The sequence below is a fragment of the Leptolyngbya sp. CCY15150 genome (assembly GCF_016888135.1).
GTDB lineage: Bacteria > Cyanobacteriota > Cyanobacteriia > RECH01 > RECH01 > RECH01.
The window spans coordinates 1-115,343 of the sequence record NZ_JACSWB010000135.1 but is presented as its reverse complement, the minus strand read 5'-3'; the positions used below and the strand labels follow the sequence as shown (position 1 = coordinate 115,343).

The 115,343-nt window shown below is 51.2% G+C and carries 89 protein-coding genes and 1 pseudogene (1 of these 90 running past the window's edge); 41 read left to right on the top strand and 49 right to left on the bottom strand.

Features of this window, described 5'->3' with window-relative positions; genetic code table 11:
- The 5 genes from JUJ53_RS04105 to JUJ53_RS04085 form a co-directional block, all read right to left on the bottom strand.
- Positions 1 to 579: the 5' portion of a dienelactone hydrolase family protein gene (locus JUJ53_RS04105; protein ID WP_204150706.1), read on the bottom strand. It extends 288 nt beyond the left edge of the window; 579 of the gene's 867 nt are visible here — the first part of the coding sequence; the start codon lies at positions 577 to 579; its stop codon lies beyond the left edge, outside the window.
- 35 nt (positions 580 to 614) lie between these two features.
- Complete coding sequence (locus tag JUJ53_RS04100) at positions 615 to 1,400, bottom strand: anti-sigma factor (protein ID WP_204150705.1); 786 nt, start codon at positions 1,398 to 1,400, stop codon at positions 615 to 617.
- A 12-nt stretch (positions 1,401 to 1,412) separates the two neighbouring features.
- The gene (locus tag JUJ53_RS04095; RefSeq protein WP_204150704.1) at positions 1,413 to 1,991 is read right to left on the bottom strand and encodes a sigma-70 family RNA polymerase sigma factor; all 579 of its coding nucleotides are present in this window, start codon (positions 1,989 to 1,991) and stop codon (positions 1,413 to 1,415) included.
- A gap of 316 nt (positions 1,992 to 2,307) precedes the next feature.
- The gene (locus JUJ53_RS04090; RefSeq protein ID WP_343327880.1) at positions 2,308 to 2,922 is read right to left on the bottom strand and encodes a fasciclin domain-containing protein; all 615 of its coding nucleotides are present in this window, start codon (positions 2,920 to 2,922) and stop codon (positions 2,308 to 2,310) included.
- 303 nt (positions 2,923 to 3,225) lie between these two features.
- Complete coding sequence (locus JUJ53_RS04085) at positions 3,226 to 4,251, bottom strand: PDDEXK nuclease domain-containing protein (RefSeq protein WP_204150703.1); 1,026 nt, start codon at positions 4,249 to 4,251, stop codon at positions 3,226 to 3,228.
- Between the two features lie 446 nt (positions 4,252 to 4,697).
- On the opposite strand from JUJ53_RS04085, the gene pstA reads away from it, so the two are divergent.
- Together pstA and JUJ53_RS04075 are read left to right on the top strand one after the other, a co-directional pair.
- Complete coding sequence (gene pstA / locus JUJ53_RS04080) at positions 4,698 to 6,584, top strand: phosphate ABC transporter permease PstA (protein WP_204150702.1); 1,887 nt, start codon at positions 4,698 to 4,700, stop codon at positions 6,582 to 6,584.
- 10 nt (positions 6,585 to 6,594) lie between these two features.
- Complete coding sequence (locus JUJ53_RS04075) at positions 6,595 to 7,407, top strand: phosphate ABC transporter ATP-binding protein (RefSeq protein WP_204150701.1); 813 nt, start codon at positions 6,595 to 6,597, stop codon at positions 7,405 to 7,407.
- A gap of 5 nt (positions 7,408 to 7,412) precedes the next feature.
- Here the strand turns inward: JUJ53_RS04075 and JUJ53_RS04070 are convergent, their stop codons facing one another.
- Complete coding sequence (locus JUJ53_RS04070; protein ID WP_204150700.1) at positions 7,413 to 8,336, bottom strand: SPFH domain-containing protein; 924 nt, start codon at positions 8,334 to 8,336, stop codon at positions 7,413 to 7,415.
- Between the two features lie 437 nt (positions 8,337 to 8,773).
- Entirely contained in the window at positions 8,774 to 9,706 is a 933-nt protein-coding gene (locus JUJ53_RS04065; RefSeq protein WP_204150699.1) for a hypothetical protein, read from the bottom strand.
- Positions 9,707 to 10,321: 615 nt separating this feature from the next.
- Between JUJ53_RS04065 and JUJ53_RS04060 the strand changes: the two genes are divergently transcribed.
- Complete coding sequence (locus tag JUJ53_RS04060; RefSeq protein ID WP_204150698.1) at positions 10,322 to 11,764, top strand: cytochrome ubiquinol oxidase subunit I; 1,443 nt, start codon at positions 10,322 to 10,324, stop codon at positions 11,762 to 11,764.
- A 5-nt stretch (positions 11,765 to 11,769) separates the two neighbouring features.
- A complete protein-coding gene (gene cydB / locus JUJ53_RS04055) occupies positions 11,770 to 12,789 on the top strand; it encodes a cytochrome d ubiquinol oxidase subunit II (RefSeq protein ID WP_204150697.1) in 1,020 nt (339 codons plus the stop codon).
- 199 nt (positions 12,790 to 12,988) lie between these two features.
- Here the strand turns inward: cydB and JUJ53_RS04050 are convergent, their stop codons facing one another.
- The 3 genes from JUJ53_RS04050 to JUJ53_RS04040 all read right to left on the bottom strand — a co-directional run bounded on the left by JUJ53_RS04050 (position 12,989) and on the right by JUJ53_RS04040 (position 16,826).
- Complete coding sequence (locus JUJ53_RS04050) at positions 12,989 to 13,852, bottom strand: carbohydrate ABC transporter permease (RefSeq protein WP_239124760.1); 864 nt, start codon at positions 13,850 to 13,852, stop codon at positions 12,989 to 12,991.
- A 1-nt stretch (position 13,853) separates the two neighbouring features.
- The gene (locus tag JUJ53_RS24555; protein WP_239124759.1) at positions 13,854 to 15,236 is read right to left on the bottom strand and encodes a sugar ABC transporter permease; all 1,383 of its coding nucleotides are present in this window, start codon (positions 15,234 to 15,236) and stop codon (positions 13,854 to 13,856) included.
- 159 nt (positions 15,237 to 15,395) lie between these two features.
- Positions 15,396 to 16,826, bottom strand: a complete 1,431-nt coding sequence (locus JUJ53_RS04040) for an extracellular solute-binding protein (RefSeq protein WP_204150696.1) — start codon at positions 16,824 to 16,826, stop codon at positions 15,396 to 15,398.
- A 348-nt stretch (positions 16,827 to 17,174) separates the two neighbouring features.
- On the opposite strand from JUJ53_RS04040, the gene JUJ53_RS04035 reads away from it, so the two are divergent.
- The gene (locus JUJ53_RS04035) at positions 17,175 to 18,275 is read left to right on the top strand and encodes an ABC transporter ATP-binding protein (RefSeq protein WP_204150695.1); all 1,101 of its coding nucleotides are present in this window, start codon (positions 17,175 to 17,177) and stop codon (positions 18,273 to 18,275) included.
- A gap of 1,494 nt (positions 18,276 to 19,769) precedes the next feature.
- On the top strand, positions 19,770 to 21,050 hold the full coding sequence (locus tag JUJ53_RS04030; protein ID WP_204150694.1) for a hypothetical protein: 1,281 nt from the start codon (positions 19,770 to 19,772) through the stop codon (positions 21,048 to 21,050).
- A gap of 72 nt (positions 21,051 to 21,122) precedes the next feature.
- On the opposite strand, the gene JUJ53_RS04025 is transcribed toward JUJ53_RS04030, so the two are convergent.
- On the bottom strand, positions 21,123 to 21,800 hold the full coding sequence (locus JUJ53_RS04025; protein WP_204150693.1) for a hypothetical protein: 678 nt from the start codon (positions 21,798 to 21,800) through the stop codon (positions 21,123 to 21,125).
- Between the two features lie 695 nt (positions 21,801 to 22,495).
- Here JUJ53_RS04025 and JUJ53_RS04020 point away from each other — a divergent pair.
- Positions 22,496 to 25,828: a PAS domain S-box protein gene (locus JUJ53_RS04020; protein ID WP_204150692.1), complete on the top strand. Its 3,333-nt coding sequence runs from the start codon at positions 22,496 to 22,498 to the stop codon at positions 25,826 to 25,828.
- Positions 25,829 to 26,560: 732 nt separating this feature from the next.
- Positions 26,561 to 28,024, top strand: a complete 1,464-nt coding sequence (locus JUJ53_RS04015; protein WP_204150691.1) for a SulP family inorganic anion transporter — start codon at positions 26,561 to 26,563, stop codon at positions 28,022 to 28,024.
- Between the two features lie 367 nt (positions 28,025 to 28,391).
- On the opposite strand, the gene JUJ53_RS24550 is transcribed toward JUJ53_RS04015, so the two are convergent.
- Positions 28,392 to 28,781, bottom strand: a complete 390-nt coding sequence (locus JUJ53_RS24550; RefSeq protein WP_239124758.1) for a YHS domain-containing (seleno)protein — start codon at positions 28,779 to 28,781, stop codon at positions 28,392 to 28,394.
- 931 nt (positions 28,782 to 29,712) lie between these two features.
- Complete coding sequence (locus tag JUJ53_RS04005; protein ID WP_204150689.1) at positions 29,713 to 30,354, bottom strand: XRE family transcriptional regulator; 642 nt, start codon at positions 30,352 to 30,354, stop codon at positions 29,713 to 29,715.
- Between the two features lie 147 nt (positions 30,355 to 30,501).
- Between JUJ53_RS04005 and purU the strand changes: the two genes are divergently transcribed.
- The 8 genes from purU (at position 30,502) to JUJ53_RS03965 (ending at position 39,725) form a co-directional block, all read left to right on the top strand.
- On the top strand, positions 30,502 to 31,365 hold the full coding sequence (gene purU / locus JUJ53_RS04000; protein WP_204150688.1) for a formyltetrahydrofolate deformylase: 864 nt from the start codon (positions 30,502 to 30,504) through the stop codon (positions 31,363 to 31,365).
- A gap of 99 nt (positions 31,366 to 31,464) precedes the next feature.
- The gene (locus JUJ53_RS03995; protein ID WP_204150687.1) at positions 31,465 to 32,706 is read left to right on the top strand and encodes an FAD-dependent oxidoreductase; all 1,242 of its coding nucleotides are present in this window, start codon (positions 31,465 to 31,467) and stop codon (positions 32,704 to 32,706) included.
- A 76-nt stretch (positions 32,707 to 32,782) separates the two neighbouring features.
- Positions 32,783 to 33,058, top strand: coding sequence for a sarcosine oxidase subunit delta (locus JUJ53_RS03990; protein ID WP_204150686.1), 276 nt, complete (start codon positions 32,783 to 32,785; stop codon positions 33,056 to 33,058).
- Positions 33,055 to 35,979 carry a 2Fe-2S iron-sulfur cluster-binding protein gene (locus JUJ53_RS03985; protein ID WP_204150685.1) on the top strand — a complete coding sequence of 975 codons (2,925 nt, stop codon included), beginning with the start codon at positions 33,055 to 33,057 and terminating at the stop codon, positions 35,977 to 35,979. The genes JUJ53_RS03990 and JUJ53_RS03985 overlap by 4 nt, the downstream gene beginning before the upstream one ends.
- Positions 35,976 to 36,623, top strand: coding sequence for a methylglutamate dehydrogenase (locus JUJ53_RS03980; RefSeq protein WP_204150684.1), 648 nt, complete (start codon positions 35,976 to 35,978; stop codon positions 36,621 to 36,623). Before JUJ53_RS03985 ends, JUJ53_RS03980 begins: the two co-directional genes overlap by 4 nt.
- A gap of 141 nt (positions 36,624 to 36,764) precedes the next feature.
- Positions 36,765 to 37,664, top strand: a complete 900-nt coding sequence (locus JUJ53_RS03975; RefSeq protein WP_204150683.1) for a class II glutamine amidotransferase — start codon at positions 36,765 to 36,767, stop codon at positions 37,662 to 37,664.
- Positions 37,661 to 38,356, top strand: coding sequence for a hypothetical protein (locus tag JUJ53_RS03970; RefSeq protein ID WP_239124757.1), 696 nt, complete (start codon positions 37,661 to 37,663; stop codon positions 38,354 to 38,356). The genes JUJ53_RS03975 and JUJ53_RS03970 overlap by 4 nt, the downstream gene beginning before the upstream one ends.
- Position 38,357: 1 nt before the next feature.
- Positions 38,358 to 39,725 (top strand): FMN-binding glutamate synthase family protein, encoded by a 1,368-nt coding sequence (locus JUJ53_RS03965; protein WP_204150682.1) that lies wholly within the window; start codon positions 38,358 to 38,360, stop codon positions 39,723 to 39,725.
- A 325-nt stretch (positions 39,726 to 40,050) separates the two neighbouring features.
- Here the strand turns inward: JUJ53_RS03965 and JUJ53_RS03960 are convergent, their stop codons facing one another.
- The 5 genes from JUJ53_RS03960 to JUJ53_RS03940 all read right to left on the bottom strand — a co-directional run bounded on the left by JUJ53_RS03960 (position 40,051) and on the right by JUJ53_RS03940 (position 49,134).
- Positions 40,051 to 40,788, bottom strand: coding sequence for a class I SAM-dependent methyltransferase (locus tag JUJ53_RS03960; protein WP_204150681.1), 738 nt, complete (start codon positions 40,786 to 40,788; stop codon positions 40,051 to 40,053).
- Between the two features lie 42 nt (positions 40,789 to 40,830).
- On the bottom strand, positions 40,831 to 41,595 hold the full coding sequence (pflA, locus tag JUJ53_RS03955; RefSeq protein WP_204150680.1) for a pyruvate formate-lyase-activating protein: 765 nt from the start codon (positions 41,593 to 41,595) through the stop codon (positions 40,831 to 40,833).
- A 202-nt stretch (positions 41,596 to 41,797) separates the two neighbouring features.
- Positions 41,798 to 44,083, bottom strand: coding sequence for a formate C-acetyltransferase (pflB, locus tag JUJ53_RS03950; protein WP_204150679.1), 2,286 nt, complete (start codon positions 44,081 to 44,083; stop codon positions 41,798 to 41,800).
- A 389-nt stretch (positions 44,084 to 44,472) separates the two neighbouring features.
- The gene (locus tag JUJ53_RS03945; protein WP_204150678.1) at positions 44,473 to 47,634 is read right to left on the bottom strand and encodes a hybrid sensor histidine kinase/response regulator; all 3,162 of its coding nucleotides are present in this window, start codon (positions 47,632 to 47,634) and stop codon (positions 44,473 to 44,475) included.
- 1,107 nt (positions 47,635 to 48,741) lie between these two features.
- The gene (locus tag JUJ53_RS03940) at positions 48,742 to 49,134 is read right to left on the bottom strand and encodes a hypothetical protein (protein WP_204150677.1); all 393 of its coding nucleotides are present in this window, start codon (positions 49,132 to 49,134) and stop codon (positions 48,742 to 48,744) included.
- A gap of 264 nt (positions 49,135 to 49,398) precedes the next feature.
- Here JUJ53_RS03940 and JUJ53_RS03935 point away from each other — a divergent pair, with 264 nt between their 5' ends.
- The 6 genes from JUJ53_RS03935 (at position 49,399) to JUJ53_RS03910 (ending at position 60,138) form a co-directional block, all read left to right on the top strand.
- Positions 49,399 to 50,313, top strand: coding sequence for an isopenicillin N synthase family oxygenase (locus tag JUJ53_RS03935; protein WP_204150676.1), 915 nt, complete (start codon positions 49,399 to 49,401; stop codon positions 50,311 to 50,313).
- 189 nt (positions 50,314 to 50,502) lie between these two features.
- Positions 50,503 to 51,345 (top strand): PHP domain-containing protein, encoded by an 843-nt coding sequence (locus tag JUJ53_RS03930; protein ID WP_204150710.1) that lies wholly within the window; start codon positions 50,503 to 50,505, stop codon positions 51,343 to 51,345.
- Between the two features lie 122 nt (positions 51,346 to 51,467).
- Complete coding sequence (locus JUJ53_RS03925; RefSeq protein WP_204150675.1) at positions 51,468 to 52,082, top strand: class I SAM-dependent methyltransferase; 615 nt, start codon at positions 51,468 to 51,470, stop codon at positions 52,080 to 52,082.
- Between the two features lie 62 nt (positions 52,083 to 52,144).
- Positions 52,145 to 53,506 (top strand): ATP-binding protein, encoded by a 1,362-nt coding sequence (locus tag JUJ53_RS03920; RefSeq protein ID WP_204150674.1) that lies wholly within the window; start codon positions 52,145 to 52,147, stop codon positions 53,504 to 53,506.
- Positions 53,503 to 58,866 (top strand): hypothetical protein, encoded by a 5,364-nt coding sequence (locus JUJ53_RS03915; protein ID WP_204150673.1) that lies wholly within the window; start codon positions 53,503 to 53,505, stop codon positions 58,864 to 58,866. Before JUJ53_RS03920 ends, JUJ53_RS03915 begins: the two co-directional genes overlap by 4 nt.
- Positions 58,867 to 58,929: 63 nt before the next feature.
- Positions 58,930 to 60,138, top strand: a complete 1,209-nt coding sequence (locus JUJ53_RS03910; RefSeq protein WP_204150672.1) for a WD40 repeat domain-containing protein — start codon at positions 58,930 to 58,932, stop codon at positions 60,136 to 60,138.
- Positions 60,139 to 60,280: 142 nt separating this feature from the next.
- Here JUJ53_RS03910 and JUJ53_RS03905 read toward each other — a convergent pair whose 3' ends face one another.
- The 3 genes from JUJ53_RS03905 to JUJ53_RS03895 are packed head-to-tail and all read right to left on the bottom strand — an operon-like array spanning position 60,281 to position 62,379.
- A complete protein-coding gene (locus JUJ53_RS03905) occupies positions 60,281 to 61,117 on the bottom strand; it encodes an ABC transporter permease (RefSeq protein WP_204150671.1) in 837 nt (278 codons plus the stop codon).
- Positions 61,074 to 61,877, bottom strand: a complete 804-nt coding sequence (locus JUJ53_RS03900; protein ID WP_204150670.1) for an ATP-binding cassette domain-containing protein — start codon at positions 61,875 to 61,877, stop codon at positions 61,074 to 61,076. Before JUJ53_RS03900 ends, JUJ53_RS03905 begins: the two co-directional genes overlap by 44 nt.
- A gap of 55 nt (positions 61,878 to 61,932) precedes the next feature.
- Positions 61,933 to 62,379, bottom strand: a complete 447-nt coding sequence (locus JUJ53_RS03895; protein ID WP_204150669.1) for a MarR family transcriptional regulator — start codon at positions 62,377 to 62,379, stop codon at positions 61,933 to 61,935.
- 459 nt (positions 62,380 to 62,838) lie between these two features.
- On the opposite strand from JUJ53_RS03895, the gene JUJ53_RS03890 reads away from it, so the two are divergent.
- A complete protein-coding gene (locus JUJ53_RS03890) occupies positions 62,839 to 64,836 on the top strand; it encodes a type I secretion C-terminal target domain-containing protein (protein WP_239124754.1) in 1,998 nt (665 codons plus the stop codon).
- A 333-nt stretch (positions 64,837 to 65,169) separates the two neighbouring features.
- On the opposite strand, the gene JUJ53_RS03885 is transcribed toward JUJ53_RS03890, so the two are convergent.
- Both JUJ53_RS03885 and JUJ53_RS03880 read right to left on the bottom strand, forming a co-directional pair.
- Positions 65,170 to 65,346, bottom strand: coding sequence for a hypothetical protein (locus JUJ53_RS03885; RefSeq protein ID WP_204150667.1), 177 nt, complete (start codon positions 65,344 to 65,346; stop codon positions 65,170 to 65,172).
- A gap of 158 nt (positions 65,347 to 65,504) precedes the next feature.
- Positions 65,505 to 65,822 carry a hypothetical protein gene (locus JUJ53_RS03880; protein ID WP_204150666.1) on the bottom strand — a complete coding sequence of 106 codons (318 nt, stop codon included), beginning with the start codon at positions 65,820 to 65,822 and terminating at the stop codon, positions 65,505 to 65,507.
- 607 nt (positions 65,823 to 66,429) lie between these two features.
- Between JUJ53_RS03880 and JUJ53_RS03875 the strand changes: the two genes are divergently transcribed.
- Positions 66,430 to 67,281 carry a hypothetical protein gene (locus tag JUJ53_RS03875; RefSeq protein WP_204150665.1) on the top strand — a complete coding sequence of 284 codons (852 nt, stop codon included), beginning with the start codon at positions 66,430 to 66,432 and terminating at the stop codon, positions 67,279 to 67,281.
- Positions 67,282 to 67,760: 479 nt separating this feature from the next.
- Here the strand turns inward: JUJ53_RS03875 and cynS are convergent, their stop codons facing one another.
- The 5 genes from cynS to JUJ53_RS03850 all read right to left on the bottom strand — a co-directional run bounded on the left by cynS (position 67,761) and on the right by JUJ53_RS03850 (position 72,841).
- Complete coding sequence (gene cynS / locus JUJ53_RS03870) at positions 67,761 to 68,210, bottom strand: cyanase (RefSeq protein ID WP_204150664.1); 450 nt, start codon at positions 68,208 to 68,210, stop codon at positions 67,761 to 67,763.
- Positions 68,211 to 68,286: 76 nt separating this feature from the next.
- Complete coding sequence (locus JUJ53_RS03865; protein ID WP_204150709.1) at positions 68,287 to 69,180, bottom strand: ABC transporter ATP-binding protein; 894 nt, start codon at positions 69,178 to 69,180, stop codon at positions 68,287 to 68,289.
- Positions 69,180 to 70,010: a nitrate ABC transporter permease gene (gene ntrB / locus JUJ53_RS03860; protein WP_204150663.1), complete on the bottom strand. Its 831-nt coding sequence runs from the start codon at positions 70,008 to 70,010 to the stop codon at positions 69,180 to 69,182. Before ntrB ends, JUJ53_RS03865 begins: the two co-directional genes overlap by 1 nt.
- Positions 70,011 to 70,018: 8 nt before the next feature.
- Complete coding sequence (locus JUJ53_RS03855; protein ID WP_204150662.1) at positions 70,019 to 71,593, bottom strand: CmpA/NrtA family ABC transporter substrate-binding protein; 1,575 nt, start codon at positions 71,591 to 71,593, stop codon at positions 70,019 to 70,021.
- 462 nt (positions 71,594 to 72,055) lie between these two features.
- Entirely contained in the window at positions 72,056 to 72,841 is a 786-nt protein-coding gene (locus JUJ53_RS03850; RefSeq protein ID WP_204150661.1) for a response regulator, read from the bottom strand.
- Between the two features lie 441 nt (positions 72,842 to 73,282).
- Here JUJ53_RS03850 and JUJ53_RS03845 point away from each other — a divergent pair, with 441 nt between their 5' ends.
- Positions 73,283 to 75,043 carry an ATP-binding protein gene (locus JUJ53_RS03845; RefSeq protein ID WP_239124753.1) on the top strand — a complete coding sequence of 587 codons (1,761 nt, stop codon included), beginning with the start codon at positions 73,283 to 73,285 and terminating at the stop codon, positions 75,041 to 75,043.
- 374 nt (positions 75,044 to 75,417) lie between these two features.
- Here JUJ53_RS03845 and JUJ53_RS03840 read toward each other — a convergent pair whose 3' ends face one another.
- Positions 75,418 to 75,816, bottom strand: coding sequence for a metalloregulator ArsR/SmtB family transcription factor (locus tag JUJ53_RS03840; protein WP_204150660.1), 399 nt, complete (start codon positions 75,814 to 75,816; stop codon positions 75,418 to 75,420).
- Positions 75,817 to 75,999: 183 nt separating this feature from the next.
- Between JUJ53_RS03840 and JUJ53_RS03835 the strand changes: the two genes are divergently transcribed.
- The gene (locus tag JUJ53_RS03835; protein WP_204150659.1) at positions 76,000 to 76,170 is read left to right on the top strand and encodes a metallothionein; all 171 of its coding nucleotides are present in this window, start codon (positions 76,000 to 76,002) and stop codon (positions 76,168 to 76,170) included.
- 96 nt (positions 76,171 to 76,266) lie between these two features.
- On the opposite strand, the gene JUJ53_RS03830 is transcribed toward JUJ53_RS03835, so the two are convergent.
- Entirely contained in the window at positions 76,267 to 77,187 is a 921-nt protein-coding gene (locus tag JUJ53_RS03830; protein WP_204150658.1) for a tetratricopeptide repeat protein, read from the bottom strand.
- A gap of 93 nt (positions 77,188 to 77,280) precedes the next feature.
- Entirely contained in the window at positions 77,281 to 77,613 is a 333-nt protein-coding gene (locus tag JUJ53_RS03825; RefSeq protein ID WP_204150657.1) for a c-type cytochrome, read from the bottom strand.
- Positions 77,614 to 78,208: 595 nt separating this feature from the next.
- Here JUJ53_RS03825 and JUJ53_RS03820 point away from each other — a divergent pair.
- The 3 genes from JUJ53_RS03820 (at position 78,209) to JUJ53_RS03810 (ending at position 82,505) form a co-directional block, all read left to right on the top strand.
- Entirely contained in the window at positions 78,209 to 79,219 is a 1,011-nt protein-coding gene (locus JUJ53_RS03820) for an ArsJ-associated glyceraldehyde-3-phosphate dehydrogenase (RefSeq protein WP_204150656.1), read from the top strand.
- Between the two features lie 58 nt (positions 79,220 to 79,277).
- Positions 79,278 to 80,522 (top strand): organoarsenical effux MFS transporter ArsJ, encoded by a 1,245-nt coding sequence (gene arsJ / locus JUJ53_RS03815; protein ID WP_204150655.1) that lies wholly within the window; start codon positions 79,278 to 79,280, stop codon positions 80,520 to 80,522.
- Between the two features lie 237 nt (positions 80,523 to 80,759).
- Positions 80,760 to 82,505: a CHASE domain-containing protein gene (locus JUJ53_RS03810; RefSeq protein WP_204150654.1), complete on the top strand. Its 1,746-nt coding sequence runs from the start codon at positions 80,760 to 80,762 to the stop codon at positions 82,503 to 82,505.
- Positions 82,506 to 82,530: 25 nt separating this feature from the next.
- On the opposite strand, the gene JUJ53_RS03805 is transcribed toward JUJ53_RS03810, so the two are convergent.
- From JUJ53_RS03805 to hppD, 6 genes are all read right to left on the bottom strand, one after another.
- Positions 82,531 to 83,298, bottom strand: coding sequence for an ABC transporter permease (locus tag JUJ53_RS03805; RefSeq protein WP_343327883.1), 768 nt, complete (start codon positions 83,296 to 83,298; stop codon positions 82,531 to 82,533).
- A 35-nt stretch (positions 83,299 to 83,333) separates the two neighbouring features.
- Entirely contained in the window at positions 83,334 to 84,125 is a 792-nt protein-coding gene (locus tag JUJ53_RS03800) for an ABC transporter ATP-binding protein (protein WP_204150652.1), read from the bottom strand.
- Positions 84,126 to 84,154: 29 nt separating this feature from the next.
- Positions 84,155 to 85,168 (bottom strand): ABC transporter substrate-binding protein, encoded by a 1,014-nt coding sequence (locus tag JUJ53_RS03795; RefSeq protein WP_204150651.1) that lies wholly within the window; start codon positions 85,166 to 85,168, stop codon positions 84,155 to 84,157.
- Positions 85,169 to 85,380: 212 nt separating this feature from the next.
- Positions 85,381 to 86,076: a response regulator transcription factor gene (locus tag JUJ53_RS03790; protein WP_204150650.1), complete on the bottom strand. Its 696-nt coding sequence runs from the start codon at positions 86,074 to 86,076 to the stop codon at positions 85,381 to 85,383.
- Positions 86,077 to 86,748: 672 nt separating this feature from the next.
- The gene (gene tyrA / locus JUJ53_RS03785) at positions 86,749 to 87,918 is read right to left on the bottom strand and encodes a bifunctional chorismate mutase/prephenate dehydrogenase (RefSeq protein ID WP_204150649.1); all 1,170 of its coding nucleotides are present in this window, start codon (positions 87,916 to 87,918) and stop codon (positions 86,749 to 86,751) included.
- Positions 87,919 to 88,171: 253 nt separating this feature from the next.
- Positions 88,172 to 89,257, bottom strand: a complete 1,086-nt coding sequence (gene hppD, locus JUJ53_RS03780) for a 4-hydroxyphenylpyruvate dioxygenase (RefSeq protein ID WP_204150648.1) — start codon at positions 89,255 to 89,257, stop codon at positions 88,172 to 88,174.
- Between the two features lie 751 nt (positions 89,258 to 90,008).
- Between hppD and JUJ53_RS03775 the strand changes: the two genes are divergently transcribed.
- Positions 90,009 to 90,146: a hypothetical protein gene (locus JUJ53_RS03775; RefSeq protein ID WP_204150647.1), complete on the top strand. Its 138-nt coding sequence runs from the start codon at positions 90,009 to 90,011 to the stop codon at positions 90,144 to 90,146.
- A gap of 180 nt (positions 90,147 to 90,326) precedes the next feature.
- Here JUJ53_RS03775 and cysW read toward each other — a convergent pair whose 3' ends face one another.
- The 3 genes from cysW to JUJ53_RS03760 all read right to left on the bottom strand — a co-directional run bounded on the left by cysW (position 90,327) and on the right by JUJ53_RS03760 (position 93,577).
- Positions 90,327 to 91,139 (bottom strand): sulfate ABC transporter permease subunit CysW, encoded by an 813-nt coding sequence (gene cysW / locus JUJ53_RS03770; protein ID WP_204150707.1) that lies wholly within the window; start codon positions 91,137 to 91,139, stop codon positions 90,327 to 90,329.
- 49 nt (positions 91,140 to 91,188) lie between these two features.
- Positions 91,189 to 91,980 (bottom strand): sulfate ABC transporter permease subunit CysT, encoded by a 792-nt coding sequence (gene cysT, locus JUJ53_RS03765; RefSeq protein ID WP_343327882.1) that lies wholly within the window; start codon positions 91,978 to 91,980, stop codon positions 91,189 to 91,191.
- Positions 91,981 to 92,431: 451 nt separating this feature from the next.
- Positions 92,432 to 93,577 carry a sulfate ABC transporter substrate-binding protein gene (locus tag JUJ53_RS03760; protein ID WP_204150645.1) on the bottom strand — a complete coding sequence of 382 codons (1,146 nt, stop codon included), beginning with the start codon at positions 93,575 to 93,577 and terminating at the stop codon, positions 92,432 to 92,434.
- 210 nt (positions 93,578 to 93,787) lie between these two features.
- Between JUJ53_RS03760 and JUJ53_RS03755 the strand changes: the two genes are divergently transcribed.
- The 5 genes from JUJ53_RS03755 (at position 93,788) to JUJ53_RS03735 (ending at position 99,895) form a co-directional block, all read left to right on the top strand.
- Positions 93,788 to 94,591 (top strand): Crp/Fnr family transcriptional regulator, encoded by an 804-nt coding sequence (locus JUJ53_RS03755; protein ID WP_204150644.1) that lies wholly within the window; start codon positions 93,788 to 93,790, stop codon positions 94,589 to 94,591.
- 62 nt (positions 94,592 to 94,653) lie between these two features.
- Positions 94,654 to 95,682 carry a sulfate ABC transporter ATP-binding protein gene (cysA, locus tag JUJ53_RS03750; RefSeq protein WP_204150643.1) on the top strand — a complete coding sequence of 343 codons (1,029 nt, stop codon included), beginning with the start codon at positions 94,654 to 94,656 and terminating at the stop codon, positions 95,680 to 95,682.
- A gap of 430 nt (positions 95,683 to 96,112) precedes the next feature.
- Positions 96,113 to 96,685, top strand: a complete 573-nt coding sequence (locus tag JUJ53_RS03745; RefSeq protein ID WP_204150642.1) for a hypothetical protein — start codon at positions 96,113 to 96,115, stop codon at positions 96,683 to 96,685.
- A 59-nt stretch (positions 96,686 to 96,744) separates the two neighbouring features.
- On the top strand, positions 96,745 to 97,191 hold the full coding sequence (locus JUJ53_RS03740; protein WP_204150641.1) for a hypothetical protein: 447 nt from the start codon (positions 96,745 to 96,747) through the stop codon (positions 97,189 to 97,191).
- A 379-nt stretch (positions 97,192 to 97,570) separates the two neighbouring features.
- Positions 97,571 to 99,895 carry an FdhF/YdeP family oxidoreductase gene (locus tag JUJ53_RS03735; protein ID WP_204150640.1) on the top strand — a complete coding sequence of 775 codons (2,325 nt, stop codon included), beginning with the start codon at positions 97,571 to 97,573 and terminating at the stop codon, positions 99,893 to 99,895.
- On the opposite strand, the gene JUJ53_RS03730 is transcribed toward JUJ53_RS03735, so the two are convergent.
- The 9 genes from JUJ53_RS03730 to JUJ53_RS03690 form a co-directional block, all read right to left on the bottom strand.
- A complete protein-coding gene (locus tag JUJ53_RS03730; protein ID WP_204150639.1) occupies positions 99,888 to 100,640 on the bottom strand; it encodes a metallophosphatase in 753 nt (250 codons plus the stop codon). The two genes, JUJ53_RS03735 and JUJ53_RS03730, sit on opposite strands and share 8 nt — an antisense overlap.
- Positions 100,641 to 100,856: 216 nt before the next feature.
- The gene (locus tag JUJ53_RS03725; RefSeq protein ID WP_204150638.1) at positions 100,857 to 101,669 is read right to left on the bottom strand and encodes a metallophosphoesterase family protein; all 813 of its coding nucleotides are present in this window, start codon (positions 101,667 to 101,669) and stop codon (positions 100,857 to 100,859) included.
- A 29-nt stretch (positions 101,670 to 101,698) separates the two neighbouring features.
- On the bottom strand, positions 101,699 to 102,463 hold the full coding sequence (locus JUJ53_RS03720) for a GTP-binding protein (RefSeq protein WP_204150637.1): 765 nt from the start codon (positions 102,461 to 102,463) through the stop codon (positions 101,699 to 101,701).
- A gap of 17 nt (positions 102,464 to 102,480) precedes the next feature.
- Positions 102,481 to 103,635 (bottom strand): GTP-binding protein, encoded by a 1,155-nt coding sequence (locus JUJ53_RS03715; protein WP_204150636.1) that lies wholly within the window; start codon positions 103,633 to 103,635, stop codon positions 102,481 to 102,483.
- A gap of 24 nt (positions 103,636 to 103,659) precedes the next feature.
- Entirely contained in the window at positions 103,660 to 104,499 is an 840-nt protein-coding gene (locus JUJ53_RS03710; protein WP_204150635.1) for a metal ABC transporter permease, read from the bottom strand.
- Positions 104,500 to 104,654: 155 nt separating this feature from the next.
- Complete coding sequence (locus JUJ53_RS03705) at positions 104,655 to 105,422, bottom strand: metal ABC transporter ATP-binding protein (protein ID WP_204150634.1); 768 nt, start codon at positions 105,420 to 105,422, stop codon at positions 104,655 to 104,657.
- A gap of 102 nt (positions 105,423 to 105,524) precedes the next feature.
- A complete protein-coding gene (locus JUJ53_RS03700) occupies positions 105,525 to 106,712 on the bottom strand; it encodes a zinc ABC transporter substrate-binding protein (RefSeq protein WP_204150633.1) in 1,188 nt (395 codons plus the stop codon).
- Positions 106,713 to 107,020: 308 nt separating this feature from the next.
- Complete coding sequence (locus JUJ53_RS03695) at positions 107,021 to 108,088, bottom strand: PD40 domain-containing protein (RefSeq protein WP_204150632.1); 1,068 nt, start codon at positions 108,086 to 108,088, stop codon at positions 107,021 to 107,023.
- Between the two features lie 194 nt (positions 108,089 to 108,282).
- Positions 108,283 to 109,254 carry a GTP-binding protein gene (locus tag JUJ53_RS03690; protein WP_204150631.1) on the bottom strand — a complete coding sequence of 324 codons (972 nt, stop codon included), beginning with the start codon at positions 109,252 to 109,254 and terminating at the stop codon, positions 108,283 to 108,285.
- 300 nt (positions 109,255 to 109,554) lie between these two features.
- Here JUJ53_RS03690 and JUJ53_RS25425 point away from each other — a divergent pair.
- From JUJ53_RS25425 to JUJ53_RS03660, 6 genes and pseudogenes are all read left to right on the top strand, one after another.
- Positions 109,555 to 109,780: pseudogene (locus tag JUJ53_RS25425) on the top strand (FAD-dependent oxidoreductase); the annotation flags it as partial.
- 32 nt (positions 109,781 to 109,812) lie between these two features.
- A complete protein-coding gene (locus JUJ53_RS03680; RefSeq protein ID WP_204150629.1) occupies positions 109,813 to 110,160 on the top strand; it encodes a hypothetical protein in 348 nt (115 codons plus the stop codon).
- A gap of 420 nt (positions 110,161 to 110,580) precedes the next feature.
- Entirely contained in the window at positions 110,581 to 111,813 is a 1,233-nt protein-coding gene (locus JUJ53_RS03675; RefSeq protein ID WP_204150628.1) for a response regulator, read from the top strand.
- 178 nt (positions 111,814 to 111,991) lie between these two features.
- Positions 111,992 to 112,357, top strand: a complete 366-nt coding sequence (locus JUJ53_RS03670) for a response regulator (protein WP_204150627.1) — start codon at positions 111,992 to 111,994, stop codon at positions 112,355 to 112,357.
- A gap of 1 nt (position 112,358) precedes the next feature.
- Positions 112,359 to 113,231, top strand: coding sequence for a chemotaxis protein CheW (locus JUJ53_RS03665; RefSeq protein WP_204150626.1), 873 nt, complete (start codon positions 112,359 to 112,361; stop codon positions 113,229 to 113,231).
- Between the two features lie 536 nt (positions 113,232 to 113,767).
- The coding region (locus JUJ53_RS03660; RefSeq protein WP_204150625.1) for a GAF domain-containing protein at positions 113,768 to 115,343 on the top strand (1,576 nt) is incomplete at its 3' end.

Genomic DNA, 115,343 nt, shown 5'->3' with positions numbered 1-115,343 from the left:
ATCCAAATCCTCGGGTAGGATCAGCGCTGTCCTTAGAGACCAGCTTCCCCCAAAACACCAGCCAATACTGCCAATGCTAGGCGCACCTTGTTCCGTCGATAGATATTGAAAAGCTTGGCGAAGATTATCTTCTAGCTGCTCGGGACGCTGAGCCGCATCTTCCACCAGCGATCGCGCCACCTCAGGCGTATCGGCTACACTCCCCAGAAGGTCAACAGCCAGGGCCACATAGCCCTCTCCCGCTAAGCGCTCGGTCATCTGTTCAATATTGTCGTTGAGCCCCCACCATTCATGGATAACAATTAGGCCAGGATGGGGCTGGCTTGTATCTGCAGGGCGAGCCAGATAGCCGGTTACCGGTGTACCCTCTACTGTGGCGTAGGTGACTGACTCCGACACCACCGGCTGGCTAGGTTCTGGGGCGATCGCTAGGGTGGGTACAGGGCGATCGCCTTGATGGACTTGGTAGAGGCGATCGCTTACGGATGCAGTGGCGGGGGCCGGCTGCTCAGGACGCAGCAACGAGAGCCCTACAACGGCAAGGGCCGTTAGGATAATCAAACTGAGGATTTTGCGCATGATTGTTCTTTGAGAAACTACTTAGGGAGTATGGGTTACGCTTTGCTGGCCATCACCAGTTGCCCCGTTGGCAAAGGAGGATCCGTCACGCGATCAATCGTAATCAGCAGTTGATGGGGAGGAGTGACACAGGTGTTGGACGGAGCTGTCCAGTGGGAGGTGCCGGTTGCATCGCTGTTAAACTCTCCACAGTAGACCGGGTCGGCCGATTCATCTGGCACAGACCACAGACGATAAATGCGATCGCCCACTAGCGGCGGCAAGTTGTGAGAAACGAGCACCATTTCAGAACGATCCGGCAGGGTCACCAGGCTACCATAGGTTGGCTCGTCTGGGTCAACACCCTGCAGCGTGTAAATGGTGGTGCTAGGCTGACCCAGGGCTGTCAGAATAATGTCGGCATCTTGTTGCTCCAGCAGCAGGCGATCGCGCTCTGCCCTGACAGCGACTAGCTCCTGCTGTAGGCGATCGCGATCGGCGACCTGCTGCCGCAGACGTAGATTATCACCCCCGAGAAAGAGACCTACACCGAGGGCGATCGCTGCCCACACCCATATGCGCCGAGGCCGCCAAGCGCTACCCGTCGAAGGATCGCCCACCGCCGCCAGCAAACGTTGCTTCACGCGGCGGGACGGTGTTGAAAGCGGGAGAGCGTAGGGCAGCAGCGCCAGAACTTCTTGGTAGGCCTGAAGTTCTTTTTGCACAGCCGGATCCTGATGTAACCACTGCTGCACCAGCTCCACATCCTCCGGCGGAAGTGCGCCTAGGGCATAGTCAGCGATTAAGTCTTGCCAGTTTTCAGGTAGTTCAGAGGGAGCCATAGAACAGAAGAGTTAGAAGTATTGCTGTAATGCCTTGCGAAGTTTCTTGAGTCCCTGACGTGAACGAGTTTTAACGGTCCCGAGGGGAATGCCCAGTTTCTGAGCCACCTCTGACTGGCTATACCCTTGATAATAAGCAATTTCCAGAACCTGTCGTTCTGCATCAGATAACTGATCAAGTGCGTCCCGAGTGATGCGCGATCGCTCGCCCATCGAAACATGATCCAGTGGACTGATCCCGGATGTTTCGCTTTTCATCGCCATTCGCCATCGTTGTAACACTTGGGTACGAGTCCCTTTGGTGCGCAGTCGATCAATCGCTCGCGATCGCACGTAGATCATGAGAAACCGACTGAGTGACCCCCGAGACGGATCATAAATATCACGTTGCCATAATGCTAGAAATGTATCTTGCGTCAAGTCTTCCGACTCACCTACATCTTTCAGCATTCTAAAAGCCAAGCTATACACTAGCTTGGCATAGCGCTCATAGAGCGTATTTAAAGCGTCTACCTGACCCGAGCGAATCGCCTGGATTAAATCTACGTCAGATGGACAATGAATAGATTCAGTCGAAGGGGGAGCGTCCATGGATGTTGAACAATAACGTCGAAGCCTCGCAATCTCAGTCCGATAAGTTGAAAGACTTAAACTTCCCAGATGCTAGCTAAGTCTGGGAAGCCTAAGGTCTTTGATTCATGATCCAGTAGGTTTATGGCGCTCAGAGGAGTTTAGCTGGCGTTGCTGAGCTGGTATGCAGTCCTAAATCTGCCCTCACCCAAGCCCTCTCGGGGAGAGGGAATCAGAGTTCTAGCTTCTTTCTCCCTAAGAAAAAGGGTTGGGGATGAGGGCAGATCACGCATCGATTCAGCAACGCCGTTTAGCTACGCCAAACCTATCCGCTTACCTACATATCGGGGGGGAGGATGACTTGATCGATCACGTGGACAACACCGTTACTAGCTTCGATATCTGCCATAACCACGGAGGCATTGTTCACCATGACACCCGCTTCGCTCACATCAACCATGATAGAACGACCTTCAGCCGTGGGGACAGCACCAGATGTTAAATCTGTTGACATCACGCTGCCAGGTACGACGTGGTAGGTGAGGATGCTCACCAGGATATCCTTGTTTTCGGGTAGGAGTAAAGCTTCTAGGGTGCCGGGAGGCAGTGCAGCAAAGGCTTCATCCGTGGGAGCAAACACGGTGAAGGGCCCTTCTCCCTGCAAGGTGCTCACCAAATCGGCTGCTTCTAGGGCCGCCGTTAGAGTTTGAAACGATTCACTAGATGCAGCAATGTCTACGATGGTCGGTTGACCCATCATGGGTTCCGTTGCTTCATCCATCATGGTGGGTTCAGCCATATCATCCATCATGGTCTCAGCCGCTTCGTAGGCGGTACCAGCCATGAGCGTGTCTGTCACCATGGGTGCAGTGGTGTTTGCTAGGGTGGGCAGGGCGATCGCCACTCCCACAGCACTCGCTCCAGCAATCATCAGGGACTTTAGTAAGGCCATAGTAACGTTCCTCGTTCAACTAAACTGCGTCTACTTCAACAGCAAAAAAAATGTCTGTTGCCGTGAATACAAGATAGAGACTCTAACTGTGAGAAAAATCAAACTTTAGGCTGATTTCTCTCGATTATTGGCGAAAACACGCAGTTTTCACGTGTTTTTGACCAATACAGCACATTGACATCTATCCCACCATGGAAAGCGGCTAACGCGCATCTCTCCACAAGCAGGCGTCTTCTCAGACACCTTCACAAATAGTTACGAAGCAACTCACCAATTGGATTGCATGGTAAGAAAAATTTGGGTCTAGGGAATGGGCTGGTTGAGTTCTCGGCGCAGTTGTTCGGCGGTGGGCAAGGTGCCTTGGAGGTCTTCCGGCAGGGCATCACTGAGCTGGTAGGTAGACACGCCGATGGGTTTGTTGAGACCCTGGAGGGCATATTCAACCACGGTTTTGTCCTTCGATTTACAGAGAATAATGCCGATGGTGGGGGCATCTCGGGGCGATCGCAACTGGTGATCCACGGCAGACACGTAGAAATTCATCTTGCCGGAAAACTCTGGCTCAAATTCCCCCATCTTCAGATCAATCACCACATAGCAATAGAGTTGTACATGGTAGAACAGCAGGTCGATGCGATAGTCCTTGCCGCCCACCTCCATGGCATACTGACTGCCGATGAAGGCAAACCCCACGCCTAGCTCCAAGAGAAAGTCGCGGATGTGATCCGTCAGGGCTCTCTCCAAGTCGCGCTCTTGGCGATCGGCTTCGAGGGTGAGGAAGTCAAAGTTGTAGGGATCTTTGATCAACTGCTGCGCGAGGTCAGACTGGGCCTTGGGTAGAGCAGTTTCAAAATTGGTGATGGCTTCTCCCTGACGTTGATAGAGCTGGCGTTCGATGTGATGCACCAACACATTGCGGCTCCAGCCATGGGCGATCGCTTGTTGGGCATACCACAGCCGTTCTGCTGGATCTTTGACAGCTTCCAACAGACGAATGTTGTGCCCCCAAGGAATTTGTCCAACAACCTGTTGAACAATTGCCTCGTCGGGGTAGGCTTCGGCAAACGCCCGCATGTAGAGCAGGTTTGTGCGGGAAAAGCCCTTCATGTCTGGAAACGCCTGGCGCAAATCTTGCGACAATTGGGTCACCACCTTGGCTCCCCAGCCTTGGGCCTGCTGGCGGCTGAGAATGTCTCGGCCAATCTGCCAATAGAGGGTGATGAGTTCGCAGTTAACCGCTAGGGCAGCCCGCACTTGGGCCGCCTGAATGCGTTGTTTCAGATCCTGGAGAAAATCTTGGTAGGGGCGATCGAGGGAGGGCGCAGTCATCGCAGGTAGATCGGAGGTCGATTGGAGCTAGATCGAATGTACTCTGCTGCATTGTACCTGGATTTCTCGGGTGTAAGTCGGTGGACGCCATGAAATGCAGCTTGGGTGACGGGTTTCGGCTTCGCTCAACCCGCTGCTCGATGCAGCTACACCGGGTTTCGGCTTCGCTCAACCCGCTGCGCGTCAGGAAGCTCAGGGGACGGATTTTGGCGTCACTCAACCCTCTTTGCATCAGGATTTGGGCATGAAGCGACGTCGAAATGCTGGCCAATCGTTATGTCCTCCCACAGCCCCCATCCTGCCAATTGAGAAAGCTTAAACTTGCCTTTATCTCCACCCCGTACACTAGGGGCGGTCTCTCAACAGCTTGCTGCCAGAGGCGTAAAAACTCAGGGTGCAACCACAACGTAATAAGGGAATCGATCCGGCGGATTAGTCAGAGAGGCATGAGTTTACCTAGTTTCAAGTCACCCAAGCCCACCCGCGATCGCCCAGGATCCTGGGTTGATGCCTTAGCTCACACGGCCTTTGCGATCGCCGCTGCCATTCCCACCATGATAGCGATCGCCATCATGGCGACCTTCATCTATCAGAGCTTTTTGTTTTTCCGAGAGGTTTCCCTAGGGAGGTTTCTCACCGATACGAGCTGGACGCCCCTGTTTTCTAACCAGGGCTACGGCATCATTGTTCTGGTGGCCGGTACGGGACTGATTTCAACCATCGCCATGCTGTTTGCCGTTCCCGTGGGTACCCTAGCGGCGATCTATTTAAGTGAGTACGCCAAGGATCCAGCTCGACAAGTGCTGAAATCTGCCCTAGAAACCCTGTCGGGCATTCCCACAATCGTCTTTGGCTACTTTGCCATCTCGTTTGTTACGCCAGCCCTGCAGAGGGTGATACCCAGCCTGTCGGTGTTTAACGCCCTGAGTGCTGGATTGGTGACCGGGGTGTTGATTGTACCGATCATTTCATCCATTGGTGAAGATACGCTGCGCAGCATACCCGCTACCCTTCGACAGGGAGCCTACACCCTAGGGTTTACTAAGCGAGAGGTGATTCAGCACATCATCTTGCCCGCCGCCCTGCCGGGGATTCTTGCCTCCTACACCCTCGCTGCCAGCCGCAGCCTGGGAGAAACGATGATTGCAGCGATCGCTGCCGGACAACGCCCCCACCTCACCCTCAATCCCTTAGTTCCTATTTCCAGCATCACGGCCTATATTATCCAGGTGAGCTTAGGCGATGTACCCTCCGATTCCCTGAGATTTCATACCATTTTTGCGGCGGGCATGGTCTTGTTTTTAATCACCTTATCTCTCAATAGCTTCGGGCGATGGTTGCTGCATCGCTATAAAAAAGGGATGCAGCAACTGCTCATTCCATCAGTAGACATGCTGCAGGGAACGCTTCCCCTAGGGGCGATCGCTCCAGCCATGACCTTGCCGCCAGTGGCATTTCGCGGCAATCTCAACCGGCGGCAATGGCTCGATCGCCTGCTGACGGTTCTAGGATTCTTGTCCGTCATGGTGGGCATCTTGACGCTATTGCTGATGGCTCTTGTAGCTTTTCGCAGTGGGTTTAGCCGACTAAGCTGGGACTTTCTCGTCAACTTTCCATCTCGTCGCCCAGAAGATGCAGGCATCTATGCATCCTTAGTGGGAACAACGTTGCTGATGTTGATGACGGCCATGATGACCATTCCCATTGGTATCTCAGCCGCAATTTACCTAGAGGAATATATCCCCGATCGCCCCCTAAATCGTGCCCTAGACGTCTTGATTGCTAACTTAGCTGCTGTTCCCTCCATCCTCTATGGTCTCCTAGGACTAGCGCTCTTTGTCCGACAGCTTTCTCCAATTACCGGCGGACGCAGTCTGCTCTCTGCAGCGCTGGTGATGTCCATTATTGCCCTGCCCCTAGTCATTATTACTACCCGCAGTGCTCTGCGCTCTGTGCCGAGTCAGCTCCGGCAAGCTGGCTACAGTGTAGGCATGAGCCGACTCCAGGCGCTGTGTCACGTCATCATACCAGCGGCTGCACCAGGTATCATTACGGGAATTATGCTGGCGCTATCCCGCGTTGCCGGAGAAGCCGCTGCCCTCATTGCCATCGGAGCGATCGCCTTTGTCAGTGTTGCTCCATCCTTATCGATTGCCGGACTCCAAGATCCGTTTTCGACCTTGCCCACCCAAATCTTCTTTTGGGCCGCCCGTCCCCAGGATGGCTATCAGGTCAATGCCGCCGCCGCCATTTTAGTCCTAGGCGGATTAGTGTTCCTGCTCAACCTTGCAGCCGTGCTGCTCCGAGATTTCCATAGTCGCTATGTTCGCTAGGAGTTTGTGGATGCCTACTTTATTTTCTTCCATGTCTCAGGCTAGGCCAGACATGGCTATTTTAGAAGCTCAGGACTTAGCGATCGCCTACAGCGGTCAGACCATTTTGCACCAAGTCAATCTCAAGATCTATCCTAAACAAATCACGGGACTCATTGGCCCCTCAGGCTGTGGCAAAAGTAGCCTATTGCGTTGCTTTAATCGACTCCTTGATTTTGTACCCGCTGCTACGATCAAAGGACAGATTCGTCTGGCTGGACAGAATTTGTACGCCATACCCGATACCATTGTGCGTCGCCGAATTGGCATGGTGTTTCAGCAACCCAATCCTTTCCCCAAATCGGTATACGACAATATCGCCCTTGGGCTACGGGTGAATGGCTGTCGGCAAGATATTGACGCTATTGTGGAGCAGGTGTTGCGTCAGGTAGGTCTCTGGCAAGAGGTAAAGGCAGACTTGAATAAAAATGCCATGCTGCTCTCCGGCGGTCAGCAGCAGCGCCTTTGTATTGCCCGCACCATTGCCCTACAGCCAGATATTATCTTAATGGATGAACCCTGCGCCGCCCTTGACCCAGTCTCCGCCGATCGCATCAGTAGCTTACTCATTGAAATGAAGCAGCATTATACGATTGTGATGGTAACCCACGATCTGCGCCAAGCGGCCCGCATTACCGATCGCTTAGCATTCTTCAACGTGATTTCCGAGGGCGATCGCCTTGTAGGACAGTTAGTTGAGTATGATGAAACCCCCAAAATCTTTGGCAGTCCATCCTCGTCTGCGACCTGGAGCTATATCCATTATGGTCATATGTCGCTTTAATCCCACTAGGGCTCAGGAGAAGGAGGGGCGATCGCTTTCATAGCTCTGGCCAACTCTATGGGAAACAGGATAACCGTGTTGGATACATTATTCCCTAAACTATCTAAAGCCTGCAGGGTCTTGAGTTCCAAGGCAATAGGATTTTCCGCCATCAGATTCGCTGCATCGACTAGATTCTGGGCCGCGAGGCGATCGCCCTCAGCTTTGGTAATGGTGGCGCGTTTTTCCCGTTCAGCGGCGGCTTGACGAGACATAACCCGCTTCAAATCTTCTGGTAGCTCGAAATCCTGGAGCTGGATAGAGTCGATATTCAGCCCCCAGGCCTGCACCCGTTCTTCCACAATACTGGCAATCCGCTGTTGAACTTGCTCGCGCTCTGACAATAGTTCATCAAGGGTAGACGCTCCCACCACATCCCGCAGGGCAGCTTGGGTATATTGGGAAATAGCGAAGCGAAAATCTTGAATCGAGGTAATCGCTAAGGCTGGATCCCGCACCATGAAAAATAGGGCACTGTCGATAACAGCAGGTACGTTATCACGGGTAATCGCCTTTTGCTGAGGAATATTGACCACCAAGGTGCGCGTATCCACAAACCGCACATACTCTAAACCTGGAATCGTGTAAAATAAGCCAGGGCCGCGAATAGTCTGAAATTTGCCAAGCCGCAGGATCACACCACGTTCCCACTCTGCCGCCACCCGCACCCCGCCCACTAAACCATTCCATAGGGTACTGGCCAATAACGCTGCTACCAACTGGGGGGCCTTGCGTTCCAAGCGATCCATTTGCACACCTTGAGCGATCGCGATAAACAACAATACCGTGGGAATCCAAAACAAAACGGAGCGAATCGTTCCCCCCAAGGAAACATGCTCAGCCGTTGGAGTAGCATAAACTTTCGGATCAGTCTGGGTCTCGCCAGTCATAGAAGTATGTCCTGAAAGTAATTTAATCCTAGATTTTGCTTGAAACGAGAGAATTAACTATCATTAGTCTATCCTATTAAGCGCTACCCTCTCCCTATCTTAACCCCAATTGACTGATAAATGCTAGTGTCCAGTGCTTGAACTTACAGCTCAACAAACTAAGTCGTCTTTTACTGAATCATTGACCTTCATGACCCCGCCTAGGCGGGTTTTGCCTGCATAGGTGCAGATGCGGCGTTGCAAAATCGAGATATGATTTGCTTTCATCCCCAACCCTTCTCCCTGCGGAGAGGGCTGGGGTGAGGACAGATTTAGGACTTCATACCTGCATTCAGAAACGCCAGCGCGGATGCTAGCTAGCAATCTTGAGCGTGAAGCCCCAAATTCTTATCGCAGAAGGTGAAGCCCTAGAAAAACTCGTCAGATCTACACTAACCTTAGCTACGACGAATAAAACGTCCAATTGCTGAAGCAATCCGCAGGGCAAGTTTTTTTCTATCCACATAGCGATGTGAGTAGACTGGAATTGGAGATGTTGCATGTTGCCAGAATAGTTTATCTGTATAAGAAGGAGATACCCCGCCAAGTGCCTTGGCGATGAGTTTCTTTCTCCATGGTTTGACGATGTTTGCGCCTGCTGCATGGGACATCAGAAAACCTCTAGTGGTAAAATCCATACCTTCTGGCCCTACAGTACTCATAGGATACATGCTAACCATGAGTGCAATGTTTAAGGCGTCTTGGTCATGCAGATTAATGTATGGATAGCGGTGATCTGAGCCACGAGACATGTATGCATCATCATTCCTGAACAAGGTGATCAGGGTTGACCATAGGGAAAGAATAGATGCATGATCCTTGTGGATGCCCACAAATCCGGCGTTATAGTACCGTTCCAATAATCGAAGACAGGGATATCCCTTAGTTTCAATATAGTCTCGCCAAGCTAGGCGAATTGGATGATTAGAGGTGAGGAAATAGGGCCAGGCATCTTCACAAAGAGCAACACCCCGTTGAACCCATCGCTCGTAGAAATCCCACAGGCTACGATTTACAATGTCAGGGTCAAAATAGAACATGGCTTCTGCCTCTGGGCAATAGTCTTTCCAGAGAATCTGCATGAATTCAGGTTTGTAAAAAGAGAAATACGTATCTGCTGTTATATGTATAAATCGCAGACACAGTCCATCGGCAGCCACCAATTCTTGATAGCCTTCACTTTGCTTAGCAGTTGATGCCCAAGGTGGTAAGTTTCCACGATAGCCTACCCATATCGTTCCTCGATATCCTCGTTGATAAAGAGAATTAGCTAGAACTCCCACTCCATAATGGTAGTCTCCTTCAAACAACGTGCAAATAGATGCTTGCATGGTATTGTCCTGATTAATTTAAACCCAAAGCTGGCTAATCAATGCAGTAAGGAATTATGCAGGAACGATGATGGTAGTGTGAAATGCTCATCTCAGCAATCTCACATAGATAAGATACAGGTGTTGCTAACTAACAACAGGACTTAGACTATCGTTTAAATCGTGTTGTTTTGAACTGGGCTCAGCAATTAGCAGCGTCTAGCCTAGCTTGAATCTTGATCAAAACCTGGTTCTTTTTAAGAAAGGATCAAGTCTTGAAGAGAGTTTCAACTAGAACCTAGATGTTTCTCAAGAATTTCTCAAGGTTCAAGCAGTAGAATGCTAAACACTTAGAGCCATGCCTCAATGCAACACATGGGTGCGATCGCTCGCACATCTCTTGATGCTCGCCTACTATATCACCTGGTTAGAATTTTGGATCAACTTTGGGGCGATCGCTCATTCTATCAAATTTGAATCATCACTTTAGGTTGAACAACCACCCTTTGGCCCCCACAGTAGATTAATCCTTGAAAATCTTAAAACTTTTGCAGGACAAGCGTTGCCTGCCTTGTTTACGACGTACAGTATTAGTAATTCTGAGAGCTTAATACTTAGTCTAATCATCGAGAACCCATGGATCTTTTATCAAACACAGTTGCACTCTCTCGGATGCAGTTTGCCCTAACTGCTATCTTTCATATGCTTTGGCCTGTCCTGACGACTGGAATGGCCATCTATCTGGTGATTGTAGAAGGACTATGGCTGAAAACGCGCAATCCTGACTATTACCGCCATGCTCGGTTTTGGTCAAAACTCTACGTTCTCAATTTTGGGATTGGGGTGGCATCAGGGCTGCCCATGGAGTTTCAGTTTGGAACGAACTGGGCACCCTTTTCAGAAGCTGTAGGCGATTTTTTTGGCAGCATCCTAGGTTTTGAAGGTGCTATGGCATTTATGCTAGAAGCTGGGTTTCTAGGCATTATGCTGTTTGGCTGGGGACGGGTTAACCCAGTTATTCACTACCTGGCCACCATTATGGTTGCCTTCGGTGCTAACCTATCGACATTTTGGATTTTGGTGGCCAATTCTTGGCTGCAAAGTCCAGCAGGTGGAGAAATGGTGGACGGTAAGTTTATTGTCAGTGACTACTTCCAAGCGATCGCTAATCCTTTTATGATTAAAAGCGTGTCGCATATGTTTTTTGCCACGCTGGAAACATCGCTGTTTGTCATTGGCGGCATTAGCGCCTGGTATATCCTCAACAATCGCCATCAAGCATTTTTCAGTCAATCCCTAAAGATTGTGTTGGCTGCCGCGATCGCCGTCACGCCCCTCCAGATCTATATCGGTCACCTCAGCGCTGAGCAGGTTGCTCAGTATCAACCGACCAAGCTCGCTGCCATGGAAGCTAAGTGGGATACCAGCCCGGCTGGACAGCCTGCAGATTGGAGTTTACTAGCGTTGCCCGATGAATCAACACAAAGCAACACCTGGGAAATTAGCATTCCCAATGGTTTAGGCTACATTCTAGAATTTAAGAAAAATCTATCTGCGCCAGTTTTGGGATTAAAAGAATGGCCCTCTAGCGATCGCCCTCACATGGTGGGATTGATCTACTACTCATTCCGAATCATGAGCGGTATTGGCTTCTTTTTAGCAGGGCTGATGCTATGGAGTCTGTTGCAGTGGATGCTTGGAAATCTTTCAAGCGAAAAAATTGCTCGCCAAACATGGCTGCTGCGCACTTGGATTTTTGCGGCTCCCTTGGGCTATATTGCTGTTGAGTCGGGCTGGATTGTACGCTGTGTGGGACGGCAACCCTGGACGATGTATGGTCAAATCCGCACGGCCGATGCTGCGTCTCAGCTTCCCGCCGGCAATGTTTTGACATCTCTTACCCTATTTGCTGTTATTTACTCGATTCTGTTTGTTTCAACGCTATACTTTGGCAGTCGAATTATCCGTCAAGGCCCCAACATGGAGTTAACCATTCCTAACCTTGATCCTGCCGTTGCGATCGAAACGGAACCTGCCACATTTGTACCGGATCAACGCCCCATCGAGACTCAACAGTAAGACCTATGGACGCACTCATACATTTTCTACCGCAGGTTTGGTTTGTCATTCTGGCTCTATTTCTCTTCCTCTACGTCATGCTCGATGGATTTGATCTCGGTGTGGGCATTCTGTCCCTCACGAGTTCCGATGAAGAGCGGCGCAGCATTTTAATGACCAGTCTCGGCAATATTTGGGACGCCAATGAAACATGGCTCGTACTGATGGGAGGTGCTTTGTTTGGAGCCTTTCCCTTAGCCTATGGCACAATCCTCAGCGCCCTCTATATTCCCATCTTCATGATGATTTTTGGGCTAATTTTTCGAGCCGTTGCTTTTGAATTTCGAGAACATTCGGATCGAAAATTATTTTGGAATGCTGCTTTTGGAGCAGGAAGTTTCATCGCAGCTCTGGGGCAAGGTTTTTCACTCGGAAGTGTTATTGAAGGAATTGCAGTGGATGAAGCTGGTCACTTTATCGGCTCCACTTGGGATTGGCTAGACTGGCGATCGCTCCTTGTGGCCCTTGCCTTAATCCAGGGCTATGTCTTGATTGGATCTACTTATCTCATCTTAAAAACTGAAGGAGACCTACAAAAAACCCATTTCCGTACTGCGAAGCTAGCCGCCATCACTACCTTAGTGGGAGCTGTACTCATTACGATTACAACCCCCATCGTCTATGAAGCAGCAAGAACCCGATTATTTAGCCCACCCTTAATCTACATTTTTTCCATTATTCCAGTTTTAGGAATCATCCTGGTAGGGCTCTTGCTGCGCAGCCTCAACAAAGAAGAAGAGAATACCCCGTTCGTTTGGACCATCTTGATTTTCTTGCTTACCTTTATTGGCCTAGGCATGATTGTCTTTCCCTATATCATTCCAAATCAGATCACCATCTATCAAGCTGCCGCCGCTCCCAGCGCTCTCGTGTTCATGCTGACCTTCATCGGCGTCCTAATTCCCATCATGTTGTTCTACAATATCTATAACTACGTTGTCTTTCGTGGAAAAGTTGTGGGAGACGTTTATGAAGAGTCGTCATGATATCTGGCATGGTGACTTGTACATGTCATAGTACATGTCATAAATGTACATGAGGGGCATGGGCTGTGGCACCGAGACTCAACCCATGAAGATTCGCGATATTTTGAGCGGTCTGGATGTGCGATCGCCATGATTCAGGATGAGTCACCTTCCCATGAGATACTTTAGCAAGAGGCTCGCACATGAATATGCCCCATTATTATTTCTCGCGAGAAATTTGAAAGCCGCTCATAAATTGTTTTTGCAGCAGGATAAAAACAAGCAGTGGGGGTAGGCTAGCCAGAATTGCCCCTGCCATCAAGGGGCCATAGGCTGTTCCTGTATCACCAGCACTTTGAATGCTGCTGAGTCCCATCTGCACAACCTGCAGGCGATCGCTCCGGATAATTAACACAGGCCAGAGATACATATTCCATACATAAACAAACTGAATCACAGCAAGGGCACCGATTGCGTTCCAGCTCAGGGGCAGAAGAATCCGCCAAAGGAAGATTAAGGGCCCTGCTCCATCGAGTTGAGCTGCTTCTGAGAGTTCAGCCGGTAAGTTGGCAAAGTGTTGGCGAAAGAGAAACGCACCGGTAGCGCTTGCCAGAAAAGGAACCGTGAGGGCATAGAGACTATCACCCCACTGAAAACCACCTGCCACAATACGAAAGAGAGAAATCGTCAGCAATTCTGTGGGCATCATTAGGGTGACCAGAACAAAGCTAAAGACTAGCCACTTGCCGGGAAAGCGAAAGTAAACAAAGGCTAGCCCTGCCAATAGCGACAGGATAGTTTTTCCCACGGTTACGATCGCCGCCTGAATGGTGCTATTCAACATGTAACGACCAAGGTTTCGAGATACCATCGCTACCCAAATATTCTGACCCAGGGAAGAGCCGGGGGTAATTTGAAAGGCAATAACCTCAGCGTTGCTCTGGGTACTCACCAGCATGGCATAGAGCAATGGAATACCTACTAACATACAGGCAAGACAGAGCAGTAAGTGAATGGGCCAGCGTCGAGGCCACCCAGGGAAGCGATCGCCCTTAGCGCGGCGAGATAATTCAGATTTTGACATATTAGGCTCCATAGTTAACCCGGCGGCCACTGGTGCGAAACTGTACAAGGGTGACACCAATGACCATGAGGAATAAGATGATCGACTGGGCTGCTGCTTGTCCTAGATCGCGATCGCTGCGAATACCCACCCGAATAATTTCATAGATAGCAACAGAGGTTGCGCCACTGGGGCCACCCTTGGTTAGATAATCAATGGTGCCATAAACGTCAAAGAAGGTGTAGGTAAGATTGGTGATAATCAGAAAAAAGGTGATCGGAGATAATGCAGGCAAGACAATGACCAGAAAACGCTGCCAGCGGCTGGCTCCATCTAGGGTGGCGGCCTCTAGCAAATCTTTAGGCACGGTCTGCAAGCCCGCGATATAGAATAGAATATTGTATCCTAGCTGCTTCCAGATGCTGGCAAGGATGAGGACAAATCTTGCTAGAAAAGGATCGGTGAACCAGGGCAAGGCGCTAGCATGGAAAACCGTCACTAGAATATGATTCACCACTCCAACAACTGGATTAAACATAATGGCAAAGATCACCCCTGCCACGGCTGGTGAGATCGCGTAAGACCAAATCAACAAGGTACGGTAGATACTAGCGCCCTGAATGGGTTGATAGGCTAAGACCGCGAGTCCTAACGAGATCGCAAGTCCGATCCCAACGGTGAAAACAGCTACCAAGATCGTGTTGAAGAAAATCAGGCGATAATCATCACTCCACAAGCCCATGACCAGGATATAGCCAGAGGCGATCGCTCCTAACCACAACAACCGTTGCCCCAGCCAGTAGAGCCTAGAGTCGGTGAATCCCCGCTGCTGACAGTAGAAAACACCATATCCCAGTAGCGCTGTCATCCCGATAACCACGAGGTCTCGGCTGCTATAGCTAGGATCAATCAGTTCCGTAAAGTTGCGCACACAGACAAACTGAGTGCGGGGTGTGCTGAGACGGGCTAAGCGGGTCGCTAGGCTAAAAGTATCAAGCGCTGGATAGTAGATAAAAATAAGCAGGATCAACAGCGTAGGAGCTAGCAGCAGCAGCGGTACGATCCAATGGGTCTTAAATTGCCCCGGCATGGCTGCCTCTAGTCCCAAGCGATGGGAGCGATCGCCCCCGATGAGCGTCGAAAGCCAGTTGACGAGCCCTAGGGCAATCCCAGCACCCAATAGCACTAAAAACACGCCAAAGCCCCGATCCAAGGGCGATCGCTCTGCTGCAAACGTACAAAATCCTAGGGGCATCATCAAGCTCAGGGAGCCCACCGCCGCCGCGATCGCCCCCACAAATGCCCCCATTCCTGCTGACCGCTGCCGTCGCCGAAATGCGATCGCCATAACCACCGCCCCCAGCGCCGCTGTGAGCATCAGCAACCCTACCACTAAACCACCCATGGCCTTCCTATCTCATGTCTTCCGAGCATCACTTGCCGATCCCCCCAATCTCCCTGACTCAGCGAAACCTTAAGTCTCAAGCGATTCCCCCTTGAGCAAGAGGAACCTTGAGTGCAGTTTTTGCTGAGTCAGGTTAGGAGGGTTTCAGCGTGAGGCAGCCTACTCAGCCTGCAGGGCGTTGTAATCGTCCAACAAGCGGTTGGCCTCTTGGTTAGCAGCGTCCAAAGCCTCATCCACCGACTGCTCCGGCGTCACCAAGAGTTGCTCCGCCGTGCTGGTGACTACATCCCGGATGGCGACAAAGTTACCAGCCAGCACGCCCAAGGTTGCCGGTGTGGTTTCAGACTCAGCTAGTTGATCGCTCGCGACCTTACTATTGGGGTTCTGCTCATACCACCCTTCTTCTTCCAACAGGGCGATCGCTCCATTGGTAATGGGAATATAGCCGGTGATTTTGTGCCACTCGGCAGCATTTTCTGGATTGTTAAACCAGTTCATGAACATCAACGCGCCATCTTCGGTGGCTTGATCCAGACCATCCACCAGCCAGAGCGTGGCCCCGCCAATCACGTTGCCGCTGCGGCCCACATCTTGGTTATAGGGCATGAAGCTAGCCACCACGTCAAAACCGGCCGCCTGCCCAGAGTCGGTAATATCGGTGGTGTCTGAGCTGCTGGTCAGCAAAAATGCCACTTGCTTGGCGATAAAGGCATTGCGGGTGCCATCCCAATCGCGCTGGGAACCCGTATAGACGTAGTAGTTTTGGTCATTCAGAGCCTTCCACCAGGTCATGAAGCTGGTCATGCCGGGACTGTCGAGAAAGACTTGATCAGCGCGACCGCTGCGACCATTGTCTTCGTTGGCCAACAGCTCATTTTGCTGAGCCATGGCCTGCTCCACAATCCAGCTATGGTTGGGCCAGGTGATGCAGTTGCTGGGAGCATCGGGCAAGGCCAGGATTTGGGCACAGGCTGCTTCCACATCTGCCCACGTGGCGGGCGGGGCCTCAATCCCTGCCGCATCTAACATATCCGCATTGCTAAACAGCACCGTGGAGGAGGTATTCCAGGGCATGGATTGAAACTCACCGTCCACGGTGTAGTAGTTGCGCGGCGCACTGACCACGTCTTCCAAGATCACCGGCACGCCGTTGATGTCCTGACGACCCGCGATCGCCCCCGCGACAGATTTCACCAATGGATCACCCGCTGGATTCACCGCATCACGAATTTCTTGAGTTGCCGCCTCAAAAAAATGCATGATGGCCGGAGGATTGCCCTGTTCGGATGCTAAAAGAGCAGAGTCAAACAAGGTTTCATAATCGGGGTAACCATCGATGATCACCTCATAGTCGGGATAGAGTTGATTAAACTCCGCCGCCTTTTCCCGCGCCCAATCCAGGCGATAGTCCGTAAATGCAATCCACATGCGTACGGGAATAGCTGCCCCATCGGTCTGCTCGGCAGCGTCTGTAGACAGATCCTGGGTACCGGCATCCGGTGTTCCGCAGGCTTGCGTCATTAGGGCAACCGCCATCAACATCGCCGCCACCGTCACCCTATCCCGTCTAAACCATCGGTGTGTTCTCATATCTGCCCATTAAAAGATGCTAATTTGTGGGGTGGGATAGTCAAGAGCAGCTCAACCTACAACACATCACCACCCCAAGCATGGTTACCCTGTTGAGATTGGCACTCAATGCTTGCCCACAACATCTTTCCACAGCATCATTAATGTTCGTTTATGCCTACTTTAAGCCTCAGGACTGCTCATCCCATCATGCTATGAAGATCATAGGTAGCTAACGTTGACACATTTAAATATCCTGTTAAATGTCGAGGTGAAAGCAGCAACCTGTCCGAAAGCGATCGCATCCTGCTAAGACCGTCACGGCTGTCCATAGGCGTGAATCGACGCAATACTCATTGAGCTGAAGTTATGTCTAACGTTAGGTTTGAATCGGTTAGTAAGCAGTATGGCAACTCCTTTGCCGTGAAGGAACTGAACTTAGAAATTGCCGATGGAGAATTTTTAGTCCTAGTTGGGCCGTCAGGCTGTGGAAAAACCACATCTCTGCGAATGTTGGCTGGTTTAGAAGACATTAGCCAGGGCAGTCTTTATATTGATGAGCAGCGCATGAACGATGTGCCGGCAAGGGAACGAGATATCGCCATGGTCTTTCAGTCCTATGCGCTCTATCCCCACATGACTGTGTTTGAAAATATGGCCTTTAGCCTGCAACTGCAGAAAGTGCCCAAGGCCGAGATTACTCAACGCATCCACAGCGCTGCTCAACAGTTAGATATTGAACCTCTGCTCGATCGCCGCCCGCGACAGTTATCTGGAGGACAGCGGCAACGGGTGGCGGTAGGACGCGCCATTGTGCGCAATCCGTCGGTATTTTTGATGGATGAACCGTTATCCAATCTGGATGCCAAGCTGCGTGTGCAGGCCCGCACGGAGTTAAGTAAGCTACATCGTCAATTGGGTACCACCTTTGTCTATGTCACCCATGACCAGGTAGAAGCGATGACCCTGGGCTCCCGAATTGCCGTGATGAATCAGGGAATTTTGCAGCAGGTCGGTACCCCTCAAACCCTCTATGACGAACCTCGCAATACGTTTGTAGCTGGATTTATGGGCAGTCCGGCGATGAACTTTCTCAAGGCTCGCTTAGTGGGTGAGGGCGATCACCTAGCGATCGCCACCGATGCGTTTCAGCTTCCCATCCCCACCGATCGCTGCGCCGCCTATGCCCCCTACCGCGATCGCCCGATTCTCTTTGGGGTGCGTCCAGAAAGCCTGCATGTGCCCGACTATGTGCCGCCTGGTATTGTACCGCTGTCGGTGCCCACCACCATCTCCGTCATCGAACGGATGGGCAACGAGATTATCCTTTACCTGACAACACCAGATGGGCAAGATTTAGTTGCACGGGTAGACCCACGCAGCCGCCTACAGATTGGAGAGTCGGTGACGATGGTGATGGATACGCATCGGTTTTACCTATTTGATGCAGAGACAGGCGATCGCCTTTAGGTAGCTCATGCAGGATCTATGGGCGATCGCTTTCTATCTCTGCGTCAGTCCAGTCTGTGGCATGACCCAAATAGGCGTTGCTCAAGGAGGCTATGACATCGGCATGGGAGCAAGCTACTCATCCTCACCCTTCCTTCACCATCAAGGTTGTGGAAGCGTCTCACTCCCGGTTCCTGAGCGCAAATCCTATCGGAGGTCAGCAACGCCTCCGAATAGTTAGCTCCTTGCTTAGACAGTAGCGAAGGGGGATCTAGCGAAGGGAGATCTAAGGATGGTGCAGCTATAAACCGTCAACCAGATTTGATATTCGTCTCCAAGGCCTGTGCAAACGCTATCCCATATAACCTGCCTACATAAACTGCCTGCACAACCTGAAAAACCTCTTTTGAAACCCAGGTTCATCAGTCTCCCAAGCCCCCTGCGCAACTTTTATGTCTATCCACAACGATTTGGCTAGAGGCAAATGGCTGTTTTTACGGACAATCTATCAGCCATTCATCCCTAGTCACTCCCATAACAGGTAGATCTAAATAAACCGTGGTGTATTGCTGCATAGCCGCAACCCACCGTCTCATAAGGCTTCGATGCATGTCACCAACGAGCCTAACCATTCATAGAGCTTTCTGCTGACGATCCCCTGAGTCTCGATGGAGCAAGGACAGTACTCCACCAAAGAGGTCATTGCACCAGATTGTCCAACACTCCAGTCCCATATAGGTCATGCTTAACTCTTAAAACGTCAGGACAACTCCTTCATCTCTCTCTAAATCTCTCCAACTCAATCTCTCCAAGCGAGAGAATAGGGGAAATGAGATGCATGTCTATATCAGCTCTATATCAGCACCAGCGTTCAAGATTACAGCCCTTGCGGAGTCAAAGGTTTAACCCATTTCGATCATGATCCCCATAGGGCGTTCTAGGCAAGTCTGAGCAAGGGCTAGGCAAGATCTTGTCCCAGGATTGTTAAAATTTTCATGTCTTAATCATTCCCAAGGGAAGTTAAATCGTATAAGATAATGATAGGATAGCGCTTAGGCACGTTTAGTTGCGCTCTAGATTCTCCCTGACAGCTCAATGGTTGGCATGAAGTGGGTTAAAAGCAGGGGTTTAGCATTCTAGAAATCTATCGTCATTTTGATTTCACCTTGTTAATTGAGTGCTGAATCCTTGATCTGCCTAGTTGCCAAGATGCGTACTGCATGAGGTTAGTCAAGTTCCCCTAGGCTGACCGTCCCGTGATGGCATGGGTTCATAGAACCCCGCTTGTTTAACCGAGTTATCCAGCACAGGAAGGTTTGTTTTTGTGCTTTATCTGGCAGAACGCGATCGCTTCTCAGCTAATCTTGCTGTAGGGTGGCATCCCATTGCGATCGCTCCAATGCTTGCCCCCAGATGCTTTCCAGACAGGATAGCAAGGGAAACGTTCCTGAACATAACCCGATCATCCATCTCAAACCCTCTTGCAATTTTCAACAGTTAGTTAAAGGACGTTACATGAAACAGTGGCTACGAGAACTTTTTGATCAATACCTGGCAAATGTCGCTGAGCTGACGATCCATGATCGCAGCAAGGCGGAGGCGTGGTCTGGATGGATTAAGGCAAAATGGTCAGAACAAGGGTTCCAAGACATTGCTGCCCAGCAACCCCTCATGGCGGAAGTGCGACAAGCGCTTCAGGATCATCTTGGTTCACGCCACATTGCCCTTGAAACCCTGAAATTTGATGATGAGTCTCGTCTGGAGGCCCCTAGCCGGAATGGGAAGGTGGCATCAGGACAGGCCGCTACCATCGCTCTGCCCAAGACCGAGAAAGTATCGAAGGTCGAGAATGGGGCGATCGCTCAATGGACGTTGACGACTCGCGAAGCCTATGACCTAGCTCGCAGCCGTGGCTATAAAGGCACTAAAAGCCAAATGCAGAAGCGCGTCCGGGAAGCACCCCAGGCGTTTATGGACAAGTACGGTCTGCGCTATCGGCCAGGAGCCGTATCAGGGCGGTATGCCAGAAACTGGAGTGATGGTCGGTCAACCTCGAAGGAGCGATCGCCCCAAGTTCCCCAGAAAGCCCCTAGAAATGTCACCAAGCGCTTAGGACGCCCTCCTAAAAAAGCTGTTGAGACCCAGGTTCAAACCCAGGTTCAAACCCAGACCCCGCCAGCGATCCAGACCCCGTCGGTTTTACCCTTGACCCAAACTGCGCGGGAATTGGGAGAGGCGATGCTCTGGTTTATTCGCGAGGTGGATTACCTCCGTCAGCAAATTCAAGAGCTAGAGGGGCTAGCCGATGCCTACGATCCGGAGCTGAATGCCCACCGAGTTCAGGACTATGAAACGCTGATGGCAGAAAATGCTCGCCTCAAAGCAGAGCATGATGCTTTAGAACAACAGCTAGGTTATATCCATCACGCGGTGAACGCTTCTGCGGAGCAACCTCCTGCCAAAGCCAAAACCACCGCCAAGAAAGGTAAACGCGCTAGTCAACCTGCTGCTGCCGCTGATTCTGGGCTCGATCCCTATGTGGTTCAAGCGCTAGAAGCCGTGATGGCCCATAACAATGCGCCCAAGCGATCCCACGATGAAAAGTGGGTGATCTCCTATCCGGTGATGAAGGAACTGCTCAAACAGGTGGGTGCTTCCACTCAGCCCAAAATCCGGGAAGTCTTTGAGGCTCGTCGTCAAGACATTGATGCCCATCACCAGTCCCACAACTTAAGCAGCCGGCATAATCGCGTCCATGGCGATCGCTCTATCTCAGACATTATCCGTCTGACCTAGCAGCATCTCGTAAAAGCACACTCTGACAGTAACCTTGCTGAGGAGTGTGCTTTTCATCACGTCACACCAACGTCAAACCCTAAGGTGTCGGCGGGAGTTTGGGATAGCAAGTTGCCCAGCCAAGTTGAGCCTAGATGATAGGTTCCCGTTTTCTGCTGGGCGGGTATAGGGCTGCAGTGGCCAAGCGCGATGGCATATCAACTCAAGGTGCGATCGCTGTTCGTAGAAACATAGATCCCATCCAGCCGAGGTTGGTAGATGGATGGGGTCTTGGGCGGAGCTGGGAAGCATAACTTGGCTAGCGTCTCGACTGCTGCCACTTAGACTGCTGCCATCTAGGTTGCTGCCATCTAGATCATAAAGAGGATAGAGGGGTAACCAAGTCTTCAGGCGCAGCATGGTTTGGCGGCTTGGCGAATGGGCTTGGCAAACAAACTGCACCATCATCTGCCGCAGCCAAGGTGCCTCTAACTCCAGACCATGGTATCCCTCTTGCAGCATCCATGGCGTTAGGGTCATGCCTCCTGGATGGGAGCGCGATCGCACCCATTGCTCATGGAGGCAATCGAGAGCCTGGAGGTAGAGCGGGATAGTCTGCCCCTGATCATAGAACAGCTCCGTCAAAGCACAGTAAGGTATATAGCGATCGGCTGTATGTCTACGTCGTTGCCCTACATCCTTAGCAAAATAGATAGAGAGTTGCTCAGCCAAGATACCGGTTGGGCAAGCATACACAATGAACTGGCGCATAATCAGGGATATCAACAACAAACAGCGTCTCTTGACGTCTCTCTCAAACGTCTCCACCCTCTAATCACGGGCTTGGCCCTATTGTCATCGCTCAAGGTTAACGCTGGGTTACCATCCAATTTACCAATAGTTCAGGCATTGCCGGGCTAGACGGCAGAGATTACCCTAGAGGGTAGGGTCGTTGAATTAGCAGGTTTTGGCGTCGCTGAATAGTACTATGATTCCGCCAAATTTTACATAGAAGACTTCATCAGAATTAGGAGAAGTAATCCATTCCTAGTCCGAAACCGATCGAGCTTATGCTTACTACATCCATTTGGATGTCGAGCAACTCATGACCGATAAGGTCTAGAGTTTCGGGCTCCTAGCTAGAGATTCATACTCTGATTCAGCACCACTCAGGTTTCTAGGGTCTTTCCAAGCATCCAAGAGTCAAGGTTTATGTTTGTTAAGATTTGATATGAGCTTAAAGCTTAAGTGTTCATTAAGGACGAAACATGGGATTACTAACAACAAGTCAACATAGTTGTAGAATCTTTTCTTATTCCTAAGAAACTTTGCTGAGTCTAAGGGTGATACTGCTGAATTTAACCTGAGTGTTGTGTTGTGGAGAACTGACTCCACATGCCTACATCATCTTTAATCGGTTCATGATCTATCCTGATTTTTCCTTTTCCTCTATTCTAAATACCCCCTTGGATAGATTGGCTGCCCTTGCTTACTCATCCACGATTCTGGATCGTCTGTCGGAGTGGATCTGTTTCTTCACTGCGGATGGAACCTTAACGTTTGTCAACCAGGCCTACTGCCACCATTGTCAGGCAACGATGGATCAGCTCGTGGGGCAAAATTTCTTTGCGCTGTTGCCCGAGAGCGATCGCCCCTCCCTAGAGCAGCGGGTGCAAACCTTGAGCGAGACTGGTTTGAGTACAACCTATGAATGTTCGGCAGTTGCCTCCGATGGATCGGTCTACGAGCAAACCTGGCTGATTCTAGCTGTGCAGGATACCGATGGCAATCTAGTGGAATTTCAGGCGATGGGTCAGCTCCAGGGCGATCGCTCTCCCTCCCTTGACGGACTGGAGCAGGGTGAACATTATCGGCAGGCCGTAGACCAATCACCCAATCCCATTTTTTCCCTCAATCGCCACGGACAGGTGCAAACCTGCAATGTAGCCTGCAAAACACTGTTGCAGTACGATGCAGATGTACTAGGGCAACCCTTTCGATCATTGCTCATTGAGGATATTCGAGATACCGTAGACCAGCTTTTAGTCCAGGTGTTTCGTGGCGAGTCGATCAGCGGCGTGGAGCTGGTTTATCCTTGCCGTGATGGACAGCACTACTGCATGATTTCACGGATTTATCCGCTACGCGATCAGTCAGGAACCATACAGGGCTGTGTGGTTGCGAATACTGATATTCGCGATCGCAAGGAGATGGAAAAATCGTTGCGACAAAGTGAGGCCAGGTTTCGCGCTATTTTCCAACAAAACCACGTTGGCATGAATCGAGCAGACCTCAGTGGTCAATTCTTGGAAGTCAACCCGGCTTTTTGCCAAATGTTGGGCTACACCGAAGCAGAACTGCTCTCGCTCACCTACCACCACATTACCCATCCGGATGACCAAGCGATCGAAAATGAGTTATGTCGTCAACTCAATAATCGACAAATTCCTTATTACGCGATAAATAAACGATACATCAAGAAAACAGGAGAGATTTGCTGGGTCAAGATTAGTGCCAGCATTATCTTAGATGATCATGATCATCCCTTGTTTAGCGTAGCGATCATTGAAAATATCCATGAACGCAAGCAGGTTGAGGCGGCTCTGCAGCAAAGCCAACAGCGCTATCAAATGGCGATCGCTGCCGGTGAGGTAGGCGTTTGGGATTGGCATTTGGCTAGCGGTGAGATCTATCTCGATCCTCAATTGAAGAACATGTTGGGGTATGCCGATCAGGATATTCAAAATACCATTGAAGATTGGACAAACTATGTCCATCCTGACGATCGCCCTAGGGTTGGGGTCGCCGTCCAGGACGCCTTAGCAGGGAAAACGCCTACGTTTCATGTGGAGCATCGGATGCTGCATCGAGACGGTAGCATCCGCTGGTTTTTGGCGCGGGGGCATGTGAGTCGCGATCGCCACGGTAACCCTGAGCGGCTGATGGGCACCGACACCGATATTACCCAACGCAAACAAACTGAACTCCACATTCACTACCAAGTACAGCGAGAGCAGGGGCTCAATCGGGTGATTCGCGCTATTCGTCAGTCCCTCGATCTAGATACGATTTTTGCGGCGGCTACCCGTGAAATTGGTTCCCTCCTGCCTGCCAACCATGTGCAAATTTGGCAGTGTCTGATGGCTCAAGGATGCTGGAAAAACCGGGTTGATCATCGACGGCATCTTGGTCTCTTTGACGGCACCACCCTAGAAGTAGCTATGGATCACCCGCTATCCCAGCGATTGCTGCAGCAGCGGTTTATGTGCGTCGATCATCCCGACCAAGACTATCCAGCATTAGCAACCGCTTTTCCGGGAGCCTGGATGTTATTTCTGCTGGATATTGAAGGTGATCACCAGGGCGATCGCCAGACTTGGGGAGCCCTGACTTTAACCAAAGATCCAACCCTCGGCGGCTGGCAACCGGCAGAGGTTGAGTTAGCCCGCATCATTGCCGACCAAGTGGCGATCGCCATTCAACAGTCTGATCTCGTTGTCCGAGTCAAGCAGCTCAACAGCACCCTAGAAAATACCGTACATCAACGCACGGCTCAGCTCAATCAGAGTCTAGAATTTGAGGCATTGCTGAAGCGCATCACAGATAAGGTACGCGATAGCTTAGATGAATCTGCTATCTTACAAACGGCCGTCAATGAGCTATCCACCGTTCTGCAAACCCTCAGTTGTGATGCCGCCGTCTACGACTTAACAGAGCGCACCTCCACTGTCATCTACGAAAGCACCGAGTCGTCTCTGCCATCCTCCCAAGGCATGACCATCGCCATGGCAGACTATGAGGACTATTATCAACATCTGTTACAAGGCAATCCGCTCCATTACTGCACCTTAGACCTCATTCGTGGCTTGGAACGACGTCCTAACTACCCTGCTACAGCCTTAGCCCATCCCCTGATTGATGACCAGGGCGTCATCGGTGATCTGTGGATTTACCGCGAAGCTCACGTACCCTTCACCGCTATAGAAATTCGCTTAGTGCAGCAGGTGGCGAACCAATGTGCGATCGCCATTCGTCAGTCCCGTTTATATCAAGCGACTAAGCGTCAGGTGCAGGAACTGGAACACCTGAACCATCTCAAAGACGATTTTCTCAACACCGTCTCCCATGAACTGCGTAGCCCCATGGCTAGTATTAACATGGCTACCCAGATGCTGGAAATTGTGTTGGAACAACAACAGGTGAGCGATCGCCGCATTGATCAATATCTGAGAATCCTGCGCGAGCAATGCAACCAAGAACTAGCGCTGATCAATGATTTGTTAGACCTGCAACACCTAGAAACCGGCACCCAACCCTTAGATCTCGTATCCGTGAAGCTTGAAGAATGGATTCCGCACATTGCTGAATCTCTAGAGGTGAGGATGCAGGCAGGACAGCAAACTCTACATATTGATGTCCCTGAAAAGCTGCCCACCGTTAGCTCCGATCCCGCTAGCCTAACTCGGATTTTAGTCGAACTCCTCAGCAATGCCTGCAAATATACCCCACCCTTTCATCAGATTACTGTTCGGGTGCGCGCCCAGACCTCAACATGGGACTTAGATGTGGAAAACTCTGGCGTTGAGATTGCTCCAGAAGAACAATCCCGCGTCTTTGAAAAATTCTATCGGATCACAAGGAGCGATCGCTGGCAGCATGGCGGCACTGGGCTAGGACTAGCGCTCATCAAACGCTTGACGGAACATCTCGGTGGCACCATCCGACTCAGCAGCCAGGATCAACTCACCTGCTTCCATCTGACCTTTCCCATTCATCCCAGATCGACCCATCCAGAATGATCACAACCACCGGCTAACTGGTTGATGGGCAACCCCCATGACGCTGGCGTCTCAGCAATCCTCATGGTGTCCCGTAGCTTGTCCAATCCGCCCAATCCTGAACGAAGGAACGAGCTTTCTCCAACCCATCTAGTCATCCTGTTTTCAAGCAGCTCGGGACAGACCTACCGTTCCTATGCTGAGCGTAAGAATGCTCCAAGCGGCACTCCTGTGCCCAGACCTGAATAGTCGCGGAAGAGGAGTCGCAGGAGCGATCAAGGCAGGTGTCAGCGCAGGAGCGCTGGCACCATAAAAGCACAGGAGATCTGGCACCATAAGAGAGTTCCAACTCCCTTCTCCCTAGGGAGAAGGGTTGGGGATGAGGGCAAATCATATATCGATCCATCCGACAAAAAACAGCCAGAAAAAACCTTTCAACCGAACCCTGAGGCCGTATCATGTGGGCTGGAGTTAACGTTTTTGCTGGAGAAGACACCCATGCTTAGACTTATATCAAGTCCGGTTGCATGGTCATGGCTAGGACATCCTGCCTTCGATCCCCCGCCTCGCCGCCTTTTTGGCAAGGGGGCTACAGATATCTGGGTACGGCACAATCTTGCATGAATAGGATGTCTAGCCAGATTTGATAGCACTCCACTAAAGTTTTAGACCACCATCAGACCCTTCCCATGTAAAACGGCATGAAGACCTGATACGAGCTGACAACATTTGAACTGAACTATCGAGGGAACCTTGAATCTTAGAAAACTTAGAAAAATTAGGCGAGACTGGTTTTTCAATACCAAAAATGATATCTTAGCTGGCGCTGTCGTCGGTCTAGCGCTCATCCCAGAAGCGATCGCCTTCTCGATCATTGCTGGCGTTGATCCCAAAGTGGGTCTATACACCTCCTTTATCATTGCCGTGATTACTGCATTTTTGGGCGGACGTCCAGGCTCAATCTCTGCCGCCACCGGAGCCATGGCGCTGCTGATGATTGACCTTGTCAAAGACCATGGCTTGCAGTACCTACTAGCCGCCACCTTACTCACCGGGATCTTCCAAGTCATTTTTGGACTGTTAAAGCTGGGACGCCAAATGAGATTTGTGCCCCGCGCCGTGATGATCGGGTACATTAACGCCCTTGCGGTGCTGATTTTTCTAGCCCAGATGCCCCAACTGACAGATGTTCCTTACACAGTGTATGTGCTAACGATTCTATCCCTAGGCATCATCTACATCCTGCCTCGATTCACCAAGGTCATTCCCTCGCCCCTAGTTGCCCTAGCTGTGATGACCCTGGCAGCGATCGCCCTCAAATTAGAGGTGCCAACGGTTGGAGATATGGGAGAACTGCCAACAACCCTACCATTATTCAGCTTACCTCAGGTTCCCTTGACCCTAGAGACTATGCAAATCATCTTTCCCTATTCTTTCACCTTAGCAATCGTTGGTCTATTGGCTTCCTTCTTAACAGCTGCCTTAGTAGACGATCTTACGGATACTCCCAGCGATAAAAATAAAGAAGCTAAAGGTCAAGGGATTGCCAATATGGTAACCGCCTTCTTTGGCGGCATGGCAGGCTGTGGCATGATTGGCCAATCGGTGATCAATGTGCAGTCTGGAGGACGCGGGCGATTGTCCACCCTTGCTTCTGGGGTTTTTCTGCTGTTTGCTATCTTAGTGCTGCAAGACTGGGTGAAGCAAATGCCCATGGCGACCCTTGTGGCGGTGATGATCATGGTCGCGATCGGTACCTTTCGCTGGTCGTCTTTCAAGAATATAAAACGCATCCCTCGCAGTGAAACAATTGTGATGCTGACCACCATGTTCGTCACCATCTTCACCCGCAACTTTGCCCTAGGCGTCGTCACGGGCATTGTGATGAGCACTGTCTTCTTCTCTCGCAAAATTGCTGACCTTGTGTTGATTGATAAGATCCTCAGTGACGATGGATCTCACCGTATCTATCACGTCTCCGGACAAATCTTCTTTCTATCCCGCGATGAGTTCCTGGCGGCTTTTGATTTTACTGAACTCATCGATCGCGTCACCATCGATTTGACCCATGCCCATTTATGGGATCAAGGAGCCGTTGAGGTCATCGACAAGGCTGTATTTGGCTTTCGCCGGAATGGCATTGAGGTAGATTTAGTCGGACTCAACCGGGCTAGCGCTACCCTGTTTGAAAAAATCAGCAGCTCAGGAACTGCCTAAATTTCCTTGGTATCGTATCCTGAAAAGCGATCGCTTGTTATACCCATTTCATGGGAAACAGCATTAGCTGTCGGGTGTGTTAGCGAACGGTAACGCACTGTAATCTTACCATAATGAGCATCTTCAAATAAATTTAGTGCTGGGCATGAAGCGATCGCCAGCAGCTAGGAGCAACAGTTGTTAGTCCATGCTTGGAAGCGGTCTAGAGTAAGACGTAAATTATGTCACTCTTGAACCAGATTTATCTTGATCTTGTGATCAGGACAACTGCGATAGGGACGAACAACTCATCAATCTGATTGTTCGTCCCTATTAGCAAGCATACCTCAGAGCTTACAAGTCCTGTGTTATCGAAAGCAAGCTGGGTCTAATGATGAACGACATTACCAACTAAGACACCCGGCCAGTTGGCATCACCCTTGGCAATATTGCCCGGAACATCCTGCAACCACTGATTTTGAACGCCTATACTATAATTTAGATAAAGCTTTCCGTCAACTAGTCTCCAAGCATTGGGATCAATAGAAGCCAGATTGCCTTCACTCACAGCCTTAGCGCAGTATCCGCCATATTCAGGCGTATAAGCTTCAGGGTTGTTCACAAACAAGTCGCGATGTTCAGCGCTGGAAAATCTCCACGTTGCTCCCATCCAAACATGTTCAAAGGCTTCACTACCCTGTACAGCACTGCCTTCTGTAAAGTAAGCAACGGGGTCTGTGCCGCGAATGGCTAGTCCACTCGTGTCCGAGTAAATCATGGGTGCCGAATCAGCCGACGAGGCATCCTCTCCAGCGCAGGGATTTGCTCCAGCGCAGGGATTTACACCTGCACAAGGATCAGCAGCGCAAGGATTACCTGCACAGGGATTTACACCTGCACAAGGGTCAGCAGCACAGGGATTACCTGCACAGGGATTTACACCTGCACAAGGATCAGCAGCGCAAGGATTAGCAGCACAAGGGTTACCTGCACAAGGGTCAGCAGCGCAGGGGTTCCCTGCACAGGGATTCGCTTGAGAAACCGTTGATTCTGTTCCTGCGTTCGTCCATTGGGGTAAAGCAACGGCTAGACCTAGACCGAGAATCGAAGCAGTTGCTAGCGCAGCGATATATTTGACGTTCATACAATATCCTGAGGTTGAGTGGATCGAATCGTTGGCAAGAATGTCCTGCTATACAGACACTGCCCCATCCCCTCACAAAATTAGATGACCTAAGTCTCTAATTTCACAGAGGTGGTGATGGATGAGCGTGGCTGATCAGAGAGCACCGAACTCGGCTTGGACTCAACCGTCATTAACGATGCTTAAGCTGAGAATAGACTGAGAACCATATGGGGGGACGTTAAGAAGTCTCTGGGTTAGCACCAAGATTGCACGGTGTTGCTGAATACAAGCATGAATTGCTCAATCCGCCCTCATCCTAGCCCTCTCCCTAGGGGAACAGGAGTTCTAGCTCCCTTCTCCCTGGGGAGAAGGGTTGGGGATGAGGGCAAATCATCTATCAATTCAGCAATGCCGATTGCACTATGCCCAGCAATTCTCATGACGCGTATGCTGAGCGTGGGAATGCTCCCAGGGTTGCTCCTGCGCCCAGACCTCAAGTGTCGCAGGAGCGATCGAGACAGGTGTCAATGCGGAAGCGCTGGCAGCATACGAGATGTCTTGTCCGACCGTGCATTTAAAGGGCTTAGCGTGGATCTAAACCGCTAGGTGCAGGATAATAAATAATAGCTAAAAACCGAATAGGTAGCTCAATCAACTTATCGGGGCCGTGGGGCGTTTCACCGCGAAAGGTGAGGGAATCACCGGGCTCTAGCAAGTAGGTATGCTGACCATGGCGATATTCCATCTTACCTTCTAGAATATGCAAAAATTCCATGCCAGGATGCTCGAAGGTGGGGAAAATCTCGAAGGCGTCGTCAATGGTAATCAGAAATGGCTCAAAGAGTTTAGTCGGGCCCTGGTCATAGGCCAGGAGTTGGTAGGTGTGACCGCTGCGAGTTCCGCGCCGCACCACTTCCATGCCCTCTCCTCGTTTCACCAACTGCGCGCCGCCGCCGGAGACATGGTAGTTGCGAAACAGCTTGGAGAGTGAAATCCCTAGGGCGTTCGCCAGTTTGACCAAGGTGTCTAGACTGGTGGAGGTTTGAGCATTTTCAATTTTCGACAACATGCCCCGAGAGATCCCTGCCTGCTCCGCCACGTCGGCAATGGTCAGGCCATGTTTTTGGCGCAGCTCACGAATGGTGCTGCCCAGATAGCGGGCCAGGGAATCAGCGATCGCCTCGGGTTCACCAACGGCGGGTAGCTTGACGGTGGGATCGATCATGGCAGTTGTCCTCAGGGCGATCGGGGTAGTCCTTCCGTAGACATCGGGAGCTTTATTGTAGCATCGAGTATCACTACAAGAAACTATGTTGACATTTGAGAAACTTTTGCCCATGATATTCACTAAAGTTTCCTGTTGATAACTCCCATGGCATCTTCCAGGCGATATCGGTTGACCTTGTCCTGCCCTGACCGGGTGGGCATTGTAGCGGCAGTGAGCACCTTTGTGGCCCAGCACAACGGCTGGATTGTGGAAGCCCAGCACCATGCCGACCAGCCGGTGTCTCGATTTTTCATGCGCCAGGAGATTTTGGCAGACTCTCTACCGTTCCAAACCGTGGCGGAGTTTGAGGAAGCATTTACAGCGATCGCTCACGACTTTCAGATGGATTGGGCGATTACCGACTCGGCCCGTAAGCCTCGGGTCGTGATTTTGGTCTCCAAACCCGATCACTGTCTCTATGATCTCTTTGCGCGCTGGCGCAGTGGTGAGCTAGACGTGGACATTCCCTGCGTGATTTCCAACCACGAAACCTTTCGGGAGTTTGTGGAGTGGCATCAGATTCCTTACTACTGCGTACCGGTTCCTAAAGATGATAAACAGACCGCCTTCGATAAAATTGCCCATCTCTTTGATCAGGTCAAGGGCGATGTGATGGTACTGGCCCGCTATATGCAAATTCTGTCACCGGAGATGTGCGATCGCTATCCTAACCGCATCATCAATATCCACCATTCGTTCCTGCCATCGTTTATTGGCGCAAAGCCCTACCACCAGGCCTATGAGCGCGGCGTCAAGCTGGTGGGAGCCACCTGTCATTACGTCACCTCAGACCTGGATGATGGGCCGATTATTGAACAGGATGTGATTCGTGTGGATCATTCCGACTCGATTGATGACATTGTTCGCTACGGTCGTGATATTGAAAAAACTGTCCTAGCTAGGGGATTGCGATCGCACATTGAGGATCGGGTCTTTGTCTATGGCAATAAAACCGTCGTATTCCGTTAATCCTAAGTTAGTCTCAGAAACGCGCAACCCCAGATTCTCCCATTCCGCCCGCATATCACAATTGCCGCTCACACCCTAGCCTATCCCAGGGACTCCACCATGCCATTGCGTCTTCTCAAATTTAGATTATCTCAGACCTACCCCGAACCACGCATGTTTCGCCAGCCCGATCGCCTCAAATCCCACTACGATGTGGTGATTATTGGCGGCGGTGGTCATGGGCTGGCAGCGGCCTACTATCTGGCGAAAGATCACGGCATTACCAACGTGGCGGTGATTGAAAAGGGATATTTGGGCGGTGGCAACACCGGGCGCAATACCACGATTATTCGCTCCAATTACCTGACTCCCGAAGGCGTCAAGTTTTACGATCAATCGGTCACCCTTTGGCAAGATTTAGCGCAGGACTTTAATCTCAATCTTTTTTATTCCACCCGTGGGCATTTTACCCTAGCCCACACCGACTCAGCCCTGCGTACCATGCGCTGGCGGGCAGAGGTAAATAAGCACTTCGGCGTTGAGAGTGAGCTCGTGGGGCCCCAAGAAATCCAGGACGCCTGTCCTGAAATGGACTTGCACTGTGGGGGACATTTGCCCGTCTTGGGAGCCCTGTACCATGCTCCCGGCAGCATTGCCCGCCATGATGCTGTCGCTTGGGGCTATGGGCGGGGTGCAGATCAACGGGGCGTCGAGATCCATCAACAAACGGAGGTGACTGGCATTACCGTAACGTCCGGGCGGGTGACCGGTGTTCAGACCAATCGGGGCAATATTTCCACGAATAAAGTGCTCTGCGCCGTGGCCGGCTCTACGCCGCGTTTGCTGGATATGGTGGGATTGCGATCGCCCCTCTATGTCCATCCCCTACAGGCCATGGTCAGTGAACCGATGAAGGCCTGGCTGGATGCGATTATTGTATCCGGCAGTCTGCATGTCTACGTCAGCCAAACGGCGCGGGGCGAGCTGGTGATGGGAGCCTCGTTGGATCCCTACGAGCTGCATTCCACCAGGTCTACCTTTGATTTTGTTGAAGGTCTTTGTACTCACATGCTCGATCTATTTCCCTTTTTATCCCACGTAAAAATTGTCCGCCAGTGGGCGGGTATGGCCGATATGACCCCAGACTTTGCACCGATTATGGGAAAAACGCCCATCGATGGATTTTATCTTGACTCCGGCTGGGGTACCTGGGGCTTTAAGGCCACGCCAGTCTGTGGAAAAACCATGGCGGCTACCGTAGCCAGCGATCGCCCCCATGAGTTAATTCGCGAGTTTTCTCTAGATCGCTTTGAGCGGTATGACCTCGTAGGTGAAAAAGGAGCGGCATCGGTGGGACATTAGGGACATGAAGGAGATATTGAGAGAACCTTAAGGACAAGCTTGGAGCGATCGGGTTAGAGCTGTTGAGGACGATACCATGAAACTGATGACCTGTCCTATCAATGGACAACGACCGATTTCAGAATTTTTCTACGGTGGTGAGCTGCGGCCCATGCCTGATCCGGCAACAGCGGATGATGCAACTTGGGCAGACTATATTTTTAACCAAAATAATGTGCCTGGACTCAAGCAGGAATGGTGGTGCCATACGCCCAGCAATACCTGGTTTATTGCCGAGCGGCATACCTTGACGGATGAAATTCAGCGTACCTATTTGTATGGCAGTCAGATGCTTGAGGAGGTGTCGCCATGAAGCGCTTGCCACCCATCTCCGGCGAATGGATCGATCGCCATCAGCCGGTCTCGTTCACCTTTGAGGGGGAATCGATCTCTGGTTATCACGGTGACACCGTCAGCAGCGCTCTGTGGGCAGCGGGGCGGCGGGTGTTGGGGCGCAGTTTTAAGTACCATCGCCCCCGAGGTATCCTCAGTCTTGCCAATCACGATGTCAACACGCTGATGCAGGATGGCCCCAAGTTAAATCTACGGGCGGATGTGGTGCCGGTGGAGTCGGGCATGGATCTCACGGCGATCCATACCTTTGGTGGCGTCCAGGGCGATCGCGCCAGTGTATTGGATCGCTTGTCTCGTTTTTTGCCCGTCGGCTTCTACTACAAAGCCTTTCTAGATAAGAACCAGTTTCCCTTCTGGGAGCGCGTCATCCGCTCTATCACTGGCTTAGGGGCGGTGGATACCACCACGCCCCGCCTGCGCACGCCCAAGCGCTACGATTTTTGTGATGTGCTGGTGATTGGATCGGGAGTTTCTGGTCTCACGGCAGCGATCGCTGCGGCGGAGGCGGGAGCTGATGTCGTAGTGGTAGACGAGAATGCCCATGCTGGCGGATCGGGGCACTATCAACGGGGCGATGATGGAGAGCGATCGCGCCAGACGGCTGCCCTTGTCGCTCAGGTGCAGCAGCATCCCCGCATTCGTCTTTATACGGACACCGTGGCGGCGGGCTACTATGCCGACCATTGGGTGCCCTTGGTGCATCGAGACTATATTGCCAAGATGCGCGCTCAGGCTGTGATTGTGGCGGCGGGTGCCTATGAGCAACCGGCAGTGTTTCGCAACAATGATCTGCCGGGGGTGATGCTGGCATCCGCGGCCCAGCGGTTAATCTATCGCTATGCCGTTCAGCCGATGGAGCGGGCGGTGGTCTTGACGTCCAACAGTGATGGCTACCGGGCGGCGCTGGATTTGGCCGCCCAGGGTGTGACAGTGGTGGCGGTGGTGGAGATGCGATCGCAGCCCGTGGTTACCGATCCGGTGCGGGCTGTGCAAGCGCGGGGTATCCAGATTTTCTCCCAATCCTGTCTCTATGAAGCCCGACCCAATCCAGGCGGCGATGGGGTAGCCTCGGTGGTCGTCTGTCCCCTTGATACAAACGGCCAGCCCCAGACCGGCTTTACCCAGACCCTGGCCTGTGATGGGGTGGTGATGAGTGTGGGCTGGGCTCCGACGGCAAATTTGCTGTATCAAGCTGGGGTGACGATGCGCTTTGATGCGACGGTGCAGCAGTTTGTCCCCGATCGCTTGCCAGCGGGTATTTTTGCCTGTGGACGGGTGAATGGGGTCTATGACTGGGAAGATAAGCAACGGGATGGACAGTGGGCTGGGCTAGCGGCGGCTCACAGGTTGGGACTTGTGAATACGGCACCTAGTTTAGAGAAAGCGATCGCCCCGGAATGTCCTTCCCATCCCTATCCGATGATTGCCCATCCTAAGGGTAAGAATTTTGTGGATTTTGATGAAGATCTGCACTATGACGATTTTATCCATGCCGTACAGGAGGGATTTGACAACATCGAGTTACTGAAACGCTATACCACGGTGGGTATGGGCCCCAGCCAGGGTAAACATTCGAATATGAATGCCCTACGGATCTTAGCTCATCTGCGCCAACTGCCCCCTGATGCCATCGGCACCACCACCGCCCGCCCCATGTTTCATCCGGTGCCCATGGCCCATCTGGCAGGACGGGGTTTCATGCCCGAGCGGCGATCGCCCCTCCATAGTCGTCACGCCCAGCAGGGCGCGGTCTGGATGCCCGCCGGTCAGTGGCAGCGTCCCGCCTACTACCACCGTCCGGGGCTAACACGGGAGGCCTGCATCCAGCAGGAGGTGATGGCGGTACGTACCCGAGTAGGATTGATTGATGTGGGTACTCTCGGTAAGCTAGAGCTACGCGGCCCGGATGCCATGGCCTTCTTGGAACGTATCTATACGGGTAAGTTCGCCAAAATGAAGGTAGGCAGCAGCCGCTATGCCTTGATGGTGGATGAATCCGGGGTGGTAATCGATGACGGAGTCGTAGCGCGGTTGGCCGCCGATCATGTTTACTTCACCACCACCACCTCTGGCTCTGCCCGTATTTATCGAGAGCTCAGCCGCTTAATAACGATGTGGCAGATGGACTGCGGCATCGTCAATCTAACCGGTGCCCGAGCGGCGGTGAACCTGGCTGGCCCGCGATCGCTCTCTCTCCTGCAAACCCTCACAGATATAGACCTATCACCCGATGCATTTCCCTATCTGGCGGTGCGTCAAGGGGCGATCGCAGGCATTCCAGCCCTGCTGATGCGGGTTGGCTTTGTGGGCGAATGGGGCTATGAGCTGCATGTGCCCGCTGACCAAGGACAGGCGCTGTGGGATGCCCTGATCACCGCTGGGAAACATCTGGGAATTCGTCCCTTTGGGGTGGAGGCCCAGCGGCTTCTGCGCCTAGAAAAGGGGCATGTGATTGTGGGGCAAGATACGGATGGGTTAACCACACCCTACGACGCTAATCTGGGCTGGGCCGTGAAAATGGATAAACCCTTTTTTATCGGACAGCGCAGTTTACAGATTCTCAAGCAGCGATCGCCCAAGCAGATCCTGGCTGGCTTTACCTTGCCAGAACGATTCCAGGGCAGACCACCTCAGGAATGCCACTTGGTGATCCATAATGGCGATATTGCCGGGCGGGTCACCAGCATTGGCTATAGTTCCAGCTTGAAACGCTATCTCGGTCTAGCTTATCTACAGCCTGAGCTAACGGCGATCGGTACTGAGATCACGATTCGGCTCACCGACGGCAGCATGGTCACCGCCACCGTTGCCCCCACCCCTTTCTATGATCCAGATAATCACCGTCAGGCGGCCTTGAGTCGCGAGGAGGCGTTTGTATGATGCGGGCCAGTCCAGTTCAAGATTGTCTCTCACCCTCGGCAACATGGCGAGACATCAACGGAATGTCCACCCTTTGGTCTACCCCGGATGATCTCCAAGGCGATACCTTGGGACTATGCGATCGCTCCTTCTTAACTCGATGGGGTGTAAAAGGGGCGGGAGCTGCTGCCTGGCTGGTATCCCAGGGGTTACCTGTTCCCCAACATCCCAATCAATGGTGTACCTTACCGAGCGATGGACTGATCGCCCGCTTAGGAACTACCGAATTCCTGATCGAAGATGGCTGGGAGGGAGCGATCGCCCCCCAGCTAGCTCAACACATGGCGAAGTTACCTCCTAAGGTCTATCCGGTCTTGCGCCAGGACTTAGCGATCGCCCTCACTGGACGCGCCGTTCCCGATCTACTACGGCAAACCTGCAGCGTTAATTTTCCAGCCCTCGATCTTACTGAACAGCCTGTAGTTTTAACGTCCATGATTGGAGTTAGCGTAGTCGTCATTCCGGGCGATCGCGCTGGACAACCATTCTATCGTATCTGGTGCGACGGGACCTTTGGGGTTTACCTATGGCAAACCCTAGTCACGATTGCCCAAGATCTGGGAGGCGGCCCCGTCGGCGCGGCCTATTTATATGATCTTGAGTAAGCATCACGATTTAGCAACGCCCTACACAGATCATCTGAAAGATTGATAATACAGATGGATGCTGTAGTAGCCTGGGTATCTCTCTAGCCCTGCTTCCTCAAGAAAAAACCAGCGTTAATGTTCACTTAGTCACCCAAAACCATGTGCGGAATTGTTGGTCTACTGATAAAAAATCCAGCCCTGCGAGACTCCCTCGGGGCACTCACGGTACCCATGCTGATTGGCATGGCCGAACGCGGCCCTGACTCTGCCGGCCTCGCGGTTTTTACCCAACCCATTGCGGAAAGCGATCGCAAATATAGCCTCTACTCTGGTGCCACCGTTGTGGATTGGGGTCAGCTTGTCCAGTCACTACACCAACAGCTTGGCGGCACAGCCCAGATCCATACCCAAGGTAACCACGGCATTCTCACTGCTAACCTATCTCCCGCTGTTGTTAAACCTTGGATCCAGGAACATTATCCTACAGTACATATTCTATCTACAGGGCGCACCATTGACCTCTACAAAGACGAAGGGCAGCCCGCCGCCGTGGCTGAGCGCTATGGCTTCAGTCATCTCAAGGGCACCCATGTCGTCGCCCACACCCGCATGGCCACCGAGTCAGCCGTCACCCCTGCCCATGCCCATCCCTTTACGGCTGGGGAAGACTTTTGCCTCGTCCACAACGGATCATTATCCAATCCCCACTCGATCCGACGAATGCTGGAACCCCGTGGCATTCACTTTGACACAGATAATGATACAGAAGCCGCCTGTCGCTATCTAGAATGGCGAATGCAGGAAGGTGATGATCTAAAATCTGCCCTGCAAAAGGGATTTGAAGAACTCGATGGCTTTTTTACCTTTTTGATGGGTACCCAAGATACCCTAGCCCTAGTACGGGACGCCTTTGCCTGCAAGCCCGCTATTGTGGCAGAAACCGATGACTATGTAGCGATCGCCTCCGAATTTCGCTCCCTAGCCCACCTCCCCGATATAGACCACGCTACCCTCTATGAGCCTGCACCCGAGGAAATGTATGTATGGACGGTGTCATGAATTCCACAACTAATATTATCTCCTTTGATCTGACAACCGCATCTCTGCGAGACGTCAATCACTATCTGCATCAACGGGTTAACCCTGGAGATCATATCGATATCCACCATCCTAATGGGGCCCATAACTTAGCTGTGGGATTACAGGAAGCGATCGCAGTTGATATCCACGGACACACAGGCTATTACGCCGCTGGCATGAATCAACAGGCATCGGTTACCATCTATGGCAATGCCGGGGCAGGCGTTGCCGAAAATATGATGTCCGGTCGAGTTCATGTCAAAGGGTTTGCCTCGGTTTCCGCCGGTGCCTCGGCCCAAGGGGGACTGTTGGTGATCGACGGGGATGCAGGACTGCGCTGCGGCATTTCTCTCAAAGGAGGTGACATCGTCGTAGGCGGCAGCGTCGGCAGCTTTTCCGCCTTCATGGCTCAGGCTGGACGCATGGTCATCTGCGGCGATGCAGGGGATGCCTTGGGCGATTCTCTCTACGAAGCCGTGCTCTATGTACGCGGCACCATCAAGTCTCTAGGAGCCGATGCCCAGATCGAACCGATGACCGAAAGCGATCAAGCGATCGTTGCCAACTTACTGGAACAAGCTGGTTTCAGCCATAATCCCAACGACTTTCAGCGCGTGGCCTCCGCCCGCCAACTCTACCACTGGAACGCCGACGCAAAGCAGGACTATTGATATGACTACATCACCCGACAACGTTAACCAACGCCTCAGCCTAGAAGAATCCTGGGGCTACGATCGCCACATGATGAACTACATCTACAATGCGGCTGCCCACGGTCTCTACGAGATTCGTGGCCTGGGTGCAAAGCGCAAGCTACCCCACTTTGATGATCTAGTTTTCCTAGGCGCATCGTTGACCCGCTATCCTTTGGAAGGCTACCGAGAGAAATGTTTAACAAAAACTGTCTTGGGAACCCGTTTCGCTAAAAAGCCCATTGAGCTAGATATTCCCATTACCATTGCCGGCATGAGCTTCGGTTCCTTATCTGCCAATGTGAAAGACGCCCTAGGCCGGGCGGCCACAGCCATGGGCACCAGCACCACCACCGGCGACGGCGGCATGACTCAGGAGGAGCGTCAATCCTCGAAAACCCTGGTTTACCAATGCCTACCCTCTCGCTACGGCTTCAACCCTGATGACGTCCGCAAAGCTGACGCTATCGAAATTGTCATTGGACAAGGAGCCAAACCCGGCGGCGGCGGTATGTTGCTGGGTCAAAAAATCAATCCTCGCGTAGCCGAAATGCGTACCTTACCTGAAGGGGTTGATCAGCGCTCTGCCTGCCGCCATCCTGACTGGACAGGCCCTGATGATCTCACGATTAAAATCCAAGAGCTGCGGGAAATTACCGATTGGGAAAAACCCATCTACGTGAAAGTTGGCGCTTCCCGCCCTTATAATGACGTCAAACTAGCTGTCCATGCCGGAGCCGATGTCGTTGTTGTTGATGGTATGCAGGGCGGAACTGCCGCCACCCAGTCAGTCTTCATTGAACATGTGGGCATTCCGACTCTAGCCGCTGTCCGCCAAGCGGTCATGGCTCTCGAAGAGATGGAGATGAAAGATAAGGTACAGTTGATTGTATCGGGCGGCGTGCGCACTGGGGCAGATGTAGCCAAAGCGATCGCCCTAGGAGCTGATGCCGTATCTATCGGTCAGGGTGTCTTATTTGCCCTAGGCTGTAACCGAGATAGCTACATCCAAAACGGTGAGCATCATTCCGCTGTGGATGACTACAGGGCGCTGGGCACAGCCCCCGGCTACTGCCATCATTGCCACACCGGTCAATGTCCTGTAGGAGTAACGACCCAAGATGCTGTATTAGAACAGCGCCTAGAGCCAGAGATGGGCGCAAAACATGTCAAAAACTATCTGCAAACGCTAACGATGGAACTGACCACCATCGCCCGTGCAGCTGGCAAGCAAAATATCCATCACCTAGAGCGAGAAGATCTGGTAGCCTTAACCATTGAAGCGGCAGCCATGGCCCAGCTTCCCCTGGCAGGCACAAACTGGATTCCAGGACAATCATCGTTCTGATTGGATTAAATCCGGTTCAATGTTCATGTCCGCAATATCCTGCCTTCGATGCCCCGCTTCGTCGCTCCCTTGACAAGGGGGCGACAGACGTCTGGGTACGGTCACGGACTGGAATCAATAGCGCATCTAACCGGATATGTTCATATCTTGACTCAGCAACACCTACTCTTGAATAACTCTAGAGGGTAGAACAGATCAAAAACATACGTTCATGGTCGTTTTCAGTGCTTAACTCATGCTGGATGTTTCAAGACTTACCATCCAAGACCTCTTGAAAAGCGATATGGTGATCTCGATAAAATAGACATGCTGCCTAGCTAGGCACCTAGCTGGTTGTCTGCATGATGAAAAAGCTGTAGCCATACCACTCACCATAGGTACGATACATGGTAATCTCCTGCTGTTCTTGATCCAGAACGGCTAGGGCCTGCGGTTGGTCGTGGTAGACCTGACGCATGTGGTTGACCCGCTCTTCGAGGGGTTGATAATAGTTCCACCATGCCTGACTTGGCATGAGCATCGTTCCGATCAGGGTATAGCCATGGGTGGGAATGAGGGCGGCAACCTCCTCAACCGAACGCATAGACGGATAGCCCTGCTGCCAATAGTCGTGCAGGACTGCCGGAGGATTAGGCTTAATCCAAACTAATTCACTGATCACCATGTATCCACCTGGTTTCAGGAGCGATCGCCACTGAGTTAACCCCTCTTCCAATCCGATAATATAGATAGACCCCTCAGCCCAAATCAGGTCAAAGCTTTGGGGTGCAAAGGGCAAGTTTCTCATATCGGCATTCAGGCAGGTGATTCGCCCCGGAAACGCAGTGGCTTGCTGCTGCAGCGCTGTCAGATAGAGTTGATGGTTATCCACGGCGGTGATCGACCCATCACTGAGCTGTGCTAGGGTTAGCGTCTGCATCCCTGGCCCACAGCCAATATCTAAGATTTGGGGATGGGAGAGGGCGGGCAACATATCAAAGGCTTGCTGAGTATACAAAGCACCACCAGGACTTTCCCGCTCTAATCCTTGGTGGATGTCCAAAAAAATACTTTGCTCGTCCATTGATCTCTCCTTCTACCCAAAATCCCAGAGGCGATAGAACAATTATTGCACCGTAAGTCCATGGGCTTGAAAAATTTCTACGGCTTGCTGCACTTCAGACTGAGTCGGGGTTGCTGTATCTTTCAGCGCATAGGCATAGCCAAGCTGCCGCCATTTGTAGCTACCCATTTGGTGGAACGGCAGGATTTCCACCTTTTCCACACAGGTTAATTGAGCTACAAACGCGGCCAGTTGTTCCATATTTTGGATTCCGTCGGTTAAGCCTGGTACCAGTACAAAGCGAACCCAGGTAGGTTTCTGGATGTCGTTTAAGTAATGCGCTACACGTAACGTTGGCTCGATGGGCACATGGGTCACGGTTTGGTAGATTTGGGGATTAAAGGATTTGATATCCAATAAAACTAAATCTACATCATCTAAAGCCGGTTTAGAGCGCTCAAAGTCTGGATAACCAGAGGTATCCAGGGCCGTATGAATACCGATCGCTCGGCAACGACGAATGAGTTCATGGACAAACTCCGGCTGCAGCAAGGGTTCACCGCCGCTAATGGTCACGCCACCACCGGAATAGGTCATGTAGGAACGATAGGTCTGAATCTCGGCCAAGAGATCATCAACGGTGACCTCTTGCCCTTGGTTCGGGTCACGGGTATCTGGATTATGACAATAAAGGCAGCGCAGGCGGCAGCCCTGGGTAAAGATCACAAATCGAATTCCTGGGCCATCTACCGTGCCACAGGTTTCAACCGAATGGATTCGGCCGCGATCGCCCCTCATAGGAACGGAACTAGAGACTGAAGTAAACATAGGTTGCATAACTAGACGGTTGATGAACAACGCTGCATCAACGTAGCATTGCCCACCATCCTAAGCTTTTGGGGAATGTTGAGTTCTTGGAAGCAGATCTGTATGAGATCTGTATGTGAGGGTGAAGATTGAGGGGTGGGCAATGCCCACCCTACAGTACGTCACATTAATGGCGTGGGTAAAAAACGATCGGAGTGGACGCCTACAGATGGCTATGGAAGGTGCGGTTAATCACATCCAACTGTTGTTCTCGGGTCAATTTGATGAAATTGACGGCATAGCCTGATACCCGAATCGTGAGCTGGGGATAATCTTCAGGATGATCCATGGCATGGAGCAAGGTATCTCGGTTGAGAACATTGACGTTAATATGATGTCCAGTTTCGTGGAAATAGCCATCTAGCATTCCTACCAAATTAGTAACTTGGCTATCTAAACCTTTACCCAAGGCTTGGGGCACGATGGAAAAGGTGTAGGAAATGCCGTCTTGGGCATCATCATAGGGCAGCTTAGCCACGGATGCTAGGGACGCGATCGCTCCTTTTGTATCTCGTCCATGCATAGGATTTGCGCCGGGGGCAAAGGGCTCGCCGGCTTTTCGTCCATCGGGGGTGTTACCCGTTTTCTTGCCGTAGACCACATTGGAGGTAATCGTCAAAATTGACTGGGTGGGCACAGCATCTCGATAGGTTTTGTTGGTGCGTACTTTCGCCATGAAAGACTGCACCAGATCAATGGCAATGGTATCGACCCGGTCGTCATTATTACCATACTTCGGATAGTCGCCCTCAATGCGGTAATCAACCACCAAACCCGTTTCATTACGAATCGCCTGCACCTTAGCATATTTAATCGCCGATAGGGCATCAGCGACGACGGATAGACCAGCTATGCCACAGGCCATCGTGCGATAAACATCGCGATCGTGGAGAGCCATCTCCAAGCGTTCGTAGCAATATTTATCATGCATGTAGTGAATCACATTCAGCGTATTCACATAGAGCTTGGCTAGCCAGTTCATCATCCGATCGAGCTTATCTCGCACGTCGGCATAGTCTAGTTGTTCTGTGGTCACAGGTGCATAGGGAGGAGCGACTTGGCTACCATCTTTTTCATCTCGACCGCCGTTAATGGCGTAGAGCAGACATTTAGCTAAGTTCACCCGTGCGCCAAAGAACTGCATTTGCTTACCGATGGGCATCGCCGAGACACAGCAGGCAATGCCGTAGTCATCCCCATAGCTGGGGCGCATCAGGTCGTCGTTTTCGTATTGGATGGAGCTGGTGTCAATGGAAACCTGGGCACAGAATTGCTTAAAGGCTGTGGGCAAGTGGGTAGACCAGAGCACCGTCAGATTGGGTTCAGGGGCTGGGCCAAGGGTATAGAGAGTTTGCAGAAAGCGGAAGCTGCTCTTGGTTACCAAGGGACGACCATCATGGCCCATACCGCCCAAGCATTCGGTCACCCAAACTGGATCGCCGGAAAACAGTTGGTTATAGTCGGGGGTGCGCAAAAACCGCACCATGCGCAGCTTCATGACAAACTGATCGATCAGCTCTTGGGCTTCCGATTCCGTTAAGAGTCCCTTCGCCAAATCGCGCTCTAGATAAATGTCCAAAAATGTAGACACCCGCCCTAGGGACATGGCTGCCCCATTTTGCTCCTTAATGGCACCCAAATAGCCGAAATAAGTCCACTGCACAGCTTCCTTGGCGGTGGCAGCCGGTTGGCGAATATCACAGCCGTAGCGTTCTGCCATAACCTGCAGCTCAGCGATCGCTCGGATCTGTTCACTAATCTCTTCCCGCAGACGAATCACCGACTCATCGATCACATCTACTTCAAGGGACTTAAGCTGGTCTTTCTTATCCGCAATTAAGCGATCGCTGCCGTAGAGGGCTACCCGGCGATAGTCGCCAATGATCCGCCCCCGGCCGTAGGCATCTGGCAATCCGGTGATAATGCCTGAGTGGCGCGCTTGGCGCATTTCCTGGGTGTAGGCATCAAAGACACCATCATTGTGCGTCTTGCGATACTGGGTAAAAATATTTTCGGTGGCCGGATCAAGGGTGTAGTTATAGGACTGCAGGGATTTCTTAACGACACGAATCCCGCCTAGGGGCATAATGGCTCGTTTAAGAGGGCGATCGGTCTGTAGCCCGACAATCTGTTCTAAGGACTGATCGATATAGCCGGGGCCGTGGGCCGTGATGCTGCTGGGAACGGCTGTATCCACGTCTAAGATATCTCGTTCACGCTCTTGGGCCATCAGATCTTTCACCTGATTCCAGAGCGCCTGAGTGCGGGGTGTGATGCTGGCTAAGAAATCAGCCTCGCCGGTGTAGGGGGTGTAATTGCGCTGAATAAAATCTCGGACATTAATCTCGGTTGTCCAAGGGCCAGGTGTAAATCCAGTCCAAGCTGCTTCATGGGCAGAATTGACAGATTCGTTAGATGCAACCGTCAATTTAGTTGGGGTGGAAACCATACTTCAACAACCTCAAAATCTATACAGCGGCAGTGGCCGTAAGCGCAGGAGCTAGGTGTCCATGGCTAAACGGTCAGGCATTATGCCTAGATTAGGGGGCGATCGCCTGCCGAGTCGGTGGATCGACAACGAGGGGCGATCGCATTCCAATCCTCCTTAGGTTTAACGCATAACCCCGGAGACTCTGCCAGGACGCAGAATATCTTCAGAATCTCAAGCCCCTGGAGATACTGTCCTGGAGATACTAGACCTTATCGATCATGAGTTGCTCGATATCAACATTGATGCGGTCATCATCGGTTTTGATGGTTTCGTGTCAGAAATTGATGGCTTTCCTCATTTCCGATTGAGTCTACTCTCTTGGAGACACTATCCGGGAGATCCTTCCCCTAGGATGCCAAAGACGGTAGGCTAGCCTCCAGCGATCGCCGCAGTTCCGTAAATCCATCAATGGACTGGGGCAGATGATCCCAATCAAAAGCATCAACTTGATCGATCAACAGGTGGGCATAGCGATCGAGGGATACATTGTTATAGGTTTGGGCTACCTCTTGCAAGGCTTCGGCAAAGGCAACCACCCCTCGCATGGTCATGGTTTGCCGCAAATGCTGCCAATGATCGCGTTCGACTTGGTTGAGGGCTATCAGCAGTTCCGCTCGGCGATCGCTCCCTTGGTCTGTAGCGGCTGGGTCAGCGGTTGGGGATGGCGGTGTCGGCGTCTCCGAGCGAACTTGGATGGTTTTCAAAACCTCCCATAGCTGTTCCCACCGAATCGGCTTATGCAGCACCGCATGGCACATGGGCTTGATCGCCTCATCCAGTTCACGGGAGGTGCTAGCTGTCATCACCACCACCGGAATCATCTGGGTGTCGGGCTGTTGATTGAGCGCTTGGATGACCTCCTGCCCGCTGCGATCGCCCAGGTGTAGATCCAGCAAGATCAGATTCGGGTGATGAATATGGGCCAATTGCACCGCCTCATCGCCATCGCGGGCCAAGAGAACGCGATGGTGGCTGCCATAAAAATACTGCTGAATCAACTCTCGATTAGACTTCACATCATCTGCTACCAACATCGTCACCGGCGGCAGGGCACTCAGGATATCATCTGCGATCGCTTCTTCAGGCATCGGTTCAGATGAACAGGAATTAGCAGCGATCGCCACCTTTGGAAACGTAAACGTAAACTTAGAGCCCCGCCCCAGATCACTATCGAGGACAATCGTGCCGCCGAGCATCTTGGTCAACCGTTGGGTAATGGCCAGCCCTAGCCCCGTGCCGCCATATTTCCGCACATCTTGACCATCACTTTGGGTAAAGCTTTCAAAGATCTTTTGGTGTTGATCCGGGGCAATGCCGATGCCGGTGTCGCTCACCGTGATCTCTAAGGTCAAATGTTGATCACTCTGAGCATCAGGAACCATCGATACCTTTAGATAGATACCTCCCTGCTCAGTGAACTTCACCGCATTGCCCACCACATTAAACAAAATCTGCCGTAGCCGCACCGGATCGAACAAGATCCAGGGCAGCCTACCATCCAGCCTGAGATCTAGAACTAGATTCTTTTCCCCTGCCTTTTGGCTGAAAATGGTTTTGACATCCATCATCAGCGATTGGAGATTCACCGGCTCATAGTACAGCCGCAGTTGCCCAGCCTCAATCCTAGAAAGGTCGAGCATATCGTCGATCAACGCCAGCAGCATTTGACCGCTGGTTTCAATGGAGGACAGGTACGACTTTTGACGACCATCCACCGTTTTTTGATCCAGCAATTGGGTAAATCCCAGAATGGCATTCATGGGGGTGCGAATTTCGTGGCTCATATTTGCCAAAAACTCGCTCTTGGCAAGATTGGCCGCCTCGGCTGCTTCCTTGGCCTGCCGTAGTTCTCGGTTGAGGGTTTGCAACTCTAACGTACGCTGCCGCACCCGCTGCTCTAGGGTGCTATTGGCTTGACGGATGTGATCAAACTGTTGCTTCAGAGCGAGCAACATGGTGTAGACGTTGTCCGACAGCAGCGCCACTTCATCAATGGAGCTGGTCGGCAGGTCAAGGGTATGGTCGCTGACCAGGCGCTGGGGCACGTTGGTGGTCACTGCGGCCAACTGCAAAATGGGCGTCACCAAGCGACGGCTGACCACGAGGGCAATGGTGATCGACAGGAGAGCGATCGCCCATAGAATCGCCAAATCTCGGATATAAAGCTGTTCCAAATAGCTCACATAGGGAGCTGTCGCCACCCCTACAGCCAGAGTCCATTGATTGCCGTTGCCAATGGACGAGGTTTCAATGTAGAGCGACTCCTTCCAGCGCACCATAATGGGCGGGCCCGGCGGCGGCAACCACTGCACGACACTATCCCTAAACTGCCGCGTTTCGCCCGGCTGACTAGGATCAAGAGACGGCAGCGGCCCTCCCATGCCACCTTTTTCCGCCAAGAGCACCCCCTGCTGGTTGAGCAGTTGCAGGATGACAATATCTCGCCCACCATGAAAGTGAAAGAGTCGCTCCAGGTTTTGTAGGTTGATATCAGCCATCAGGAAGCCTTGTAGATTAGCCTGATTGTAGATCGGCACCAAAATTCGCATGTAGCGGGTGAGATAGATATCGGAGGGCTCGGGCAGATAAAATTGAATGCGCGCCTGATCACTATCGATCATAGTCATGGCGTCTAGGGCATTCGTCTGGATGTCGTTCAGAACTTGGGGAGAGGTGAGGCGAGACGATTCTGCTAACACCTGACCTGCGCTGTCTACCACGTAGAGCCCTAGAAAATCATTGGAGGTCTGCTGAGCAGCTTCTAACCGCGCCGTGATCAGCTCTGGATTAGACAGATCAAGACCAACGGCCTTACGTTCGATGCGATGGATGTGATCGTCATACCAGGCTTGGATGTTTTGCGTTGTGGTGCCAGAGGCCACGTCTAGGCTGTTGAGAATATCGTTTTCTACGGTCTGAAACAGTTGCTGGCCATTGAAAACCATTAACAGCAAACTGGGCAGCAGCACAAACGATGCAAAGAGGGTGAACACCGTTTGATGGAACGACACATGACGCGATCGCCCCTGGGAAGGACGGGACAACCAGCGTCCCATATCAGCCATGAGTATGAGGTCTACTAGCAGCGCATTAACGATACCGTTGATCGACTGCTTGAGGGCCACCAAGATCGTGCCTTGGGGCGCAACCTCCAACATGACTCCGTAGAACAGCAGCACCGAAGGAATCCCGATCAGCAACCAGTAGCCGATGACAATCATCAGTAAACTTTTGCTTTTGCGGGGATAGAGCAGACCCACCGCGATCGCTTCCCCAATCAGGGTGATCGTCGCGTAGGGATGTCCCCACAGCACATAGGTAACACTGCCGACCAACGCGCTGGCAAACAGCCCCCAACCTAATCCGTAGCGGGCCAAGATCAGCAGGACAGCAATACTACCAAAGAGAAAATCAACTCCAAAAAAGAGCTGAAACTTAAAAATGTTGCCCAGCAACCCCAAGCCTATCAACCCTCCCAGTAGCCCCCAGCTTTGCAGGGTCGTAGGCATGATGGAGGAAGGGGATGGGATTGTGTCCAACAAACGTAAAAGCCGTGGTTGTCTACTCATGAATTGTTCATCAACGCCAATGGTAGCTACGCGTCCTAGACAACGATGCGATCGCATTCTAAGGCATGTGAATCGGAGCTACTTAAACTAAAGTCAAACCAAACCCATTAAAAACCATAGGATCGATGTTCAGCAGAGAATCTTAAGCCTCATCTAGCTCCAGCCTAGAATAGCCTCATGTATGTTTAGCACCCGTGGATCTGAGGTCTGCACCATGATGTCAACCTTCTTAGACCTTGACGATAGGGATGTTCGATGTGGACTTCTCCACGGGTAGGTCATAGCCTGATCGCTAGGGTTTCATGGCCTACCGCTGCATCACTGATGATGTTGGACAGCATGGATGTCGGAGGGTCGGACAGCATGGGCTGTGTCATCTCCACCCTTGTCCTAGATTTGAGATCGAATGCGATCGCTCACGCATCCCACACACCATGAACGATCGTCACTGAGCTTACACAATGAGCTTACACAACGTGATCAGCAGGATGAAGGCGATCGCTTTGCATTCGATGGGGGCTACCTAGCTGTATGTAGGCGGTGATGCATCCGTGGTTAGCACACCTTATCATGTATTAATTGTTGCAAATTAACCTGAATGATGAAAAGTATCTGTCACATATGGGCATGAAAACCCTAGGATCTGATCGCAAATACCTATAGTTTCTTTACAAAAGAACCCTTTTCGTCACAACAGTTCTATCCTGCCCTTCCCCTAGCTCAAGATGAACAGAGCGGTACCGTTTGCACAGAGAGGGAACGAGAACGTCAAAAAAAATCCCGCTCTTGGAGAACGAGATCATTTCAATTGACGATAAACAAAGCTGAGTTTTGATGTTGAGCGGTTAGTATCTCCAAATGGAACAGTAACGCTACATTTGGAGATCTAGATAGAGCTTGAGATTCAGTGGGGACTATCCTAGATCCGGCCAACTCATCATGATGAGTCTGCCGAACTGCTGGTTATAACTTCAGGGTTGCCTCATCGTCATCCCGATGAATACCGGTGCTTTAAATCCGGAATTTATGTGATCCTAGTCACATTCCCTAGTGGCCGATGCGATTATCTTCGATCCACTTCACCACATCCGACTCCGACTCAGCGTAGAGGGCTTTGCCGGTGCCTGGATCGTAGGCATACCACCATGTATCACCATTGGTGCCAGATAGCTTCTCGACTTGAAGCTTGGAGCTATCTTCAATGGCTACCAAGAGCCACTGCCAAAATCGTTGGATTAAGTTGAGAGAAGGGGCGATCGCTCCCTTGGTAGAGCGAGTAGACCATTCTGCCGCCAGTTGCCGTTGTTCTACTTCCAGAAGCGCAAGCAGGCGACTGTCATTGTGCTGCTGAGCAGACTCCATGCGTCGGGCAAGGTGGGCGAGAAGGTTGGTGTAGTGCTGATGATGCAGCCGCACATCGCTAGATTGAGTCGCGTTCATGGCAATCCGGTTAAAAATAGGACTAATGATTGATTTTATTTCTGTAGCAATCACTACTCTTTTATTTTAGCGGGTGTGGGTGTAAATGAACATACATCTAGGGAGGGATGCGCAGGGCATGTCTAGTATCCCTGACAACAGGGCGCGATCGCCCATTCTGATAGAGATCATCCTAGGGCTGGTATGACCCTGCCCGTACCTACCCCACCCGTACCCCACCTGATCGATCAACACCATCGGCGGACTAGTTTGGAAACCTGCCCTATGACCCTGACCTCAACAGCTACGATTCCTGTGATTGACTTTGGCCCCTTTCTCCAAGGCGAGGAGAGCGATCGCGATCGCGTTGCCCAGGAGATTTACCAAGCCTGTTCCACCATCGGCTTCATGTATCTACGCAATCACGGCATTCCCGTCGAACTCCTCCAGCAGTTATTAGCCCAAGCCCAAGCCTTTTTTCAGCTTCCCCTAGACCTCAAGGAAACCGTGGCGCGATCGCCCGACACCAACTGCGGCTACATTGCTGTGCAAACCGAGCGCCTGGATCCAGGTCAGCCTTGGGATCTCAAAGAGGCCTTTAATATGGGTCTAGAGGTCGTCTGGCCCCCGGAGCCGGTGACCTTTCAGCCTGTGGTCTCAGACTTTTATCGCTGCTGCACCGAACAGGTGGCCCCCAATGTGCTGCGAGCCTTTGCCATGGCTCTAGACCTGCCCCACCACTACTTTGACGACAAGCACGGTCGCAACTATTTTCTGCGCATGTTGCACTACCCGCCGGTGGATCAACAGCCCCAGCCTGGACAACTGCGCGCCGGAGCCCACACAGACTACGGCAGCATTACCCTACTGCTGCAGGATGACATCGGCGGTCTAGAAGTGCAAACCCGTGATGGGCAATGGGTTGCCGCGCCACCGATTCCCGGCACCGTGGTGGTGAATGTGGGCGATGCCATGCAGCGCTGGACGAATGATCGGCTCAGCTCCACTCGCCATCGGGTAGCCGTTCCCACAGGCGACGATGCCGGGCGATCGCGCTACTCGGTGGCCCTGTTTTGTGATCCTAACCCTGAGGTTGTGATCGACTGCCTACCCCAATGCATCACCGGCGATCGCCCCCGCCGCTATCCGCCGATTTTGATGCGTGATCATCTGCTCAGTAAACTCACTGCCACCTATTGAGGGGGAGGTCACAATGGGCAAGCATTTTGACGTCGCTCAGTGCTCCTAACAAGACGAGGGTTGAGCAACGTCGAAACCCGGCAGCTTCATTCCCTGGGGGGCGATCGCTCTCATGCCCCGCGTCAGCCCCGTTATACTGAAATGACGATCAACCCCATACTCTTCTTCCGGCTCGTTCCCGCCAACACCATGCTAGATCTCCATTGCCACAGCACCCAGTCCGACGGCAGCCTTACCCCAACCCAGCTTGTGCAGGAGGCGATCGCTGCCGGACTCAAGGTTCTGTCGATCACCGACCATGACACCCTCTCGGGCTGGGATGAGGCCTACCAAGCTGCTGCTGGCACATCCCTGACCCTAGTGCCAGGGGTGGAACTGAGTACGGTGCATAATGGGCGATCGCTGCATATTCTGGGCTTCTATCCCAATCGTCAGGCGTTGGAAGCGCCGCTGCGAGAGCGGGTGGAGGGACGACACCGCCGCGCTCAGCAGATGGCTGAAAACTTGGCCGCGCTTGGCTATCCCATTATTCTCCCCCGCCTATCAGACACGATGGCTCCGGGCCGTCCCCATATTGCAGCGGCGCTGGTGGCAGCCGGTTATGTGCGATCGCCCCAGGAAGCTTTTGAGCGCTGGCTAGGGGAAGATAAGCCTGCCCATGTGGCCTATGAAAAATTTTCAGCTGTTGACGGTATTCAGCTTCTGCGACGCTGTGGTGCGGTGCCGGTTTGGGCCCATCCTTATCTATTTCGGGGCGGCCCCGTACCGGAGGTGTTACCCACCTTGGTGGAAGCTGGATTGATGGGTCTTGAAGTCTATCATCCTAACCATGCAGAACGCGATCGCCGTCGGCTGGCAGCTATTGGTCAGCGCTATGGCTTACTGACCACCGGAGGTAGTGACTATCACGGCCCCTCACCCCACGGAGCTGGACTCAATCAATTGCAGCTTTCCCTCGATTTGCTACCTCCTCTGCAAGAAGGGGCGCGATCGCTCCATGCTGATCAAGGACTAGATTTTCACCTAAATTAATCCTAATCCTGTAACAGATTCAATAAAAGTAAATTACTTTTGTGGCAGTACAGCATCCTAAGATAGCCTAGGACGATAAACTCTATGTGGATGATACCATGCAGCTAATCTGCCCATTGTGCTTGACCCCTGAGCCAGCGAAGGTTAGCGGTGCAGACGATCGCCACTACTATCTCTGTAGCCACTGCTCACTGATTTTTGTCGATCCTGACCATCACCTGTCCCTTGATGACGAACGAGCCTACTACGGCACCCATCATAACAGCATTGAGCAAGTTGGGTATGTGAACTTTCTAAATCGCGTCATCAAGCCAACCTTGCCTTATCTAGATAACACCATGTGTGGGCTAGACTACGGCTGTGGCCCTGGGCCTACCCTGTCGGAGCTGGTCAAACGGCAAGGTATCGACTGTGAGGATTACGATCCCATCTTTTTGGATGTTCCCCTGCGATCGCCCTATGATTTTATCTTCGCAACCGAGTGTTTTGAGCATTTCTACCATCCCAGACAAGATATTCATCGCATTCATAGCCTGCTTAAACCAGGCGGAGTGTTAGGGATTATGACCGATCGCTGGGTTAGCCTGGATCACTTTGCCACATGGCACTACACCACAGACCCGACCCATACCTCGTTCTACCATGAAACAACCTTCGAGTTTCTCTGCGATCATCTAGGATTTGAGACTCTCTGGAGTGATGAAACGAGGGTGATCATTTTGCGTCGGCTGACCTGATGTGCAGCCAATGACGAAAAGTCGGTATACACTGGGGTGACGTGCGATCGCATTCTCAACCTATGATGCTCAATATCCGTGATTTCTACCAGCGTGTGAACCCGAGCCAAACTCTGGATGTGTCCAAAGCGGCGGATCGGACGCTCTACATTGATTTTTCATCAGTACGCGGGGGTGAAATTATCGCGGATCTGCGGGACACGATTACTTTTTATGCCTCGGATGATCCCACCTGCGTATTATTCACCGGGCATATTGGCTGCGGTAAATCGACAGAACTGCTGCGGCTGAAGCAGGAACTGGAATCGGATGGCTTCCACGTCGTCTATTTTGACTCCAACGAAGATTTGGATATGGCGGATGTGGATATTGGGGATGTGCTGCTGGCGATCGCCCGTCGGGTGGGGGAAAGTATTGATTCCCTGAAGCTAGAGCAGCCGCGTACCTTCCGGGATCTGCTGCAAAAGGCGACGCGCCTGATGAATACGGAGGTGGAACTGTCAGCGGAACTGGGAGTGGCGATCCCTATGGTAGGAGAAGTGGGCTTTAACCTCGACGATGGTCTCTCGTTGGCAACGGGCATTGGTAAAATTACGGCTAAGGCCAAGAATGATTCGCTGTTGCGCGATCGCCTTAACCAATTTCTCGGGCCCCAAAAGACGCGGTTGTTGGAGGCGATTAACCGGGAGCTGCTGGAACCGGCGATCGCTCAACTGAAGCAAAAGGGGCAGCAGGGGCTGGTGGTGATTGTGGATAGTCTAGAAAAGCTGATCAATTCTCCCAAGCCCTACGGCCGGCCGCAGCAAGAATATTTGTACATTGACCAAAGCGAATGTTTGCGCGGGCTGCGCTGCCATACGATTTACACCATGCCCCTAGCGCTCAAATTTTCCAGCGAGTATGGGCATCTCACCCAACGTTATCCCGATGATCCACGGGTGTTGCCCATGGTGCCGGTGCAGCGGGAAGACGGCAGTGCCTTTGAGGCAGGCATGGTGCTTTTGCGTCAGATGGTGTTAGCGCGGGCTTTTCCGGAGCTGCCGGAGGGCGATCGCCTGGCGCACCTCAATCTGGTGTTTGATGAACCGGAAAGTCTGGATCGCCTCTGCCAGGCCAGCGGCGGGCATGTGCGCGATTTGCTGCGGCTGCTCAGCGCTTGGATTATGAAAAGCCGCCGTCAACTGCCCCTGAATCGCGCCACCCTAGAGCAGGTGATTCGCGAACGCTGCAATGAAATGAGCCTACAGATCTCAGACGAAGAATGGGACTTACTGCGTCAGGTGAGCGATCGCAAGCGAGTGAGCGGCGATGAGGGTTACAAAACATTAATCCACAGTCGGCTGGTGTTTGAGTATCGAGATCAGGGCATATCCTGGTTTGATGTGAATCCTATTCTGCTCGGTGTAAAGGATCTCTCCCCATGAGCGATGATCATGCCGCCCAGTTTCATGACGCTAACGCGACTCGCCTAGAGGAGTTGGCCGATGTGCTGGATCTGGGGCGAGGACAGTTTTCATTGCACCTCGTCCACTGTCGGTATGACCATCTGCAAGAACAGTTGGCGCAGCAGCTACAGCAGATTTGCGCCGATCGCTATAACCTCACCCTCGACCAATTAACGCTCCATCCCTCGGCCCAAAATCTGTTTACCAATCTGCGGGATGCCTTGGGCGATCGCCAGCCAGAAGCCTTGATGGTGATGGGGTTGGGGCATGTGGAACATCTCCAGAAAGTGCTGGGCGCGATGGAAAATGTGCGCGAAGAGTTTCGTAAGCATTTCCCCTTTCCCTTTGTCCTATGGCTCGATGATCCCACCCAGGTGCAACTGGCGCGGGAAGCGCCCAATTTTGTCAGTTGGGCATCAGACGTCACCCACTTCACCGTCAGCTCCGCTTGGCTCAGCCATGGCCTGCACCAAGCCGCCGACCAAATCTATGCCAGCCTCCTCGATCCAGGATCGGGGAAACTGCCGTCTACGCTCCAGGTCCTGAATCCCCTCGGCCCCTTTCAGCAATCAGAGCTACAGCTCGCCCTAGATGAAGCAGGCCCGATCACGCTCCATCCCGAAGCCCAAGCGGCCCTAAACTGGGCGATCGCCCTCAACCTAGCCAAGCACCAACCGCAGGATTTAGATCAGCCGGGGCAGTATTTTCAGCGCAGTGTTGACTATTGGACGAGCCAAGAGCCCTTGGAGGACTGCGATCGCCAACTGCGGGCCGGCATGGCCCACTTTTTCCTAGGCCGCCATCTGGCCTGGGTAGTGGATCGGGAGCGGCGGCAGGGGGATGGGGTAGACAGCAAGGCATGGCAACGGGCGAGGCTGCCCTTGGAGCGCAGTATTCAGATCTTTCAAGCCTGCGATCGCCTTGACTTAGTGGCCAAGTGCCTATCGGGGCTGCAGCGGGTGCTGAAGCGTCTGGAGGACTGGGATGCGCTGGAGCGTTACTGCCGTCTGGGGATGGAGCTGCATCGCCCGGATCACTATCCCCTGAAGTTGGCCTATGACTATGGCTTTTTGGGCAATATCGCCCTGCACCGGCAGCAGTGGACGGAGACCAAGCGACTCACCCAGGAGGCTATGCAGATCCTCGATCGCCTGCCAGAGAAATCGGGCTGGATTCGGGGTCTCTACCTGCTCAATTTGGCCAAGGCAGAGCGGGGGTTGGGCAATCCTCAGGGGGCGATCGCTTATTTGCTAGAGGCAAGGGCCTGGGGCGATCGCGGCCATCCCACCACCTATTGCGCCATTTTGGAAGAGTTACGGGATCTGCGGCTAGAGCAACGGCAGTATCTCATGGCTTTTAAGCTGAAGCAGGCGCGGCTGGAGGTGGAAAAGAATGCCGGTATTCGCGCCTTTGTGGGAGCGGGGCGGCTCGGGTTAGAGCCCCAGGGCCTGGATGATCTCTACGGCGTGGCTCCGGAGATTGCTGCATCGGGGCGGCGGCTGGATCTAGAGAGGTTGATGCAGCGGCTGGGGCGCAGTGACTATAAGCTGGTGGTGATCCACGGTGGATCGGGGGTGGGCAAAAGTTCGCTGCTGAACGCCGGCCTGGTGCCAGCGCTGCGCAAGCCCATCGACTATCGCGATAATTTGGTGGTGGTGATGCGCAACTACACCGCGCAGTGGCAGGCAGATTTGGCCCATCAGATCAGTCAGGGTCTGAGGGATTTAAGAAAGGCTGGAACCGATGGATCGTTGTTGGAGCAGCTACGCCAGAATGAGGGGCGGAATCTGCGCACGATTTTGATGCTGGATCAGTTTGAGGAGTTCTTCTTCGCAAATCCCGATCGCTTGCAGTGGCGGCGGTTTTTTGAATTTTTGGGGGATTGTTTAGCGATTCCCTACGTGAAGGTGGTGATCTCCTTGCGGGAGGACTATATCCATTATCTGCTGGATGCCAATCGCCTAGACAGCATGAGCGCCATCGGCCACGATATTTTAGGGCGACAGGTGCTCTATGGCTTAGGTAATTTATCGTTGGAGGATGCCAGGGCGACGATCGCTGACCTGACGGGGCGATCGCGTTTTAGCCTAGAGCCGGCGTTGGTGGAACGGGTGGTGCAGGATCTGGGTGGGCCGCTGCAGGAGGTGCGGCCGATTGAGATGCAGATTGTGGGGGCGCAGCTACAGACGGTGGGGGTTTCGACTCTGGCGGCCTATGAGCAGTTGGGGGATGCGCCGAAGGAGGCGTTGGTGACGGGCTATGTGCAGGAGGTGGTGGACAACTGTGGCCCGGAGCATCAACAGTTGGCGGAGCTGGTGTTGTTTTTGTTGACGGATGAGCGGGGAACGCGACCGCTAAAGACGCGATCGGAGCTGGTGAAGGAGCTGGAGGCGCTGTTGCCGGGGCGGGTGTTTGGAGATGGGGAGCCGGAGACGGAGGAGGAGACGGAACCGACGGAGCCGTTGGATCTGGTGTTGCGGGTGGCCTGTGGGTCGGGGCTGGTGATGTATTTGCCGGAGGAACCGCAGGATCGCTATCAGTTGGTGCATGACTACATCGCGGAACTGATTCAGCGGCAGCGTCGGAGTGATGTAGAACATTTGAAGGAGCGGTTAGAGGCTCTGGAGCAAGAAAATTTAGCCACTCAGAAAGAACTCAAAAACGCGAAGCAGATTTTAGGGCAGGCCCAACGGCAAGCAACTCGGTGGTCAGTAGCGGGGATTGCCATCTTCGTTTTGTCCAGCGTGCTCACGTCGTCCATTGTGTATCGCGGAAATCGTAACTTGACCTTGGCTCGTGAAGCGACGCAACTTGAACGTGCTGGGGTGGCGGCCCAAAATCGCTTTTCATTCCAGCAAACCGAGGCGTTGCTCTTGGCGACCCGTGCCCTGTATGATCTTCAGCGCCTGACCCAGGTACATAACATTCAGAATCTGAACGGCTATCCTGCCCACAGCCCCTTGTTCACTACCCAAACCAGCCTCGCTCAAATTCGAGAAATCCGGCTTGAAGTAGGTGAGAAAAATGTTCCAACTGTGGCGTTTAACCCAGATGAACAAACGATCGCCACAGGCGGAGAAGATGGAACGGCACATCTGTGGGATTTGGAAGGGAATGAACTGGCCCGCATGGAAGGACATGAGGGGGTCGTCAATCAGGTGGAGTTTAGCCCTGATAGAAAGATAATTGTCACCAGCGACGAGAATGGCAAGATACGGCTGTGGGACTTAAACGGCAATGAACTGGTTCAAATGGAAGGACACGAGGGGAGCATCTGGCAGGTAGAGTTTAGTCCCGATGGGGATGCGATCGCCACCCGTGGTGAAGATGGCACAGTACGACTGTGGGATTTGGAGGGCAATGAACTGGCCCGCATAGAAGGGAAGGAGGGGGGCAGCAATCAGGTGGAGTTTAGTTCTGATGGGGATGCGATCGCCACCTGTGGTGAAGATGGAATAGTGCGACTGTGGGATTTGGAGGGCAATGAACTGGCCCGCATAGGGGGGAATGAGGGGGGCATCAGTCAGGTGGTGTTTAGTCCCGATGGGGATGCGATCGCCACTCATGGTGAAGATAACACAGCGCGCCTGTGGGATTTATCGGGCAATCCCTTGGCAGTGCTGGAAGGACATCAAGCTGAAGTCAGACAGGTCGTATTTAGCCCAGATGGAGAAACTATTGCTACAGGAAGCAGCGATGGCACTGTGCGCCTGTGGGACTTATCGGGCAATTCTTTGGCAGTACTGGAAGGACATCAAGCCGAAGTCAGTCAGGTCGTATTTAGTCCAGATGGAGAAACTATTGCTACAGGAAGCTACGATGGCACCGCGCGTTTGTGGAACTTGGAGGGCACTCGCTTAGCCGTTTTGGAAGGACATCAGACCGGTGTTAATCAAATAGTGTTTAGCCCGAGTGGCACAACCATCGCTACAAGCAGCTTCGGCGCAGTGCATCTGTGGAATGTAACAGGTGCTCCACTGGCCGTGCTGAGGGGATATCAGTTCAGTGTTGATCAGATAGTGTTTAGCTCGGATGGTACAACTGTTGTTACAAGTAGCTATAACAGTTATACGATAAGAGCTTGGGATTTATCAGATAAACCCTTGGCAGTGCTAGAGGGACATCAGGACAAGATCAGGCAGGTAGTGTTCAGCCCAGACGACAAAATCATCGCCACAGGTAGTGATGATGGCACGGCACGGCTGTGGGATTTATCGGGCAACCTCCTAGCAACATTGGAGGGACATCAGGATAGGGTAAGCCTAGTATTCAGTCCAGACAGCAGCACGATTGCCACTACAGACAGCTCTGAAGCAGTGCGACTATGGGATCAGTCAGGTAAACTCTTAACGGTGCTAGAGGGATATCAAGATCAAGGCAGATGGATAACAGTCGCGTTCAGCCCAGATAGCAGCGTCATTGCCATTACGGATGACTCTAATACAGTTAGGCTTTGGGACTTATCAGGTAAGCCCTTGGCAAGCTTAGAGGGACATCAAAACACAGTTGATGGAATAGTGTTTAGCCCGGATGGTCAAACCATTGCTACACGTAGCGATGATGAAACAATAAGGCTTTGGGATTTATCTGGCAACCCCTTAGCTGTGCTGGAAGGACATCAGGACTGGGTTAGTGAGGTCGTCTTCAGCCCAGATGGTCAAACCATCGCTACAGGCAGTGGTGATGGCACAGCAAGACTTTGGGACTTATCAGGCAATCCCTTGGCAGTACTAGAGGGACATCAGGACTGGACTCAGGTAGTGGAATTTAGTCCTGATGGAAAAACCATTGCTACAGGTAGCGATGATGGTACAGCAAGGCTTTGGGACTTATCGGGTAACCTTGTGGCGGCGTTGGAGGGACATCAAGATCCTGTCTGGCAGGTGGAGTTTAGCCCGGACGGTCAAACCATTGCTACAGGTGGCTGGGATGGTACAGTGCACCTATGGGATTTATCTGGCAACCTATTAGCAGTACTGGAGGGGCATCAGTCCTCGATCAGTCGGGTGGAGTTTAGCCCAGACAGCACCATTGTTGCCACAAGTAGTAGAGATCGCACGACGCGTATTTGGACGCTCAATGGTCAGCAAATTGCCCAGTATGAAGGACGGTTGGCAAGATTTGCCCCAGACTGGAGCCATATGTGGATGATTCAGCCCGGCAATGCCCTCATGGGTGAAAACCTTGCTCATGAACGGGTGACTATGTGGCCCGTAGATCAGGATATTGACAGCCTGTTGGCCCGGGCCTGTCGTCGCTTGCGCAGCTACCTCATTCACAGCCCCGACGTGACCGAGAGCGATCGCGCTATGTGCAATATTCCCCCCCGCGATCCCTAACGATGCCGAAATTCATCCCGTTCCACTGTAGTTAAGCCGCGATCGCATTCCGTCTATTCCCCCATGACCTTTCCCGCCCTCCTACTCACCCTGCCCCTCCTCGCCGGCCCTAGCCTTCCCCCCCAAACCCCGCAGCCAGCCGCACCGCTCCTAGCCATTTTTGCGATGGACGAAGACCCCAGCGGCGACATCATCTGGCATCCCAGCAATACCCTGATCACCCATTCCCCCAACGGCCCCATCCGCCTATGGGATCCCGACGGCACCGCCATCGCCCAGCTCGACGTTGCCCCCGACGCCCAGATAGTCTGGAATGCGGGCAGCGATCGCCTGCTCATCTACGACCCCACCCAGCTCCAGATCTGGGATCTCCAACACCGCCAGCCAACCATCGTAGAACCTTCCAGTCCCATTACAACCGTTGCCCTCAGCCCCATAGACGAAGCGATCGCCCTGGGCCATGCCGACGGCACCACCCACCTACTCGACATCACCGGCAGCACCATCGCCCAGCTCAGCGGCCCCGATCGCCCCGTCCAGCAACTGGTCTTTAGCGCCAACGGTCAAGCGATCGCCACCCTGCACAGCGACGGCACCACCCAACTCTGGGACAGCACCGGCACCCTGATCATCGCCCTAGAACGTCCCCAGTTCCTCGTGCCCCACCTGCACATCTCCGACCTAGCCCTGAATCCAACCGGAAGCGCGATCGCCACCCGCAGCCGTTCCCCAGTCGTCAAACTTTGGGACACCACCGGCACCCAGATCGCCACCCTAGACGGCCATCAAGACTGGATTATAGACATGGTTCCTAGTCCCAGCGGAGACGCGATCGCCACCTATGCCACCTTCGACCCCGCCGTCCAACTGTGGACGATGACAGGCCAGGCCATCGCCACCCTAGAGCACCCATCTTGGATTGATCACATCCACTTCAGCCCCGATGGCCGCGCGATCGCCACCCTAGACGGCATCGGCACCGCCCACCTGTGGCAGGTAGACGGCACCCCCATTGCCAGCTCAGATGGCACCGAGGTAGACCACCTGGCCTTCAGCCCCCAGGGTCACCTACTCGCGCTCAGCCAAGATAATGGCACAGTCCTGATCTGGGATCGGGCAGGGAATCCCATCGCGCAGTTAGAAGGCCATCAGGGTAGCCCGGCCGTTGCCTTTGCCCCCAGCGGAGAAGCGATCGCTACCCTAGACGACACCCAAACCCTACGCCTCTGGACAGTTGATGGTCGGTTGCTGTCCGCTAGCCCTGGAGTTTAGGAACGTCTCCTACCCATTCTCCAGAACATTTCTCCAGAACATAGGGGCATAAATTTATGGCTTGAAGCCCCTCTCCCGCTCTGGGAGAGGGGTTTGGGGTGAGGGCAATCTGAGCGTTGGTATATTAGGGAGGGGCGATCGCCTACTGTACCAAGCGAGGATAGAGCCGACCGCAGGCCGCTGTGAGGATGGCGGTGAGTCCGATCAAGATGGCAAAATCGAGCCATAGCCCATACTCCGCCACCTGAGACACCAGCATCAAGCTACGCAGGGCATCGACCATATAGGTCAGCGGGTTAATCCGCGACAGCATCTGTAGCCACGGCGGCATAATCGAGATCGGATAAATGGCATTGCTGGCAAAAAACAGCGGCATGGTCATCAATTGCCCAGCTCCCACCACCCGTTCATGGGTTTGGGCCCAGCAGGCCACCATCAGCGACAACGTCGAAAAGGAAGCCGCACCCAGCATGACAATGCTCGCCACGCCGAGTAAGGCAACGGGATGCCAGTTAAGATTCACCCCCAACAGTATCGATACCCCATAGATAACAATCACCTGAGAGAGACACCGCACCCCCACCCCGATCGCCTTCCCCAACACCAAGGCCGACTTCGGGGCCGGACTGACCATCAGCTTATGTAAAATCCCCAGATCTTTTTCCCAGATTACTAACAGGCCGGTAAAAACCGATAGAAATAAAACACTCTGGGCCAAAATACCCGGCGTCATAAAGTCTAGATAAGGTAGATCGCCAGTTGAAATGCCGCGCACTTCGGTAAACACCTGCCCAAAAATAATCAGCCACATAACAGGCTGCACCGCCCGCATCAGCAACTGGAATGGATCATGGCGCAGTTTGCGAATATCTAGCTCCGCTGCCACTAACGTCTTAGCGATAAATTCCTGGACGCTAAAGCCAGACAGCCGTTGATTAGCTAAGCCGCCGTGCAGTTCGACGGGTTGCGGATGTGTCATGGTAGCTGCTCTCCTCGTCAGTAGTACAGTGGTCTTGGGTGTAGTGGATAAAAACGTCATCTAAAGTAGCGTTGGGCATGGGTACGCTGGCCTTAAGCTGAGCCGGAGTGCCGATCGCCACCTGCTGCCCGTGGTACAGAATGGCGAGGCGATCGCAGAGTTCATCGGCCTCGTCCATAAAATGGGTGGTGAGAAAAACCGTGGTGTTGTGATCGTGGCGCAACTGAAGAATCAGATCCCACATGGATTTCCGAGCCACCGGATCTAGACCGACCGTGGGTTCATCTAAAAATAAGATCGCTGGATGGTGTAGGGTAGCCTGGGCAATTTCCAGCCGTCGGATCATACCGCCAGAATAGGTATTGACCAACCGATGGGCGACGCTATCGAGACCAACATAGTGCAGTGCCAGACGAATCCGCTCCAGTCGCTGCCGCCGGGGCACGCCGTAGAGCTTGGAGATAATCAGCATATTTTCGTAGCCCGTCAGAGTACCATCCACGGATAAGGATTGGGGCACATAGCCAATGGTGCGCTGCACGGCCACGGTTTGGCGACGGATATCATAGCCTGCTACCAAAGCCTGGCCGGAGGTGGGAGATAGCAGGGTGGTTAACACCTTGACCAGAGTACTTTTCCCGGCCCCGTTGGGGCCCAGCAGTCCGAAAATTTCTCCCGGTTCAACGGATAGGCTCAACTGATCCACCGCCCGGTGGGAGCCAAACTGTTTGGTTAATTCGTGGATGGCCACAATCGACATGGTTGACCTGTCCTCCTGAAAAATGATTGACACCTAGAGCGTGGGCAAGCACGACCTAGGATTCTGCAAACACGCTGGACAAAACCGATAGCCCCGCCACCACCTGCTGACATTGATCGGTGGAGAGAGACTGGAGGCGCTGGGAGATCTGGGTGAGGGTTGCGCCATAGACCTGCTCAAGCTGGGCGGTGCCGGCCTCCGTCAGCGTCAGGGCAATGCGCCGACGCTCCCGGACGTCGTCTTGGCGATGCACCCAGCCCCGCTGCACCAGGCGATCGACCATCACCGACATGGTGGGCCGGGTCACGTCTAGGTAGTCTGCTAGTTCCGATAGGGAGGACTGGGGACGGCGGTGGAGAAAGTGGAGCACCCGCAGTTGGGAGAGGGACAGATGGGGCTGCCCCTGATGCCGCATCTCGGCCCGCAACCATCGCGTAACCACCGGTATGACGGTGAGCACGTCTACGGCACATTGGTCTGGGGTCATGGTTTGGGTGGGCATCTGGTTAGATTGCTAAGCAAACAATTAGTAAAGCTAACTATTAGTGTAGGAGAAGTTCCCCCGCTGTGCAACCTGGGGGCAAACGGGGAACCATGAGGAAGAGCGATCAAGTAGAACGCATTAGGGGAAGGCGATCGCTATCGGCAGCTACGACACACAGCGCGGTTATGAGATTTAGACGGTGATACTACCCGATCGGGCTTGATCACGCATCTAATCTATCCGGAAAATTACTGAAAAATCTAGGTTTTTTTCACAAAACGCCATCATTTCTCCGGTTGCCAAGCCAAATATCAGAACACCTAATAGACAAGAGCGGGAAAGCGATCGCCAGATCTCTATGGAAACTTAGGCATGGCCTTGCCCGTCCCTAGACAAGTTGCCCCCATAACGTCCTCATGGTCTACATACCTGACCGCATCCAGTTGTTTTGATCCACCATTTCTGACCTTCATCATTATGCCAACAACCTTTATCGTCACCAGAGCCGCAGATACCACCACGGCTGGATCTCTACGCAACGCGATCGCCAGGGCTAGATCTGGCGACACCATTCGGTTTTCCTCAAGACTCGCCAATCAAACCATCACCCTGCGCAATACCCTCACCATTGCCGCTGGTAAAAACATCACCATCGACGGCAGTGACGCCCGAGGCTTGACGATTAGCGGCAATCGGGCACACCGCATCTTTTTGGTGCAGTCCAATCACGTAACGCCAACCCAGGTGACCTTTCAACGGTTGAACCTAACCAATGGCTTTACCCGCGATCGCGGTGGAGCGATTAGTACAGAACACCAAGCCTCCGTCGTCGTACGCAACGTATCCTTTAGCGGCAACAAAGCCCAGAAAGGCGGCGGCGCAATTTTCAGCGCCTATGAAGGCAATCTCACGGTCAATAACAGCAAATTCCGGGCCAATATCGGCACGGGCGCTAATGATGAGCGTGGTGCAGGAGCGATCGCCTTCTGGGGCCCGAATCGATTCACGGTTCGTAACAGCGACTTCATCAATAACCAAGGCATCAACGGCGGTGCCATCAACAGCCTGAATGGCAATCTCACGGTTGAAAACTCTCGCTTCATCGGCAACGACACCACCGCCGGCCGCTACGATACCGGTAACGCCAACCCATTCCTGCGTGGCTACGGTGGTGCAATCTACACCGATCGCGCCAGTGCAGCCAATAGCGCCGGTGGCACTATCCGTCTGACGGGTAATGTATTTGAAAATAATAAAGGACGTGGAGAAGGGGGAGCCGCCTATCTCTACAGCGGACAGAACGATCGCGTCATTGTAGAGTCATCTGTCTTCAAAGGCAACAGGGTCTTAAACTTACCTGGAGGCGGTGACGGCAACGGCGGCGCATTGGTGCATATCACCAACGGCCCCAATAAAGGTTTTACCCTACGCAACACCTCTTTCCTCAACAATATAGCCAGCAACCAAGGCGGCGGTGCATGGATCATGGATGCCCCTACCACCATCGCCAACGTCACCTTCTCGCAGAATCGCACCCTAGGTGATGATTTCAGTAAAAATGGGGGAGCGCTGTTACTGCGCAATGCCCCAACAACGATCGTGGGCAGTACCTTTACCCGTAACCGTGCGGGCTGGGTGGGTGGTGCCATCACCGGCGGCGATAATGCGTCGATCCGAAACACCATTTTCCATTACAACACCGCTGATAATGGCCCAAATTCCTGGAATATTCAGCAGCATAGCAGCAGCAATCTCCGCGATCGCGGCGGTAATTATCAATGGCCACCGGAGCAAAACAGCAGCGAGAACGTATCTAGTAGCGTTAACTTAGTCGATCCCAAGTTAGGTAGACTTCAGCAAGATGCCAATGGCATTTATTACTACCCGCTACTGCGCACGAGTCCTGCTATCGGCAGCGGTGCGGGCCCCACGGGTCGCAGTCTCGGCTTCGTGCAAGACAGCGAATCAGGACAAGAGAGCGATCGCACCGCCCTGCACAGCACCGCAGACCAGAGCTTAGTCGGCACTAATGGCAGCGATCGCCTTGTGGGCGGCAAAGGGAATGATGTCCTTCGAGGGCGATCGGGCAATGACGTTCTGATTGGCGGCTCCGGCGATGATCGGCTGGTCGGGGGTGACGGCAATGATCGTCTGATCGGCGGCCCCGGCCGCGATGTGATGTCGGGTGGTTCAGGTCGCAATACCTTTATCTACCGAGCACCTATGGATAGGGGCGATCGCATCACGGATTTTGATGCCAGCCAAGATGTCATGGATCTCTCGAAGCTGGTGAGCGGTGACTCGTTCCGCAGCAACACTCCCTTTGCTGACTATGTGGAACTGGTGCAGTCTGGATCAAGAACGGTGGTCAAGGTTGACATGAATGGAGACATTGGTTCACCTCGCTTCCAACGGCTAGCCGTGCTGGATAACATCAATGCCGGTGACCTACAGGCATCTAATTTTATCCTGTAGCGATCGCCTTCTTATCCTAGTTCTATCAAACCCGGTTAGACGCGCTATGTATTCAGGGCAGTACCTAGATAGATGTAGCTCTCTAACCGGACTTGGTATCCGTCCATAAGTCATCTAGAAACTCGGATGCAATGTTGTGCCAATTCCACGATCGTGTCGTTAATCCTGCTCGTTGAGCCGCAGTAGTTTTGAAACGACTGTGTTGCCAAATCCAGTTGAAGTAACTGGTAGTGCATTAATCCTGATGCTCTAAGATAACGTTAATCCTTCAACAGCGATCGCTCTCACTTATCTAAACAAGAAAAAGCGATCGCTTACCGTGGAGTCAGATGGTTAATCCTCCACCACCTGAATGATGGTTGATATTGACGCCATCTTGGTGACATCAATAGCTTGCCTGTCGCTACGTACCTCAATATCGCCGCGAGTACTGCGATCGGCCTCACCCAGCAGCGCATCTACTACGTAGAGGGCATCTTCTGCCCCTAGACCAATGGCTTCTCCCCGCACAGCACGCGAGGCATCGGCAATTTGTTAATGCCTCGCAGGACATCCCGCAGAGGTGTTGTACTGGCAATCGTCAGCAGTTCTACATAGCCTGAACCACTTAGGCAAAGATGGAACTCATTGCTGGGCGTTTCGCAGTAATTCCGATTCGGGTCTCGGATCTATCTTAGCTTAGGTGCAACGAGCGATCGCCCTGGCTCCAGCAATGAGGCTGATTCTGGAGCATCCCAATCAGTTGGATGCAAGACCGTAATAGCTCCTGTGCCACCAATGGCTAACACACCCACATGGATCTGCCGATCTTCTCGGTTGGTGACCGTGATACTGATTTCAGACCCAGATCGCAAGGCTTCGATGCTGCTATCCACCCGTTGAATCACCGTATCTAAACTTCGACTGCCGCGACTGCGGGTACTGCCTACCACCTGATTGCCCTGCACTGGTTGAACAACAACATCAAGGTTAAGGAACTGGAACAAGCGATTTACGATACGGTTGTATCTGTTTGCAGTCCGTCAGAGCAAGAGATGGGCTAGGAGACTAGATCCTTGAGTCCAGTTGTAGGTGTTGCTGAATCAGGGTATAAACCTCAACCTAGAAGCACTGAAACGTCCTGCAAACGTTTACGGAGTTATCCTACGGTTCAGCAACGCCAACTCGGATTGCAGGGAAAGTCAGGTGGGTTAGGACATTCAGACATGGGGGATTTTGAGCCCGCGTAGATGGGTTGAGTCTGTATAGCCGCGTCTAGTCGCCAGCTTCGCAGAGCTCTTTAAGTATTATGTTCTACGCTTGCCAAATATAGGTAACATCGGTCAAGCTAGATCTAAGTACAGGCGAATGTTATCCATCTGCTTCTTTCAAGATGGTGACTTGGGTTGTAAAATTTCGTCTTATATCCAATCCGGTTAAGGAACTTCAGGATATTTTCCAGCTCTAGCCCAACCTTGAAACACCGATTAGTCTCTATCTTTTCTCTTCGAGTAAGAAGTTGAGATAGGCTTTTCAGACTATCTATCAAACCTGTTTTTGCTGTTTGACCGAGATCAGCCTTTAGTCAAGCGATCGCGTTCAGGATGGTGAACCATGAGTCAAGATAATGAATCAGTAGATTCGCTAAAAGCCAGAATTGAAACACTGACTCAAGAAAACGAGTCTTTAAAGCAACAGCTCGCCATTGATGACCTAGCGAAAGAAAACGAGGACTTGCGCCGCAAAGTAGCCATTGAGGAGATGGTATGTGAGTCTAGAAGCCGACTTTTTAAGGGGGTGTTGGCTATTTTGGGAAGCGCAGGGCTAGCAACATTTGTAGGCGTATGGAGTTTATATAGCCAGCTAGAGGCAAGAGTAACCGGAGAAGATACGATCAATCGAATTCAAAGTCAGGTTACCAAGCAAGCCTATGAAACTATGGAACAACAAGTTCTAGATAATGTTTTTAAGGGCTTAGTGACTACTTTTCAGGATGACTCTGAATTTCGAGATGATTTGTTAGCAGCATTTTCTGAACAAGTTATCAAAGATCCTGCCTTTATGGCACAGGTGCGGGATGAGGCAACTCGGGTGACAGATACAATTGTTGTCAGTACTTTCGAGAATGTTGCCCAGCAAAATCCTAACTCATCTTTTGCCACGGCAACTGACCAAATTCTTAACCAACGCCGCTACTACGTTGTAACAGCATCTTCACCGGTGCCAGAGGATCTAAATGCACCTAAAGATATGGCTCTAGAGCGGCAGCTAACGGCTAGAATTTGCCCGCCCAAGGAGGGCAACCGGCGCTCAGTACTCTTGATTACCGATCAGAACGATCTAGCGTTATCCGTTGATGACGCTCGGCGATTGGAAGCGATCGCTCAAGGCATTGAAGCAACTGCATATATCTTACCCAGCGAACCGGAGACAGGCGTATTTTTCGATCCTGCTCAGTGCAGATAAGCATTACCTTACAGCAGATGGCGCAGGAAGAAGGCACTACTAGAGAGCACTTGCCAAGCTCCAATAAAAGCCAATACCATACCAACATACTGAATCCAACTGATCAATCTGTTCTTTGCTGCAGATCGGGGTGTGGGAGATTTTATCATCTGGTGTTTCTCAGCTTCTTGAGTTCGATCATTGGAATAGATCATGTGGCCGCGAACATAAGATCATGACGTATCTCCACCTATGGCAGTGACCATTCTGGTTAAAACATGCCGAATAAGTTTTCTGTCGTCCCCTAGACTGGGAGCAGGAGTTGAGCGATCGCTGCCGTCTTGAAAGATCTCAAGGGAGCAATCGCTCTGGGATATGCACCATCATCAGCCATGACAGATGGTTATATCAAGTCTCATCTTAAGGACGATATGTCCTGCGCTAGGGTGTGCAGCTTATCCAAGATATAATCTACACACCCTAGGTTTAGAGCGTTGGTCTTACCACTTCTTATAGGGCAAGAACTTACCATTCATGATGATCTTGACGCGATCGCCTTTGGGATCCTCTTCTTTTTCCACATCTAGGGTGAAGTCAATGGCGCTCATAATGCCGTCCCCAAATTTCTCATGCACCACATCTTTAATCGGCATTCCATAGACTTGCATAATTTCGTAGAGCCGATAGATCAGGGGATCGGTGGGGACAACTGGCCCTAAGCCTTTCAAGGGGCAGGCGGTTAATTCTGATGCTAATTCTGCACCTAGGCCCAGAGCCGCTAGTAGTTGGGTGGCTTCCTCCTCAGATGCGCTAGCCTGACGATAGATAACCGATGCAATCCAGACTTCATCACGCCCTAGCTTTTGCTCTAACTCTGCAAAGGTAACGCTAACAGCATCCTTAGCTGCAAGTAATTTCTTCGTAATTTCAGGCAGATTTACAGTAGCCATACAACATTTCCTTCCTGTTAGGTATAAACGATAGGTACAATCAACAGCATGCTGAATATCAATGAATTCATTAGGATCAAGCGATCGCTCTCCTACGAATCCGAGATTCTTCAACAGCTCGGGTTTCTTGAGACAGATGAAGTTCCATCTCTGCTTTGATGTCATGGTAGGCGGGTTGCTGATCGAGCGACTCGCGATGGCGGGGACGGGGAAACGGCACATCCAAAATTTTGGCAATCTTTGCCTCAGGCCCCCGCGTCATCATGACAATTTTGTCGGAAAGCAACAGGGCTTCCTCAATACTATGGGTAATCAGGATCACCGTTTTTCTCTGCTGTTCCCAGATACGTTCCACTTCATCTTGCAAAAATCCCCGCGTTAGAGCGTCCAGAGCTCCAAAGGGTTCATCCATCAGCAAAATTTGTGGATCGATGGCTAAGGCCCGGGCAATACCTACCCGTTGCTTCATGCCGCCGGATAGCTCATGGGGATGGCGGTCTTCTGCCCCTACTAGACCCACAAGTTCAATATAGTCGTGAGCGATCGCCTTTTGACGAGCAGCAGATAGTTTAGGATTGACCGTTTCAATGGCGAAACGGATATTATCCATTACCGTCATCCAAGGCATCAAGGCATAGTTTTGAAAGACAACGCCGCGATCGGGGCCCGGGCCGGTAATGGGAACACCGTCAATCAAAACGGCTCCCGTTGTTGGTTGAGATAAACCAGCAATGATGTTCAGCAAGGTAGACTTACCACAACCCGAGGGGCCAATAATCGATACAAACGTATTGGCTTCAATATCTAGATTGATATCTTCTAGGGCTGTGTAGTCTAACGTAGCCTTGCGCGTCATGCGGCTAAACCAGTCGCGCTTACCATGATAAATCTTGGAAACGCCTTGAATTGAGAGAGGAGCACTGGCAGACATGTCAGCAGGTTTAATAGAAGAAGCGTAGGAAGAGGTCATCATACTCGTTGTCCAAATGCAACCCAGGTTTGCAAGAAGCTAAAGAGGCGATCGAGTACTAACCCCACCCCACCGATCACCAGGATTGCGGTAATAATACTGGTGATCTTGAGATTATTCCATTCATTCCAGACGAAATAACCAATCCCAGAACCACCCACTAGAATTTCTGCCGCAACAATCACTAACCAGGCAATACCGATGCTAATTCGTAAACCTGAGACAATATAGGGAGCTGCTGCAGGCAAGATAACTTTTGTTAGCGTACGCCAGCGGGACGCTCCCAGCGTGCGAGTGACATCAAGGTATGATGTATCTACATGGCTGACCCCAAACTTAGTATTAATTAAGGTTGGCCAGATGCTGGTAATTGCAATCACAAAAAGAGCAGTGCTTTCTGAATTTTTGAGCAACCCTAGCCCCAAAGGTAGCCAAGCTAGGGGAGATACAGGTTTCAGAATTTGAACAAAGGGATCCACGGCCCGAGCAAAAACCTCAGATAAACCAATGAGGATGCCCAGAGGGATAGCGATCGCTGACCCAATAGCAAACCCGACCAAGACACGGCGCAGGCTGGTGAGCAGGAGCCAGCCAATACCTTTATCGTTGGGCCCGTAGTCAAAAAATGGCTTAGAGAGCCACCACCAGGTTTCCTTAATTGTCTCGCTAGCAGATGGCATCAGTTGGGAGAACAAGCCCATCTTTGCGCCTACTTCCCAAAAGAGTAGGAGAACACCTAGGATGAGTAGGAATAATAGAAAGGCCTGTTGATTGATACTAAGGGCGATCGCTTTTTTGGATCGCACGGCTGGTAATGCAGGATTGTTCATGGTGCCTCCTATTGGCCAAACTCTTCAATCTGGGTCGCCACATAAGATGCTGGATCACTGGGGTCAAAGGAATCAAACATCAGGGATTCAGAACGTTCCGCTTCACTGGGAGGTGTCTGTCCTAACTCTGTTTGCAACTCTGCTGCCAGGTCAGTTAAGAAGATATCTTGAGCAATTTGGTCATAGTCAATGCCATCAGCCGACATCAGATCCCAACGCACCATCTGAGACGAAATCCATTTGGCAAAGCTCTTCCAAGGATAGGGATCAAAGCCAATGCGGTCAGGAACATTGAGAGTATTCCCCAGCCCATCCTCAAATTCTCCCGTGAGCACGGCCTCAACAACAGGCAGCGGCTGGTTTAGATATTGGCGATCGATCAGAGCTGCTGCGATATCTTTACGATTAGCTGGATCGTCGGCATAGCCAGCAGCATCAATGATCGCCTTATTAACAGCCCGGAAGGTATTCGGATTTTCGTCAATCCAGGGTTGGCTGGCCGCAAAAGCACAGCAGGGATGACCGTCCCACAGATCCTTTGTGAGCATGTGAATATATCCGACGCCCTCAAATACAGCCCGTTGATTAAAGGGATCGGGCATAAGCATCGCATCTAGCTCATCAGCCGTCATTTTAGCAACGCTATCGGGCGGCGGCACGGGGAAGATCTGTACATCTGTATCAGGATTCAGTCCACCGGTCGCTAGATAGTAGCGGAGCAAGAGGTTATGCATAGAGAACGGGAATGGTACCCCAATGCGGAAGCCCTTGAAGTCTGCTGGGCCCCTCACCGTATCTCGATGTTTGATCGCTACAGTAATAGCCTGACCATTAATGTTTTCAATGCTGGCTAGCTTCACCGGAAATGTTGCTGACCCAAGACCGAGGGTCATAGCAATGGGCATGGGAGATAACATGTGATAGGCATCTAGCTCGCCAGCGATAGCTGAGTCACGAACAGCAGCCCAGTTCGGCATCTTCACCACCGATACGTTAAGCCCATACTTTTCATAAAAGCCAAGCGGCTCAGACATCACAATGGGCGTCGCGCAAGTGATGGGAATAAATCCAATCTGTAAGTCCGTCTTTTCGAGATTGCTGGGAGCCTCAGCTTCGGCTGCAGGATCTGCTCCTCCAGATTGGCTAGCATCTTGAGAGCAGCTTGCCATAGCAACCAATGCCCCAGCAACAGCTACCCGCTTTAGGAATTCACGACGGCTAAAATCACCATTGCGGATGGTATTGCCAAAAAACTCAACGGCATTAACGCCAAAAGCCGCCGCCATGGCTTGATCCAGGCCACCAGCCTCTTTAATCAAATCACGACAAAACTGTTCCCGTGCCGGATTGCCTCCGCTGATATTTTTCAGCAATAGCGCTTCTCGCATATCAACCTGGGTAAGAGTTTTGGCTAGATCAAGGGAGTCAGACGTATAGACCCCCATCTTCACCAGATCGCTTACCCAGTCGGCTGGATTATTTGGCATACTTTCCAAAAACTCCCAGTGATCCTGTGGCAAATGATTACCACCGCAATAGCACCGGGCGTCGATGGACTCAGACGCTCTTGTGGAAACTGTCATAGCAAAACTCACCTGACTCAATGCGTGGATTGGACTCGCATTCCTGTGCTGCAGTGCAGCTTAAAACTCATGGGGTTAACTTATCAAGCCTGATAGGAGAGAGCATTGAAACTTCTTTCGCAAACATAGGACTTTCTTTCGGTAACGGTAGCTATGATGCGACGGATCCCTGATTTCACAGTCTATACGTCACTATATGCTCACAAATAGACATAAAGGCTAGAAAATGAATTCAATGATACAGAAACCTAGGCAAATCTCTAGAAAGAGACTGGCTGTTTCAAGTCTTCATCTCATCCCTCTTTGAACACTCTCGGAAAAAAGAGGTCAAAATCTGATGTTCTCGTTAGATCTGCCAAAGTGACAAAAGAGGGATGAGCCACGGAGAAAAGAGATCAGCGAAACTGATCTCTGAGGTAGATCGCCTATGATGTGACTCAACCTATAGGTTGAGTCACCTAGCTAAGAAACCGCTGCTTGAGCCTGATCGGTTTTTCGCCAAGTTTGGGGAGATGTGTGGTGGACTTGACGGAACTGGCGCACAAAATAGCTAGCATCGGCATAGCCAACCTGTTCTGCAATAGAGTTTACGGTTTGGTTGGTGGTGGCTAGCAGATAGCGCGCTTGGGTCATGCGTCGCTCAATGATCCATCGTTTGACGGTTCGCCCGGTCTGAGTTTGCACCAGATTGGTGAGATAGGCTGGAGAATAGCCGACGGCTTGGGCAACATCGGTCAGCCGGATGGGTTGATTGTAATGGGCTTCAATGAAGCGAAAAACTGGATTGAGGGTGGGATGCTCAGGAAAAATAGAGTTTGCGCTTGTGGCCGGGTCATGGTCGTGAGGTTGAGCTTCTGCAGCATACCAACGTTTGAGCCTATCCTGGCGCTCTAGGCGCGTGGCGATCGCTGCCAGCAGTTGCTCCACGGTACAGGGCTTCGTCAAATAATCATCAGCTCCTAGCTCCATCCCTTGGCGTAGATCAGCCATCGTAACCTTGGCCGTGAGAAAAATAAAGGGAATAGCGGCTGTTTCGGGGGTTTGATGGAGGGTAGACAACACTTGATAGCCGTCCATATCGGGCATCATAATGTCGCAGACAATCAGGTCAGGGAGATGCTGCTGGGCTAGGTCAACTCCAGCGCTACCGCTTGCGGCCGTTAAGACAAAAAATCCTTCAAAGTGTAGACAACGCGAAAAAATATCGCGGGTTTGCACTTCATCTTCAATAACTAGGATTTTTTTCATGGCGATCGCTGTTGCATCGTTGCGGATTCATGTCTACTGCTTAGTCAACGTCAGAGTTGCTGAATCGCGATAGGACTTGCGGGAACGAACCGCGAGCGTCTTGCTCCCATTCCGATGTCATAGCTTCCTTCAGCAACGCTGTAAATGTCTCCTGATTAGATGTCCACCACTTGAATGTCTACGGACTAGATACCTGCTGAGCAATGGGCTAGCTAGTTTAGACTGCCTAAATTCCCCCGCGGGCCCATATATGCCTGAACAAGATGGCGGTCTTGCCTATTCCTTGATAGGATTTTTGGGGGTATGTTTGTGGTGTAAGAGGCTACCATATGGTCAGAACCTTGGCGTTATAACCATGCTGCCTTGGGGATCGATCAGCTTCAGTGCCAGTGACGCTTAAAACTCATAGCCTTGTCTCATCTAGCACTCGTTGGCGGTTCTATGCCCTCCTATTTTCGTTTGCCGCTGGATTTATCCGATCCCTTGCCCATGCCTTCAGCGCGATCGCTTAGCGATGCAACCGTACTATCCACCCCGATGGTGGGCACGCTTCTCTCAACGCTGGACATCCAGCGTCATAGGCTGCCCCAAGACAGTACGGATCAGACGCTGGACGTTTTCTTCCAAAACTATCCCCAAGCCTTGGGTGTGCTGCTCATTGATCCAGTCGCCTCTCCGGCAGCCATGCCAGTTGCCATGGTGTCTCGACGGCGGTGGACGCAATGGCGATCGCTTCGACCTGCTGATCATCAACCAAGCTCCCAACGCCTCATGGACTCTACAGAGCGTTGGCATCACGTTTGTGACTATGTGGCGATTGATGAACAGGCTGGATTGCAGGATGCGATCGACTGCCTCTTGGCGCAGGAATCTACAGAGGCGTCAGAGGAGCCAGTGGTCGTGCTGATGCCGGATGGTGCTGGTGTGTGCGATCGCCATCGTCTCTTTATTGCCTACACGCGCCTGACGCGATCGGAGCAAATTGCCCTAGCCGAACCGACAGTTAACCACCTGCGCCGGCAGCAAGAGCTGATCTTAAATGCCATTGGTGAGGGTGTTTATGGGGTTGACTTGCAAGGCCATGCAACCTTTGTGAATCCAGCTGCTGCCCAGATGATCGGTTGGCATCCTCAAGAGTTGCTGGGTCAATCCATGCACCAAGTGTTACACCATTCCCATCCCGATCACAGGTCTTATCGACGAGAAGACTGCCCCATCTACGCAGCATTTCAAGATGGCATTGTTCATCGTGTATCGGATGAAGTGTTCTGGCGTAAAGATGGCACCTGTTTTCCAGTGGAATACATTAGCACGCCGATACGAGATGAGCAGGGTCAGCTCGTTGGGGCAGTCGTTGTGTTTCGAGATATTACCCAGCGTAAATGGGCAGAAGCCTTACTGCACCGCACCAATGAAGAATTGGAGCACCGGGTACGCGATCGCACCACAGAACTACAGCAGGCCAATGAACAGCTTAAGGAGTTAAGTGAGCTGCGATCGCGGGTCGTGACCATGGTATGCCATGAGTTTCGTAATCCATTGAATAATATATTGCTATCGGTGTCATCGCTTGGGCGCTATGACCATCAACTGACGGTTGATCAGAAATCATCCTATCTATTAGGCATTCAAGATAATGTTGAACGCATGACCCAGATGATCGATGCCATTTTAATCATTGGTCGGGTAGAGGCCAAAGGCATGGAGGTTCAACCCCGTCAGTTTGATCTGATAGTGTTCTGTCAGGATGTGGTTTCAGAGTTGCTGTTGGCATCTGGGGGCGATCGCTCGCCGGTCATCCACGAAAACCGAGTTCAACTCACAAGCCGTCACAAACGATTAATCGTCACCTTAGATCAATGCATGGTGCATTCAATTTTGACCAATATTCTATCTAATGCCCTGCGTTACACGCCAGAATCCGCTCCAATTCAGTTTAAGATCGTTAAATATAACGATCAAGTTACGTTTCACATTGCTGATTCTGGCATCGGCATTCCTGCTGAAGATATACCCTATGTATTTGAACCCTTTCATCGAGGTCGTAATGTGAGCAATATTGCCGGAACAGGACTAGGCTTAAATATTGTGAAGCGTTTTGTCGATTTACAGGGTGGACATATTGACGTGTCAAGCCAGCTCGGAAAAGGTACTGTATTTCAAGTGGTTTTACCGCTACACTACGATCAATCTACTATCTAATAGCAATTTAATTTATCGCATGGTGCCAGCACTCCTGCGTTGAGGCATTGCTGAATTGATAGATAATTTGCCCTCATCCCCAACCCTTCTCCCCAAGGAGAAGGGAGCTAGAACTCCTGTTCCCTCTCCCTAGGGAGAGGGCTAGGGTGAGGGCGGATTTGGGACTTCATACTTGTATTCAGCAACGCAGGCGTTGACACTTGTCTTAGTCACTCCTGCGACCATTCTCCTACAACTACTAGGATCTGGTAGGATCTGGGCATAGAAGCAACCTTTGAAGCATTCCCGCGTTCAGCATAGGAATGATATAAAACAATGAACATAGCTAGGTACAGTATTTTCCATTGTCAGCTAGATATCAGCTAGATATCAGCCTATCCTTCAAAATGCTCCTCTTCGATCGCATCTGTTTCAGTGCCATCTTCAGGCTCATCCAGGTGATCTGACACATCGCGATAGAGGTTAAAAATATGATCGTCTTTAAGGCAGTAAAGTACATTACGTCCATGCTTACGATAGCTAACGAAGCGCATGGCTCGCAACACTCGCAGTTGATGAGACACGGCTGATTCAGTCATCTGAACCACTTCAGCTAAATCTCGTACCCGTAGCTCTTGGGCAGCCAAGGCTGACAAGATACGCCAGCGATTGGGATCTCCTAGCACAGCAAAAAATTCTGCCATGCGCTGGGCTTTGTCTATACTCAACACCTGCTGGCTGAGACTCTGAAATTTGCTGCCTGGCTCCACATTCACCGATCGTTCAACATCCATCTCTAACTGCTATCACTCCGTGATGTTGCTAGTCCGTTGGGATAGCCCTATGGCGATTGTCCCACATCGTCATCCTAACATCTGCAGAAATAGGCAGACTATTGCATGAATGTCTGTTCAGGTGTTAGCATTCGATACATGAACAGTTGTTCAGTTGTTAAGTCCACGTGAAGAGAGGCAAGTATGACGACCGTAACGCAAATGAAATGTGCTTGTGAATCGTGTTTATGTGTTGTGGATCTCAGCTCTGCGATTCAAAAAGATGGCAAACCTTACTGTAGCGAAGCTTGTGCCAATGGACATCCAAGTGGCTCTGGCTGTGGGCATACGGGCTGTGAGTGCCATCATTCGTAATGATGCTTTGGAGCGATCGCCTCTATCCACACAGGTTTGGAGCGATCGCTTCTATCACAATGATCAAAAAACACGATGATCAAAAAACTAGACTTTTTAGCCCACTAACGAAGGTGGGAACTGTAAGCGGGTGAGCAGCGCTAAGGTTTGCCGATAGGCCTGCATGTGTCCTTGATCGCAAAAACAGGTGGCTGCTTGGTGGAGGTCAGCGATCGCTTGATCGATGTCTCCTAGATGCTGATGGATAAGACCACGGTTTAATAAGGCTTCAGCATGATCAGGGTTGACCTCAACGACTTGGTCGAAGTCTTGGAGAGCTGCAACCCAATCCTGTTGCTGGTGATGGGCGCAGGCCCGGTTAAAGTAGGCTCGAACATTAAGGTCATCCAGGGCGATCGCTTGATTGAAGTTATCAATGGCGCTATCGTGATCATGTTGCGCCAGATGGACTAGGCCTCGATCATCGTAAAAGTCTGCCAGACTACGAGGGTCTAAATGAGCCCCTTGTTGAATAGCCTGCCCATAGTCGGCGATAGCTTGCTCATGATGGGCCAGGGCAAATTGGGCTAGCCCACGGTTGTAGTAGGCCCGATAGTCTGTGGTGTCGTAGGCCAAGACTTGGCTATAGTCAGCGATCGCTTGATCGTGATCACCTAACTTGTGAGCAGCAAGTCCGCGCGTTAGGTAAGCTTCTAAATCCCTAGGATTCAGAGCAATAGCCTGAGTACAGTCGGCGATCGCTTGCTCATAGTCCAGGATCTGCATGTAGGATAAGCATCGATTGCTATAGGCAGAAGCATGGTCAGAACGGTGGGCGATCGCTTGGGTAAAAGCCGTCACAGCCTGTTTATACTCACCATCACGGTAAAACTGCAACCCTGCTTGAAAGGCAGTCGGTGAGCGATCGGCATTCACCGACTCGGCCCATGAAGGAGCTACCCATAGCCCCACTATTAGATAAAAGCATAGTCCGACTGTTACGACGGATTTCCATCGATAAAGCATTAGTATACTCATGAAAATGAGGATAGAAACGTCTGAAGGATGCAAGAAGATGTTTGATTAGGAAACCTTCTCAGATCCTTCATTCAAAAGACCCTGCAGCCGTTGCTACCAACCCTTCTCTGCTTGGTCAAGCACATAGGCTGCCACATCTTCAATCTGCTCAGGCGTTAGCCGTCCTAGAAAAGATGGCATAGCTGCTTTACCTTGTTTCACTTGAGCTTGAATAGCTTCTAGGGATGCCATATTGTACTGTTCTAAATCGCTCTTTCTCAGAGTTTTAGAACCGTTGACTACATTGCCTCCGCCCATATGACAAGCAGCACAGTTGGCTCCAAAAACCTTTGACCCATTGGCAATATCGGCTGCTAGTGCAGAGGGAGTCCATGCAAACAGACCTAGGCATACTGTAACTAATAGACTAATTATGAATCGCTTCACCGGTTCTCCTCTCAATACTATGAATCACTACATGTGTTGCTGACAGGTATGCTGCCTTGGGCAACAAGATTGAGTACAACGCTACCCATCAGCTTTGTGCCGTTAGAACAACGTCGCCACGTTCTTAGCGGTTGCCCCCATTCAGCTACACCTGCTCTTCCACTGTTGTAGAAATCCGGATTTTCGTCAAAAGACAACAGGTCAAACATTACAGACTCCGTTACATAAGCAGAATGAGGGTCTGCTGGAAGCGTCGGGCAGGAGCGATCGCTGCGTTGTCCTAACAGATCAGACTGTTGTTCGGATCATGAGTATCGCAGTCCCAGAACTCTAGCGATCGCTCTCGGGAGACGAACAGCAACATGATTGCATATCGTTCCTATGCGGAAGCGCTGGCATCATACGTCCTAGTCTCAGCAAGCTCGGGCAAATGTTCAACCTGAGAATAGCTGAATGTGTTCTAGATGGCTTGACAAATCAAGTTTTTTTGATTTGATGGGTATCAGCATGAGTTGCCCCCTGTCTAGTGGAGTTCCTCTGCTCACTCGGGTCGTTCATCGAAGGATGTACAAGATGCAAGAACAGCGGAGGATGTATGGTAAAGGTTGCCATCAATGGCTTTGGACGCATCGGTCGTTTGGTTTTGCGGGCCGCTTGGCATTGGCCCGAACTAGACGTTGTCCATATTAACGAGGTGAAGGGCGGCACCGCTGCTGCTGCCCATTTGCTCACGTTTGACTCAGTCCATGGTCGCTGGACGCCGGAGGTTGAGGCGGTTGGAGACGAGGCGATCGCCATTGATGGCACAGCTTTGACGTTTAGTGACCACAGCACTCCGGGCGAGGTGCCCTGGGATGAGCTGGGGGTTGATATTGTTTTGGAATGTTCTGGCAAGTTTCGCACGCCGGAATTGTTGGAGCCCTATTTCAAACGCGGCGTCCAGAAGGTGATTGTGGCAGCTCCGGTGAAGCAGGGGGCGCTGAATGTTGTCTATGGCATCAACGATCATCTCTATGATCCCGATGAGCATCATCTACTCACGGCGGCCTCTTGTACCACCAACTGCCTAGCGCCGGTGGTTAAGGTGATCCATGAAGGGTTGGGGATTAAGCATGGGGTCATTACCACTATTCATGACAACACCAATACCCAAACGATTGTGGATGCGCCCCATAAGGATCTACGCCGGGCCCGGGCCACTAGCCTATCTCTAATTCCCACCACAACCGGATCGGCCACCGCTATTACCTTAATTTATCCAGAACTTCAGGGTAAGCTGAATGGCTTAGCCGTTCGCGTACCGCTGCTGAATGCTTCGTTAACCGATTGTGTGTTTGAGGTGGAGCGCCCTACCACGGTAGAGGAGGTCAATCAGCTCCTCAAAACTGCTGCTGAGGGCCATCTCAAGGGTATCTTGGGCTACGAAGAACGTCCATTAGTGTCCATTGACTACAAAGACGATCCCCGATCCTCCATCATTGACGCCCTTTCAACCATGGTAGTGGATGGCACCCAGGTGAAGATTCTGGCCTGGTATGACAACGAGTGGGGCTATTCCTGCCGCATGGCCGACCTAGCTCGCAAGGTGGCGATCGCTCTCGGTTAATCCCCATGCCTCATCATTTTATCTATAGACCACGTTACTCTATACTTTTCTAACCTCCATGACTCCCTCCACAACCGCTGAAACGATTGGAGTGCGCAATTATGCCCTCGTCACCGCTGCCTACTGGGGCTTCACCCTCACCGATGGAGCCCTGCGCATGTTGGTGTTGCTTTACTTCCATACCCTGGGTTACACGCCCTTGGAAGTGGCTATGCTATTTTTGTTCTACGAAATTTTTGGCATTGTCACCAATTTCCTTGGGGGATGGATTGGCTCCCAGTTTGGCGTGAAGCTGACGCTGTATGGCGGCATTGCCCTACAAATTATCGCGCTACTGCTAATGGTGCCTGTGGATGAATCGTGGGCGATCGCTGTAGCGGTTCCCTATGTGATGATGGCTCAGGCCTTTTCGGGAGTGGCAAAAGACTTGACCAAGATGAGTTCCAAAAGCGCCATTCGCCTAGTGATTCCCCAAAATGCCCAATCTTCTCTATTTAAATGGGTGGCGATCCTCACCGGCTCCAAAAACGCCCTGAAGGGCGTGGGCTTTTTTATCGGTAGCGTGCTGCTGGCAACCCTGGGCTACGTGAATGCCTTGTTGACCATGACAGGATTGCTGCTGATGATTATGATCTCTAGCCGCTGGCTGCCATCGGGCATGGGCAAGATTAAAGCTAAAATCAAATTTACCCAGCTTTTCTCCAAAAGCCGCGAAATCAATATTTTATCCGCCGCTCGATTTTTTCTGTTTGGAGCCCGAGACGTCTGGTTCGTGGTAGGTTTGCCCGTCTTTCTTTACGGTCAGCTTAACTGGTCCTTTCAGCAAGTTGGGGGCTTTTTGGCCATCTGGGTGATTGGCTATGGCATGATTCAATCCCTTGCGCCTACGCTCCTCAACCGATTTGGTTCCGGACATCCACCCCAAGCCAGTACAATCCGATTTTGGACAGGTTTTTTGATCGCTGTGCCAGCTTCCATTGCCATTGCCCTACAGATGGATCGCCCTGCCGGACAGACGATTATTCTAGGACTCATGTTCTTTGGTTTGGTGTTTGCCTTTAACTCCGCCGTGCATTCCTACCTCGTGCTAGCCTACACCGATGATGATAAGGTAGCGCTGAATGTAGGATTTTACTACATGGCGAATTCCGGTGGACGCTTGGCCGGAACCGTTCTATCCGGGCTCATTTTCCAGTTCTATGGATTAGTAGGTTGCCTTTGGGTTTCAGCGCTTTGTGTGCTGATTGCGGAAATTATTACCCTCAACCTGCCTAATCCTAAACCTCCAGGAGCGATCGCCTAGATGCACAGGAACTGAACGTGTAAAAATTAAAGCACCATAACGCAACATACTGTGTCATCATGGACAGAAGTATCTTCTTATCAAGTCCGATGCATCCCTGTACATTGGGTGCCCAGCCGTTCTGATCGTTGGGCTGCGCTCACAAGGCTGGAAGAGAGTGCGGTAGACATCCCATAGCGCTTGCTCCGGATTTGATAGGATCGTCCTACATCATCCTTCCTCCTTGGGAACTTGGCCGTGAACGTCGTCCCCTTCCAAGCTATTCGATATGGACTGGTCCTCAGTTTAGGCGTAGGGCTATCGGTTCTATCAGCAGTTTTTGCTGGACAATGGGAAGCATCTAAACAACAGGTTCGCTTTCAGCGCCAGATTGAAAATATATCAACAGCTCTGCAGCGTAGTCTCAATCGCTATACAGATGTACTATCTTTCCTGGATGATTATTATAGAACAACCGAAGGAACCGTTAGCCGGCAAGACTTTAACCATTTTGTAGAGCGATCGCTGATCACCTATCCTGGCATTCAGGCCTTAGAATGGGCACCGATCATTCAGCAGACCGAGCGGCTGGCCTTCGAGCAACGCATTCAAGCCGAAGGGTATCCCAACTTTCAAATCACTGAACTATCTAACGCCAATCAACTGATTCCAGCAGGCGATCGCCCTTATTATATCCCTGTTGTGTATCTAGAACCATTCGCCAATAATGAAGCCGCTTTTGGGTTTGATCTAAACTCCACCACCGATCGCACCATCGCTCTAGAATCTGCCCGAGATACGAATAGAATTACTGCCACAGGACGGATCCGTTTGGTACAGGAGCAGCGCGATCAGTTTGGCTTTTTGATGGTGTTGCCCCTGTATGACTCGCCCACACCTCCACCATCTTTATCCAATCGGCGCGATCAATTTACTGGTTTTTTGGTGGGAGTATTTCGCGTTTCAGACGTGGTAGAAGAATCTCTCCAGGATCTTCGCTACGATATACACGTGGCGCTTTATGACCAAAGTGCTCAACCCGATCAGCAATTTTTGGGACGCTATGATGCCCTAGAGCAGCAGGTTATGACCCTAGAGAGCGATCGCCCCTCTCCAGCCCACATGTCTCTTTGTGCTAACCCCGTAGACTGCACCCATTCCCTCACAGTGGGTGAACGGCAATGGCGGGCGGTTTTCTCCCCTTCAATCAACTACGCCTCTAACGCTAACTACAGCGCGCCCGTCACCTTCCTCATCGGGCTATTGCTCACCGGCAGTTTCCTTCTATTTCTACATCAATTGAATACAGAACTAGAGCAAACCCGCGCCCTCAGCGATCTGAAGCTACGGTTTTTTTCCATGGCTTCCCACGAGTTGCGCACACCTCTGAGCACTATCTTGCTCTCTGTTGAATCTCTCCAGCTTAACCATCACCATCTATCCGAGCAGCAAAAACAAACTAATATCCAGCGTATTTATCTAACAGCAAAACGCATGAGCCAACAAGTTGCCGACCTACTGACCCTAACTAGGGCAGAGGTTGGCAAGCAAGATTATACGCCGGAGTTAGTCGAGATATATCCTCTGATTCAGCACATTATTACAGACATGGAGGAAAGCGATCGCCAGCGAATCGTACTTACTGCAAGCAATCAACAAGATAAAGCATTTTGGGATAAACGATTGGTGCGATCGCTGCTGAGCAACCTCCTCTCCAATGCCCTAAAATATTCTCCATCTGATCGTGACGTCCAGGTGACTCTCAAGAGTGATGATCACTGTGCTACCCTAACGGTCAGCGATCGCGGCATAGGCATTCCAGCCGTAGACCAAGCTCAGATTTGGGATGCCTTTTACCGAGGTCATAATGTAGGAGCGATCGTTGGATCTGGCTTGGGGCTAGCTGTCGTCAAAACTTGTGTTGAACTACACCGAGGAACTTGGGCGATCGAAAGCGAGGAAGGACAGGGAACCATGGTTACGGTTGTCCTTCCGCTAGAGTGAACTCATGGTTTATGAATGCGATCGCTTACTTGCCACTCCAGTGAATAAAGCGCTTCTCAATCAACAAAAACAGAACGTTGAGTCCATAGCCTAACAATCCTGTGATCAAAATTGAGGCATACATATCCTGGACATTCAAAATTTGTTGGGCATCAATAATGCGTTTTCCCAGTCCTTCCTGAGTACCGATAAACATTTCTGCCACAATCACAATCACGAGCGCAATACTAATGCCACTGCGTAGGCCAATAAAAGTTTGGGGTAAACTTTCCATCAACAACACATCCTTAAACACCTGCCAACGATTAGCACCCATGACTTGCGCTGCCAAGATCCGAGAACGTTTAGCATTCATGACGCCATAGGCACTATTAAACACAATCAGTAAAAAAGCACTGAAAGCAGCAATAATGATCTTAGATACATCACTGATGCCAAAGAATAGAATAAACATGGGAATCAAGGCACTAGCAGGCGTGGAGCGGAAAAAGTCAATCAGAAATTCCACGCTGCGGTAGAGTCTTTCAGAACTACCTAGCAAAACGCCAAGGGGAACCCCCAGAAGGGCAGCGGCAAAAAAAGCGGCAAAGGTTCTGAAGACGCTGGCTAGGAAATCAACCGCCATGGTGCCGGTTAGCATCGCGGAAAAGAGCGTGCCTAAGGTTTTCCAAGGGGTTGGCAAGAGAACCGGATTCACCCAGCCCGAGACGGAAATCAGCCACCAAACCCCAAAAAGTACGATAACGCCCACCAAGGGTAAACATTGATCGATCCACCGAGACAGGGTAGCCATCCATGGTGAACGCTTGGATGAGTTGAGGGTAACGGTCATTTGCGCATCTCCTGGCGAAAGATTTCTAGACAGTGACGGCTCACATCAATAAACTCTGGGGAGGTGAGGGTATCGAGGGTGCGGGGTCGAGGAGCATTAAAGGGCACCATTTCCACTAAATGGGTGGGACGCTTACTCAGCAGCAGGATCGTGTCAGCTAAGAATACGGCTTCCTCTAGGTTATGAACCACCATAAACATAGGAATTTTGGTGGTCATGAAAATTTCCTGGAGTTTATCTCGCACAAACAACGTAGTTTCAAAGTCTAGGGCTGAGAAAGGTTCATCTAAGAACAACACTTCTGGATCAGCGATCAGCGCTCGCATAATGGAAATAAGCTGCTGCTGTCCTCCTGAAAAGCTGTAGGGATATCGCTTTAGGTCAAGTTGGATATTGAAGGTCTGAATGAGTTGCTCAACGCGATCGCGACAGTCTCGGTCGGGAATGCCTTTCACCCGTAACGGATAGGCGATGTTATCATAGGCGCTTAGCCACGGCAGCATAGAATCCCGATAGTTCTGGAATACATAGCCAATGCGTGCGCGTCGAATGGGTTTATCATGGATACGAATCTCACCCTGATCTACAGGGATAAGACCACTAATCATGTTAATCAGAGTTGATTTGCCACATCCATTGGGGCCAAAAACAGAGACGAGTTGATTGCGAGATAAATCAAGATCGAAATTGTCGTAAAGAACCGATCCACTGAAGGATTTACAGAGTCCCTTGACCGAAACAAAGTGATCAGGCGGAGCAGCATTTTGCGTAGCAACAGGATTGATCATCATAGTTAAATTCGAAGATGGGCAAGACGTTACGCCGGTTGATAGATTAGAGCTCCAACATCAATTGATCGGGCAAAAATTTCCTTTTCCGTCATGAAATCAAAGAATTTCTGGAAATAGGCGATATCCTCAGGCGTAAATTCGTCATACATGGTGTAACCCACCATCGGTACCTTCTCCACCAGTTCACCCTCAATGGCAGTGTAACCGGTCAAATATTGACGAGCTTCTGCCGGATTATCTCGAATATCTTGAACAGCCTGCCGATAGGCTTCAGCATAGATAACAGTGCTTTCTGGATATTGCTCAATAAAAGCACTGCTGAGGGCAGCTGACCCGCCGAACCAAGGAGCCATCGGCTCTCCCAAGATATATTTAGATACCACACCGCTTTCTAAGATCCGCGTGATACCCTTCAGTTCACCCACTGTGCCAGTTGGCTCCAAGGTATAGGCAGCATCAATTTGACCGGATTCAATCGCTGCCACATGCTGACTAATTTCAAGCTGTTGTACCCTAGGTTCTGTAACCCCGGCCGCTGCCAGAATTGCCTCAGCGATCGCTAAGTTTTGTGCCCCTGGCCCGGTAGCAAAGGACTTTCCATTCAGATCCGCAATGGTTTGGATCGGACTATCCTTAGCTACAATCACCTGGTCGAGGATATATTCAGCATTGCTGGGATTTGAGGTCAGAATTTTGAATAAGCCTGGTGAAGTAATTTCTGCTAGACCCAGCGCACCGCTCGCGACTCCATTACCCGTCCCCTGCAACCGCCCTGCAATCAGGGCTTCAGCAACTTGGTTAGGCGAAGCAAACTTCACCGCTTCCACATCCAGCCCGGCTGCAGCAAAGTATCCCTTCTCAACAGCAACAAATAGCGGCAAGCCGGAGGCAACGGGCCAGAAGCCAATGGAAATCTTGCCTGGATCTTCTGCACTCTCATTCTCCGATACAGAAGCCTGGGGATTGCTGCAGGCATGGGCTGCAAGGGCGATCGCTGCCCCAGCTCCCCACTGCAAGAAATGCCGTCTACGAATCGTCATGGCACTATCCTCTAAAAATCTCAAATTTCAGATTGAATTGCATCAAACGATACAGATTTGATGTATCATGCTAGTAGGTGAACTAAGCCATGCGTCTTTAAATCTGTAACTTGAGACCTTACGATACAGGTCAAAGGTGGAGAACCTAGGGATAATTGAGTGAAGAATTGGTGGAGAATATTGCCAAGTCCTCACATCCTACCCATGTCCCCTTAATCCTGACCAGGTTCTTCAGACCGTGACTTGAGGCGATAGCCCACACCATGCACCGTTTCGATGAGATCATTGGGAGCACCCGCCGCCTTGAGTTTCGATCGCAAATTTTTGATATAGGTTTTGATGGTGTCTTTGTCCGGTGCATCTTGCCACGTCCAAACATGCTCCAAAATGGCAGCGCGGCTAAGTACGCGGTGTCCATAGCGTAGGAGCGCCTCCATTAAGGCAAATTCCTTGGGGGTGAGGTGAATGGGGGTGCGATCGTAGGTCACATCATAGCTACTGGGGTCCAGTTGGAGCTTGTGCCAGCTTAAAACTGGAGACATCCCCGATCGCCCTCGACGCAGAAGAGCACGAATTTGGGCTAGCAGTTCTTGTAAGTTAAAGGGCTTCACCATATAGGCATCTGCCCCTGCATCTAAGCCAATCACCTTATCTAAACTGGTATCCCGCGCCGTCAGCATCAAGATGGGAGTTGCGTCTCCGCGATCGCGGAGACGCTGACAGAGATTCACGCCGTCTAATTTGGGCAATGTGATATCCAACAACACCAAATCATAGGTAAATGCCCTAATATACTCCCAACCCTCTTCCCCATCCCGGGCCACATCCACGGCATAGCGCTGCACCGTCAAAGCTTCCATCAATGACTCTGCAAGTTGACGGTCATCTTCTACTAATAAAACACGCATCGATTTTGACAGCTTCTGCCCAACCCTAGATGTGTACTGACACCGGAGTCATATCGGAGTCATGGCTGCTTGGCTGCACGCGCAGTACAGAGAGACATCATGACACAACCTGAGACTCATCCTGCTTGACAGTCTCATCTAAGATTGTTGTTTAAGATACAGAATTGCAGGTTCTCCCTAGCCAGCAACTCTGGGCGTTGTTTTAGGAAGATGGTGCTGAATCAGAGCATGAATCTCTAACTAGAAGCCCTGAAACCCCATACAAAATTTTGCAAAATCATCCTGCTATTCAGTAACGCTTTTTCATACAACTCCCTCATGATCTCGGCAATAGACCTTATCGGCAATTAGCTGCTCGACATCCAAATAGATGTATTCACCATGAGATCAATCAGTTTCAGGCTGAGAATTGATTGTTTTTCCTAATTCTGATTAAGTCTATAGTAGTTGTTGATGCTCCTCCTATGCCCAGACGCCTACAGATTCCCCCTCACCTGTCGCTTCAGAAGCTAGAACATCGCTACCGAGAGCTGGGTATTCAACCGGATTGGATATGAAACCAGAATGGGAGCAAGACGCTCCCACTCACAACTTATGCTCAATTAAGGTAAAGCGTCTCGCTCACGGTTCCTAAGAGCAAATCCTATGGCGATTCCGCAACGCCCAGAACGGTTAGGCTGCCTTGCCGAGATTGGTCGCTGAGGCTGTGCTCAGATTAACAGATGGGAGCGATCGCCGCTCAGATGTAACACTGGCGCGAGATTCAGCATCATGGGCAGCTAAGAATCGACTGAGATTATTGAGCATGTAGTTACTTTCTGCAAGCGATCGCTCAGCTCCGTCTCGGAAACTTTGGCGCGTTTTCTCAAATTCGGCAATCAGGGCCGTGCGATCGCCATCATGGATCAACTGGGCGAGACGCGCATAGGTATCAACCAGACGTCCAACAGCAGATCGGCGTTCGTCAGAGGCGAGTAAGATGTCAACATAGAGAGCAGCATCTTGGGCAACTAAGCGACTGATCGTGTTGATCTCAGAGCGATACAATGGGCTAGAAAATTCAAAACTGCGCTCAATATCAATACCTTCCTCAGCATAGAATGTCCCCAAGCTAAAGTTGGAAAAGAAGCGAATCGCTTGGACAGCTATCATCATCGAGTCATGTTCTTCAGGGGTTGCAGGAATAAGATTGCCACCATTTTCCTCGATCCAATCTAAAACCCACTGGCATTGGGACATCTGCTGTCCCTCACAAACCACCACCTTTTGTCCCAGTAATGATGTAACGCCTGGCCCAAACATCGGGTGTAAGCCCACAACTGGGCCATGGTGACTGTCAAGCATCGCCTGCATCACCTCAACCTTGGTGCTAGCAATGTCGGCCAATACGGTGTGGGGAGCTAAGTATTGACCCACTTGACGAGCTAAGGTAGCCGTCAACTTCAGCGGGACACAGAGCAGCACTAAATCCGCTTGCCCTAGCAAAATATCCGCCCGACCCCAGTCCTCCTGTTCCATAATGCTAACCGCATGACCAGTGGCCGCAAACTGATCACAGAACAGCTTACCCATTGCACCCCGTCCGCCCACAATCGTAACTTGACGGCGATCGCTTCGTTGCTGGGGCTGCGCAGGCGTATCTGTAGCAAGCATCGCCATGCAGTTGGTGACTAATGTCTTCCAAGTGAATTCTGAGATACCAGCCTCCGTGAGCAGGGGTTGCACGTCCGCAATTTGGGTTGCGATGCAGGGAGTATCCGATGCTTGCAGCAAGGCAACGCGCTGTTGTAGCAGATGAATCAAGGCCTGGTCAACAGACTGAAGGGTTTGAATATCTGTCATGATTCGTTCCTTTTGCTGGAAGAGTAATAAATGAGGGCACAGACGGCGATCGCTATCAAACTGGAGCTAGGAAACTGGAGCCAAGCACAGAATAAGGAGTTTGCTGATCTCAGTGACTTGGACGTCAGACACAGCGCTGTTTATCCTAAAACCCTTGGCATGGAAAACAAGATATTAGGGTCTGGTGATCATCCAGGAGGCGACCTAGATATAGATTTTCCTAGATGTCGTCACCCATGAAGGCTGCTGACGTCTAGAGATTGCCGCGTAGAGACTGTTCTCGCTCAATCGCAACAAATAATGACTTAAAGTTGCCCGCACCAAAGCCGCGAGAACCATGGCGTTCAATAATTTCAAAGAATAACGTCGGGCGATCGCCCACGGGTTTTGTAAACAACTGGAGGAGATAACCATCATCATCTCGATCCACCAAAATACCAAGCTCTGCCAGCTTATCTACAGGAATCTCTAGCTCCTGTACCCAATCACCCAAATCATCATAATAGGTCTTGGGAATAGGTAGGAATTCAACCCCTGCTGCTTTTAGACGGACAACGGTTGCAACAATATCTTCCGTGGCCAAACCAATATGTTGAATACCAGGGCCATAATGAAAGTCTAGATATTCTTCAATCTGAGATTTCCGCAGACCATCGGCTGGCTCGTTGATATTAACAATGGTCTTTCCACCCTTTTGTAAAACTTTAGACATCAGGGCAGAATATTCTGTCGAAATGGCGCGATCGTCAAAATGCATTCGCAGCTCAAAGCCCATCGTTTGCATAAAGAAATCAACCCAAGAATTCATCATGCCCCGTTCCACATTACCCACGATGTGGTCAATCCGGGTGAGTCCTACAGACTGATGACGGGCAGCACGTGCTACAAAGCCAGGAGCAAAATTGCCTACGTAGTGCTTGCGTTCGACAAACTTAACCCAAGCATCCCCAAAGGTACGGACAGCCGCAAAGCGTAAGATGCCATGCTCATCTTCATGATTTGTACATGGAATCACTCCGACGGCCCCATGAGCGATCGCATGGTCGTAAGCCTGGGCTGCGTCAGGAACTTCCAAGGCAATCACCGCAATGGTGTCTCCATGCCTCAGAACGCTTTGGGCAATTGGATGCTCAGGATCCATCGTAGAGCTGAGGACAAACCGAATGTCGCCTTGCTCCATGACATAGGACGTCACTTTCCGATTGCCCGTTTCCAACCCCTGATAAGCAACAACGTTAAATCCAAAGCAGTGGGAGTAGAAAAAAGCAGCCTGCTTTGCATTACCAACATAAAACTCTAGATGATCAACGCCGATAATTGAACAGTTATCATCGATCATGGCTTTCTTGGTCTGTAGAACTACTGAGTGAAAACAGGAAATACGAAAGTGGATGGCACCCAATGACTTTTCATAGGCTAGATGATCTATCTCAGAAGCTCCAAGGTTAATCCTTGAGACATATCAAGTCTTCATAAAGTAAGCGCGTTCGTGAAAAGTTTACGAATGTAATGTTTTCATGAAGACATGGGAGATGAACGCTGAACTCTAACAAGGCAAATGCTTATACCGCAACACGTCTAACCGTTTATGCATCAAGTTCAGGTTACTGAATCCGTGTGGAGTGGAAGCAGTCGTAACGCAATCGTTGGTTAGGCGATCGCCCCCCGCCAACCTTGAGCGGATCGGTCAACATCTCGAATCGCCGTTACCGTGATCTGGCGCATCTCCGCTATGGGGTACACCTCATTCGTTGTACCTCTTATCCAGCCACAACTGGAGCGATCGCCCCCTACCTTGTTCCCTCACAGCGATCGCCTATCGTCGCTATCAACAGCAGTCAAGGGTGGATCGAAGCCCCATTGTTCCATAGCTGCTATTCGCTCAGATCAATCTCTGCCTTCCAGGCGATCGCATAGCCGCCAAGTTCAATCTAGAAGTTTTTGAAAGCGGACTAGAGCTTTTGTATCATCTCTGGCTAAACAGCAAAATCAAGGTAGCCCTTCACGTCAAGCGCCCTCTATCAGCAACATTCAACGCACGGCCCAAGCCCAAAACGCCACTTTGGTGCAATATTCCACGGCGTCATTTGATGACCACGTTTTATGCCCAGCGCGATCGCACCGACACCGATACCCAAGCCCTGCGCCAGACGATGTTGATCACCCTAGAAACCCATCCCAATCCCCGCGACTGGGCCGTATTTACCTTGATTGGCGGCGATCAGTAATGATGGAAGAGGAGCGATCGCACCACCTTTAAGCGGATCGATCAGCCCTATTATTGAGTGCAGACTGGAAAATTTTATAACCGTTATCCAGCATAGAATTGAGCGATCGCCCCCTGTCTTGTTCACCTATTTTGCAGAAAGATGTCTTACTTGCCTACAAGCAAGCGATCGCCTCCTCCTCTAGTTTTTAGCTGTTTTATAGTCCAGTATTGTCTTCAGCACTAACGTGATAATAGCTAAGCCAGCCAGGAGAACCGCTGCTGAGTAGGATGATTGAGTTTGATATTGCTTGTAGGCCTCCTCCACGTAGAGTGGCAGGGTTTGCGTTTTACCTGAAATATTTCCAGACACAACAGCAACGGCTCCAAATTCTCCCATGGCCCGAGCATTGGTCAAAATAACGCCATAGAGAAGACTCCAGCGAATGGTGGGAAGCGTGACTCGCCAAAAAACTTGCCAATCATTCGCTCCAAGAGTTCGAGCAGCAGATTCTTCATCAATTCCGGCCTCTTCTAAAACCGGAATGACTTCCCGAGCCACAAAGGGTAAGGTGACAAAAGCAGTTGCCAAAATCATGCTGGGTAGAGCAAATACAACCCGGATATTCATAGACTCTAAAGCAGGGCCAAACCATCCAACTCGTCCGTACAGCAAAACAATCATTAAACCTGCGACGACCGGCGAGATAGAAAAAGGTAGATCAATCAAGCTCAGCAATAGCGTCCGCCCTGGAAATCGATGGCGAGCGATCGCCCATGCGGCACAAAGTCCAAACGCGACGTTGAGGGGAACCACAATGATAGCAATGAAGCAGGTTAACTGAACGGCATGGCGGAAGTGACGGGTGGTAAAGGTTTGAAAGAAACCTTCTAAACCTCCTTGGAAGGCTTGTACAAATACGTTAACAGCAGGTATCAAGAGCACTAACGCTAGGTACAGAACAACACTGGTAATGAGCACTGGTTTAATCCACGCCTGGCGGGCAGCCTGCATTGGATGATTCGCTAGTGTTGAAAGGTTAGGACTGATTTGAATGGTTGTCTTAGCCATCGTATCGTTTCCCCCATGCTTGTAACAGATTAATCGCAAACAAAATTAGCAACGATGAAAGCAGCATCACGCTTCCAATGACGGTCGCTCCGGCATAGTCATATTGTTCAAGTCGCTGAAAGATCAGCACCGGAGCAATCATGTCTTGGAAAGGAATATTTCCTGCTACGATCACGATGGATCCATACTCACCAACTGCACGAGAAAACCCTAGGGCTACACCAGTTAGCGTCGCTGGCATCAAGGGTGGAAAAATCACTCGCCAGAATGTTTGCCAATCGGATGCACCTAACGACCAAGCGGCCTCTTCCATGTCAGTGTCCATCTCTTGTAAAACAGGCTGCACGGTGCGTACCACAAAGGGCAATGAAATAAACAGCATGGCGATCGCCACCCCTAATCGGGTAAATGAAACTTTGATACCTAGGGGCGATAGGAACGATCCAATCCAGCCATTGGGGCTATAAACGGTGGCAATCGTCAGCCCAGCAACGGCGGTAGGCAGGGCAAACGGTAGGTCAATTAGGGCATCTAGAATACGTTTACCTGGAAAACTGTAGCGCACCATGACCCAAGCGATCGCCAGCCCTGCTACTCCATTGATCACTGCTGTAAAGAAGGCTGTAATAAAGGTGACATCATAGGCAGATAAAGCAACCGGATGAGTTGCAATTCGCCAAATATCGCTCCATCCTAGCTCACTAGCTCTCCAGAGCAGCGCCACAATCGGCAGGAATAACATGACTGATAAGTAAGCCCAGGTCACCTGCCAAGACCAAGGCATTTTGAGGAGCGATCGCCCCCACTGTCTCCATCGAGTTCTAGGATTATTGATCCAGGACTGCACCATTTTTATCTCCTTAATGGTTTCACTGATCTATTAAGCAAGATATAGCTGATGCTAAGCATAAATAGATAGGTTAATCCCCAGACTCTCCTATAGATTATGATATTCAGCTACATCTCTTCATGGTTTACAATGCGCTCGGCAGCTTACTGATCTGGAGTTTAAGATCTAAATTGATCCTCAGCAGGTACATCATACCTGCGCCTTACTATCTATCTAGACCGTATTCACCTAGCGTTGCTGAATTGAGGTATAAATCTTTTGTGAGAAGCCCTAACACTCCATTCAAAATTGAGCGGAATAATCCTATAGTTCAGCAACGCCATTCATCTATGGAGAACCCAATATCACCCATTCTCCATACCCCATTAAGCTGCGGCACAGAAGACTATTGCCCAATGCTGGCTTGAATTTGATCAAAAATTGCCTCGTCATCAAAGAATTTTTCTTGCACCGCATCCCAGCCACCCAAGTCATCAACGGTAAATAATTGATTGATGACAGGAAAATTATCAGCAAATTCTGCCACTACAGTTTCATTGACTGGACGGAAACCTACTTTAGCAAATTCGCGCTGGGCCTCAGGCGTAAAGAGAAACTCCAAAAATGCCTCGGATACCTCACGGGTATTGTGTTTATCTACATTGGCATCAACGACTGCAATGGGGTTATCAATGGAAATATTGACGTCTGGAACAATATAGGGAAGAGACTGCCCCTGTAAACCCGCCAAAATCACTTCATTTTCGTAGTTGATCAACACATCGCCTTGCCCTTGGGCAAAAAATACATCAGTGGCTTCCCTAGCATCCTTAGGTAAAACCGGCACGCCCTTAAACACTTGGGTTGTGTAATCAAGCGCAGCCGCGTCACTGCCGCCAGTCTCACTGATGGCACCCCAAAGCGCCATAAAGTTCCAGCGAGCCCCACCCGAGGTTTTAGGATTAGCTGTCACTACTTGCACATCATCCTTGGATAAATCTGCCCATCCTTGGATATTTTTGGGATTATCCTCGCGAGTGACTAAGACAGCTACTGACTTATGCACAATGCTGTCGTTAGGGGCTTCCTGCTCCCAGCCTGGATTAATCAACCCTCCTTCTTCAATTCTCTGAGTATCGAGAGCTAGGGCTAGGGCAACCACATCAGCTTCCAAACCATCCAGCACAGCCCGTGTTTGGGAACCGGAGCCGCCATAACTCTGATTAACAGTCACGTCCTGACCATGCTCAACCCGCCATTTCTCGGCAAACTGCGGAATGATTTGTTCGTAGGCAGCCTGGGTTACAGCATAGGACACCAAGGTGATCTCCACCGAACTAGGCGCATCCCCCGCCGCACCACCTTCGGGCGCAGTGGACGAACCAGCACAGGAGGCGATCGCTGCACTTAAGCCCAGCCCCAAGAGAAATAAAAGCGATCGCCTCAGCCGCCCTAGATGCTGCAATGAGAGGCGAGAGAGGCGGGATTGCAAGGCAGAAGGGCGATCGCCCTTGCCTCTGAAGAGCCTTGATAGAACTGACCTATTGCTCATAGTTGTCTCCAAAATCATAGGTTTTGAACTCAGCTTGTCGATCGCACCTGATGTTCAAGCTGAGTAGAACTATAGCAGAAAAGTTTTTGAAATGTTTTGAAATTCATTTAATTTTCTTTTGAGCTTGATTCAAGTTCTATTCAAATTCTTTTTAGGAAGCACTTGCGCCCCATGACAAAATAGGTTAGGTTTTGTTTCAGGAGAACTGGCATGACGAAGCGCGCCAAGCGATCTACGCCCTCAGATCCTCTGAGTTGGCTGACGCAAGGCAACTTTTTGTTTAAAGGTCTTGATCCTTCCCTAGTAATGGCCTGTCTTTCCCCAGAGCAGGTCATTCGAGAAAAGTTGTTTTCAAACCGACCCATTTATACTGCCTTTCGCCCAGGCAGTTCGTTAGAGTATCTCTACGTTGTTCTTGATGGTGGGCCTGTGATCACCCGCAGCGCACCCTTAGATCGCGTGGTATCTCTCACCTACCCTGGCGGTTGCTTTGGTATGAGAAACCTAGATATTGGCTATGGTCAGGTCTGTCGGGCCTTTCCGAGTTTAGTGGAAGCCTATAAGACCACAGATGTAGCCAAAATTCCAGTTCAGACCATTCAGCACTTACTTGATACCAGCCAAGAGGCTCGCGATCGCTATGGGCTGTTGTTTGAACTGCGAGAAAAGTTTCAGTACCATCTGCTCAATTGCAGCACCTATCCACCCCAAGCGGTTGCCGCCCTATTACGCGCTCTGATCTATCAAGAGCGATCGCTTGGCAACCAGCCTGGTTCAGATGGCACCTATCTTTTTGATCTTCCTATTGACATCATCGCCCGTGCTAGCCAGCTCAACCATCGCACGGTGGAGCAAGTTCTCAAAGGCATGGGACAGGCTAAGTTGATCAAGATAGATAAGTCATCTGACAAATCATCCGAGGGCGGAGATTGGGTGCATGTGATTGATCCTGAAGGTCTGAAAGAAGTCTATGGTTCGACTCGCGATAAGGTGTCGTGGTGGCCGCTGCGTTGACGTTTGCCAGTTCCCCAGATCTTGTCTTGATGTGTACATTAGACTGACGTTGAGGTAAACCTGTGGGAATTAAAGTAGAACATGCATCCAAACGCTTCGGCGACTTTCAGGCTGTTCAGGATATTAATGTAGAGGTAAAAACCGGATCACTAGTGGCCCTTCTTGGGCCATCGGGTTCTGGAAAGTCTACCTTACTACGCCTAATTGCTGGTCTAGAAAGTCTGGATGAAGGACGTATCTGGCTAACTGGGCGAGATGCAACGCATCAAAGTATTCAAGATCGACAAGTTGGATTTGTATTTCAGCACTATGCCTTGTTTAAGCATTTAACCATCCGTAAGAATATTGCCTTTGGTCTAGAAATTAGCCGCTGGCCTAAAACACGGATTCGTAATCGGGTTGAAGAACTCCTTGAATTAGTACAACTGAGTGGCTTGGGCGATCGCTATCCATCTCAACTGTCTGGCGGTCAGCGGCAGCGGGTCGCCCTAGCGCGGGCCCTTGCTGTGGAACCCAAGGTTTTATTACTAGATGAACCCTTTGGGGCCCTAGATGCCAAAGTGCGAAAAGATCTACGCACTTGGCTGCGGCGACTCCATGATGATGTGCATGTCACTACAGTTTTTGTCACCCATGACCAGGAAGAAGCGATGGAAATTGCTGATGATATTGTGGTGATGAATCAGGGACGGGTGGAACAAACAGGGGCTCCGGCTGCTATCTATGACAATCCTGCCACATCATTCGTTATGAGTTTTATTGGCCCTGTCAATGTTCTGCCCAGTACCTCTCAATTAGCTAAGCAAACAATTCATAGCCCATCCGATAGCCAACTCTTCTTGCGTCCCCATGATATCGAGATCTTCTCTACCCCTGAGATGAATACTATCCCTGCGACGATTACTCGGGTAACCCATCTAGGATGGTGGATTCAAGTAGATCTACAATTAGTGGATGGACATACCTGCGTTGCACATTTAACTCGCGATCAATCTAATGGACTAGCTCTGCAAGCATCACAAACCGTCTATGTCCAAAGTCGCAGTGTTCACCACTTTCCTAGAAATCACTCTGTTGCAAAGGTTGTTTAACGACCTAAGCTGTGGTGCTGGTAACTTACAACGATATGCCAGCAGAAGGGAGTGGGTTGCCGGTACTGCTATTGAGTAGATCAGATCCTATCTCTGGGAGGGTCTGATCTAGGGCGATCGCTCCCACATGTGTTGTTTATCCTAGACTTGGGGCTGCTGAAAAAAGAGCAATAAACTGTCATGAGCATACTGAAGGGCGATCGCCGTCCTCCATTACTCATTATTCCCTGCAGCAAAGACGGAAATCGCATTATCCTGCTCCAACCCGCCTCACCCTAACATAAATCTGCTGGTATGTCTTCATTACCTTGATTCCGTTCGCCATCCAATTTAATTTTTTGGTCAAATAAAAAAACTTATGTAAAGTACGGATGTGCATTCTCGATAGGATCGGGCACCTTAGGTAAAGAGTTTTGTGTGATGCGATACGATGACTTCACGATATATCAGCCTTGCCCTAGCATTTCTTCCCATCGTTGCTTGCTCCGCCGTCCAGTCTCCCCAGGTAGTGGCAGACTCTGGTAAAGCGGTAATGACGGCCCCAACCTCTGAGGTTGCTCCAGTACCTGCTTCTGACGCTGCCCAGGATGAATCCCTCATCGCCCAAAGCCATGTCTCGTGGCTAAGTTCAGGATTTTACTCCCTTCGCCTAATCCGCAACAGTGATTCTGCTGAATTTCATACCAGCTATGTCTACGTTGATAGTCCAAGACCTTATCAAATCGATGTCTATAAAACCATCGATATTGACCCATTTGGCAGCCTAGCCCGATGCGGTGGATTGGGATGTGGGCTTGAACGTGGAGCACTGACAGCTAGTCTACAATTTCGTTCGACTGGCTCCAATCAGTTTGTTGTTGAGTCGGCGACAGGCACCGCAGCTTTTTTGCAAGGGACGCAATGTACGACCCAGATGCTGCACGATTGGGTGCTATCTTGCACCTCTCCCACTGGCCCCACGGGTAGCTTTCCCAGCACCATCGAGTTCCGTCCGGGAACGTAAGATTCGCTAGTAATATTTTTCCAATATCTTAATCTATAGCCCAATTGAAGGAAATAGTCATGGTTACAAAATTAGTTCGAAGTATGTTACTGGTTGCTGCCCTCAGTATTGGTGCTATTGCTGTGAATTTAGCACCAGTTCAGGCGATGACAGTGTCAGAGCTAGCAGAGTATGCCCGTAATCGTAGATATAGTGAATCTGATCCCGTTATTTTTCGGGAACAGAGTGCAGCAGGTTGTCCGGCTGGATATACTTTGGTCAGTGCTTGGAGGTTGCAAGGGACTACGCTAGCCGGTATTGTGCAATACTCGCAGTGCGCAGTAATGAGATTCACTTACTTTGAAATGGACGGCACAAACCGTGATTCAATTAGAGCGTTTTCTGAAGTAGGGGCAGGACGAAGCACCCAGTTTTCTAACTGGGGGCCATCTCCAGATCCAGGTGCACTTTATGATTGGGAGTTACTGCAGATTGTTGGTGATGCAATTATTGAATATGCTCAATGATCTCTTACTGATATATCAGCAGCCAGGTGTACCTGCCCCTCGTAATCAAGATGAACCTAAACAGTTAGCATGTAACAGGCTTGGGTATCAGCATCATGACGATGAAGGAGAGCAATAGCTGTCGTATTGAGGTTTGATAAGTCTCCAATATTTGGGAAGGGTGAGCTAGCAGTGGGATAAGTGGTTTACTCGTAGATCTTTATCTATCGCTGGATAACGACGGTTATTGCATTTTAGTTGAATACTATGGGCATTCCCGCCAAAATGGTTTGGGAACTATCTACGTAGATTATGTTGGGGGTTTTGTGGACACCCTAGGTGCGATCGCCTTTTGATGGCATGATAGATGATAGGGGAATGGTGATAGACGAGGAGCCATATGGACACCAACGCAACATCCAACCAGCCAGAGCAGGATTCACAGCCGAATGCACCGTCTGTTGACCAAACGGGCTACTACAGCAACGCGCCTGAGGTGGGGGGTGGGTTGCCGGTGCTGCAATATTGGGCGGAGCATACCCTATCTCTGGAAGGGCCCGATCTATGGCGAGCGCTGACCCATAAGAGTGCCTGTCTGTCCTGCGCTTGGGGCACCGGCGGACAAAAGGGTGGTTTTACCAACGAGATAGAAGAACCACTGCAGCGCTGCATGAAAAGCGTAGAGGCGATTTCAGCGGAACTACAGCCGCCGGTAGCGTCCCATTTTTTCGATCGCCATTCTGTCGTTGAACTCCAGCAGTTAACCTCTTTGCAAGCCGATCGCTTGGGTCGTCTCAGTTTTCCGGTGATCCTGCGGGCAGGACAGTCTCACTATGAACGTATCTCATGGGAGGAAATCTACCAACTGACCGTGGCTGCTTTTCAACGACCACCGGAGCGCGTGGCGTCCTATAGTTCTGGGCGATCGTCGAATGAGGCAGCATTTTTACTGCAATTGATGATGCGGGCTCTGGGATCTAACCATTTGGCAGACTGCTCTGATCTCTGTCACGTGCCTTCAACGGTGGGCCTTAAGCAAGTTTTTGGTTCGGGTACGTCTATGGTCAGCCTGGAGGGACTGAAACAGGCGGATTGCGTGGTGTTGCTGGGGTCGAATGCACCAGCTAACCATCCTCGACTGATGAATGAACTAATTCATCTACGCGATCGCGGCGGTCGGGTGATTGTGATTAATCCGGTGATTGAGGTAGGTTTGGTGAAGTTTGCATCGCCGGCTTTCCCTCGCCAGCTCTTGTCGGGTTCTGACATTTCGTCTCTCTACCTCCAGCCAATTCCTGGGAGCGATACGGCGCTGCTGCTGGGTATCCAAAAGGCCTTGATTGAGCGCAATTTAATTGACCGCGACTATCTTCAACGCCACACCGAAGGATGGGAGGCGGTGGTAGACCAAGCGCGATCGCTTTCCTGGGATGCGATTACAGCTACCTGCGGTGTGTCTCAACTGGAGCTAGAGCAGGCCGCGCTGATGATTGGTGCTTCGGAGCGGGTGGTCTTTGCCTGGGCGATGGGCATCACTCAGCAGAAAAATGGGGTGGACAATGTCCATGCGATCGCGAATACGGCGCTGCTGACGGGGAATGCAGGTAAGCCAGGTGCAGGCACCATGCCTATTCGCGGACATTCTAATGTGCAAGGCTTTGGCTCCATGGGGGTGACGGCCAATCTGCGGCAAGATATTCAAACGGCATTGGAAACTTTACTAGGGCGATCGCTCAACCGTACACCAGGCTATCGGGCCCGAGACTTAATGGATGCAGCGGATGCGGGTCAGGTCGATACGTTACTCTGTTTGGGTGGTAATGTCTATGCGGCAAATCCTGATCTCAAGCAAGCTAAATCAGCGCTCGGTAAAATTGACACGGTTATTTATCTATCCACGAAGCCGAACCTCGGGCATTTTCACGGTCTAGGACGCACCCATACTCTGATTATCCCGGTGTTTAACCGCTTTGAAAATCCCCATCGCACAACGACCGAATCTGGTAACAACTTTGTGCGGCTCAACGATCCAGGTAAAACTCATCTCAAAGGTGCTGACCTGATTGCCGAAGTGGACTTTCTCAGCGAACTGGCCCATCGGCTCCATGGCGACCATCCCGTCAACTGGCGGCAGTTGCAAGACACCCGCTATATTCGTCAACTGATTGCCCAGACTATTCCTGGCTATGAAGCGATCGCCACGATCGATGAAACGAAAACTGAGTTTACTATCGGCGGCCGTATCTTTGATGAGCCTAAATTTGCCACACCCTCCGGTAAAGCATCGATGTTTGTGACGGAGTTGCCCCAACTGAATTTACCCGACGCCCAAAGCTTTGCCGCACCAGCACAGACGGATGGCCGGGTCGTCGCCTTGATGACCGGCCGCAGCTATTCCCAGCATAATACGGTTGTATACAAAGAGGGCGATCGCTATCGAGGGATGCCCCACCGCCACTGTATCTTGATGAATCCTGCCGATGTGCAGCAGGCGGGATGGCAGGAGCATCAACGGGTTACGGTTCAGGGAGATGCAGGTCAATTAGAGAACATCGAAATTATCTTTGGAGCCGTACGCTCGGGGGCTGCCTTCATGTTTTATCCAGAAGCCAATGTATTATTTACGGCAACCACCGATCCCAAGTCCGGCATTCCCGCCTACAAACGGGTACCAGTCTTGGTCTATGCGGCTAAGCCATCTGAGGCACCGGTACATCTTACCTAAGATGCCCTGAACGGGAGCGCGAGGTTTGAAAACCTTGTCCAGCTCCGTAGGAGACGGTTCTAAATTCCACTTGGTTGGATGTGGGACTGTAGAGGACATAGGTGGCTTGATTAGGACGACGCCCCACACTGCCGACACCGACCACCCGGCGAGGCTGCATGGTTTGTTGGTGAACGGTGGCGGGTTCATCTAAGGTCGTTACGCTAGATTGGAGGGTGCCGTCTTCGATCCAGCATTCAAAAGCTTGACCCGATCGCCCACAAAACAGATGGTCTGCATCTGCACGGATTAAGCGATCGCATAGTTGAATAGCAGGGGTTTCTGGGGTAAGTTCATCACTGTAGCTCACAGTGCTGCCGTGAATCAACAAACAATCCAGTTCATGGAAACCAAAATCTAGCGATCGCAGCCATTGCACTGCATCGCGACTGAGGGACTCCCATAAGGTGTTCACCGCGTCTGCACCGTAGGCTGTCAGGAGTTCCGGCACGTCCATCTGTAGACCCATACCGTGGAGATTAAAGCACTGTTCTTCCCACCAGCCAGTGCAAACTTGGGGGGATAGTTCATGGTCACGGGGCGATCGCAGCCGCTGCACCACAGCTTCATTCTCGCCCTGCAAACCGACTACATCCCCGAGAATATAAAGAGAATCCACCGTTGACCACCGTAGATCGGCTAGCACAGCCTCATAGGCCGCTAAATTACCTTCAATGCCGCTTAAAATTGCCCATTGTCCTGTCATAGGTCGCTCTCGGGTAGTGTTGTAGATTGGAGAAGAGGGGCATTGCTGAATCGATAGATGATCTGCCCTCATCCCCAACCCTTCTCCCTAGGGAGAAGGGAGCTAGAATTCTTATTCCCTCTCCCTGGGGAGAGGGCTAGGGTGAGGGCGGATTTAGGAATTCATACTTGTATTCAGCAACGCCGAGAAGAGGAAACAGATCACTAGGTTTTCTGCTTATCGTTGACAGACATGTCCTGGATCATCAGCTCGTTCTGCAAATTCTAGCCCCTGAGCTAAACGCCAAGCAAAGATCGGCGGTAGTCCTTGTTCGATAATAGCAGCACAGGTGCGCTGGTAGTCATAGGGAACTTCCCGTAAGGCAACTTGGGCTGTATCGGTGTCATAAATAACATAGGTTGCGTTAGGGCGACCATGGCGGGGCTCTCCTACAGAACCAGCATTAATAATCTGTTTCACCGGCGTTGTGAACTGGTGAGTGGTGTCTGGATGATTGGGTTGATGAACCCGCACAGAGAGATGACCTTGCTCCAGTCGGCGCACGTAGGGGACATGAGTGTGACCACAAAATAGGGTATCGGCTCCGGTGGCAAACACCCGCTCTAGGGCAGCAAAGTTATCCATACTCGGCAGCAGATATTCATGCTGGCTATTGGGACTGCCATGAACAAAACAAAGGTTATCTCGTTGTAAACTCATGGGCAGCTTTGCCAGATAGTCGCGTACTTCAGGATGAATAGTTTGATTCGTCCATTCATGGGCTAGGCGTCCGCGTTTTTCGGCCAGTTGGGAAGGATAGCTACATTCGCAGGCATTCAGCCCTTCCACAATATCTTCATCCCAACAGCCTTGACAGGTGGGGATATCTAGGGAGCGAATCATTTCTACAACGGCATTGGGATGGGGCCCATAGCCCACCAGATCGCCAAGACAGTAGATTTGGTCGGCTTGCTGATCATCAATATCGGATAGGACAGCATTGAGTGCTTCATAATTCCCGTGAATACAGGATATAACGGCAAGTTTCATCGTGTTCTCCTCATGGTTCGACCGAAAAATTAGGCTGTTGCCTCGACGAGTTGGCGCACCTGTTGCTGATATTGGGCGATCGCTTCATCCGGTAAACAAGCATCAACAATCGCCTGGGCGATCGCCTCTTGATCTACAGTCCATCCAATCACCTCAATGCCACTGAAGCGATCGGGACGTCCATCCAACCAGCGAGGAATCATCAGTTCTGTATATTCACTGCCCGGCAAACCGTTCACAAAATCGATATGAAAGGCGCGTCCATCCGGCATTTCAAAAATTCCCTTGGCCCGCTGCACCTGGCCATAGGCTCCACCGATGATCTCGTTCCATACCGTATCTAAACTGGGTGGATCAAACACCTGACCCGTGAGGGGCGATCGCCAAATTGCTGGTAGATCGGGATGATCAGCGATCGCTATCTCATTGCCAGGAATCACCTCATCTGCCCAGCCGTGCCACTCCGAATCGGTGAAAGCTATGGGCAGGATGGCGACGCGATGGCAAGGTAGAGATGCCAGAAAGGATGAGGTTAGATCAAGGTGAAAGCCAAGCTCCACAAAGACTTGGGCATCTTCGGGTAGGTTGCTAAATGCTTGGACAACTTGGTCATCGGGAATCACCTGCACCCAGGGAAACTGATAGGCAACCCGGGCCAGGTCTACCGAAATGGTTCCTAGACCTGGACAAAAATAAAATAGGGGCCGGGATTGATCGGCAAAAAACTGACTCATCCAAGCTGTTTTTCCGCTGCCCGACGGGCCAGCAACTGCAATCATAGGGGAGGAAGACATGGGAATTATGGAGATGATTAACGGAGCAGGATAGGCGTGATCATATCAGAGGCTTGACAATCCATCAGCTCTTGGCGCAACTGCTCTGCATCCAGCTGCCGTCCAATAAACACCAGTTGGTTCGCGTAGGGCGAGGAATTCCAAGGCTCTACGTCTAGGGTACAGCGCTTACCGCTGAGCTGAAAAATATGTTTATGCTGGCTTTCGGCAAACCACAGCAGACCCTTGGCCCGAAAAATGTCGATGGGCAAACGGTTCAAGAAGTCCTCAAATTTGCGCAGGGAGAAGGGGCGATCGCTCTTGAAGGACACCGACACAAAGCCATCGTTTTCGAGGTGATGGGAGTGGCGAGGATCGTCATGGTCATGATAATCATGGCCGTGATGGTCATGATCGTGATTATGGTCGTGATGAGCGTGAGGATCACGGTGATGATCATGATGGTCATCGTGATGATGATGGGAGCTGTGATGATGATCGTGATCATGGAGGTGAGCCGGAGCCGGTTCATCCAAGGAAATCAGCTCATTGTAGGTGGTTGGATCGTGAAAGCCTACGTCTAACAGCAGCGGTAGGGGAACCTCTCCGTGGCGGCATTGAATAATGCGAGCGCCATCTTTGATGTCGTGGATGTGCTGTTCTAGAGCCTCTACTTGGTCAGCCGAGACTAAATCTGTTTTATTGAGTAAAATAATATCGCCATAGATAATCTGCTTGAGGGCCGCCTCACTCTCAAAGTGGCTAGGGGTGAACTCTGAGGCGTCCACTAGGGTAATCACGGAGTCTAGGCGAGTCATATCTCGCAGCTCTGTCCCTAAAAAGGTCAACATAATCGGCAGTGGCTCAGCAATGCCAGTGGTTTCAATCACCAGATAATCAATCCGATCGGTTCGCTCTAGCACATTATAGACAGCCTCAACCAGACCATCGTTGATGGTGCAGCAGATGCAGCCATTGCTCAACTGCACCATATCCTGATCGACGGAGACGAGCAGTTGGCTATCAATGTCAATATCCCCAAATTCATTGACCAGTACAGCAACTTTGAGATCGTGGCAGTTGTTTAAGATCGTATTCAGCAACGTGGTTTTACCGCTGCCTAAAAAGCCGGTGATCACGGTGACCGGAAGACCGCGCTTCGGAATGGTAGGAGATGGTGTGGATGGGGTCATGATAAATCTTGCCGATGAGCTGGTTTAGTAGGCTAATTTGGTTATCCGGGGAAGGGCGATCGCTCCTATGAAAATCGCAAGCTGGGTTACAACAATGATCGGGCCAGAGGGTAGGTCAAATAATGCCGAGAGGAAAATACCGACGATGGCACTGAGGGCTCCTAATAAGGCTGAGAAGACCACGTAGGTGACAAAATTTCGACAGATAAGTCGGGATGTGCAGGCTGGAATGACAATAAAGGCGCTGACCAACAAAACGCCAATGGCTTTAATGGAAATGCCGACGACCAAGGACAGCAGCACAATAAAAGCACTGCGGTGAAACGATACCGAGACGCCGCGAGCGATCGCCATGGGTTCGTGCAGAGTGATCAACATCTGGGTGCGTAGAGTTAAGCCAATAAACAGCGCGCACATCACTAAGAGCCCAATCCCCAGACCAATGTCAGCGGATCGGACGGCTAAAATATCACCGAACAATAAGTTATTAATCCCACCTTTATACTGGCCAATAAAGCTGAGGGTGATGATGGCGATCGCTAAGGATGCTGAGTAGATAATATTCAGCAACGCATCTGTCCAAAGGCGGGTACGCTCTAGCAAATAGGTGACGCCGAGGGCAAATAGAACCGCAAAGGGGAGCAACACGGCGGAGGGATTGAGCCCTAGCAGTAGGCCAAAACTAATGCCCAACAGTGCCGAATGGCCGAGGGCATCACTAAAAAAGGAGAGCTGCCGCAAAATGGTAAAGCTGCCCAAGAGTCCACCCATGAGTCCTGTCAACACGCCACCGATCAGGGCCCGCTGCATAAACGGAAACTGGAAAAGCTCAACGACGCGGATTAAATCAGGTGGGATAGACATGGCGGCAGGAGATAGGACTTAGGAGACAGGAGACAGGAGATTTAGAGAGTGAGCAAGGGGCGATCGCTTCCAGATCGGGATCAGACCGGCTGCAGGTGGGTTCATTGTATCGTTCTGCAGGATCGGTTCTTGATGAACGCAGACCTGATGCAGACTCATGAATGGTGATGGTGGTAGCGAATGAACTCGGAACCGTAGGCGGCGGCTAGGTTGTCGGGCGAGAGGGCATGATCGGGACTGCCTTCACAAAGCAGCGTGCGGTTGATACAGAGGACGCGATCGCAATGCCGACGCACCATATCTAGATCATGAGACACTTGAATGATCGTCCAGCCCTGCTCGTCCTTCAGTTGGTAGAGCAAGCGATAAAACTCTCCCTCACTGCGCACATCCATCCCCGCCGAGGCTTCATCAAGAATCAGCAATTGGCGAGGCCGCACGAGACAATAGGCTAGCAGGACGCGCTTGGTTTCTCCCCCCGACAGGCTGCCGATCAGGTGTCGGCGCAGATGGAGAGCATCGACCTGGGATAGAGCCTGACGAATGGCATGGTGGCGCGATCGCCCTCCGGCCCAAGGAAGCTGAAACCCTAGCCGATCCCAGCCGATACCAATCAGCTCCTCGACGGTAATCGGCACCCGGCGATCAAACAAAAAGTTCTGCGGCAAGTAGGCAATCTGCTCACGGAGGCTAGGAGGCAGGTAACCCTTACGGCTTAAGGGCTGACCCAGAATCTGGATCGTTCCCTTCTGTCTAGGCAAAATTCCCAAAATGGCTTGAACCAAGGTGCTTTTCCCAGCTCCATTGGGGCCCACCAAAGCCGTATCCGTTCCGGCTTGGATGGTAAACGACACATCCTGCACGGCCATGTGCTGTTCTCGATAGACCGTTAACTGTTCAACGGTCAAGATGCTCTCACTCAATCTGTACCTCACTGAGTCAAACGACTGCTCTAGTCTTGCCGAGACATACGGCGATCGCCCATGGGGCATCACGATCCCACGTCATGGAAGGCGATCGCTCTATTATCTCACTCCAACGGGTTGCACAACAGTGGCGAATGGCCGAGTTGCCCAGGTAGGCGGTAGGATCATCGCCAAGGGTTGGGGCATCCCAGGGGAGAGCCACGACTGAACCGAGGTGCTAAAGGCCGCTTCTAGGACATCAACATTCTGACGCATAATCGTGAAATAGGCTTCTGGCTCCGTAGCTGTTGCATCCCCGGTTTCCATCGGGTCAAAGGCGCTGACCTTCACGTTCAAATCGCTGGACAAGGAGGCAAACGCTTCGTCTCCAGCTTGGGGTTCGGTCAATAGGGTTTTTAGACTAGAAGCCTCCACCGTTTCAATCACCCGCCGCACGTCTTCGGGGGAAGGATTGACGTCCGGCACGTCCACCAAAAACTCGGCTTCGAGGCCATAGCTCTCGGCAAAGTAGGGGGCAAAGTCATGAAACGCCACAAAGGTTTGCCCCGCGTAAGGCGCAAGGCGTTCCGTAAATTCTGCATCCAGAGCCTGAAGCTGCTCAATGTAGGCGGCAGCGTTGGCCCTGTAGTCGGTTTCGCCCTCTGGATCAACCGCAATCAGACCATCGCGAATGGTTTCCACCTGTTGAATCACCCGCTTGGGATCGAGCCAGATGTGAGGGTTATACTCCCCATGGTGGACGTGACCAGCATGGCTATCGCCACTTTCTGCTGCATGCTCATCCCCGTGCTCATCACCGTGATCGTGGCCGTGCTCATCACCGTGGTCATCGCTGTGCTCATCACCGTGACCTTCCACATCCTCGTTGGAGAGAACAGCAACACCCTCACTGGTGTCAATCAACACAAGATCGGCATTACCAGCATTAGCGATGAGGTCATCGAGGAAAAACTCCATCTCCAGGCCGTTCTTCACCAACACGTCGGCATCGGCGATCGCCTGCACATCCGATGGCTTAGCTTGGTAATCATGGGGGCCAACATTGGCCGGCAGCAGTTGAATCACCTCAGCGCGATCGCCCGCCACAGCCTTGGTGAACTGGGTGATGGGGACAAATGTGGTGATCACCTGCAGATCAAGATCATCGGCCTGTTCGATGGCCTCACCCTGGGTTAGCTCCTCATCCGTCACGCCCGTTGGCTCAGACGCACAACTTCCCAATCCAATCACCACCGTGGAGGCGATCGCAAACGAGACCCGGCGCAATAATCCCTGATTTTGAAGCATTATGAACTCCTACAATAACGTCACATCAAAGCTTGGCTAGGCATTGGCCTAGTCTCATGGGCGCAAGAGGTCTGCAACATCTTTGCCATGGGCAAGGACAGACTCTAACGGTGGCTTAGGTAGAGATTGGGTAGACATGGGGACTTGAATCACCAAAAGACGGTGAACGAAGACAGGGCAGAATGAGAATGGTTATCATTCTAGGACATCCTACCGCATCTTTCCATGAATCGTGACCCTTGTCTAATAGCTTTTTAAGCGGATTTGGCATCAGGCGTTGGCTCTTATCCCCGGTGCTTCGCTCAACCTTATGTGCCAAAACCACGACCACGAGGGGCGATCGCCCAAGTGATCAGTTCGCCCTGCTGACCACCTGCCGCTAGGTACTGCCCTTGGGGATGCCAAGCCAGACAGGCAAAGCCGCCGGGGGCTCCCTGGAGGCGCTGGATTAGCGTGTGGGCAGACTTACACAGACAGACGGTTCCATCATCGGCGGCTGAGGCTAGCAGTCGTGAGCCTGGCTGGAAGGCGATCGCCACCACTCGACTCATGTGGACGGATAGCGGTTGGGCCGCCCAGCCGGCATTGGGGTCAGCTTCTTTTTGCCAAATAATCACCTCTTCTGCACTGATGCTGGCTAGGAGAGGTAGCTTATTCGATTTAGCATCACTGGGCCAGGCCAGTTGACGTACCTTACCCGGAAAACCTTGCATCTGCCACGGAGCTGGGTTTCCCATTTCCCATACTAATAGGGTGCGATCGTGGTTGCCCGCCGCTAGGTAACGACCGTCGGACGACCAAGCGATCGCTTCGATAGCGGCGCTGGTTTCCCGTTCTTCTGGAGAGGCATCCCAGGCTTGGCGTTTCCATGTCTTAATCGCGCGATGTCCTGCCACTGAGAGATGTTCTCCCTGGGGATGCCAGGCTAGATCCAGGACTGAGGATGCTTCAAAATCTAGGGTGGCAACCTGAGTTTGGGTCGCTACATTCCAAACCTGCACCGATCGCCCAAAGCTGATGGCTAGCTCTGGATCTGTAGGATGCCAGGCTAAGCGATCGACCCAAACCCGATCTTCCCGTAACGCCTGAATTAACTGGGGTGATTCCGTTAGGCATGACCAGATCTGGGCAGATCCATCTTGCCCGCCGGTGGCTAAAAACTGGCCGTCGGCAGAAAAGGCTAGGGTATCAATGGAGCGATCGCTCTGGGCTTGCAGGACGGTGGCACTTCCAGAAGCGATCGCATACAGGACTACATCACCGGCGGCAGTACCGACGCCTAGGGTTTGACCATCGGGCGACCAAGCGATCGCCGTCACATATTCGGGTAAGGTAGTTTGCCAGTGGAATTTAAGCAAGGGGTGGGTGGTGGGCATGGGACAGAAAACTCAGTGATCACGATATGCAGCTTTGGCGTTGCTGAATAGAGATATGCAACCGGAATGGGAGCAAGATACTCACCCTACCTGGATCGTAAACGAACTGCGAGTATGAGCATCTCGCTCACGGTTCCTTAGCACACATCATCTTGCGATTCAGCAACGCCTTTTCTAAGATAAGAACGGTTACGTTAGACTAAGCATTCTCGAAAACGCTCTAGTAAATTCAGAGATTCTAAATTACGGCCAATAAACACCAGCTCATTCTTGCGGGTCTCATCGGGTCGCCAAGGACGATCTTGACGGCCGTCAAATAACATATGAATGCCCTGAAAAACAAAGCGACAGTCTTCTCCGTCAATATTGAGAATGCCCTTCATGCGGAAAATATCGGGGCCATGATTACGCAACAGCTCTCCCATCCAAGCATTGAGGCGATCGCCATGCAGGGCACCTGGTTCCACAATGGCGATGGAAGCTACGGTTTCATCGTGCTCATGGGCCGTTTCGCTGAGAAATTCAGGATCGATCTGTAGTGCATTGTTAAGGTCGAAGGCAGAGATACCTAAAATATCGTCCATGTCGATCTGGGCATCACGGGTGCGGTGGATCTTAGCGATCGCATTCATCTCCCGAATCCGGCGCTCTAGGTCATCCAATTGTTCAGGGGTAACTAGGTCAACCTTGTTGAGTAAGATGACATCAGCAAAGGCAATTTGTTCTACCGCTTCCTCCGCGTCCCAATGTTGCCAGATATGCTGGGCATCCACCACCGTCACGACGGCATCTAACTGCGACTGGGCCTGCACGTCTTCATCCACAAAAAAGGTTTGGATGACTGGGGCCGGATCAGCAAGACCTGTGGTTTCAATCACGAGGTGATCAAAGCGATCGCGCCGTTTCATCAAGTTGCCAATGATACGAATCAAATCACCCCGCACGGTGCAGCAAATGCAGCCGTTGTTCATCTCGAAAATTTCTTCATCCGCATCCACCACAAGCTGGTGATCGATACCCACCTCACCAAATTCATTGACAATCACCGCTACCTTTTTGCCATGTTCATAGGTGAGGATGCGGTTGAGCAGGGTGGTTTTGCCTGCCCCTAAATAACCCGTGAGCACGGTAACGGGAGTTGGAGTTGTCATCGCAGTCGTGACCATAGGGACGCCTTTATCGGATGTGCAGTAATGAAATGTGTAGTAGACTGACAATGATTATCATTTTAGATCAATTGAACGGCAATGGCTGGGTGATGTACCGAGGTCACCTGTCAGTGCATGGCTGATTCCTAGGCTAACTCATAGGCCGATTCATCCATCGATCGGGGTGAACTAGCTCGGCCAGCCATCGCCAGCCCATGCCATGACTTCATCGACGATCAACGAGATCTGTATGCATACTACTACCCCTGCGCAGGAATTGGCCCCTTGGGCAACAGGTAACCCTAGTCTAGGCAAGCGATCGCTCCCAGAGACCTTGATATTGCCATCCTGGGTGCCGGCCCCCAGGCGCTCACCTTGATCACCCACGTGCGGCAAAAAAAGGCCCCCCTGCGCCGCCGGATCGTAGTCTTGGATAGTGCTGGACAGTAGATGCAGCAATGGCATCACCAATTTGCCGCTTTTGAAATTCCCCCATTTGCGATCGCCCGCTGTCCATCATCCTGACCCCGATCACCATACCCTGGGGAGTTTGGCGGCAGAGCGATATAAGGATCGGTGCAGTTTTATGAACAGTTCCAGGTGCAGCCACCCCAATGGACGAGAGCTGCTTGGCAGGTGACCTGCGATCGCACTCCGGAGCATGGCTGCCTAGCCCACCTGCCAAGGGATCGGATTTGGCTGGCGACGGGGCATCACCTGGACGTGCGGCAATGGTCTCTCTTGTTAGACCTACAGACCGTTAACCCAAGCTTGACCCGGTTGCCCGCCATTTTTACGGAGCAAAAATGGCCAGCGATCGCATCGTGCCGGCCCTCACCAAGGCTACTGTTTAATCGCAGCCGAAAAAAATCAGTGATTTTACGGAGTTTAGACAGTGGCAAGTCGCCAATTCTTGAAGTATGATTACATAGGAGAATCAAATTTAGTTGCGTCTACTACAAAACAATCTGCATCTGCTAGTAAATCATCGGGTTATTCAGTCAATCTGCAGGGGTATCGCTGAATAATCTAGATAGAGTTCACTACCACAATCTCTGACTATGGTTCACAGCTCAAGGCTGTTAGCGGAAGAGGCGATTCAGTTGAGGAAAGCAATAGCCTGTCCTCCTCACCGAGCTGTGTAGGGCGCTACACCATTCATTTGATTCCGCTATTCAACAGTCTTTTTAATATCCTTAACTTGATTCTGAGCCTAGAGTATTAGACCTAGACTGAGGGTTGATTGTGCATGGATACAACGTCAAGGTTACCTATGGTGTTCTGAGGTCGTCTACCATCTAATGTTTACGTTAAAAACATTACCTCAGATGGAGTTTTTCAGTCTTGAGACATTTGTCAATTGGTCAGTTAACGCAACAATTTCAGCTTAACAGTGACCAGCATTTTACCGGTGAACTAGTCGTTCACTCCAGCAGCTTAACTGTTGGACGGTCGGGTGCAACCTATTCCTGGAATCTTTACTTTTTATTGGGGCGGCTTGTTTGGGTCAGCAGTCATGTTCATCGATTTCGTCGATGGCGACGGGCGATTCTGCTCTTTGCTCCCCAGCTTGATCCAGACACGATTCAGTTCTCAGGAACTGTTGATTCTCCCTTCATGGAATATGCCGTGATGATGGGTCTGGTTCGGCAACAGCGGCTGCATCGCAATCAAGCGATCGCCATTGTCGAACATCTCATTTGTGAGGTGCTCTTCGATATCTTGCAAGAGGGCGATTCCTTCGAAGCGATCGCAGATCAATCTGACCTTCTCAAGGCTATGGGAGAACCGATCACCATTCTCAACCCGCGTCAGTTATTGACGAAGGCCTATCAACAGTGGCAAAGCTGGTGTAATGCAGAGCTGGCAAGATATTCGCCTCACCTAGCCCCCTACATTAATAACCGTGAGGAACTACAAAAACGGGTATCGTCTAAGGCCTATAGCATGTTGTCAACGCTCATCGATGGGAAGGCGACCTTGGCTGACCTAGCCGTGACCGTGAAACAGCCTGCTCTCAAGTTGACCCAGTCGCTCACACCTTATTTTCGTAAAGGGCTCTTAAATTTACGATTAGTTCCGGATTTACTGCCACAACAGTTGAGAGACGTTTTGGCAGAGCAGAAGGCTAATCGTTCACCCAAGGTGCTATGCATTGACGATAGTCCTGCTATTTGCCGACAGCTTGAAACTATTCTAAAGCAATCGGGTTATCAATGCGTGAGTGTACAGGATCCGCTCCAAGCTATTCCAAGCCTATTAGAAGAAAAGCCCGATCTCATCTTCTTGGATCTGGTGATGCCGATCGCTAGTGGATACGAAATTTGTTCCCAAATTCGACGAATTTCCATCTTTAAAGATACACCAGTGGTCATTTTAACCGGCAATGATGGTTTGGTTGATCGAGTACGAGCTAAGATGGTTGGGGCCTCAGATTTCTTATCAAAACCAGTGAATCCTCACAAGGTTTTAGAGGTAACTCGGCGCTACTACCCAAAGCAACGGCCTGATGCACTCAGCACTCAGCACTTAGATTCAGGTGGTGCATCGGGCCAAGCACTATTGATGCTGCAATAGAAGCTTTAGGATCATCGATCAACGAACCTATCCGATTAACTATCCGAAGATTAAAGGATAACCATGGCTCAAGGGCAATGCCATCGGTAGGAGCAAAGGGGTGCGATCGCATAGACAAGGTTTGTTAAGACATGGCTATGGGCGGCAATCTGGTTCACACATCAAAACGAGGCACTATATGTCAACGGTTCTACTTGTAGAAGATAGCGTCACTGAGTCCGAAATATTAATGCAATACCTTCAGCAAGCTGGGCTCACCGTTGTCCTAGCCCGCAGCAGCGAAGAAGCTCAAACACATTTGGTGCGTCAGCATCCAGACTTAATTGTGCTGGATGTGATCTTGCCAGGACAAAGTGGCTTTGAGCTTTGCCGCGAGCTAAAAACTAGTCCTGGCACTGATTCTATTCCAGTCATCATGTGTTCAACCAAGGATACAGATGCCGATAAGCTTTGGGGAAATATGTTGGGAGCCGATGCCTATATCCCTAAGCCCGTTAACCAACAAGACTTAGTTAAGGAAATTCAACGATTGATGGGGAGATAATATGGCTACATCATCAATCCCATCCCAAGTCTGGGATCTATCTCAACAGGCCCAAAAGGGAGATCCAGAGGCGATCGCCACGCTCCTTAATCAACAGATGAATCCCCAAGGAATCTGGATTAAAGTCGGCTGGAAAGATGGATGTTTAGGACTGCTTGTAGAAGCTATATCAGTGCCCAATGCTGATACAGTAGTCTCAGATATTTATCCGATTTTAAGAGATCTAAAGATTGAGCCAGTCCAGGCTGTTCGCCTCTATGGACGGCAGCAGGGCAGCCATCTCCCGGCATGGCGACGCGAATTCCAATTGGCAGCTACGCCAGAATCAGGCTACAGTGTGGTTTCTCTGATGGATTGGCTAACACAAGGGAGCGATCGCCCATCCAGTACGAGCCAGCCCCCAGCCGCCCTCCGTGAGTCACGATTTTTAGAATGTCAACTTAGCCCACAGGACAGGATTCTGATTGCTCTAGAAGACATCCAATCTGTCTTTCAGCTAACCCTCCCTGAAATCCTGCCCGTGCCCAATATGCCCCATTGTGTTCTGGGGGTTTATAACTATCGCAGTGAAATGTTGTGGATAGTCGATTTGAGTGCGCAGATTGGACTGATAGATTCCATCACCACTCATCCTCAGGACAATGCCCTCACAGCGATCGCTCTCACTGATCAAGACACCACCCTTGGCTTTGTGATGACGGACGTCGTTGGCATTCAAACCCATCCTGTTCATACCTTAGAGATCGCTACTCAAGCTTTATTTCCAGAACAGTCTTTGCCCTATCTATCTGGATATCTTCAGTCCCTAGGGTTACCCGTTTTGAAGACTAAGGCCGTGATGCAGGATCCCATTTTTCAGGTGCATCTCCGCTGATAGCCTCACGTCAAACGCCAGCCCACCATCCTTCATTCTTTCCTCAAGAGTAAAGCATTGGAATTCAAAGATCCTGTAGCTTCTAAACAGCATGAATAGCCTTAATCGAAATTAGGAAAAAGCAATCAATTCTTGAGCTGAAACTGATCGATCTTATGGCTACTACATTCATTTGGGTATCGAGCAATTGATTATCGATCGGGTCTCATGAGTATGAATTGCACTAGCGTCTTACCCCAACTCATCAACTGGGACAGAGCAGCTTGATACAAGCATTCTCGCATCAGCTTCTGATCCATTAAGCAGCAGCTCGATGTCTATAGGCATGGAGATACCTAACTTCTATCCTAGGTTATTGAGCTTACTGTTGTATAGCTTTTACCGTCACCACTACTTACGGAGATTTAGAGTCAATGACAAGTTTTCAAGTTGGTAGTCACCAAGATCCCAAGATGCTCCATGGGTCTAATACGTCAGATCATGACCTGTTTGCAGATTTTATCACGAGTAGCGCAGATGCTACCGAACCTAATGAAATGCCAGCAGAGCTTAATACTGCCTTCTTAGATAGCCGTCATCAGCAAGAGCAACGGATCACGGATGCGATCGCGGCGGTGGAACAAGAACTTAGCCAGGAAACTGAACAGGCCCAGGTCGCTCTAACTCAAATCAAAGCAGAGTTGGAAACCGTTGGATCCCTTAAAAAACCAGATGTCCTTAAAGACATTGATCGCCTATCGGCCCTGGTGCAGGGCGTGCAGCAAGGCGTCAAAGGACATTTGTCAGATGTTGTACAGAAACAGTTTAGCCAAGCTCGCCAGTCAATTCAGCAGGTTGCTCATCACTTACACCGTACCCAAGAGCTAGATTCCTTACTCCAAGCTGTTGTTGCCTCTGTGCAGCAGTTTTTAGGTACAGAGCGATCGCTCATCTATCGGTTTGAGGGCAGCGATCGCGGCAGGGTTGTGGCAGAAGCCTTGGATGCTGGTTGGACGCCAATGCTGTCAGAATCGTTGCCAGCCCTGTGTTTTGGCTTGGGTCAAGCCATCGATTATCAACGACAACAGATGGTTGTGTTTGATCATGTATCCCGCAGCATCACAACACCCTACCAAAAACAACTGATCGATAAATTTCAGATACAGTCTATGGTAGTCGTACCAATTATACTGGGTGGAACACCTTGGGGGCTACTGGCTGCTCACCAATGTAGTAATCTACGCCATTGGCAAGAAACAGATATTTATTATTTAACTCGGATGGTGGCAGAGATTATACCTAATCTGCAAATCCATTCTTTTAAATTCAAACAAAAACAGTGGGCAGAGCAGAATCACATTCTCACCTTAATTGTTAACCAGATTTATCAAGCAGCTACTGCTGATCAGGTCTTTCGAACTGCAACCGAGGAGGTTCGCAGGTATATCAAGTGCGATCGCGTAGCTGTTTATCGATTTAATCAGGATTGGAGTGGGGAGTTTATTGCAGAGTCGGTTGGGTCAGGCTGGACAAACCTGATGCAAGAGCAGTTTGACAATCCTGTTTTGCGAGCTAATATCAGTGAATGCAGCGTCAAAGATTTAGTTCAGCAAAATCCTCGGATCGTTGATACGTACCTGCGAGAGACAAATGGAGGGCGATTTAGTCAAGGTGAAGTGTATCGAGTCTGCAATGATATCTATACCTCAGACTTTTCCCAATGCTATATCCAAATCCTGGAGCGCTACCAGGCCAAAGCCTATGTGATGGTTGCTATCTATGATAATCACAAGCTTTGGGGATTGATGGCGGCTTATCAATGCAGTGGATCGCGGCAATGGTCCGATGCTGAAGTAGCTATGCTAACCCAAGTGGGTACACAGTTGAATGTCGCTCTGCAGCAATCGACACAAACCACTCGCTTAACTCAGGCGGTGAAGCGTGAACAGGCGATCGCTAAACTCGTGCCTCGGATTCTCCAAGCTAAAGATGAATCCGTCATGTTCCGGTTAGCGGTTCAAGAACTACGTCAACTCCTGAATTGCGATCGCGTTGGGGTTTACCGATTTACACCTGACTGGAGCGGTGAGTTTGTATCTGAATCTGTTGCCAGTGGCTGGGTTCCCCTTGTTG

Excerpts from the sequence above, each read along its gene's own strand:
- JUJ53_RS04050 (WP_239124760.1), bottom strand. The coding sequence starts at position 13,852 with ATGTCAAAATCTGAATTATCTCGCCGCGCTAAGGGCGATCGCTTCCCT.
- JUJ53_RS03905 (WP_204150671.1), bottom strand. The coding sequence starts at position 61,117 with ATGACACATCCGCAACCCGTCGAACTGCACGGCGGCTTAGCTAATCAA.
- JUJ53_RS03960 (WP_204150681.1), bottom strand. The coding sequence starts at position 40,788 with ATGGACGAGCAAAGTATTTTTTTGGACATCCACCAAGGATTAGAGCGG.
- pflA (WP_204150680.1), bottom strand. The coding sequence starts at position 41,595 with ATGTTTACTTCAGTCTCTAGTTCCGTTCCTATGAGGGGCGATCGCGGC.
- JUJ53_RS03940 (WP_204150677.1), bottom strand. The coding sequence starts at position 49,134 with ATGAACGCGACTCAATCTAGCGATGTGCGGCTGCATCATCAGCACTAC.
- tyrA (WP_204150649.1), bottom strand. The coding sequence starts at position 87,918 with ATGACAGATATTCAAACCCTTCAGTCTGTTGACCAGGCCTTGATTCAT.
- JUJ53_RS24550 (WP_239124758.1), bottom strand. The coding sequence starts at position 28,781 with ATGATTTACTCGGACACGAGTGGACTAGCCATTCGCGGCACAGACCCC.
- pstA (WP_204150702.1), top strand. The coding sequence starts at position 4,698 with ATGAGTTTACCTAGTTTCAAGTCACCCAAGCCCACCCGCGATCGCCCA.
- JUJ53_RS24555 (WP_239124759.1), bottom strand. The coding sequence starts at position 15,236 with ATGGGTGGTTTAGTGGTAGGGTTGCTGATGCTCACAGCGGCGCTGGGG.
- JUJ53_RS03795 (WP_204150651.1), bottom strand. The coding sequence starts at position 85,168 with ATGACGATTCGTAGACGGCATTTCTTGCAGTGGGGAGCTGGGGCAGCG.
- JUJ53_RS03895 (WP_204150669.1), bottom strand. The coding sequence starts at position 62,379 with ATGCCCACCCAAACCATGACCCCAGACCAATGTGCCGTAGACGTGCTC.
- JUJ53_RS03930 (WP_204150710.1), top strand. The coding sequence starts at position 50,503 with ATGCTAGATCTCCATTGCCACAGCACCCAGTCCGACGGCAGCCTTACC.
- JUJ53_RS04100 (WP_204150705.1), bottom strand. The coding sequence starts at position 1,400 with ATGGCTCCCTCTGAACTACCTGAAAACTGGCAAGACTTAATCGCTGAC.
- JUJ53_RS04025 (WP_204150693.1), bottom strand. The coding sequence starts at position 21,800 with ATGCGCCAGTTCATTGTGTATGCTTGCCCAACCGGTATCTTGGCTGAG.
- JUJ53_RS04030 (WP_204150694.1), top strand. The coding sequence starts at position 19,770 with ATGAAACAGTGGCTACGAGAACTTTTTGATCAATACCTGGCAAATGTC.
- JUJ53_RS03800 (WP_204150652.1), bottom strand. The coding sequence starts at position 84,125 with ATGATCAATCCTGTTGCTACGCAAAATGCTGCTCCGCCTGATCACTTT.
- JUJ53_RS03865 (WP_204150709.1), bottom strand. The coding sequence starts at position 69,180 with ATGACCTCTTCCTACGCTTCTTCTATTAAACCTGCTGACATGTCTGCC.
- JUJ53_RS04070 (WP_204150700.1), bottom strand. The coding sequence starts at position 8,336 with ATGACTGGCGAGACCCAGACTGATCCGAAAGTTTATGCTACTCCAACG.
- JUJ53_RS03920 (WP_204150674.1), top strand. The coding sequence starts at position 52,145 with ATGATGCTCAATATCCGTGATTTCTACCAGCGTGTGAACCCGAGCCAA.
- cysW (WP_204150707.1), bottom strand. The coding sequence starts at position 91,139 with ATGCAGGCTGCCCGCCAGGCGTGGATTAAACCAGTGCTCATTACCAGT.
- JUJ53_RS03965 (WP_204150682.1), top strand. The coding sequence starts at position 38,358 with ATGACTACATCACCCGACAACGTTAACCAACGCCTCAGCCTAGAAGAA.
- JUJ53_RS03830 (WP_204150658.1), bottom strand. The coding sequence starts at position 77,187 with ATGAGTATACTAATGCTTTATCGATGGAAATCCGTCGTAACAGTCGGA.
- JUJ53_RS03710 (WP_204150635.1), bottom strand. The coding sequence starts at position 104,499 with ATGTCTATCCCACCTGATTTAATCCGCGTCGTTGAGCTTTTCCAGTTT.
- JUJ53_RS03890 (WP_239124754.1), top strand. The coding sequence starts at position 62,839 with ATGCCAACAACCTTTATCGTCACCAGAGCCGCAGATACCACCACGGCT.
- JUJ53_RS03715 (WP_204150636.1), bottom strand. The coding sequence starts at position 103,635 with ATGACCCCATCCACACCATCTCCTACCATTCCGAAGCGCGGTCTTCCG.
- JUJ53_RS03835 (WP_204150659.1), top strand. The coding sequence starts at position 76,000 with ATGACGACCGTAACGCAAATGAAATGTGCTTGTGAATCGTGTTTATGT.
- pflB (WP_204150679.1), bottom strand. The coding sequence starts at position 44,083 with ATGGTTTCCACCCCAACTAAATTGACGGTTGCATCTAACGAATCTGTC.
- JUJ53_RS03900 (WP_204150670.1), bottom strand. The coding sequence starts at position 61,877 with ATGTCGATTGTGGCCATCCACGAATTAACCAAACAGTTTGGCTCCCAC.
- JUJ53_RS03755 (WP_204150644.1), top strand. The coding sequence starts at position 93,788 with ATGACGAAGCGCGCCAAGCGATCTACGCCCTCAGATCCTCTGAGTTGG.
- JUJ53_RS03760 (WP_204150645.1), bottom strand. The coding sequence starts at position 93,577 with ATGAGCAATAGGTCAGTTCTATCAAGGCTCTTCAGAGGCAAGGGCGAT.
- JUJ53_RS04005 (WP_204150689.1), bottom strand. The coding sequence starts at position 30,354 with ATGATCGATCCCACCGTCAAGCTACCCGCCGTTGGTGAACCCGAGGCG.
- JUJ53_RS04060 (WP_204150698.1), top strand. The coding sequence starts at position 10,322 with ATGGATCTTTTATCAAACACAGTTGCACTCTCTCGGATGCAGTTTGCC.
- JUJ53_RS03695 (WP_204150632.1), bottom strand. The coding sequence starts at position 108,088 with ATGCCCACCACCCACCCCTTGCTTAAATTCCACTGGCAAACTACCTTA.
- JUJ53_RS03740 (WP_204150641.1), top strand. The coding sequence starts at position 96,745 with ATGGTTACAAAATTAGTTCGAAGTATGTTACTGGTTGCTGCCCTCAGT.
- JUJ53_RS03840 (WP_204150660.1), bottom strand. The coding sequence starts at position 75,816 with ATGGATGTTGAACGATCGGTGAATGTGGAGCCAGGCAGCAAATTTCAG.
- JUJ53_RS03985 (WP_204150685.1), top strand. The coding sequence starts at position 33,055 with ATGAAGCGCTTGCCACCCATCTCCGGCGAATGGATCGATCGCCATCAG.
- ntrB (WP_204150663.1), bottom strand. The coding sequence starts at position 70,010 with ATGAACAATCCTGCATTACCAGCCGTGCGATCCAAAAAAGCGATCGCC.
- JUJ53_RS03945 (WP_204150678.1), bottom strand. The coding sequence starts at position 47,634 with ATGCCTACGACCCTGCAAAGCTGGGGGCTACTGGGAGGGTTGATAGGC.
- JUJ53_RS03805 (WP_343327883.1), bottom strand. The coding sequence starts at position 83,298 with ATGGCTACCCTGTCTCGGTGGATCGATCAATGTTTACCCTTGGTGGGC.
- JUJ53_RS03915 (WP_204150673.1), top strand. The coding sequence starts at position 53,503 with ATGAGCGATGATCATGCCGCCCAGTTTCATGACGCTAACGCGACTCGC.
- JUJ53_RS03975 (WP_204150683.1), top strand. The coding sequence starts at position 36,765 with ATGTGCGGAATTGTTGGTCTACTGATAAAAAATCCAGCCCTGCGAGAC.
- hppD (WP_204150648.1), bottom strand. The coding sequence starts at position 89,257 with ATGATCGATGATAACTGTTCAATTATCGGCGTTGATCATCTAGAGTTT.
- JUJ53_RS03720 (WP_204150637.1), bottom strand. The coding sequence starts at position 102,463 with ATGTCTTCCTCCCCTATGATTGCAGTTGCTGGCCCGTCGGGCAGCGGA.
- JUJ53_RS04075 (WP_204150701.1), top strand. The coding sequence starts at position 6,595 with ATGCCTACTTTATTTTCTTCCATGTCTCAGGCTAGGCCAGACATGGCT.
- JUJ53_RS03725 (WP_204150638.1), bottom strand. The coding sequence starts at position 101,669 with ATGAAACTTGCCGTTATATCCTGTATTCACGGGAATTATGAAGCACTC.
- JUJ53_RS03690 (WP_204150631.1), bottom strand. The coding sequence starts at position 109,254 with ATGGTCACGACTGCGATGACAACTCCAACTCCCGTTACCGTGCTCACG.
- JUJ53_RS03730 (WP_204150639.1), bottom strand. The coding sequence starts at position 100,640 with ATGACAGGACAATGGGCAATTTTAAGCGGCATTGAAGGTAATTTAGCG.
- JUJ53_RS04095 (WP_204150704.1), bottom strand. The coding sequence starts at position 1,991 with ATGGACGCTCCCCCTTCGACTGAATCTATTCATTGTCCATCTGACGTA.
- purU (WP_204150688.1), top strand. The coding sequence starts at position 30,502 with ATGGCATCTTCCAGGCGATATCGGTTGACCTTGTCCTGCCCTGACCGG.
- JUJ53_RS03980 (WP_204150684.1), top strand. The coding sequence starts at position 35,976 with ATGATGCGGGCCAGTCCAGTTCAAGATTGTCTCTCACCCTCGGCAACA.
- cydB (WP_204150697.1), top strand. The coding sequence starts at position 11,770 with ATGGACGCACTCATACATTTTCTACCGCAGGTTTGGTTTGTCATTCTG.
- JUJ53_RS03845 (WP_239124753.1), top strand. The coding sequence starts at position 73,283 with ATGCCCTCCTATTTTCGTTTGCCGCTGGATTTATCCGATCCCTTGCCC.
- JUJ53_RS04065 (WP_204150699.1), bottom strand. The coding sequence starts at position 9,706 with ATGCAAGCATCTATTTGCACGTTGTTTGAAGGAGACTACCATTATGGA.
- JUJ53_RS03995 (WP_204150687.1), top strand. The coding sequence starts at position 31,465 with ATGCCATTGCGTCTTCTCAAATTTAGATTATCTCAGACCTACCCCGAA.
- JUJ53_RS03790 (WP_204150650.1), bottom strand. The coding sequence starts at position 86,076 with ATGCGTGTTTTATTAGTAGAAGATGACCGTCAACTTGCAGAGTCATTG.
- JUJ53_RS03665 (WP_204150626.1), top strand. The coding sequence starts at position 112,359 with ATGGCTACATCATCAATCCCATCCCAAGTCTGGGATCTATCTCAACAG.
- JUJ53_RS03670 (WP_204150627.1), top strand. The coding sequence starts at position 111,992 with ATGTCAACGGTTCTACTTGTAGAAGATAGCGTCACTGAGTCCGAAATA.
- JUJ53_RS03990 (WP_204150686.1), top strand. The coding sequence starts at position 32,783 with ATGAAACTGATGACCTGTCCTATCAATGGACAACGACCGATTTCAGAA.
- JUJ53_RS03970 (WP_239124757.1), top strand. The coding sequence starts at position 37,661 with ATGAATTCCACAACTAATATTATCTCCTTTGATCTGACAACCGCATCT.
- JUJ53_RS04040 (WP_204150696.1), bottom strand. The coding sequence starts at position 16,826 with ATGAGAACACACCGATGGTTTAGACGGGATAGGGTGACGGTGGCGGCG.
- JUJ53_RS03735 (WP_204150640.1), top strand. The coding sequence starts at position 97,571 with ATGGACACCAACGCAACATCCAACCAGCCAGAGCAGGATTCACAGCCG.
- JUJ53_RS03745 (WP_204150642.1), top strand. The coding sequence starts at position 96,113 with ATGACTTCACGATATATCAGCCTTGCCCTAGCATTTCTTCCCATCGTT.
- JUJ53_RS04035 (WP_204150695.1), top strand. The coding sequence starts at position 17,175 with ATGTCTAACGTTAGGTTTGAATCGGTTAGTAAGCAGTATGGCAACTCC.
- JUJ53_RS03775 (WP_204150647.1), top strand. The coding sequence starts at position 90,009 with ATGACCACGTTTTATGCCCAGCGCGATCGCACCGACACCGATACCCAA.
- JUJ53_RS03910 (WP_204150672.1), top strand. The coding sequence starts at position 58,930 with ATGACCTTTCCCGCCCTCCTACTCACCCTGCCCCTCCTCGCCGGCCCT.
- JUJ53_RS03875 (WP_204150665.1), top strand. The coding sequence starts at position 66,430 with ATGAGTCAAGATAATGAATCAGTAGATTCGCTAAAAGCCAGAATTGAA.
- JUJ53_RS03700 (WP_204150633.1), bottom strand. The coding sequence starts at position 106,712 with ATGCTTCAAAATCAGGGATTATTGCGCCGGGTCTCGTTTGCGATCGCC.
- cynS (WP_204150664.1), bottom strand. The coding sequence starts at position 68,210 with ATGGCTACTGTAAATCTGCCTGAAATTACGAAGAAATTACTTGCAGCT.
- JUJ53_RS04090 (WP_343327880.1), bottom strand. The coding sequence starts at position 2,922 with ATGGCCTTACTAAAGTCCCTGATGATTGCTGGAGCGAGTGCTGTGGGA.
- JUJ53_RS04085 (WP_204150703.1), bottom strand. The coding sequence starts at position 4,251 with ATGACTGCGCCCTCCCTCGATCGCCCCTACCAAGATTTTCTCCAGGAT.
- arsJ (WP_204150655.1), top strand. The coding sequence starts at position 79,278 with ATGACTCCCTCCACAACCGCTGAAACGATTGGAGTGCGCAATTATGCC.
- cysT (WP_343327882.1), bottom strand. The coding sequence starts at position 91,980 with ATGCCTTGGTCTTGGCAGGTGACCTGGGCTTACTTATCAGTCATGTTA.
- JUJ53_RS03855 (WP_204150662.1), bottom strand. The coding sequence starts at position 71,593 with ATGACAGTTTCCACAAGAGCGTCTGAGTCCATCGACGCCCGGTGCTAT.
- JUJ53_RS03935 (WP_204150676.1), top strand. The coding sequence starts at position 49,399 with ATGACCCTGACCTCAACAGCTACGATTCCTGTGATTGACTTTGGCCCC.
- JUJ53_RS03820 (WP_204150656.1), top strand. The coding sequence starts at position 78,209 with ATGGTAAAGGTTGCCATCAATGGCTTTGGACGCATCGGTCGTTTGGTT.
- JUJ53_RS03850 (WP_204150661.1), bottom strand. The coding sequence starts at position 72,841 with ATGAAAAAAATCCTAGTTATTGAAGATGAAGTGCAAACCCGCGATATT.